Genomic DNA, 114,252 nt, shown 5'->3' with positions numbered 1-114,252 from the left:
CTGGGTGACCCTGGTCGAGCAGCAGTTGGCGAAGGAATCGCTGCGGCAGGCGGCGGAGTGACGTCCGTCACTCCGAGCGCAGCGAGGAATCTTTCAGGCTAAGGATCCCTCGCTGTGCTCGGGATGACAGCTTTGCAGCTAACGCCGCTCGGCGATCGCGCCGGCGGCGTAGTTGAGCGCGCGGGCGTATAGCTGACGGTCGTGCAGCAACCGCTCGGCGAGGTCGAGATCCTTGCCCGGCATGTCGTCGACCGGCGGGCAGGTGGCGCGCAGGCGGCTGATGCGCTCCGGCGGCAGCCTGCGCGTCGCGTGCCACTCGACCAGCGTCGAGCGCACCGCCTGGGCGCGCGCGTCGAGCTCGCCCGACAGCGTCTCCGGTCCGCCGAAGCGGCTGGTGCACACCGTCGGCAGCACGCCCAGCTCGTGCCAGGCATAGCCCGAGGGCGCATGCATGCGCGACCAGGTCAGGGTCAGCTCGCCTTCGTTGGGCAGGCGCACCACGGTCTGCACCGTGCCCTTGCCGTAGGAAGCGCTGCCGACAAGGATCGCGCGGCCGCGATCCTGCAGGGCGGCACCAACGATCTCGGCCGCCGAGGCCGAGCGGCCGTTCATGATCGCCACCATGGGCACGGTCTCGAGCAGTGCGCCGTTGCCTGAGCGGAAGGTCTGGCGGCTGTCGGGATGGCGGCCGTCGGTGGTCAGCAGCAGGCCGTTGTCGAGCAGCAGCTCGGCGACCGAGATCGCCTGGTCGAGCAGGCCGCCGGGGTTGCCGCGCATGTCGAGAATGATGCCGGAGAGCGTGCCCGCCGGCTCGGCCCTGAGCTTCTGCAACGTGCCGCGCAGCGTTTCCGTCGTGCCGCTGTTGAAGCCGGTGAGCTTGATCAGCGCGATGTCGCCGCGCCGCTCCAGGGTCACCGTCGTCGGGATGATGAGCTGGCGGCGCAGGGCGAAGCTGAGCTCCGTGCCGGCAGATGGGCGGAAGACCACGACGGTGACGGGCTCGCCGATGCGCCCACGCAGGGCGCGCACGATCTCGCGCATCGGCTTGCCGGCGACTCGCTCGCTGTCGACTCCGACGATCCGGTCGCCCGGCCTGATGCCGGCCGCGGCTGCCGGCGCACCGTCCTGCACCGCGGTGACCACGGTGGTCTCGTCCTCGGCCTGCACGGTCACGCCGATGCCGCCGGCCCCCTCGCGGTTGAAGCGGTTGTCGCGCGCCTCCTGCGGATCGGAGTAGCGCGAGTTCTTGTCGAGTTGCTTGGCGGTGGCGTCGAGCGCCGCCTTGACCACGCGATCGCGCGTGGCGTCCTTCATCAGCGGCGTCGCCTCGGTCAAGAGCTCGACCATCTCGGCGGCGATCTCCGCCCAGGCGCGTGGATCGCCGCCCGAGGCCGGCACCGCGCGGTCGAGCAGCACGCGATCGCCGGCGCTCAGCCGCAGGGTGGCGCCGAGATCGTCGAGGCGCAGCTGTGGGTCGAGCGACGCCGCGCCGCGCACCGATTCGACCGTGAGCAGGCGGAAGTCGCGATCCTCGATGTAGCGGTCGGCGATGGCCCGGTAGCTCGCCATCATCACGCGTGCGGCAGAAACGTCGCGCCCTGGCGCCGCGGCGCTGGTCGAGGGGCCGTCGGAGGACAGGCAGGATGCCACGCCGGCTGCGACGAGCAGGATCGCCGCGGTCCGCCACATTCTCCGGCCCCTGCCGCCAGGGTTCAACGCTTCAGGCCTGATATCCGACATGTCCCCACACGCGCCGCCGGTCGCCGGTGAAGGCGGCGACGCAACCCCCGCAGTCTAGCACAGGCGGCGGATCGGGCCATATGACAAGACGCCCGTGCGGCACCTATCGGGGCTTGAACCGTAGCGCCCAGAGCAGCCCGATGGTGGCTCCCTTGATGCGCGGCAGCAGCACCAGGGTGAGCAGGATCGAGGCCGGGATCCAGAGCAGGGCATGCACCCACAGGGACGGGGTCCAGCTCCGTTCGACCATCAGCACCAGCGGCACGATGATGTGTCCAATGGCGAAGATGGTGAAATAGGCCGGCGCGTCGTCGGCGCGAAAGGGCTCGAGATCCTCGCCGCAGCCGGCGCAGGTCGAGGCCATCTTGAGATAGGCGCGAAACAGGGTTGGCTCGCCGCAGCGCGGGCAGCGACGGCACCAACCGCGCCACATGGCGGCGGGTCGATCGCGACGCTCGCCGTCATCGATCGGAATCGGCGGTGCGACGGGTTCGGAACCGGACATGGCGGCAAACATAGGCCTGCGCCCATGCTGAACCATCGCGACGTGTTGTCTCGCGTGGCGGCTTGCCGCGCGGCCTTGGGATCGCCGGCATCCCGCCGGCGCTGCCAGGAGATCAGCGGCGGCGCCCGCGCTTGATCTGCGGTGGCTTGCCCGGACGGTTGGCGACGGGACGTCTGGGCGCGCGCCTGGCATCGGCGCTACGCGGCGCCGGACGCAGCGACGGCGCGCCGCCGGTCTTCTCGATCAGCTCGAACACCAGGCTGCCGGTGGCGACGTCGCAGTCGCGCAGCTTGACCACCAGCGCGTCGCCCAGGCGATAGGTCGTGCCGCTGCGTCCGCCGACCAGCGCCTGGCCGGGTTCGTCGTGCCGGAAATATTCCGCTCCCAGTGTCTTGATCGGGATCAGGCCCTGCGCGCCGCTCTCGTCGAGGGCGACGAACAGGCCGAAGCGGGTGACGCCAGACACGCGCGCCTCGAAGCTCGCGCCGACGCGCTCGCTCATGTAGGCGGCCATGTAGCGGTCCATCGCCGCGCGCTCGGCGGCCACGGCGCGGCGCTCGCACTGGGAGATGTGCTCGCCCATCTCGGCGAAGCTCGCGCCTTCGGCATGGGCCAGACCACCCTCGCCCAGGCGCAGCGCGGCGATCAGGCCGCGATGCACCAGCAAATCGGCGTAGCGGCGGATCGGCGAGGTGAAATGCGCGTAGCGGCGCAGCGCCAGGCCGAAATGGCCGATGTTGTCGGGGCTGTAGATCGCCTGGCTCTGGCCGCGCAGGATGGTCTCGCTGACCAGCCGCTCGTAGGGCGAGCCCGACGCCTTCTCCAGCGCTCGGGCGAAATCCCTGGGCCGCAGATTGAGGCCGGGTGGCAGGCCGATGTTCAGCGAGCCCAGGAACTGGCGCAGCGCCTCGAGCTTCAGCGGGTCTGGCTTGTCGTGCACGCGGTACATGCAGGGCATGTGGCGCTGTTCCAGCGTCTCTGCCGCGGCGACGTTGGCGAGGATCATGAACTCCTCGATCAGCTTGTGGCTGTCGAGGCGCTGGCGCACGCCGAACTCGACGATGCGGCCCTTCTCGTCGAGTACCGCGCGCTTCTCGGGCAGGTCGAGGTCCAGCGTGCCGCGCGCGCGCCTGGCCGCATCGAGCGCGGCATAGGCGCCGTAGAGCGGCGCCACGACCAGGTCCATCAGCGGCTGCAGCTCGTCGTCGGGCTGGCCGTCGCGCGCCGCCTGCATGCGATTGTATGTCAGCCGCGCCGCCGAATGGATCATCGCGCGGTGGAAACGGTGGCGCAACATGCGGCCGTCGCGGTCGATCCACATCTCTGCGACCATCACCGGCCGGTCCTCGCGCGGGCGCAGCGAGCACCAGCCGTTGCTGAGTTCCTCCGGCAGCATCGGCACGACGCGATCGGGGAAATAGACCGAGTTGCCGCGGCGATAGGCGTCGCGATCCAGCGGATCGTCGGAGCGCACGTACCAGGCGACGTCGGCGATCGCCACCATCAGCCGCCAGCCGCCTTCGTTGTCGGCGGCGGGGTCGGGTTCGGCGAACACCGCATCGTCGAAGTCGCGCGCGTCCTCGCCGTCGATGGTGACGAAGGGCACGGCGCGCAGGTCGAGGCGGTTGCCCATCGGCGCCGGGCCGCAGGCGGCGGCCTGGTCGAGGGCTGCTTCGGCGAACTCGACCGGGATGTCGTTGGCGGCGATGGCGATCAGGCTGACGGTGCGCGGCTCGAACAGCGAGCCGACCCGCTCGACCACGCGGCCGCGGCGCGCCAGCGGCCCGCCCAGCTGCTCGACCCAGACCACGTCGTTGGGCTCGGCCTCACCGCGCGCGCCGGCGTCGATAGCGATCTCGAAGCGCAGCTTGCGATCGGTCGGACGCACCACGCCGGGGCCGCGCTTGCCGCCGGCCGCTTCGAAGACGCCGAGGATGCGTCGCGGACCGGCGCCGACCTTGCGCACGATCTTCGCCTCGTAACGGTTGGCGCCGCGCTTCTTCAGCGACACCAGCAACCGGTCGCCGGCGCCGGGCGCGGCGTGGTCAGTTGACGCCAGCAGCACGATCTCCGGCGGCGCCTTGCCATCGTCGGGATTCCAGCGCGCCGGCTTCGCCTGCACGTCACCGTCGGCATCGGGGCCGATCACCTCGACCACGAGGTATTCGGGCAGCGAGTCGGGCGCCATCAGCTCGCGACGCGTGCCGCGCGACACCGTGCCGTCGGCGCGCAGGTCGCGCAGCATCTGCTTGAGCGCCACGCGGTCGGCGCCCTTCACGTTGAAGGCCTTGGCGATCTCGCGCTTGCCGACGGGAACCGGACTCTCGCGGATGAAGCGCAGCACGTCATCGCGCGTCGGCAAGGGGACAGGAATCTTGTTCTTCATGGGACCGCCGGCGTCCCGCCGGCATCTTCGCGGTGATGGAGAGCGCATGAGCCGGCGGGACGCCGGCGGTCCCAGGTCACGCAGCGTCCTTGGTGGGGGCCTTGCGGGATTTCGGCGTGGCCTTCTTCTTGGCCTTGGCCGCCGGCTTGGCGGCGATCGTCTCGACCGTTGCGGCGGCCTTCTTCTTCGCCGCGCCGGCACGACCGCGCGCCGGCCTCTTGCCGCTACCGTTGGCGGCGCGCGCGGCGAGCAGCGGCAGCGCCTGCTCCAGGGTCACGCTCTCGGGCGCGAGATCCTTCGACAGTGTGGCATTGACCTTGCCGTGCTTCACGTAGGGGCCGTAGCGGCCGCTATAGACCTCGACCGGTTGCTGGTCGTCGGGATGCGGGCCGAGCGTGCGCAGCGGGGTCACCGCGGCGCGGCCGCGGCCCGGTCCCTTGGCTTCGGCGAGCAGCGCCACGGCGCGGTTCATGCCGATGCTCAGCACGTCCTCGTCGCCGGGGATCGACTTGTAGGTCGAGCCGTGTCGCACATAGGGGCCGAAACGGCCGATGCCGGCGACGATCGGCTGCGCGGTGTCGGGATGTGGCCCCAGCGTGCGCGGCAGCGCCAGGATCGCCAGCGCCTGCTCGAGCGTGACTTCGGCGGCGTTGTAGCCCTTGGGCAGCGAGGCGCGCTTGGGCTTGTCCTTGCCTTCGGGTTCGCCGAGCTGGGCGTAGGCGCCGTAGGGGCCCTGGCGCACCGTCACCAGCTTGCCGGTCTCCGGATCCTCTCCCAGCACGCGCGGCCCTTCGAGCGCGCCCTCGTCGGCATTGTCGTTGGCCACCGCCAGCTTGCGCGTGTAACGGCACTCCGGATAGTTCGAGCAGCCGATGAAGGCGCCGAACTTGCCCAGCTTGAGATTGAGCCGGCCGGCGTTGCACGCCGGGCAGCCGCGCGGGTCCTTGCCGTCGGCGCGCTCCGGGAAGAAATGCGGGCCCAGCTCCATGTCGAGCTGGTCGAGCACGTCCTTGACGCGCAGTTCCTTGGTCTCGTCGACCGCGCCCTTGAATTCGCGCCAGAACTCGCGCAGCACGGCGCGCCAGTCGGCGCTGCCGCCGGAGATGTCGTCGAGCAGCTCCTCGAGATGCGCGGTGAAGCCATACTCGACGTAGCGCGTGAAATAGCTCGACAGGAACGCCGTGACGATGCGGCCGCGGTCCTCGGGCACGAAGCGCTTGCGGTCGATCTTCACGTAGTTGCGTGCCTGCAGCACCTCGATGATGCTGGCATAGGTCGAGGGCCGGCCGATGCCGAGCTCCTCGAGCTTCTTCACCAGGCTGGCCTCGGAATAGCGCGGCGGCGGCTCGGTGAAATGCTGCTCGGCGATCACGTCGTTGCGCTTGACCGCCTCGCCCTCGTTGACGTCGGGCAGGCGCGCGCCGTTCTCGTCGTCCTCATCGTCGCGGCCTTCCTCGTAGAGCTTGAGGAAGCCGTCGAACTTCAGCACCGAGCCGGTGGCGCGCAGGCGCACGTTCCTGTCGCCTGATTCGAGATCGACCGTGACCTGGTCGAACACCGCGCTTTCCATCTGGCACGCCACGGTGCGCTTCCAGATCAGCTCGTAGAGGCGCAGCTGGTCCTTGTCGAGATGGCGCGCCAGCTCGTCGGGCGTGCGGAAGAGATCGGTCGGGCGGATCGCCTCGTGCGCTTCCTGCGCGTTCTTGACCTTGCTGGAATAGAAGCGCGGCTTCTCCGGCACGTAGTCACTGCCATAGCGACTCTCGATCAGGCGGCGGGTCTGCGCGCGCGCCTCGGGCGCGAGGTCGACACCGTCGGTGCGCATATAGGTGATCAGGCCCACCGTCTCGCCGCCGATGTCGACGCCCTCGTAGAGGCGCTGGGCGATGCGCATGGTGTGCGCGGCGCCGAAGCCCAGCTTGCGCGAGGCCTCCATCTGCAGCGACGAGGTGATGAAGGGCGGCGGCGGGTTGCGCCGGATCTGGCGGCGGTCGACGCCGGCCACCGTGAAGGCACGATGCTCGATCTGCTGCTTGGCGGCGAGCGCCTGGGCCTCGGTCGGGATGTCGAACTTGTCGAGCTTCTGGCCGTTGAGATGCGTCAGCCGCGCCTTGAAGGTCTGGCCGCGCGGCGTCTCGAACAGGGCGTCGACGGTCCAGTACTCGCGCGCCCTGAAGGCCTCGATCTCGGCCTCGCGCTCGCAGATCAGCCTGAGCGCGACCGACTGCACGCGCCCGGCCGAGCGGCTGCCCGGCAGCTTGCGCCACAGCACCGGCGACAGCGTGAAGCCCACCAGGTAGTCGAGCGCGCGGCGCGCCAGGTAGGCGTCGACCAGCGGCTGGTCGATGTCGCGGGGGTGGGCGATGGCTTCCTGCACCGCCTGCTTGGTGATGGCGTTGAAGGCGACGCGTCGCACGGCCACGCCGTTGAGCGCCTTCTTGTGGGCGAGAATGTCGCGCACGTGCCAGGAGATCGCCTCGCCCTCGCGGTCGGGGTCGGTCGCCAGATATAGAGTCTTCGCGCCCTTCACGGCATGGGCGATGTCGTTGACGCGCTTCTGCGACTGGGAATCGACTTCCCAGTCCATGGCGAAATCCTCGTCAGGACGGACCGAGCCGTCTTTTGACGGCAGGTCGCGCACATGGCCGAAGCTGGCCAGCACCGTGTAGCCGGGGCCAAGGTATTTGCCGATGGTCTTCGCCTTGGCCGGCGACTCGACGACGACGACGTTATTGGTCATCCAACCCTCGCGCCAGGGGGCGGCGCGGCTCCTGGGAACCGGTTTTCCGGAGCGATTTCAGCGCACTAGATCAGCGACACGCTGTTGCCCCGGTGCCGCTCGAGGCGCCCTGCGAGCTCCAGCTCGAGCAGCAGGCCAGCCACTTCGGCCGGCGACACATGGCACCGGCGGACCACTTCGTCAACCTTGGTGGGCGCGGGCCCGAGACAGGCGATGACCTGGTCACGCCATGGGTTGTGGGACTCTTCTTGTTTCTTATCAATCTGTTGTGGGCGTACCTTCACAGCAGCCACGTGGGCCTGACGCGCCGGTCGGGGCGCGTCGGGTACGGCCGCGAGATGCGCCAGCACATCGGCGCAGTCTTCGACCAGGTGGGCGCCGTCGCGGATCAGGCGGTTGGTACCGCGCGCGCGGGGATCGAGCGGCGAGCCGGGCACGGCGAAGACCTCGCGGCCCTGCTCGGCCGCCTGGCGCGCGGTGATCAGTGAGCCGGACTGCAGCGCAGCCTCGATCACCAGCACCCCGGCGCTCAGCCCCGAGACGATGCGGTTGCGGCGCGGGAAGTGGCGCGCCTGCGGACGCGTGCCCAGCGGCGCCTCCGAGACGATGGCGCCGCCTTCGGCGATGGCGCGGTACAGGTCCTCGTTCTCCGGCGGGTAGACAATGTCGACCCCGCCGGCCAGCACCGCGATCGTGCCCGAGGACAGCGCCGCCTCATGCGCCGCGGCATCGATGCCGCGCGCCAGCCCGGAGGCGATGACCTGGCCGGCGCGGCCCAGCTCGGCGGCGAACTGCGCCGCCAGCCGCCGGCCATTGACCGAGGCGTTGCGCGCGCCGACCACTGCCACCGAGGGCCGCGACAACAGGGAAGCATCGCCGATCACCGACAGCACCGGCGGCGCGTCGGCGATCTGCGCCAGCGGCGCGGGATAATCGTCGTCGCCGACGATGATGAAACGGCCGTTCAGCCCGGCCAGGTCGGCCGCCTCGCGCTGAACCTGCGCGACCGAAACGGCGCGCGCATCGAGCCGCGCCGTGCGCGCCAGCTCCGGCAGGGCATCGAGCGCGGCTTCGGCCGAACCGTAGTGGCCCAGCATCTCATGGAAGGTGACCGGCCCGACACGCGGCGTGCGCGCCAGCCGCAGGCGGGCCAGGCGCTCGCCTTCCAGCCGCGGCAGGCTGGCCGGCGTCTGGAACATCAGCCGCAGCAGCGGCACGGGCGACAGCGCGTTCATGATCCGTACCATGAACGCGATCAGACTTTCTGTAAATCAACCCAGGGTTGCTATCGAAGCTTGGGATTCAGCGCGTCGCGCAGCCAGTCGCCGAGCAGGTTGACCGCCAGCGACAGGATCACCAGGGCAGCGGCGGGGAACATCACGATCCACCACTCGCCCGAGAACAGGAAAGCGTTGCCGATGCGGATCAGCGTGCCCAGCGAGGGCTGGGTCGGCGGCATGCCGACGCCCAGATAGGAGAGCGACGCCTCGGCGATGATCGCCAGCGCCAGCTCGATGGTGGCGATCACCAGCACCGGGCCCAGCGCGTTGGGCAGCACGTGGCCGAGCGCGATCTTGACCGGGTTGACGCCGATGATGCGCGCGGCGTTAACGTAGTCCTTGTTCTTCTCGGCCAGGGTCGTGGCCCGCGTGACGCGGGCGAATTGCGGCCAGTAGGCGAAGCCGATCGACAGCACCAGCACCCAGATCGCCACCTGGTCGTGCGCATCCTGGGGCAGGGCGGCGCGCGCCACGCCGTCCAGGGTCAGCGCGGTGAGGATCGCCGGCACAGTGAGCTGGATATCGGCGATGCGCATGACCAGCGCGTCGAGCCAGCCGCCCCTGAAGCCCGCGGCGAGGCCCAGCAGCACGCCGGTCGTCACCGACAGGCAGATCGCCGCCAGGCCGATCATCAGCGACACGCGGCAGCCGTACATGATGGCCGAGAGCATGTCGCGGCCCTGGTTGTCGGTGCCCAGCGGGAAGGTCGCCTTGCCGTCTTCGTGCCAGACCGGCGGCGTGAAGGCGTTCATCAGGCTCAGCGCCCTGGGATCAAAGGGATCGTGCGGCGCGATCCACGGGGCGAACAGGGCGCCGAGGAAGAATATCAGCGTCACGCCCGCGGCGATCATGGTCAGCCAGGAACGCGTGAAGCTGTGCCACAGATCGGAGTCGACGAAGCGGTGCAGCGCGCCGGCAGGCGCATTCGAAGGAGGCGGCTCGGAGGCGGTGACTGCCATGCGCCCGATCATGCCGCCTTGCGCCGCGCCGCGCCACGGCGCAGGTAGGCCAGCACCGCGCCGGCCAGCGCCAGCGCCGCGACCAGCGGGCCGAAGCCGTGGAAGCCGTGGCTCGCCATCATCCAGCCGCCCAGCCCGGCGGCGCCCGCCCAGCCGATGCTGGCACAAGTGCCGTTCAGCCCCATGACCGTGCCGCGCACGTCGTCGGGCACGTCGGCCAGCGCTGCCATGAAGGCCGGCCGGCCCAGCGCGTTGACGAAGACATAGGCGAAGGACAGCGCCACGGTCTCGACCAGTCCCGGCACCCAGATGAAGAGCGCCACGCCGGCGATTCCCGTGCCGATCAGGCTGTGGCCGAATAGGCCCAGGCGATCGCGCGTGCGGTCGGCGAGCTGGCCGCCCAGCGCCGTGCCCACAAGATTGCCGATCGCCATGAGCAGCAGCGGCACGCCGACCGCCGCCAGCGGCAGGTTGTAGGTCTGCTGCAGGAAGGTGGCGAAGTACACGACGACGAGGCCGTAGCAGATGCGCTCGGCGATCCCCATGGTGAGCAGCATCACTACGGGCGTCGTCATCGCCTGCCGGAGCGAGATCGGCCGGCCGCCGGCCTTCGCCGCGCCCGCCGCCGGCCGCGTCGTGGTGAACCACAGGCTGATCGCGGCCAGCAGGGCCAGCGCACCGACGCAGACATTGACGCCGCGCCAGCCGATGCCAGCGCCGAGCCACGCCGCCGCCGGCACGCCGACGACCAATGTCAGCGACTGGCCGCTCATCACCCAGCCGAGCGCGCGGCCGCGCTGCTGATCGGGCACGCGGCTGGAGACTTCGGCGAAGACCGCGCCCATGAACACGCCGGAGCAGCCGCCGGCGAGCGTCGCCCACACCGCCACCGACCAGAACTGCCCGGCCAGCGCCACGCCGATCATCGCCACGCACAGCGCCAGCGTGCCGCCGATCAGGCACGGCCGCCGTCCCCAGCGGTCCGAGGCGACGCCCGACAGGAACGAGGTGATGCCCCAGGCGATCGAGGTCGCGGTCACCAGGTTGGCGACCAGCGGAATGCTGACCTCGAGATCGCGCGCCATGTCGATGAGCAGCGGCGCGCGCGTCGTGCCGCTGGCCGTGGCGGCGAAGCTGCCCAGGCACGCCGCGCCGATCAGCGCCCAGGGCAGGCGCGCGCTTGATGGTGACGATTCGGTAACGACCGAGGAGGGGGACGACATGGGATGCGGGTTGTAGCGGCTGGTTGCAGCAGCCGCGACCACCGTTCGGGCAGGTCAGCCATCCCCTCTCAATACGTGCCGCGCTCGAACTCGCGGATCGGGCGCTTGCCGGGCGGCGCGATCACCGCGCCCTTGCCGTCGGGCAGCGGGCCGACATTGTCCTCCGACGTGTAGGGCCCGCTCACGCCCATGACGGGATCGCCGGCGACGGTGACGCGCTCCATGGTGCGGCGACTGGGGTAGTAGTCGTGCACGGCGTAGTGCTGCACCGCGCGGTTGTCCCACATCACCACGGTATGCGGCTGCCAGCTCACCCGCATCTGGTACTCAGGGATGGCGGCGCGGCTGTAGAGGAACTTCAGGATCATGTCGCTCTCGTCCTCGCGCAGGCCGCGCAACTTGACGCAGAACTGGGCCTGGACGTTGAGGATGCGGCGGCCCGACACCGGATGCACGCGCACCACGGGATGCCATTGTGGCGGCCATTTGGCCTCGATCTCGCGCAATTTCTTCTGGTGCGCCTCCGACGAGGTGAACAGCGGCCGCCACGGCTTGAAGTCGTGCAGCGCCTCCATGCCGTGGATGTAGCGCTTCATCGGCTCGCTCAGGCCGGCATAGGCCGCCGTCATGCTGGAGAACAGCGTGTCGCCGCCGGTCTCGGGCGAGATCTTGGCGCGCAGGATGGTGCCTAACGGGGGAGCGGCCCGAAACGTCTCGTCGGCGTGCCACTGGTCGGTGAGATGCGGCGGGTTGTCCTTGTGATTGTCGAGCACGATGACTTCGCGCTTGTCGTCGAGGTTGGGCGAGAAGGGGTGGATCGAGAGATCGCCGAACCGGCGACCGAAGTCCATCTGCTGGTCGATGGTGATGTCCTGGTCGCGGAAGACGATCACCTCGTGGCGCACCAGGGCATCGTGGATCACCGCGAACTCGGCGTCGCTGAGCTTGCCGAGGTTCACGCCGGAGATCTCCGCGCCGATATTGCCGCCGACCCGGCGCACCTTCACGTGCGGCGCGGCCTCGGCCCTGATCGTGCCGTCCATGGTTTCCTCCGAACTTCCTTGGCGGTGAATCTCCGTCCGCCGGTGGTGGATGTCACGGGAAATCGCACGCGACGCGCGATGGTCCATTCTGGAGCCGCTTGTCGTCGACCGGGCCGGTGCGGTCCCGTACATCGGCCCCGTCGACGTGACGTCGAAACCGCGCACGTCGAGACCGGCACGGGCCCCCGAGTAGAATGAGCACGACGACCCTGGATCTTGGCGGCACCCTGAGTGCGGCCATTGCGGGCGGCTATGTCGCCCACATCGCCCCCGCGACCTACACGATCACCGAGCCGATCGTCATTCATGTCACCAGCACGGTCCAGGGGGCGCTCGGCCTCGATGGCGGCGGTGCCACGTTCATCTCGCAGGTGCCGGCCGGCCAGCCGGTGATCCAGCTCGTAGTCGAGCCCGGCGTCGACCTGCGCTATCTCCAGCTGTCCAACTTCACCATCCAGGGCAACGGCCTGGAGGGCGACGGCATCAGCATCGTGGTGCCCAGCAACGACAGCTGGCTATACAACTGGACGATCCGCGACGTGACCGTCGAGGGCGTCGGCGGCTACGGCCTCGACATCGAAGGCAGCGTGTTCGAGGGCACGATCTGCAATTCCTGGATGATCGGCAACGGCGAGGGCGGCGCGCGCTTCGCGCACAGCCCGGAAGGCGGTGCCACCAGCGCGCTGCGCTGGCTCGGCGGCGGCTTCGAGGACAATGGCGGTCCCGGCCTCCTGCTCGACAACGGCGCGCGCGACATCAGCGTCGAGGGCGCCACGTTCACCGGCAACCAGGGCGTCGGCATCAGCGCCGCGTGGGGCATCACCTCGGTGTGCTCCAGCGACTTCGTCGACAACCAGGGCGCCGGCATCTGGTTCCAGAATTTCGGCGGCTTCAACGACAACGACTTCTCCAGCTCCGGCGCCCAGAGTGTCGGCATCAAGGGCTACCTGACCGGCAACGCCACGCTGATCGGCAACGAGAGCACCTGGACCGGAAGCGGCGCCGACACCACCGTGCTGGCCAACGTGCAGGGCAGTGGCGGCCTGTTCCTGTGCAGCGACGGCGAGACCGTCGTGACCGGTGCCAACGTCCTGGTGAGCGGCGCCGGCGGTGGCAACCTGGCGCACGTGACCGTGGCCACGCAGGGCGTGGCGCTGCCCACGCTCGAGGCACCGAGCCCGGTGGCGATGCTGCCGCTGCCCGACAGCGCCGGCACCGGCGTCGTCGAAGGCGCGCTTCGCTCGGCCATTGCCGATGGCACGCTGGTGAAGCTGTCGAGCCAGAACAGCTACATGATCAGCGCGCCGATCGTGATCAACATCACCAGCTCCAGCCAGGCCGCGACCGGCATCGATCTGGGCGGCGCCAAGCTCTTCTCGCAGGTTGCCGATGGCGGCCCGGTGATCGAGATCGTCGTCGCGGCAGGCGTGCAGGTCGGCGCGCTGACGCTGTCGAACTTCTCGATCATCGGCAACGGCACGGAGTCGGCCGGCATCCGGATCGTCGCCGATGGCGCCGACCGTTCGGTGGACATCGACATCCGCCACGTCAACATCGAGCATGTCCGCGGCGTCGGCCTCGATGTCCTGGGCAACGTGCGCGGCACGGTGTTCGACTCGTGGGTGCACGGCAATGACGGTGGCGGCGCGCGCTTCGCCGGGACCTCGGCCGGCGTCATGCCCAGCGATCTCGAGTGGATCGGCGGCGGCTTTCGCAAGAACGGTGGCGCCGGCCTGATCCTCGATGACGGAGCGCGCGACATGACCGTGCGCGGTGCCTATTTCGTCGAGAACGATGGCCCCGGGCTTTACGCCAGCTCGGGCATCACCCTGGTGCGCAACAACGGCTTCGAGAACAATCTCGGGACCGGCGCGATTGTCGAGGGATCGGGCAGCTTCGTCGACAACACCTTCTCGACCTGGGGACCGCAGCAGGTCGCCATCGGCGGCTACCTGGCGGGCGACACGCTGACGCTGATCGGAGTCAGCAACGAGTACTACGGCGGCGGCGCGGACACGACCCGGCTCGCCAACGTGCAGGGCAGCGGCACGCTGGCCATCGCCGGCAGCGGCAACGTCATCGCCGGACCATCCATTGCGGTGACCGGCGCCGACCCCTTCATCGCGCCGCCCGAGCCCGTCGTCGAGCCGGCGACGGAGCTGGCCGATCAGCGTGTTCTCAGCAGCTCCGATGATTCCTTCGACGGGCTGGGCGGCAACGACGTGATCGATGGCGCCGGCGGCAACGACATCCTGCATGGCGGTGCCGGCAACGACATCCTCCTGGGCGGCGCGGGCAACGACACCCTGTATGGCGGCACTGGTGACGACACGCTCGACGGCGGGGTCGGCATCGACACCATGTCCGGCGGCGGGGGCGCTGATGTCTATCGCGTCGACCATGTGGACGATCTGATCGTCGAGCAGCCCTTGCCGGTACTGACGTTGTACGCCCGCAACGGCAGCGGTGCCGTGACGGCGTGGCGCGTCGGCGAGGAAGGGCTCGGCGCGCCGGCGGCGATGACGACGCCGGACGGATCGGGCTGGAAGCTGGCCGGCCGCGCGGATTTCAACCGCGATGGCCATGTCGACAGCCTCTGGCGCAACCAGAACACGGGCGCGAACCTCGTCTGGTATCTCGACGACAGCGGCGCGCAGACCGGTTCCGCGTCGGTCGCCACGGTCGATACCGGCTGGGCCGTCGCCGGTGTCGGCGACTTCAATGGCGACGGCAAGGCCGACATCCTCTGGCGTCACCAGGGCGGCGGCCACGCCACGCTGTGGCAGATGGACGGCGTGAGCGCGACCGCCTCGACCTGGCTGCCGAAGCAGCTCGGGCTGGACTGGCAGGTCGCCGGCGTCGCCGATTTCACCGGCGACGGCAAGGTGGACATCCTCTGGCGCAATCCCACCGCCGGCCTGACCACTCTGTGGCAGATGAATGGCGCCACGGCCACGGCGATCACCCAGCTGTCGGCGGCGCCGGTGGGCTGGCAGGTCGGCGCGGTCGGCGACTTCACCGGCGACGGCAAGGCCGACATCGCCTGGCGCACCGACACCGGCGGCACCAGCCTGTGGCAGATGGATGGCGCCTCGCGTGTCGCTGTCACCACGCCCGCGAGCATGCTGCCCGACAGCCAGTGGACGACGATCGGCTTGGAGTGGACGGCGCTCGACGACCGCGACCGCGTCGAGAGCTCGGTGAGTTACACGCTGGGCAGCGGCGTCGAGGATCTGACGCTTGGCGGCACGGCGGCGATCGACGGCACCGGTAACGGCGCCGACAACGTCCTCACCGGCAATGCCGCGGCCAACACCCTGTGGGGGGCGGCGGGCGACGACACGCTGCTGGGCCGCGATGGCGCCGACGCGCTGTTCGGCGGCGATGGCGACGATCTGCTCCATGGCGGCGACAGCCCGGGCGACGTCGACACGCTCCACGGCGATGCCGGCGACGACATCCTCCACGGCGGCCTGGGCAACGACATTCTCTATGGCGGCGACGGCCGAGACACCCTAGACGGCGGCGGCGGCATCGATACGCTCGTGGGCGGCGCGGGCGACGACGTGTACCGCGTCGACCATGCCGGCGACGTCATCATCGAGACCGCCGGCACGCCGACGATCACGCTCCATGGCCAGAACCTCGTCACCGGCGAGGTGGCGTCATGGGACGTCTTGTCGGGTCCTGGAGCGCCGGTCGCGACGACACGGCCGGGGCAGGGCTGGATCCTCGAAGGCCGCGCCGATTTCAACGGCGACGGCGCCGACGACCATCTCTTCCGCAATGTCGGCACAGGCGAGAACCTCGTCTGGTATCTCGACGCCGCCGGCGCCAGGACCGGCGCGGCCAATGTGTCGACGGTCGATACCAGCTGGGCCATCGCCGGCGTTGGCGATTTCACCGGTGACGGCAAGGCCGACATCCTCTGGCACCACAAGAGCGGTGGCTACGGCAGCCTGTGGCACATGGACGGCGTGAGCGCGACCACGTCGACGTGGTTGTCGCTGAAGCTCGGACCGGAGTGGCAGGTGGCGGGCGCCGCCGATTTCACCGGCGACGGCAGGACGGACCTGCTTTGGCACAACTCCGCCACGGGTGCGGCCAGCATCTGGCAGATGAAAGGTGGGTCATCCGGTGCCACCATCGCGCTGTCGCACGGCGCGCCGACCGGCTGGTCGGTGGGCGCGGTCGGCGACTTCACCGGCGACGGCAAGGCGGACATCGCGTGGCGCACCAGCGAGGGCGGCACCGAGCTGTGGCAGATGGATGGCGCGACACGCACCGCCGTCACCGCGCCCGCGTCGCTGCTGCCCGGCAGCGAGTGGACCGTGATCGGCGCGGAATGGACCGCCCTGAACGATTATGACCGCGTCGAAAGCTCGGTGAGCTATACCCTGGGCGACGGGCTGGAGGAGCTGCTGCTGAGCGGCTCCTCGTCGATCTCCGCGACCGGCAATGCCGCCGACAATGTGCTGATCGGCAACGACGCGGCCAATACCCTGACGGGCGGTGCCGGCGACGACACCTTGACCGGCGGCGCTGGCGCGGACGTCTTCGCCTACGCCTCGGGCGACGGCAACGACATCATCACCGACTTCAATCCCGCCGACGGCGACAGGGTCCACCTCGCAGGGGTGACCTTCGATCATCTGGGTGCGAGCGCCAACATCGCCGTGCTGTCGGACGGCCACACCATCACCGCGCAGGCCGGCTACGTCTGGACGGGCAGCGACTTCGTCTAGGCTATCCCACGGCCAGCGCGTAGACCCCGGTGCCGCCCTCGGGCAGCGGATGCTCGCGCCACGACGCGCCGCCGTCCTCGGTGCCGAAGACCTGGCCCTTGCGGGTGGCGCACCACACGCGCCCGGCCTTTGCGGCACTCTGGGCGATGATCATCAGCGTGCTCTTCATCTGCACGCCGTGGTCGAAGCGCTGCCAGCTGCCACCGAGATCGCGGCTGCGATAGAGCGAGCCCTCGTCGCTGATCGCCGCGACCGAGAGCGCGGCGTACATCGTGCCGGGGTCGTGCGGCGAGACGCGCACGTCGCGCGCGTAGGTCAGCGGCGAGAAGCGGCCGATGCCCATCTCCTCCCAGCTTTCGCCACGATCGGGGCTCCTGAACAGGCCCATGCGGTTGGCGAGGAACACGGTGCCCGGCCTGGCCGAGCTGATCGCCAGGGCATGGCTGTCCATCATGCCCTCGGTCTCGGTGTCGCTGACGATGCGGCTCTTGAACCTGTCCTGCCTGGTGAACTCCAGCAGCTTGTCGTTGCAGCCCTGCCAGGTCTCGCCGCCGTCCGTGCTGCGCGACAGGCCGCCGACCTCGAAGGCGGCGTAGAGCGTGTCGGCGTCCTCCGGATCGAGGGCAAGCCGGATCACGCGGCAGGGGAAGCTCATCTTCACCATGCCCCTGGGCTCGGGCACGTCGAGCGCCGCCCAGCTCATGCCGCCGTCGCGGCTGCGGAACACCTGCGTGCCCTGCGTGCCGACATAGAGGGTCTCGGGATCCCTGGGATGGATCAGGATCGACCAGACGAGCCGGTTGTCGCCGGGCAGGTTCAGCCGCGTCCAGGTCTCGCCGCCATCGGTGCTGCGATAGGGCCCGTCCTGCGTGCCGACATAGACCGTGTCGGCAGCGCCGGGCTGCACGACGATGCTTCGCGCCTCGACCTTGTCTGGCAGGCCCTTGCCGAGCGCCGTCCATTTGCCGTCGGCCATGTCCATGCGGAACAGCCCGCCGCTGCTGCTCGCGGCCGCGCTGTTGGAGCCGGCCACGACAGGCGCGGCGCCGGCGAAGACATACGTGCCCATGGTTTCCTCCGCTTTCGTTGGGCAACGCTACGCCTGTGCGCGACGGGAGGGAAGGGAGCGCGGCATCAATGTCCGCCCACCGCCCGGCTGCGCTCGACGCGCAGGCGCGGGTCGATCACGGCGTAGAGCAGGTCGACGAGGATGTTGATGGTGACGAACACCAGCGCCACCATCACCAGATAGGCCGACATCACCGGGATGTCGGCGAACTGCACAGACTGGACGAAGAGCTGGCCCATGCCAGGCCATTGGAACACCGTCTCGGTGATGATCGAGAAGGCGATCAGGCCGCCGATCTGGATGCCGACCACGGTGATCACCGGCAGGAGCGTGTTCTTCAGCGCGTGGCCGAAATGCACGGCGCGGTCGGTCAGCCCGCGGGCGCGCGCGAACTTGATGTAGTCGGTGCGCAGCACCTCGAGCATCTGCGAGCGCACCAGGCGCAGCACCAGGGTGAGCTGGAACAACGACAGCGTGATCGCCGGCAGCACGATCGCCTTCAGGCCGCTGCCGGTGAGCAGGCCGGAATTCCAGCCGCCGAGATCGACCGTCTCGCCGCGGCCGAAGGAGGGGAAGCAGAAGCCCTCGGGCAGGCCGATCGCCGGCGCCCAGCCCTTGCACTCCACCGAGAAGACGTAGATCAGCAGGATGCCGATGACGAAGGTCGGCATGGCGACGCCGGCCAGCGAGAAGGTCAGCACCACCCCGCTGTCCCAGTTGTGCCGGCGCAGCGCGGTCAGCACGCCCAGCGGAATGCCGACCGCCAGCGCCAGCACGGCCGAGACCGCGACCAGCTCCAGGGTGGCCGGCATGCGCTCGACGATCAGCCGTCCGACCGGGCGCGCCAGCCGATAGGAGCGGCCGAAATTGCCCTCCAGCGCGTTGCCGATGAAGCGCACGAACTGCACCGGGACGGAATCCTCGAGTCCGAGGTCGCGGCGCATCTGCGCGCGATCCTCCGGGCTCGCCTCCTGGCCGACCATGTTGTTGACCGGGTCGCCGACGAAATTGAACAGCGCGAAGCAGAGGAACGACACCGCCAGCATCACGGCGGCCGCCTGCAGGAGCCTGTAGACGAGGAACGACAGCATCGGCGGCTTCTAGCACGCCGACGACGCCGTGATCAGCAAATCCAGCTTACTCGCAGGCCTGTCCCGGCAGGCGCTTGGCGCACTGGGCGATGTACAGCGGCTCGCCGCCCTCGAAGACGTCGGTCGGCTCGCGGCGGTCGCTCTCGCAGCCGGCGATGAAGCTCAGGCCCAGCAGCAGGGCGAGGATGGTACGCATGGCGATCACCGTGTTGGCAGCACGGCCGCGACCAGCGCCGCCCGGGCCACCGGGGCGGTGCGGGCGATGAACAGCGCGGTCTGGATGCGGTCGCTCATGCCGGCAGAACGCGTCAGCCGGCCGGCCGTTGCCATGTGTCCGGATTTGGGCAGGATGCCGCCCATGAGGAACGGAATCGCCGAGATCGACCATCTGCTGACCTATGTCGCCGACCTCGAGACCGCTTCGGCGGCCTACGAGCGGCTGGGCTTTCGCCTCACGCCGCGCTCGGAGATCGGCGCCATGGGCATCGCCAACCGCCTGGCGCTGCTGTCGCCACTGACGGCGGGCACCGGCAACTACATCGAGCTGATGAGCGCCGCCGACCGCGGCCGGCTGCCGCCGCCGATGGCGGCGACGCTCAGTGGTGCGGAAGGCGTGAAGTCGATGGTGATGGCGACGCCGGACGCCCACCAGGCGCAGGCCGAGCTCGTCGCCAACGGCTATCCCTTCGATCCGCCGGTGCATGTGAGGCGCGAATGGGCGATTCCGGGCGAGGGCTCGGTGTGGCCGGAGTTCGACGTCATGCTGCCGATCGCCGCGCCGCTGCCCTTCAACCTCTGCCGCTACTTCAACCTCGATCTCTACCTCCGCCCGGACTGGCGCACGCATCCCAACGGCGCGCGCCATCTCCTCGCGACCTTCGCGGTGTCGCCCGACGCGCACGCCACGGCGCGCTACTACGAGAGGCTGTTCGGCAGGGCCGCGACGCTGGGCGCCGACGGCGCCTGGATCGTCAAGACGGCCGCCGTCGAGCTCGCGATCTACGATCCGCTGTCCTTCGCCGCGCGCTTCGGCGTCGCGGTGCCGGTCGCCGACAAGGCGCGCTACACCGGCTACCGCGTGTCCGTCGCCCGGCTCGAGGCGCTGCACGCGCCCTTCGCCCGCAACAAGGTCACGACCGTTCCGACCGTGCTGGGGCTTGCGGCGCAGGCCTGCGGCAACGTCATCGAGTTCGTCGAGGCCGGCTGATGCGCGTCGTGCTCGCCCTGTTGGGACTGCTCGCGGCCATGCCGGTCGAGGCCGGCGAGATGCGGCGCCTCGTCGTCAACGGGGTCGAGCGCACCTACTACCTGCATGTGCCGTCGACCGTGAAGCCCGGCGCGCCGCTGGTGATCATGCTGCATGGCGCGACGGCCAATGGCCGCAACGACGTGCACCGCTATGGCTGGCACCACATGGCCGAGAGCCACGACTTCGTCGTCGCCGGACCCGACGCGCCGACCCTGCGCGCCGACCAGCCCGAGAGCAACGAGAACTTCCGCACCTGGAATCACGGCGGCCATCGCGGCGCGGGCAACGTCACCATGAGCGACGACGTTGGCTTCATCGCCGCGATGATCGACGACATCGCGCGGCAGAGCGCCATCGACCGCCGACGCGTCCATGTCGCGGGCTTCTCCAGCGGCGGCTCGATGGCGCACCGGCTGGGCATCGAGCTTGCCGGGCGCATCGCCTCGATCTCGGCCAGCGCCGGCGGCCTGCCGCCGACCTACGGGCGGCCGGCGCGCGGCATGCCCATCCTGATCAGCGCCGGCGACCGCGACCCGGTGACGCCGGTCGAGGGCAAGGGCACGTTCATCGCCGATTCGCATCGCGCCATCATCGACAAGTGGCGGGCGCTCGACGGCTGCCCCGCGTCGCGCCGGCTGCCGTCGGCGCCGGATCTGCTGATCGAATTGTCGGCGCCGTGCCGCGACGGCAGCGAGGTGCGCTACGTCCTGATGATCGGCGTCGAGCATGTCTGGCCGAGGACCAGCCAGATCGACCTGACCGAGGCCAGCTGGCAGTTCTTCAAGCGCTTCCGGCTGCCGAAGTGAACGGCCGCACTATTGCCATTGGGACCATTGGCGTCGCGCCCGCGTCATCATGAGTGGTCACCGGCCAAGCGGATCTGCGGGTATGAAGCGCCGGCCAAGGCGATCGCATTCGGTCTGGTGTCTGTCTTCGGGCCGCACCGCTCCAGCGGCGCTCCGGATGCGTCGCTGGAGCGACGCGGCCCGAACGGCTTGAACGACGCTGCCTGGTCGGGGCGCGCCCCAACCTCTTGGGGGCCATATGCGATCGCCCTGCCCGCAAGAGGGGCGGCCATGAGTTGCCGCCGGCGAAGCAGGATCAAGCCAGCGCAGCCTGGTCTTGGACGTGTTTCTTGTTGGCCGGCGGCACGCCAGCGCTCTCAAAGAAAAGCGCCCGCCGCAGAGGGGCGGGCGCTCTCCAGCCGAGGACGCCGTGACTATTTCATTGTGGCGTACTTGAAGTTCGGCGAGTCGGTGGCGAAGATCGGCGTCGTCACCTTGTCGCTCATCGACCAGACGATCACCTGGTGGTGCAGCGGCAGGTAGGCGTTGGAGCCCTTGGCCAGCTTCCAGGCGTCGGCGATCATCTTGTCACGCTTGGCGAGGTCGGTCTCCTGCGACATCGCCACCACGAGGTCGTCGAGCGCCTTGTTCGACAGGCCTGTGAAGTTCCAGGTGCCGCCCGACTTGCCGTCGTTGGTCTGGTAGAGGAACGAGAAGACGTAGTGCGAGTCGAGCGTCGGCACGCCCCAGCCCAGCAGGTAGAAGCTGCTGTCCTTCTTCTGCAGCTTGGGGAAGTGCAGGGTCTTCGAGCGCGCCTGCAGGTCGACGGTGATGCCGATCTGCGACAGCATGCCGACGACCGCCTGGCAGATCGCCTCGTCGTTGTTGTAACGGTCGTTGGGGCAGTCGAGCGTCACCTTGAAGCCCTTGGCGTAGCCGGCGTCGGCCATCAGCTTCTTGGCGCCGGCGAGGTCGAAGGCGGCGCGCTGGTCGAGCTCCTTGGTCCAGCCATGCACCGCCGAGGGCGTGATGATGCCGGCCGGCGCCGCGAAGCCGCGCATGACCTTGGCCTTGATCGCGTTGATGTCGATCGCCTTGCTCATCGCCTCGCGCACCTTGGCATCGGCGAACGGGTTCTTGCCCTTGACGTCGCTGTACTTCAGCTCGGCCGAGCCGACGTCGATGCCGAAGAAGATCGAGCGCACCTGCGCCGTCTCCAGCGTCTTGAGCCCGGCGGTCGCCTTGATGCGGCCGATGTCCTGCAGCGGCGCGTCGAGCAGGAAGTCGATCTGGCCGGAGATCAGCGCCGCGACGCGCGTCGCCGGCTCCTTGATCGGCGTGTAGACGACCTCGTCCGGGTAGTTGGGGAACTGCGCCTTGCCCCAGTAGCCCGGGTTCTTGACCAGCACGGTCTTCACGTCGGGATCGCGCTGCTTGACCATGAACGGGCCGGTGCCCATGGCGTTGCGCACCGCGTAGGTCTCTTCCTTGTCCTTGTAGCTGGTCGGCTTGACGACGTTGTGCTTCTCCGCCCAGGCCTTGGACATCATGTAGATGTTGGTCAGCTGGTCGGGCAGGATCGGGTTGGGCCCCTTGGTGTAGATCACCACGGTCATCGCGTCGGGCGCCTTCACCTCCTTGACCGAGGCGAGATAGGTCTTGAAGTCCGAGGTCGGCGCCATGGCGCGCTGCAGGCTGAAGACCACGTCGGCCGAGGTGAAGTCCGAGCCGTCGCTGAACTTCACGCCGGGGCGCAGCTTGAACTCCCAGGCGTCGCCCTCCAGCGGCTTCCACGACAGCGCCAGGTTGGGCTGCTTCTTCAGCGCCGGGTCGCGCTGGATCAGCGGATCGTAGATGTGCTGCGCCATCGCCGAGGTCGGGCCCTCGTTCTGCGAGTGCGGATCGAGCGTCAGCGCGTCGCCGACGCTGGCCCAGCGCAGGGTCTTGGCCTGCGCCAGCGGCATCGCCAGCGACAGGGCAATCGCCGTCGCCGCGATGATGCGTCCCAGTTTCATCCTAGGCCTCCGTCTGTCATGCGATCAGCCCGCCCCACCCCGGCGGGCGCCTGCGCCGATTAGCGCGTGCGGACAGCGGGGAGTCAACAACCGGCGCGGCCCGGCCGCCCGGAGTCACTCCCGGAACATGTCGCGATGCGCCGCCAGGACGCGGCTGGAGCGGGCCGCCAGCTCGCGACCCAGCCTCTTCAGCGCCGCTTCCTGGGACTTCAGGGTCTTCAGGACAAGCGTCGCGTCGGGCAGCGACGTGTCGGCGCCCGATCGACGCGCCTCGCCCAGCATCGCGTTCACGCCGTCGCGCGCCAGGTCGACGCGATCCAGATTGCCCTCGACCAGGCTCATTTGCGCCGACAGGTCGGGCCGCGTCGGCAGGATGGCGCTCGCCAGCACGTGGACCACCATGACGGCGATCAGCACCTTCGCGGCGAAGCCGCGCGGCGGCGGTCCCCCGCGCGGCTTGCCGACGATCGACACGAGATAGACGGCGAGCACCGCCAGTCCGGCGATGCCAGCCTTGATCCAGTCGACGGTCTCCATGCCTTCCCCCGCAAGATCCCATCGCCGGGGATGGTGGTACGGCAATTGCGGGTCGACGGCCGGTTGCCGAGGAGGACGCCATGACGCTCGATTTTCCGTTCCTGGTCTGGCTGCACGTGATCATCAGCCTGGTGCCGCTGGCCGCCGGCGTGCCGGTGACAAGCGGCCTGCTGGCCGGGCGCGATTCGGGCTGGTGGACCGACATCTTCCTCATCGCGGTCATCCTCACCACCGCCAGCGGCTTCATCCTGCCGGCACCCGGCTTCACGCCGGCGCTCGGGCTGGGGATCCTCTCGACCGTGGTGATCCTCGCCATGCTGGCGGCGCGCTATCGCTTCGGGCTGGCCGGCGCCTGGCGCTGGGTGTGGGCCATCGGCCTGATGCTGTCGTTCTACTTCGACGCCTTCGTGCTGGTGACGCAGCTGTTCACCAAGGTGCCCGCCCTGATGCGCACCGCCCCGGTGCCCGGCGCGCCCGGCGGCGCGCTGTTCGGCGTCGTGCAGCTGGTCGTGCTGGCGGTGTTTGTTGTCCTGACGGTGATCGCCGCCCGGCGCTACCGCCGGGCCGGCGCGAGCGGCATGTCCGGTTCCCTGCGACCGGCCGGGTGAACGGCGGCCTTGCCGCGGAAAATCCGATGGTCCGACAGGCCCGCTACCGCCGGAATGGGTCCTTCTGATCCTTCGGCTGGCTGCCGCGCGGCGCGAAGGGATCGCCGCCGGGTGCGCCAGCGTTGTCGAAGGAGGCCTGGCAGGCGAGCAGCGCCTCGCCGGCGGCGTGGCTGTTCTGCAGGTTGATCAGCGCGATCTGCCGGCCGCCATAGGTGACGCGCATGCGGTTGCCGCGCATAAACTCGCCGAGGAAGCGCCGCCACACGGTCTCGTCCTTGAAGGTGGCGGTCAGCGCCACCGTGCCACCGCCCATCGACTTGCCCTTCATGTTGCCGGTGTAGGGCGCGCCGTTGTCGAAGTAGGTGCTGGTCTCGTAGGCCTTGCCGTCCTCGAGCGACTTCCAGTCGTCATGCGCCAGGAACCAGTGCATCTCGCGGGCCTCGGTGAAGCCGATGCGGATCACCGTGCCGCGCGCGCCCTTGAAGAAGATGAAGCAGCCGTTCTTCAGGCTGCGGTCGACGTTGACGTCCCAGCCGCCGACATGTCGCCACTTCTCGATCTGCGCGCTCGCCGGCCCGGCAACCAGGGCCGCCATGACGAGTGAAGCCAGGATGCGCATGGCCTTTCCCCCCGCAACGCCTTGCGACCGTGCCGCCTGCGCCGCCGCTTGGCAAGGTCCACCCTAGATCCCGACAAACGGGTCGTACTCGACGGCGACGCGGCCGGCGCCGGGGCTGGTGGCCCGGCGCTCCGCCACGGCGCGCGGCAGCACCTTCCAGGCGAAGGTCAGGGCCAGCGCGTCGGCAAGGTCGGGCGAGGCGAGGCCGCGCTTCTTCATGTCCTGCTTGCGCTCGAGCTGGATCTGGTCGCGGCCGTTGAAGCCGTATTGCGGGCCGACCAGGTCGTCGGCCAGTTCGGCGTCGTCGGGGATCGCTGCGTCGGCCAGCCAGGTGCGCAGATTGTCCCACATCTGGGCGCGCCTGTTGGCGTGGCTGCCGGTGAAATTGTCGACGCCGCGGGCGCCGTCGGCGGCGGCACCGAACTCGATGCCGAAGACGTCCGGCACACCCATCTGGCCCAGCCGGTCGACCACGCCGGCGCCCATGCCCATGTCGACGAAGATCGCGTCGACCTGGTGCGTGCGCGCCTCGAAGGCGACGCGCCCCGCCACCTGCATCAGGTCGGCCACCCGCATGCGGATCGGCGCGATGGTGCGCGCGTCGCGGCCGCGGCGGAAGACGATCGCGGTGCGGTCGTCGCCATGGCGTGCGACGTCGACGCCCATCACCAGGGGCTCGTGCGGCTGGACGATCACCGCGCGCCTGCGCGCCGCCTCGACCACGCCGGGGGCGATGAACTGCTGGGAGCCCACCTGCGGGAACTCGCCCCGTACGCGCACGCGCACGAAGTCGCTGTCCTCGCCGTGTTCCTGCACCCAGCGCGCGATCTGCGCCTGATTGATGCCGGGTACCGAGCGGCTGTCGATCTGCCGCCCGCTCCAGCGCTCGCGGTACTTGCCGAAGCACGCGCGGAAGCGGCCGTCGGCCTGCGTCGGATTGCCGAAGACGATCCAGACGATCTCCGTGCCTTCGTCGGTCAGGGCGCCCTCGGCCACGTCCCAGATCGGGTCGGCGATGGTGCTGGCCTCGTCGAACAGCAGCACGATGCGCTTGCGCAGGTTGTGCAGACCGGCGAAGGCCTCGGTATTGTGCGCGTTCCAGGTAACGCGATCGCCGCGCCAGATCCTGGCGTGGCCCGGCAGGCGGCTGACGATTGCCGTCTCGGTCAGGCTGAACCAGTGCCGGCAGTTCATCAGGTTGAACCACTTCACTACCTGCGGCCAGGTCTTGGTCCGGAGCTGCTGGTCGGTGTTGGCGGTGATCATGCTCACCGAATCCTCGAAGGTCGCCAGCGCCCACAGCTTGATCCAGGCCATCAGCGCCGACTTGCCGATGCCGTGGCCGGAGGCGACGGCGATGCGCACCGGCTCGCTGTCGCCCATCGCGGTGTTGGCCTGCAGGCGCTGGCCGATCTCCACCAGCACCGCCTCCTGCCAGGCGCGCGGGCCGGTGCCCCAGGACAGCGCCGAGCCCTTCCTGCCCCAGGGAAAGGCGAAGCGCACGAAGCCCAGCGGGTCGTGCGCATAGCTCCGGATCGCGTCGCGCAACTGGCGCTCCGGCTCGGAGGTCGCGGGAACGGGCGGCGCCATGTCAGGACTCCCCTGGGAAGCGGCTGTGCCAATTGGCGACGCGCTCCTGCGCCTCGCGCAGTTCGGCCGCCAGGTCGCGGCCTGCCTCCGTTTCCGCGTCCTTGGGGTGCACGCGGCTGGCCGGGCGCCCGGCGAACAGGGCGAGATGGCGCGACAGCGAATCGAGGGCGTGCAGCTTCGAGGCCAGCTTGATGCGCAGGCGCCGCACGCGCCGGCCGTCTGGCGACTTCGGCTCTTCTTCCTCGAGGCGGAAATCGGCGATCGCCGCGAGGTGCTCGGGCGGCATCTTGGTCAGGTCGAGCCGCACGCTGCCGTCCTCGCTGATGTCGAGGTAGTCGTGCACCGAGGCGAAGGCGACTCGCACGTACTCTGCAATCACCCGCTCGGCGCTGACCTTGCAGGCGGCGGCGAGCCGGTGCCGGCCGGCCTCGATCGCGGCGCGCACCGCCGGATTCTGCATCAGCCGCCAGGCCGAGCGCCGCGTATGGGTCGGCGAGTAGCCGGCACGGACGAAGGCCTGCGAGGCATTGAGGTCGATCAGGTACTCCTCGACGAAGCGCCGCTGGCGCGGCGTCATCGTCGGCACGGTGGCAGGGGAGGTGGTGTCTTCGAAATCGTCGGTCATGCGTGCAACGGTACCGCCCGCCCGCCAATCCGCCGAATTAAACCCCTAGCGGTGTCGAAGAGAGGCATCCGATGCAGTGCCCATCGATGCTTCTCAAAACTCTAGCGGTGTCGAAAACAGGCATCCGATGCAATGCCCATCAATAATCTTTGGAACCGCTAGCTGTGCGCGGCGTTGCGCCGGCGGTACTCGGAGGGTTCCATGCGTGCTCTTCGCATCCTGCCGCCGCTGCTGATCGCGATGACGTACCAGGCCACCGCCCAGCCCACGCCCACTGCAAATACCGCGACGCCGCCGACGGTGCGCGATGGAGATCGCGTCCCGGCACGCCCGCCCCAGGTGGCCGACTGCGGCCCCTGGCTGGAAGGCTGCCTCGGCGAGGACAGGCGACGCATCCTGCTGTTCCTCGGCACTTTGGGCGCAGCCAAGCAGCCGCTCCTGCCGCGCTAGGCAGTACTCCATCGGGAGGTGGAGGCGCCGGGCGCCGACGCGCATACTGCGCGGCGCGAGTTCGGGGAGCCGTGCGTGATCACCATCTTCGGTATCAGGAACTGCGACACGATGAAGAAGGCGCGCGCCTGGCTGGACGGCCGGGGCGTCGCCTATGCCTTCCACGACTACAAGGCGTCGGGCATCGAGCGCGCGCGGCTGCAGGGCTGGGCGCAGCAGGTCGGCTGGGAGCGGCTGCTGAACCGTGCCGGCACGACCTTCCGCAAGCTACCGGACAGGGAACGCGAGGGGCTCGACGAGGGCCGGGCGATCGCGCTGATGCTGGCGCAGCCGGCGATGATCAAGCGGCCGGTGCTCGAGATCGGCGATCGGCTGCTGGTCGGCTTCAAGCCCGACGAATACGCCCGAAGTGTTGGCCAGCGGACCTGATCAGGAGCCCGGCTGGGCCGGCGGCACCAGGTCGCGCAGGCGTTCGAGGTCGGCGATGAAGACCTCGCGGCCATCGCCGCTGACGCCGGCCTGCCGCAGGGCGGCGAAGGCGCGCGACAGGCTCTGCGGCGTGATGCCCAGCCGGCCGGCGATCAGGCGCCGGCCGCCCGGCAGTGTGACGGTGGCGCTGCCGGTGCGCGCCGGCGCCAGCGCCAGCAGCATGGCCGAGAGCCTTTCGATCGCCGACAGCAGCTTGAGGTCCTTGATCTGGCCGATCAGGGTTCGCCAGTAGGTCGACGATTGCAGCGCCGCGCCGTAGGCGAGCGCGCCATTGGCACGCACCTGCGCGCGGAAGGCAGCGGCCGGCCACAGCAGGATGCGGCCCTGCTCCAGCAGTCGCGCAGTGAGCAGATAGGGCGCGTCGAGCAGGGCGGCGGCCAGGATGAAGCTGTCGCCGGGCCCGAAGAACTCGACCAGCATTTCCTCGCGCTGACCCTCGCCGAACAGGCCGACGGCACCAGACAGCACGACGTGCAGGAATTGCGGCGTTTCCCCCTGCACGCAAAGTGAAGTGCCCTTGGGCAGGGTCTGGACGAAGCACGGCGCCAGGAGCGCGCCCAAGTCCTTTTCGGAAACCTCCGCCATAAGCCGTGAGCGCCGAAGCAGGGGGATGTCCGAAGGAATCATGCTCGGTCCGTTCTATGGGTTGGCCTTCCGCTCCCGCTCCCCGCAAGCCGGAGGGGTGTATCCGTTAACAAATGTGAAGAGCCATCATTACCATAAGACAACGCGTCCAAATTAAACCCGGTTTCCCGGCTGCCGCTTGACGTACGTCAAGTCGGAATCGCGACCGCTCCTCCACCTTGCCGGCACAGACGGGAGTGCTGTGGATGGTGATGCGGAACGAGACGGCGGCTGCCGCCGGCAATGGCAGGACCACGGCGCTGGGCATGAGCACCCTGGCCTTCACCGTGTGCTTCGCGGTGTGGACGATCTTCTCGATCATCGGAGTGCAGATCAAGAAGGACCTCGGGCTGAGCGACACGCAGTTCGGCCTGCTGGTCGGCACGCCGATCCTGGTCGGCTCGCTGATCCGCCTGATCCTCGGCATCTGGGCCGACCAGTATGGCGGCCGCGTCGTCTATACCGGCGTGATGATCGCCGCCGCGGTGGCGACCTGGTTGCTGACCTTCGCCCACGACTACCCGACCTTCCTGCTCGCCGCGCTGGGCGTGGGCATCGCCGGCGGCTCCTTCGCCGTCGGCATCGCTTATGTCTCGCGCTGGTACGAGCAGGGCAAGCAGGGCACGGCGCTGGGCATCTTCGGCGCCGGCAATGTCGGCGCCGCGGTCACCAAGTTCGTGGCGCCCTTCGTCATGGTCGCCTGGGGCTGGCAGAGCGTTGCCGAGATCTGGGCAATCGCGCTGGCGGCGACGGCCGTCATTTTCTGGTTCACCACGAAGGACGATCCGCAGCTCGCCGCGCGGCGCAAGGCGGGCATCAAGCCCGAGCCGATCTCGGCCATGCTCGAGCCGCTGCGCAACGTCCAGGTCTGGCGCTTCTCGCTCTACTACTTCTTCGTCTTCGGCGCCTTCGTGGCGCTGGCCCTGTGGCTGCCGCGCTACCTGATCGGCGTCTACGGTCTGGACATCGTCACCGCCGGCATGATCGGCGCGGCCTACTCGATCCCCGCCAGCCTGTTCCGCATCTATGGCGGCGTGCTGTCCGACAAGTTCGGCGCGCGGCGCGTGATGTACTGGACCTTCGGCGTCTCGGTCGCGGCCTGCTTCGTGCTCGCCTATCCGCCGACGCAGTACATCGTCAAGGGCATCACCGGTCCGATCGTCTTCACGCTCGAGATGGGCCTGGTGCCGTTCACCGTGATGACCTTCGTGCTGGGCTTCTTCATGAGCCTGGGCAAGGCGGCCGTCTACAAGCACATCCCGGTGTACTACCCCAAGCATGTCGGCGCCGTGGGCGGCGTCGTCGGCCTGGTCGGCGGCCTGGGCGGCTTCGTGCTGCCGATCGCCTTCGGCCTGCTCAACGACCTGACAGGCATCTGGACGAGCTGCTTCATGCTGCTCTTCCTCGTCGTCGCCGTGTCGCTGGTGTGGATGCACGTGTCGATCCGCGCCATGGAGCGCGAGAAGATCGGCGAGGCGCTGGACAAGCTGCCCGAGCTGCCCGAGATGCAGCCGATCCACGGGCCCGAGCATGTCGGCAAGCTGTCGGGCAAGACGCTCGAGGACTGGCGGCCCGAGGACCGCAACTTCTGGGAGGAGAAGGGCCGGCGCATCGCGCGGCGCAACCTCGCGATCTCGATCCCGGCCCTGCTGCTGTCATTCGCGGTTTGGATGGTGTGGTCGGTGGTGGTCGCCAAGCTGCCGTCGATCGGCTTCACGTACACCACCGACCAGCTCTTCTGGCTGGCGGCGCTGCCCGGCGTATCCGGCGCGACCTTGCGCATCTTCTACTCCTTCACCGTGCCGATCTTCGGCGGCAGGCTGTGGACGACGGTCGCCACCTGGTCGTTGATCCTGCCCGCCGCCGGCATCGGCTATGCCGTGCAGAACCCGGCGACGCCGTACTGGATCTTCCTCGTGCTGGCGCTGCTCTGCGGCTTCGGCGGCGGCAATTTCGCCTCCTCGATGTCGAACATCTCCTTCTTCTTCCCCAAGGCGGAGAAGGGCAACGCGCTGGCGCTCAACGCCGGGCTGGGCAATCTCGGCGTCAGCGTCGTGCAGTTCATCGTGCCGGTGATCATCACCGCCGGCGTCTTCGGCTTCCTCGGCGGCGAGCCGCAGGTCGCGCGCGAGGCCTCGGGCGAGAGCCTGATGTGGCTGCAGAACGCCGGCTTCATCTGGGTGCCGTTCATCGCCGCCTCGGCCTTCGCCGCCTGGTTCGGCATGAATGACATCGCCTCGGCCAAGGCCTCGTTCGCCGAGCAATCGGTGATCTTCCAGCGCAAGCACAACTGGATCATGTGCTGGCTCTACACCGGCACCTTCGGCTCGTTCATCGGCTACTCGGCGGGCTTCCCGCTGCTCGCCAAGGTGACGTTCCCCGACGTCAACGCGTTGAAGTACGCCTTCCTCGGCCCGCTGGTCGGCGCCGTCGCGCGCTCGATGACCGGCTGGGTGTCCGACAGGTGGGGCGGCGGGCGCGTCACCTTCTGGGTGTTCATCGTCATGACCCTGGGCGCGGCGGGCGTCGTCTGGTTCATCGGCGAGAGGAACTTCGCCGGCTTCTTCGCCTGCTTCCTGCTGCTGTTCTGCGCCACCGGCGTGGGCAACGCGTCGACCTTCCAGATGATCCCCGCGATCATGCGCAAGGACATGGACCGGCTGATGCCGCAGGCGGCGCTCGAGACGCGGCGCGTGCAGGGCGAGAAGGAGTCGGCGGCAATCATCGGCTTCACCTCGGCGATCGCGGCCTATGGCGCCTTCTTCATCCCCAAGAGCTTTGGCTCCTCGATCGCGGCCACCGGCACGCCGATGCTGGCGCTGTATGGCTTCATCGCCTTCTACGTCAGCTGCATCGCCGTGACTTGGTTCTTCTACACCCGCAGGGGCGGCCTGCTGTTCGACGTCGAACGCAAGGCGCCGGCCGCGGCCACCGCCGCCGTGCCGGCGCAGTGAGGACGCTCATGCGGTCGACCACTCATGCCTTCCCCCGGAGGGGGAAGGTGCCCGAAGGGCGGAAGGGGGATGTCGAAGACGGACTCCCGCGTTCGACTTCGACATCCCCCATCCGGCGCTCCGCGCCACCTTCCCCCTCCTGGGGAAGGTAAACCTCTACGGAGACCGATCGTGTCGCATTTCCTCGACCGGCTGACCTTCTTCACCAAGACCCGCGAACCCTTCGCCGACGGCCACGGCATCACCACGACCGAGGGCCGCGGCTGGGAGGACGCCTATCGCAAGCGCTGGCAGCACGACAAGATCGTGCGCTCGACGCACGGCGCCAACTGCACCGGCTCGTGCTCGTGGAAGATCTACGTCAAGGGCGGCATCGTCACCTGGGAGACGCAGCAGACCGACTATCCGCGCACCCGGCCCGAGCTGCCCAACCACGAGCCGCGCGGCTGCTCGCGCGGCGCCAGCTACAGCTGGTACCTATACTCAGGCAATCGCGTGAAATATCCGCTGGCGCGCTCGCGCCTGCTGCGCCTGTGGCGCCAGGCGCGCGCCACGCTCTCGCCGGTGGCCGCCTGGGCCTCGATCGTCGAGGATCCGAAGAAGCGCGCCGCCTACACCAGCAAGCGCGGCCATGGCGGCTTCGTGCGCGTCGGCTGGGACGAGGTGACCGAGATCGTCGCCGCGGCCAACGCCTACACGGCGAAGACGTATGGCCCCGATCGCATCCTGGGCTTCTCGCCGATCCCGGCGATGTCGATGGTCTCCTACGCCGCCGGCTCGCGCTACCTGTCGCTGATCGGCGGCGTCAGCATGTCGTTCTACGACTGGTACTGCGACCTGCCGCCGGCCTCGCCGCAGACCTGGGGCGAGCAGACCGACGTGCCGGAGTCGGCCGACTGGTACAACGCCGGCTTCGTCATCCTGTGGGGCTCCAACGTCCCGCAGACGCGCACGCCCGACGCGCACTTCTACACGGAGGCGCGCTATCGCGGCATGAAGAGCGCGGTAATCTGCCCGGACTACTCCGAGGCCTCCAAGTTCGGCGACATCTGGCTGTCGGTGAAGCAGGGCACCGACTCGGCGCTGGCCATGGCGATGGGCCACGTGATCCTCAAGGAGTGTCACGTCGGCCGTCAGGTCGAGTACTTCCGCGACTACGTGCGCCAGTACACCGACATGCCGATGCTGGTGCGGCTGGTGAAGCGCGACGGCCGTTATGTGCCCGACCGCTTCGTGCGCGCCTCCGACTTCGACGCCTCCCTGGGTGAGGCAAACAATCCCGAGTGGAAGACGGTGGCCTTCGACGAGAAGACCGGCGGCATCGTCGTGCCGCGCGGCTCGGTCGGCTTCCGCTGGGGCGAGTCCGGCAAGTGGAATCTCGAGGAGAAGGACACGGCGGGCAACGACACCACCTTGCGGCTGTCGCTCAACGACGTCGCCGACGACGTGGTCGATGTCGGCTTTCCGTATTTCGGCGGCATCGAGCACGATCACTTCGTCTCGACCAGCCATGATAGCGTGCTCAACCGCCTGGTCGCGGTGAAGAAGCTCAAGCTGGCCGACGGCGAGACGCTGGTCGCCACCGTGCGCGACCTGTTCGTCGCCAATTACGGCGTCGACGGCGGGCTGGGCGGACCCAACGTCGCGAAGTCGCTTGACGACGACGTGCCCTACACGCCGGCCTGGGCCGAGAAGATCACCGGCGTGCCGCGCGACAAGATCATCCAGGTGGCGCGCGAGTTCGCGACCAACGCCGAGAAGACCCGGGGCCGCTCGATGGTGATCATCGGCGCGGCGATGAACCACTGGTACCACGCCGACATGAACTATCGCGGCGTGATCAACATGCTGGCGATGTGCGGCTGCGTCGGCCAGTCGGGCGGCGGCTGGGCGCATTACGTCGGCCAGGAGAAGCTCCGGCCGCAGGCCGGCTGGGCGCCGCTCGCTTTCGCGCTCGACTGGGGCCGCCCGCCGCGCCAGCAGAACTCGACCTCGGCTTTCTACGCCCACACCGACCAGTGGCGCTACGAGACCATCAATGTCGGCGACATCGTCTCGCCGACCGCGCCGGAAGGTTCGTGGGACGGCTCGATCATCGACTACAACGTGCGCGCCGAGCGCATGGGCTGGCTACCCTCGGCGCCGCAGCTGCAGGACAACCCGCTCACCATCGCCCGCGCCGCCGCCGCTGCCGGCATGGAGCCCAAGGACTACGTCGCGCAGAAGCTCAAGAGCGGTGACCTGCGCATGTCGTGCGAGGATCCCGACAACCCGAGAAACTGGCCGCGCAACATGTTCGTGTGGCGCTCCAATCTGCTGGGCTCCTCGGGCAAGGGCCACGAGTATTTCCTCAAGCACCTCTTGGGCACGACGCACGGCGTGATGGGCAAGGACCTCGGCGAGGAGGGCAGGGCCAGGCCGACCGAGGTGACGTGGCGCGATGAGGCGCCGCAGGGCAAGCTCGACCTGCTGGTGACGCTCGACTTCCGCATGTCGACGACCTGCGTCTACTCCGACATCGTGCTGCCCACAGCCACCTGGTACGAGAAGAACGACCTCAACACCTCGGACATGCATCCCTTCATCCATCCGCTGACCTCGGCGGTGGATCCGGTGTGGGAAGCCCGCAGCGACTGGGAGATCTACAAGTCGATCGCCAAGGCCTTCTCGCGCGTGGCGCCGGAGGTGCTGGGCGTCGAGAAGGACATCGTGCTCACCCCGATCATGCACGACAGCCCGGGCGAGATCGCCCAGGCGCTCGAAGTGCGCGAATGGAAGAAGGGCGAGGTCGAGCCGATTCCCGGCCGGACCATGCCCAACGTCGCGGTGGTCGAGCGCGACTATCCCAATACCTACCAGCGCTTCACCGCGCTCGGGCCGCTGATGGAGAAGGTCGGCAACGGCATCAAGGGCATCGCCTGGCAGACCGCGCACGAGGTCGAGCACCTCAAGCACCTCAACGGCGTCGTCGAGGACGGGCCGACCAAGGGGCTGGCACGCATCGAGAGCGACATCGACGCCGCCGAGGTGCTGCTGATGCTGGCGCCCGAGACCAACGGCGAGGTCGCGGTGAAGTCGTGGGAGGCGCTGTCGAAGGCGACCGGCCGCGCGCACGCGCATCTGGCGCTGCCCAAGGAGGACGAGAAGATCCGTTTCCGCGACGTCGTCTCGCAGCCGCGCAAGATCATCTCGGCGCCGACCTGGTCGGGGCTGGAGAGCGAGAAGGTCTGCTACAACGCCGGCTACACCAACGTCCACGAGCTGATCCCCTGGCGCACGCTGACCGGCCGCCAGCAGCTCTACCAGGACCATCGCTGGATGCTGGCGTTCGGCGAGGGGCTCTGTGTCTATCGCCCGCCTGTCGATCTTCGGACCACCAAGCCGATGCTGGGCGCCCGGCCCAACGGCGAGAAGGAGATCGTGCTGAACTTCATCACGCCGCACCAGAAGTGGGGCATCCATTCCACCTACACCGACAATCTGATGATGCTGACGCTCTCGCGCGGCGGGCCGATCGTCTGGCTGAGCGAGGTCGACGCGGCGAAGGCCGGCATCGTCGACAACGACTGGGTCGAGGCCTTCAACGTCAACGGCGCCCTGGTCGCCCGCGCCGTGGTCTCGCAGCGCATGAAGGAAGGCACGATCTTCATGTACCACGCGCAGGAGAAGATCGTGAACGTGCCGGGCGCGGAGACCACCGGCAAGCGCGGCGGCATCCACAACTCGGTGACCCGCGCCGTGCTCAAGCCGACGCACATGATCGGCGGCTACGCCCAGCAGGCCTGGGGCTTCAACTACTACGGCACGATCGGCACCAACCGCGACGAGTTCGTCATCGTGCGCAAGCTGGTGAAGGTCGACTGGCTCGAACGACCGCATCCCGACGCAAATCGTGAACCTCTACCTTCCCCCGGAGGGGGAAGGTGCCCGGAGGGCGGAAGGGGGATGTCGAAGACGGACACCGGAGGTGTTGAGGCATCCCCCATCCGTCACGCCGCGCAAGACGCGGCGCGCCACCTTCCCCCTCCGGGGGAAGGTAAGGGCAAGGCAGGAGATGTGTCATGAGAGTACGCGCACAGATCGCGATGGTGCTGAACCTCGACAAGTGCATCGGCTGCCACACCTGCTCGGTGACGTGCAAGAACGTGTGGACCAACCGCGAAGGCATGGAATACGCCTGGTTCAACAACGTCGAGACCAAGCCCGGCATCGGCTATCCCAAGGACTGGGAGAACCAGAAGCGCTGGAACGGCGGCTGGGTGCGCAAGAAGAGCGGCAAGATCCAGCCGCGCATCGGCTCGAAGTGGCGCATTCTCGCCAACATCTTCGCCAACCCCGATTTGCCGGAGATCGACGACTACTACGAGCCCTTCACCTTCGACTACGAGCACCTGCAGAAGGCGCCCGAGCTCGAGGCCTTCCCGACGGCGCGGCCGCGCTCGCTGATCACCGGCCAGCGCATGGAGAAGATCGAGTGGGGCCCGAACTGGGAGGAGATCCTCGGCGGCGAGTTCGCCAAGCGCTCGGCCGACGTCAATTTCGAGGGCGTGCAGAAGGAGATCTACGGGCAGTTCGAGAACACCTTCATGATGTACCTGCCCAGGCTGTGCGAGCATTGCCTCAACCCGGCCTGCGTCGCGGCCTGCCCCTCGGGCGCGATCTACAAGCGCGAGGAGGACGGCATCGTCCTGATCGACCAGGACAAGTGCCGCGGCTGGCGCATGTGCGTGTCGGCCTGCCCGTACAAGAAGGTCTACTTCAACTGGTCGTCGGGCAAGTCGGAGAAGTGCATCTTCTGCTATCCGCGCATCGAGGCAGGACAGCCGACCGTGTGCTCGGAGACCTGCGTCGGGCGCATCCGCTATCTCGGCGTGATGCTCTACGACGCCGACCGCATCGAGGAGGCTGCCTCGGTGCCCGACGAGAAGCAGCTCTACGACGCGCAGATGGGCGTCTTCCTCGATCCCAACAGCGAGCACGTGATCGCCCAGGCGCGCCGCGACGGCGTGCCCGATGCCTGGCTCGAGGCGGCCAGGCGCTCGCCGGTGTGGAAGATGGCGATGGAGTGGAAGGTCGCCTTCCCGCTGCATCCCGAGTACCGCACCCTGCCGATGGTCTGGTACGTGCCGCCGCTGTCGCCGATCCAGTCGGCGGCCGAGGCCGGCAAGATGGGCGTCGACGGCGCCATGCCCGACGTGCGCTCGCTGCGCATCCCGCTGCGCTACCTCGCCAACATGCTGACCGCGGGCGACGAGGAGCCGGTGGCCAGGGGCCTGGAGCGCATGTTGGCGATGCGCGCCTTCATGCGCGCCAAAACGGTCGACGGCGTCGTCGACCACGCCATCGCCAGGCGCGTGGGCTTAAGCGCCCAGCAGATCGAGGCGATGTACCACGTGATGGCGATCGCCAACTACGAGGACCGCTTCGTCATCCCGACGGCGCATCGCGAGACGTCGGAGGACGCCTATGCGCTGCGCGGCGCCTGCGGCTTCAGCTTCGGCAATGGCTGCTCGCCCGACGACGGCACCGGCAACCTCTTCGCCGGCGGCAAGCTCAAGCGCAAGAACCCGATGGAGGTGGCGTGATGAAGACCCTGCGCGCGCTCGCCGCCCTGCTGAGCTATCCGACGCAGGACCTGCTCGCCGCCTCGGGCGAGATCCGCGCCGCGCTCGATCGCGAGGCGCTGCTGCCTTCAGCCGAGCGCGCCGCGCTCGATCGCCTGATCGGCGAGCTCGAAGCCGGCGATCTCTACGACCTGCAGGAGCGCTACGGCCTGCTGTTCGACCGCACGCGCTCGCTGTCGCTGCATCTCTTCGAGCATGTGCACGGAGAGAGCCGCGATCGCGGCCAGGCGATGGTCGACCTGCTCAAGCTCTACGAGGAGACCGGCTACTCGCCGGTCGCCAGCGAGCTGCCCGATTTCCTGCCGCTGTTCCTCGAATACGCCTCGACGCGCGAGCCGAAGGCGGCGCTCGAGCTGATCGGCCAGCCGGCCCATGTCGTGGCCGCCTTGCGCGAACGCCTGGCCAAGCGCGCGTCCTCGTACGAATCGGTGATGGCTGCGCTGCTGGCGTTGTCGCGCGCGAAGCTCGACGAGGCCACGCTCGCAGCCTTGCGCGCCGAGCCCGATCCGGAGCCCGACGATCTCGAGGCGCTCGACGCGGCCTGGGTCGACCAGGAGGTGACCTTCGGTCCCGGCACGGCGGCCGCCGCCTGCCCGGTCGACCGCATGGCCACCCGCCTGCGCGCGGCGATGGCGGAGTAGGGCTGTGTCCGAGTGGACGGCACCATCTGTCATCCCGAGCGCAGCGAGGGATCCAGGGGAGCCGCGTGGATTCCTCGCTGCGCTCGGGATGACAGGGTGGGCTCACACTCGCGCGGAAATCGAATTCCACCACGGAGTGGCGTCATGAAGGACTACATCTTCCATCTGCTGTTCGTCTGGTACCCGTATATCTGCCTGACGGTGTTCCTGCTCGGCAGCCTGATCCGCTTCGATCGCGAGCCCTACACCTGGAAGGCGAGCTCGAGCCAGATCCTGCGCAAGCGCCAGCTGCGCTGGGGCTCGAACCTGTTCCATGTCGGCATCCTGTTCCTGCTGCTGGGCCACGCGGTCGGCCTGCTGACGCCGACCTCGCTCTACACCCTGGTGATGAGCGTCGAGGTCAAGCAGCTGGTGGCCGTCGCCGCCGGCGGCATCGCCGGCGTGATCTGCTTCGTCGGGCTCACCTTGCTTCTGCATCGCCGGCTGTTCGACGAGCGCATCCGGCGCACCAGCTCGGCGATGGACATCGCCATCCTGGCGCTGCTGTGGATCCAGCTCGTGCTCGGCCTGATCACCCTGCCGTTCTCGATCGGTCATCGCGACGGCTCGGTGATGCTGATCCTCTCGCACTGGGCGCAGGGTATCGTCACCCTGCATCCGGTCGACGCGAAAACGCTGCAGGGACTCGACTGGCCGTACCTGACGCATCTGGTGCTGGGCATGACCCTGTTCCTCGTCTTCCCGTTCAGCCGCCTGGTCCACATCTGGTCGGCGCCGGTCTGGTATCTCGGAAGGCGCGGCTACCAGGTCGTGCGCAGCCGTGGCCCACTGCCGGCACGGGGGCGGTCATGAGCGTCGCCACCACCGCCAACGTCCGGCCGCGCCGGCGCTTCGCGCGGCCGGTCCCGGTCAGCGTCAACGGCGTGGCCATCGCGAGCGCCGATATCGTGCGCGAGACCCAGCATCACCCGTCGTCCGATCCCGACCAGGCGTGGGAGATGGCGAGCCGCGCCCTGGCGATCCGCGAGCTGCTGTCGCAGGAGGCCGATCGCCTGGGCATCGTCGCCGAGCCGATCGAGGACGAGGAGGGGCGCGCCGAGACCGGGCAGGAAGCGCGCTACCGGCAACTGATCGAGCGCGAGGTGGTCGTGCCCTCGGCCGACGAGCAGACCTGCCGGCGCTACTACGCGCGCAACATCGCGCGCTTCCGCACGCCCGATCTCAGCGAGGCCGCGCATATCCTGCTGCCGGCCGCGCCCGGCGACGCGGCGGCGCGCGCGCAGGCGCGCGAGACGGCGCGCAGGCTGATCGAGGCGCTGTGCGCGCGGCCGCAGGACTTCGCCGTCATGGCCGCACAGCACTCGGCCTGCCCGTCGGCGGGGCAGGGCGGTAATCTCGGCCAGCTCTCGCCCGGCCAGACCGCGCCGGAGTTCGACGCCGCGCTGCGCACCATGTTGCCCGGCACGATCCACGCCGAGCCCGTCGAGAGCCGCTACGGCTTCCATGTCGTGCGGCTCGACCGCCGCATCGAGGGACGCGAGCTGCCGTTCGAGATGGTGCGCGCGCGCATCGCCGAGTACCTCGACGAGAGCGTGCGGCGGCGCGCGCTGCAGCAATACGTCTCGGTGCTCGCCGGCCGCGCCGTCGTCACCGGCGTCGACCTCGCGCCCGCCGCCGGCCCGCTGCTGCAGTAGGAGGCGCGGCCATGACGGGACGATCGCTCCTGCCTTCCCCCGGAGGGGGAAGGTGGCGCGCAGCGCCGGATGGGGGATGTCTCAACGAATCCGCTGTCCGTCTTCGACATCCCCCTTCCGCCCTTCGGGCACCTTCCCCCTCCGGGGGAAGGGAACAGGGAGTCTCGACATGATGCTGGGTCAGGTGCTCGAGCGATTGGGCGACGAGGCGTTCGCCACCGAGGCGATGCTCGCGCTGGACGATCTCGCGCTGCTCGCCGAGGTCGACCAGGCGGCGCGCGACGTCGACGAGACGCCGGCGATCTACGCCGCCTTCGCCGCGCGGCGCTTCGCCGGCCACGCGTCGGACGACGACTGGCTGGCGCTGATGACGGCGATGGAACGCGCCGATGATCCCGGCGCGGCGTGCCTGAAGCAGATGCTGCGCTGGTCGCTGCGCCACGACGCGCAACCGTGCGGCTGCCACGGCGGTTGAATTTTCCTTCTTCCCGCGAAGGCGGGGAGAAGGTGCCGAGCGGAAGCGAGGCGGATGAGGGGCTTCCTCGCGCAACGACAAGCAGCGTCGCCGTAGAGACTCCGCGAAGCCCCTCATCCGCCCTTCGGGCACCTTCTCCCCGCCTGCGCGGGGAGAAGGAAGTGAGAGAAGCAGTCCCATGACCCTGTTCAGTTACGGCTTTCGCACCTTCTTCCTCGCCGCCGGCGGCTTCGCTGCTGTGGCCATCCTGCTGTGGTTGCCGGTCTTCCTCGGCCATGTCGCGCTGCCGCTGGCGATGTCGCCGCGCGACTGGCATGCGCATGAGATGGTCTTCGGCTACGCCGCCGCGGCGATCGCCGGCTTCCTGCTCACCGCGATCCCCAACTGGACCGGCCGGCCACCGGTCGCCGGCCGGCCGCTGATGCTGCTCGCCGCCGCCTGGCTCGCCGGCCGCGTCGGCATGGCGATCTCCGACCTGATCGGCCTGGCGGCGGCGATGGCGCTCGACCTGCTGTTCCTGCCCATGGTGGCCCTCGTCGCCGGCCGCGAGATCGTCGCCTCGGGCAACCGGCGCAACTTCAAGATCCTCGTCATCCTCGGCCTGCTGGTCGCCGCCAATGTCCACTTCCATGTCGAGGTGCTGCGCGAAGGCGTGGCCGATGTCGGGCTGCGCCTGGGCCTCGCGGTCGTGGTCGGGCTGATCGTGCTGATCGGCGGGCGCATCGTGCCCAACTTCACGCGCAACGCGCTGATGCGCCTGGGACCGGGCCGCCTGCCGGCGCCGTTCAACCGCCTCGACATCGCCTGCATCGCGCTCTCGGTCGGCGCGCTGGCGGCGTGGGTGGCGGCGCCGGAACTCTGGCTCGCCGGTGCGCTTTGCCTCGCCGCCGGCGTGCTGCAGCTGGTGCGGCTGGCGCGCTGGGCGGGCGATCGCGCGCGCGGCGACGGGCTGGTGCTGGTGCTGCACCTCGCCTACGCCTTCATCCCGATCGGCTTCCTGCTCGCCGGCGCCTCGGCGCTGGCGCCGCAGCCGCTGACCGGCGCGGCGGCGCATGCCTGGGGCGTGGGCGGCATCGGCCTGATGACGCTCGCCGTGATGACCCGCGCCACCCTGGGCCATACCGGGCGCGCGCTGGTGGCGTCGCGCGCCACGGTAATGGTCTACGGCCTGGCGCTGCTGGCGGCGCTGGCGCGCATCGCCGCGTCCTTCCCCTCGGCGCTCGACGCCGCGCTGATGCAGCTTGCCGCCATCGCTTGGGCCGCGGCCTTCGCCGGCTTCGCCGCGGTCTATGGCCCAATGCTGCTGCGCAAGACCCGCCGCGCGGGGCCGCCGGGCTGCTGAGCGGGGCAAAAAGCGAGTCCGGTGAAGGGCTTAGTGGCTCCAAAAGAAAACTATTGAAATCAGGATTCTATGCCCCTATCTTAATCTCACAATTGCGCGCGATCCCCTCCCCCACGTGATCGACGCGCAGCACAATAAAATGCCGGCAACTTCCGGGCCGGTTATCCCCTGATTAGGCGGCGCGGTTTTGCCGCCCTTTTATCGATTTTCAGTCTTTCGGGCGTTTGGAGAGTAGGGCGATGGCGAAGCGGCTGATGGCGCTGCTGTTGCCGGCGGCGTTGGTGTTGTCGGCGTGCGGTGAGAGCATGGGCGAGCGTGCAGCCACGGGCGGCGGCATCGGTCTCGCCGCCGGCACGGTCGCTGGCCTGCTGCTGCCCGGCGTTTCCTGGTGGGGCGGGGCGCTGATCGGCGGCGTCGGCGGTGCCGTTGTCGGCGCTGCAACGACCGAGAAGAAGCAGTAATTCTGCGCGTAAGGCGTTGAGTCTGTGTACAAGACGGGCGGCTTCGGCCGCCCGTTACCGTTTGTCATCGGACGATACGCTGGGCCACAGCTTCGCCCTTGCGTGGCCTTCGTGCCGGCCCTGCGGCGCGCTTTCCTGTGCGTCGGCCGCTCCTCAGGGGGGCCACACACGAAGAGGAGAGCGCGTCATGATCGCCCAGTCGAACACCACCAAGTCGAAATTCGTCGCCGTCGCCCTGCTGGCGATGCTGGGCCTGAGCGCCTGCGGCGACACGATGGGCCAGCGCGCGGTGTCGGGTGGCGTGATCGGCGGCGCCGGCGGCGCGCTGGCCGGCCCGGCCTTCGGCTTCAACCCGATGACCGGCCTGGTGCTCGGCGGCCTCGGCGGCGCCGCGATCGGCGCCGCGACCGCGCCGCAGTATCCCAACTACAACGGCTACAACAGCGGCTACTACCGCTGACCTCTGCTCCCTCTCCCCGCGAGCGGGAAAGGGTTGGGGTGAGGGGCTGCAGCAAGTGGCGCACTACGGCTGCGCCCAACCTGAAGCAACCCCTCACCCCGACCCTCTCCCCGCCAGCGGGGAGAGGGAGGAAGGCGCAGTTCACGCCGGCCCGACCTCGACTCCCGTATCGTTGAAGCAGGCGCCTTCGGCGAGGTCGGCGCGCTGGTCGGCCGAGACCAGCGCCGAGATCGTCTGGCCGGTGCGGCTGGTCGACAGCCAGGCGCCTTTCTCGCTGGCGACGACGCCCGGCGGCACGGCGTCGGTCACCTCGAGCGGCAGGATCACCTCGCCGAGCCGGTTCCACACCCGCACCTCGCCGCCGTCCGCGAGGCCGCGCCGCGCCGCGTCGGCCGGATTCATCTTCAGCGGCGGCGCCGCGCGCGACGCGGCGAGATCGCCGAAGGTCGAGGAGATGCGCCGGTCCGAGGCCGGCGAGATCAGCATCAGCGGATGCGAGGCATCGCGCGGGCGGAAATCGGCGAGCAGCGCCGCCTCGCCCCAGCGCTGCGCCAGCGTCTCGGACACAAGCTCGATACGGCCCGAGGGCGTCGCCGGGAAGACGTTGTCGAACATCACCATCGGCTGGCCGTCGGGCCCGCTCATGCGCAGCGCCCTGTCGGTCGGGATCGCGCTCGGCCGCAGGCCCATGAGCCGCCGGTCGGCGCCGTCGACCGCGTCGTCCATCAGCTCGGCATCGCTCGCCTTCAAGCACGGCTCGTCGAAGCCGAAGCGCGCCGCCAGGCGGCGGAAGATCTCGGTGTTGGGCAGCGCCTCGCCGATCGGCGCGATCGCCGCCTCGGCGCGCTGCAGCCAGTGATGGCCATAGGCGGCGTAGAGGTCGTCGTACTCGAAGTGGCTCGCCGCCGGCAGCACGATGTCGCAATACGCCATGCTCTCGCTCATCGTCAGCTCGATGCCGACGGCGAAGATGTCCTCGCGCGCCAGCCCGCGGCGCATGCGGTTCTGGTCGGGATGCACGACCAGCGGATTGTGGTTGTAGATGAAGAGCGCGCGCAGCGGCGGATCGAGCGTGTCCTCCACGAGATGGCGGCCGACATCGTTGATGTTGAGCGTGCGCGTGCCCGGCGGCGCGAGATCGGGCCGCTGCAGCTTCGCCGGCGTCTTGGGAAAGGCGTTGCCGGCGCCCAGCACGATGCCGCTGCCCTTGCCCAGCCTGCCGAGCAGCGCCGGCAGCGCGATCGCCGCGCGGATGCCGCTGCCGCCGTTGCGGCCGCGTTCCAGCCCGTTGCCCGGCGCCATCACCAGCCGCTTCGACCCGGCGAGCCAGCGCGCCAGAGTGAGGATCTGGTCCTGCGGCAGGCCGCAGGCTTCCGCCGCGCGCGACGCGGGCCATTGACGGGCGCGCGCCATGAATTCCTCGAAGCCCAGCACGTGGCGCGCGATGAACGCTTCGTCGAGCGCGCCCTTGCGCTCGAGCTCGCAGGCCAGCGACCAGGCCAGCAGCACGTCGGTGCCGGGCAGCGGCGCCAGGTGCAGGTCGGCCTGCTCGGCGATCTTCGTGCGCAGCGGGTCGATCACCACCAGCTTTCCACCGTTGCGCCTGGCGCGCGCCGCGCCGCGCACGACGTGCAGGTTGGCGACGGTGGCGTTGTTGCCCCAGACCACGTTGAGGTCGGCGTGCTCGACGAATTCCGGCGGGCAGCCGGGCACCGCGCCGTAGGTGCCGGCCCAGGCCTGGCTGCGCACGCCGCCGCACAGCGCCTGGCGATAAAGCTGCGTCGCGCCCAGCCGGTGGAAGAAGCGCGAGGACATGCTGTCATAGGCGAGGAAGCCGTGCGGGCCGGCGTAGTTCAGCGGCATCACCGCCTGCGGCCCGAAGCGCGCGACGACGTCGCTGACCCCGGCGTGGATCGCATCGAGCGCTTCGCTCCAGCCGATGCGCTCGAACCGGCCCGAGCCCTTGGGCCCGACACGGCGCAGCGGATGACGCAGGCGCTGCTTGCCGTGCACGAACTCGGCGCTGTCATGCGCGACCTTGCTGCAGATCACGCCCGCGGTGTAGGGCAGCGCCTCGGAGCCGCGCACCTTCACCACGCGGCCATCCTCGACGCTGACCGTCAGGCTGCAGGTGTCGGGACAGTCGAGCGTGCAGACGCTGGGGCGTTCGACGATGGTCATGGCTTGGTCTCCGGACGTACCTGTCCCGCGATGCGACTCACCTGTCATTCCAAGCGCAGCGAGGAACCCAGTCGGTTTTCCTGGATCCCTCGCTGCCGCTTGGGATGACAGATGTCCCTATTTGAGCCCGTTTCACCGCGTGGCAGAGCGCGACTTTGTATCGAATGGCGCGGCGTCCATAGAATATCGTCACGCTGCGTCGAAGCAGCTCAGCACCATGGCGACAAGCTCGGGTGGGCTGGCGGGTTTGATGAGTACGGGTGCGCCGCGGAGGCCGTGCGGGTGCTGCTCGTGCATGTAGCCCGACAGGACGAGGAAGGGCGTGCTGCGCGCGCGCAGGGCGTGGGCGATGGGCTCGGACGTCTCCTTGTCGCCGAGATTGACGTCGAGCACGGCAATGTCGCAGCCCTGATCGGCAATCAAGCTTAGGGCCCTCGCCACCGAGATCGCCGGACCGACGACCTGAAATCCGGCATCCGACAGCTGTCGCGAAATATCGAGCGCGATCAGCGCATCATCCTCGACCACCAGGACGCGCTTCGGTCGCGACTCAGGGGTCATCAGGTGAGAACCCTGGTGGTGGGGCAGGCGAGCCGCCACGTCAGTCCCGACGATGCGAAATCGAGCTCGACCGATGCGTCGAGGCTGAGCTCGGCCATGCTCTTGATGACGGTCGAGCCGAAGCCGCGACGTTCGGGCGCGGCGACAGGCGGACCGCTGCGTTCGAGCCAGCTCATCGTGAATCGCCCGTCGATGTCACCCCCATCGATCTGCCAGGCGACTGCCACGCGGCCATGTTCGCCGGACAACGCGCCGTGCTTCACGGCGTTGGTCGCCAGCTCGTTGACGACCATGCCGATGCACTGGGCGGCCACGACCGATAGCTTCAGCGGAGGCCCGTCCAGGGTGATCCGTCCTTCAAGCAAGTCCTCGAAGTGGCCGAGCTGCGCGCGCACAAGATCGACGATTGCCACGCTCTTCCACTGGCTCCTGGCGAGCAGGTCATGGCTTGCCGCCAAGGCCTGGATGCGCAGCGAGAAACGTCGCACGAACTCATTCTGGTTCTCGGCGGTCATCTGGTGGGCGATCGCCGACACAACGCTCAGCATGTTCTTCGAGCGATGGTTGACCTCGCCCAGCAGCAGGCGGATGTGCTCCGTGCGCTCGGCCACACGCCGCTCGAGCGTGTCATTCAACTCGTGGAGCTGATCCTGGGCGCGGCGCCGCTCCGCCACTTCGGCGCGCAGCGCGTCGTTGGTCCTGGCCAATTCGCGCTGCATGCGGTGGAGCTCGGCGAAGACCGCGACCTTCGAGCGCAAGATGTCGGGGTTCACCGGCTTCTGCAGGTAGTCCACCGCCCCGGCGTCGTAGCCCGCCAGCACCTGTTGATCCTCGTTGTAGTAGGCGGTGAGGAAGATGATCGGCACCTGCGACGTCTTCTTGCGCTCCTTGATGATCCGCGCCAGCTCGATGCCGGTCATGCCCGGCATGCGAATGTCGAGGATCAGCAAGGCGAACTCGTCAACGAGAAGCGCGAGCAGCGCCTGTTCGGCCGACTCGGCGCGGACCAGCCGGTAGTTGGGATGATTGAGGATGCTTTCGAGCACGAAAAGGTTCTTCGGCTCGTCATCGACGATCAGGACGTTGATCGGCCCACTATCCGGCGGCGTTCGCGCGCCGAGGCCCTCCCCAACCATGATCTCGTCGATGGTCTTGCTCATCGGAACAGCCAGACCCGCATCAGCGAGAGCAGCTCGTCGGTGTTCACCGGCTTGGCGATGTAGTCGCTGGCACCGGCATCGAGGCATTTCTCCCGGTCGCCCTTCATCGCCTTGGCGGTCAGCGCGAGGATCGGCAGCGTGCTCGATGACGGGCTCTTGCGGATCTTGCCGATCGTCTCGTAGCCGTCCATGTCTGGCATCATGATGTCCATCAGCACCATGTTGAGGTCGGGCGTACGCTGGACGATCTCGATCGCTTCGCGGCCGTTGGTCGTGGGGATCACCTCCATGCCATGCTTCTCGAGCAGCGACGTCAGCGCGAAGATATTGCGGGCATCGTCGTCGACCACGAGGATCTTGCGGCCGAGCAGGACCTCGTTGGAGCCATGCAGGCGCTCGAGCATGGCGCGTTTCTCGACCGGCAGGTCGCTTACGACGCGGTGCAGGAAGAGCGAAGTCTCGTCGAGCAGCCGCTCCGGCGACTGGACATCCTTGAGCACGATGCTCTTGGCCATCAGCCTCAGCCGGCCCTGCTCCTCCGCGGTCAGCTCTTTGCCGGTGAAGACCACGACCGGCACCGCCGCCAGGACCGGTTCGACATGCATGCTCTCCAGCAGGTCGAAGCCGGTCATGTCGGGTAGGCGCAGGTCGAGCACCACGCAGTCGATGGCGTGCCGGCGCATCGTCGCCAGGGCCTCTTCGCCGGTAGCCGCCGCGAGCACCTCGATGTCGTCGTGGCCCAGCAATTCAGCGATCGACTGTCGTTCGACGTCGTTGTCCTCGACGATTAGCAGCCGCTTGGTGCGCGGCGCGGTGAAGGTCTTGATTCGGTCGAACGCGGCGACGAGCCTCTCGGTGGTCGGTTCCTTGACCAGGTAGGCGAAGGCGCCATGCGCGAGTCCGTGCTGAGGCTCCTCTTCCAGCGTGACGATCTGCACCGGGATGTGGCGCGTGGTCGGATCGAGCTTGAGCTGATTGAGCACCGTCCAGCCGAGCATATCAGGGAGAAAGATGTCGAGAGAGACAGCGCTCGGCATGTATTGCCGCGCGAGCGCCAAAGCCGTCGCTCCCTTGTTGGCGACGATGCCCTTGAAGCCCCTGTCGCGGGCCAGGCCGAGCAGGATGCGCGCGTAGTGGGCGTCGTCCTCGACGATCAGAAGAACTGCGTCACCTGGTCGGATCTCATCTCGATCGTCGTGGACATGCTCCTGCCGCGTCGTGGCCAGGATCGTGCGCTCGCGGGCTAAGGCGGGCGCTGCGCCACGCTCGTCTTCCAGCCGGACCGCCGAGCTGTCGGGTTCCGAATAGTAGAGCGGCAGGTAGAGGGTGAAGACGCTGCCCTGCTCATGACTGCTCGACAGCTTGATCTCGCCACCCAGCAGCACGGCGAGCTCGCGGCTAATGGCCAGGCCGAGCCCGGTGCCACCATACTTGCGCGACGTGCCGGCGTCGGCCTGCTGAAAGGCCTCGAAGATGATCCTCTGCTTCTCCGGCGCAATGCCGATGCCGGTGTCCTCGACGATGAAGGCAACGACCTGCGGCACCTTGCTCAGCACCGGATGACCGGGTGTGTAACCTCCGTCCGCCAGTTGGACGCGCAGATCGACATGGCCGCGGGCGGTGAACTTGATCGCGTTGGAGATCAGGTTCTTCAGGATCTGTTGCAGGCGTTTGGGATCGCTGCGCATCGCGGGCGGCAGGCCGTGGGCGAGCTGCACATTGAACGGCAGGTTCTTGGCCTCGGCGACGTGGCGGAAGCTGCGATCGACGGCGTCGCGTAGGGCGCCGAACGGAATCTCCTCGACCTCGACCGTGACCGTGCCTGACTCGATCTTCGACAGGTCGAGGATGTCGTTGATCAGGTTGAGCAGGTCGGTGCCTGAGGAGTTGATGTTGCGCGCGAACTCGGTCTGCTTGTCGGTGAGCGAGCTGGCCTCGGCGAGCTGCCGGCTGAGGATCAGGATGGAGTTGAGCGGCGTGCGCAGCTCGTGCGACATGTTGGCAAGGAACTCGGACTTGTATTTGGACGTCAGCGCCAGCTCAGCGGCCTGCTCCTCCAGCGCATAGCGCGCCTGCTCGACCTCGATGTTCTTGCGTTCGACCTCGGCGTTCTGCTCTGCGAGAAGTCGGGCCTTGGTCGCCAGCTCCTCGTTGGTCTGCTGCAATTCACTCTGGCGCGACTGCAACTGCACGGTGAGCTGCTGCGACTGCTTCAGCAGACCCTCGGTGCGCATCGTCGCCTCTATGGTGTTGAAGACCACGCCGAGGCTGAGTGTTAGCTGGTCGAGAAAGGCGAGATCCACCTCTGTGAATTGTTGCAGAGTGGCCAGCTCGATGACCGCCTTGGTCTCCCCCTCGAACAGCACGGGCAGCACCACGATGCTGAGTCGCGAGGCTTCGCCGAGGCTGGAGGCGACGGCGAAGAAGTCGGGCGACACGTCGCTCAGCACGATGCGCCGCTTCTCGATCGCGCACTGGCCGACGAGGCCCTCGCCGAGCCCGATGGTTTTCGACGACTGCCGGCCCTTGTGCGCATAGCTCGACAGCAGCTTGAGCTGGCCGTGCTCGTCGGTTCCGTCGAGGTGGTAGATCGTGGCCTGATGGGCCTTGACCAGCGGGCTGAGCTCGCTCAACAGCATCTGGCCCACGGTGTTGAGCTCGCGTTGGCCCTGCAGCATGCCGGTAAAGCGGGCGAGATTGGTCTTCAGCCAGTCCTGCTCACGGCTGCGTTCGGTGGTCTCGCGCAGGTTGGAGATCATCGTGTTGATGTTGTCCTTCAGCTCCGCTACCTCGCCGCGAGTGTCGATCTGGATCGAACGAGTGAGGTCGCCCTTGGTCACCGCCGTGGCAACCTCGGCGATGGCGCGCACCTGGCTGCTGAGGTTGGCGGCCAGCAGGTTCACGTTGTCGGTCAGGTCCTTCCAAGTGCCGGCCACGCCCGGCACAGCCGCCTGTCCACCAAGCTTGCCATCGGTGCCGACCTCTCCCGCTACACGCGTGACTTCGGAGGCGAAGGCAGAGAGCTGGTCGACCATCGTGTTGACGGTTTCCTTCAGCCGCAGGATCTCGCCCTGCGCGTCGACGGTGATCTTGCGGTTGAGGTCGCCGCGTGCGATCGCGGTGGCGACGTCGGCGATGTTGCGCACCTGGCTGGTGAGGTTCGACGCCATCGAGTTGACGTTGTCGGTCAGATCCTTCCACGTGCCGGCGACGCCGGGAACCGCGGCCTGGCCGCCGAGCTTGCCTTCGGTGCCGACTTCGCGGGCCACGCGGCTGACCTCCGAGGAGAAGCCGTTGAGCTGATCGACCATCGTGTTGATGGTCTCCTTCAGCTCGAGGATCTCGCCTTTGACGTCGACGGTGATCTTGCGCGAAAGATCGCCGCGGGCGACGGCCGTGGTAACCTCGGCGATGTTGCGTACCTGGCCGGTGAGGTTCGACGCCATCGAATTGACGTTGTCGGTCAGGTCTTTCCACGTTCCGGCGACGCCGCCAACCTGCGCCTGGCCGCCGAGCTTGCCTTCGGTTCCGACCTCGCGCGCCACGCGAGTGACCTCCGAGGCGAAGCCGTTGAGCTGGTCGACCATCGTATTGATGGTGTTCTTCAGCGCCAGGATCTCGCCCTGCACGTCGACGGTGATCTTGCGCGAGAGGTCGCCGCGTGCCACGGCGGTAGTCACCTCGGCGATGTTGCGCACCTGTCCGGTGAGATTGTTGGCCATCGAGTTGACGTTGTCGGTGAGGTCTTTCCAGGTGCCGGCCACGCCCGCGACCACCGCCTGGCCGCCGAGCTTGCCTTCGGTGCCAACCTCGCGCGCCACGCGGCTCACCTCTGAGGCGAAGCCGTTGAGCTGATCGACCATGGTGTTGAGTGTGTTCTTCAGCTCGAGGATCTCGCCCTGCACGTCGACAGTGATCTTGCGCGACAGGTCGCCGTTGGCCACGGCGGTCGCCACCTCCGCGATGTTGCGCACCTGGCCGGTGAGGTTGTTGGCCATGAAGTTGACGTTGTCGGTGAGGTCCTTCCACGTGCCGGCGACGCCCGGCACGACCGCCTGACCGCCGAGCTTGCCTTCGGTGCCGACCTCGCCCGCCACGCGCGTGACTTCGGAGGCGAAGCCGTTGAGCTGGTCGACCATGGTGTTGATGGTGTCCTTCAGCTCGAGAATCTCGCCGCGCACGTCGACGGTGATCTTCTTCGACAAGTCGCCCTTGGCGACGGCGGTGGTCACCGCGGCGATGTTGCGCACCTGGTCGGTGAGGTTCGACGCCATCGAGTTGACGTTGTCGGTCAGGTCCTTCCAGGTGCCGGCGACGCCACCGACTTCGGCCTGGCCGCCGAGCTTGCCCTCGGTGCCGACCTCGCGCGCCACGCGCGTCACTTCGGATGCGAAGCCGTTGAGCTGATCGACCATGGTGTTGATGGTATTCTTCAGGGCTAGGATCTCGCCTTTGACGTCGACGGTGATCTTGCGCGAGAGATCGCCACGGGCCACGGCGGTGGTCACTTCGGCGATGTTGCGCACCTGGTCGGTGAGGTTCGAGGCCATGGAGTTCACGGAGTCGGTGAGGTCCTTCCATGTGCCGGCGACGCCCGGCACCTGGGCCTGGCCGCCGAGCTTGCCCTCGGTGCCGACCTCGCGGGCAACGCGCGTGACTTCCGAGGAGAAGCCATTGAGCTGATCGACCATAGTGTTGATGGTCTCTTTCAGCTCGAGGATCTCGCCCTTCACGTCGACGGTGATCTTGCGCGAGAGATCGCCGCGCGCCACCGCCGTTGTCACGGTGGCGATGTTGCGTACCTGGGTCGTCAGGTTGGTCGCCATCGCGTTGACGGAGTCGGTCAGGTCCTTCCAGGTGCCGGCCACGCCGGGCACCACGGCCTGGCCGCCGAGCCGGCCGTCGGTGCCAACCTCGCGCGACACGCGCGTCACCTCGGAGGCGAAGGAGCGTAGCTGGTCGACCATCGTGTTGATGGCTTCCTTGAGCAGCAGGATCTCGCCGCGCACGTCGACCGTGATCTTCTTCGACAGATCGCCGTTAGCCACGGCGATGGTTACGTCGGCGATGTTGCGCATCTGGGCCGTGAGGTTGCCGGCCATCTGGTTGACCGATTCGGTGAGATCCTTCCAAACGCCCGAGACGCCCTTGACCTGGGCCTGGCCGCCCAGCTTGCCCTCGGTGCCGACCTCGCGCGCCACACGGGTCACTTCCGACGTGAAGACCGAGAGCTGGTCGATCATCGAGTTGACCAGCCTGGCCGAGCGCAGGAACTCGCCCCTGAGCTCGCGGCCGTCGACCTCGAGCTCCATCGACTGATCGAGATCGCCCTTGGCGACCGCGCCGATGGTGCGGGCAACCTCGGTCGTCGGCCGCACCAGGTCATCGAGCAGCGTGTTCAGGGAGTTGACGTTGGCCGCCCAGCCGCCGGTCGCGCCCGGTACGGCCAGGCGCTGCCTGAGCTGCCCTTCCTTGCCGACCACGATGCTGACCCGCGTGATTTCCCGGGTGATGCCGTCGAGGTTCGCCAGAGCCTGGTTCAAAGCGTCGGCGATTCGGCCATCTGTGCCGTCCCAACTCGCCGGCAGGCGCACGGAGAAATCGCCATCGCGCAGCGCGAGCACTGCCTCGAGCAACCTCCTTGAACGCGCCTCGGCCGCTGTCTCGTGCGCGACCGCCCCGTTGCCGCTTGGCGGCAGCGGGGATTTCTTGCGGGAACGTGCAATTGCGGCGTCGGTCATGGTTCACCAGGGCACGGCGAATCGCGCCGGGGTCCCCGGGACGAGGCCGGCCGCGCAGTCAGGGATGGAAGGTGATGGCGCTGAGGCGGGCGGCGGCGATCTTGCCATCGCCGCTTGCGACGGATGCTCCCCCCCGTCTTGCATGCCCCCTCCGACGCTGCCGGCGCTTGTGAACACACGCCGGGCTAGCGCAGGGAACGCGCGGGTGGGGTTGGAGTTCCCCTGATTATCGTAAGATTTTACGGAGGTGCGTCTGGTCAGATCCTTCAGCAGCAGCAACACCTCCCCGGTGACGCGCTCGAACTGCACTTCGCGCTGCTTCTCTTGCGGGCCAACGCGCTGGCGAGCCCAGCGCGCCGCCGCCTCGACTGGTCGCAGCCGTACCCTCAGCCGATGCCAGGCTGGCTGCCGGCGCGAGGATCCTGCTCCAAGGCAGGCGGGCAGCGGCCGCCATCCTTCTGCCGCATCAGCTGCGCTTAATCCCGATCTTGTCCGGTCGCGCTCGGGGTGCGGGCATGGACAGGAATGAGGGGGAACGCGTCATGACCGCCATGTCGAAGCTGGTTGCCGTCAGCCTGACTGCCATGCTGGGCCTGTCGGCCTGCGGCGAGACCGCCGGCCAGCGGGCGGTGTCGGGCGGTCTGATCGGCGGCGCCGGCGGCGCGCTGGCCGGCTCGGCGCTGGGTATCGGCCCGGCCGCCGGCCTGGTGCTGGGTGGCCTGGGCGGCGCCGCGATCGGTGCCGCGACCACGCCGCAGTATGGCTATCCCGGCGGCTATGGCGGTGGCTATCCGGCCGGCCAGGGCGGCTATGGCGGCGGCTATCCCGGCGGTTACGGCGGCGGCCAACCCGGTGGCTACGGCGGTGGCTATCCTGGCGGCTACGGCGGCGGCTATCCCGGTGGTTACGGCGGTGGCTATCCCGGCGGCTACGGCGGTGGCTATCCCGGCGGCTATGGCGGTGGCTATCCCACCGTCTACGGCGGCGGCTACTTCCGCTGACAATCGAAGACACGCATCCCCTCGCCCGCGTCATCGCATGGGACGAGGAGGGGTGGACTATCCCGTCAGATCCTTCAGCAGCGGCAGCACCTCGCCCGCGACGCGCTCGAGCTGCACGTCGCGCTGCTCGTACGGCCCGACCAGGTCGAGCACGATGTGCCGCACGCCGGCGGCATGGAACGCGCGGATGCGCTCGGCGATTTGCGCCGGCGGACCGAGCGCGGCGTAGCGCTCCGTCGCGCGTCGGAAATCCATCGCGTAGCGCACGCTCAGGGTCTCGGTCGCCGCGTCGAGCGCCTTTTCATACGTGTCGTCGAGCCGGGTGAACAGCAGATGGCCGGTGCCGAAGCGCGTGGGCGTGCGGTTGGCGGCCTGGGCGGCCTCGGCGATCGCCGCCAGGCTGTCGCGGTACATGTCCGGCGTCACGACATAGGACATCCAGCCATCGGCCAGGCGGCCGGTGCGCTTCAAGGCGCCGGGCGAGCGGCCGCCGCACCAGATCGGCGGGCCACCGGGCTGGCGCGCCGGCGGCTGCATGCTGAGTTCGGGGAAGGGGTAGAACGGCCCGTCATGCGACACGGTCTCGCCCGACCATAGTTTGCGCAGCGCGCGGATGCCGTCCGACAGCCGCGCGCCGCGCTCGCCGATCGGCACGCCGGCCAGCTGGTACTCGCGCGGGAACTCGCCGCCGACGCCGACGCCGAAGATCAGCCGTCCCTCGGTGAGGTGATCGAGCGTCGCGACCTGCTTGGCCACCGGCCCGGCGTGGCGCAGCGGCAGGAGATAGACGTTGGTGCCGAGCAGCAGCCTTCGGCTCGCCACCGCCGCCTGCGCCAGCTGCAGCAGCGGATCGAGGATCGGGATGGCGAAGGAGATGTGGTCGCCGACACACAGCGAATCGTAGCCGCAGCGATCGACCAACTCGACGAGCTCGACCAGCTCGTCGATCCGCGGCAGCCACGGGCCGGTGGCGGGCTCGCTGCGCCGATGGATGGTCTGCACGCCGATCTTGAGGTGGGCGTCGAGGGGCAGGTTCATGGACGGGTCCTCCCAATCTGCTCGATCCTACCTTCCCCCGGAGGGGGAAGGTGCCCGAAGGGCGGAAGGGGGATGTCGAAGACGGACAGTGGCGTCGTTGAGACAGCCCCCTTCCGTCGCGCTGCGCGCACCACCTTCCCCCCTCCGGGGGAAAAGAACTCTCGTCGCTAAGTTGCCTCGTGCCCTGCGTTCGGGCCGCGTCGCTCCAGCGACGCTCATGATACGCCGCTGGAGCGGCGCGCACCCAGCCGTCTCTGGTTGCCCTGCCGGCTTCACGGGCGCGGCGAGCAATCCAGGAATGCGGCAACGTCCTTGTCGAACGTCGCATTCCATGACCGAACACGCATGTGAGTAGCGCGCTCGCGCCCCTCCCATGGTTCGACAGCCTCGGAAGCCGGCTGAACGGTCGATGCCAGCCATTCACCCTCGTTCCACCACGAGACGACGACCAGCGATTCGGCGAGCACCTCGCGGATGAAGGCGATCGGATCATCGTCGTCTGCATCTGCGTCGCCAGTGGGCCACCAAAAGTGCTGATGGTAAGCCTCGACAAACACCGTCACTTCCTCGCCCGCGGTCGACACACAGAGCCCTTCCGTCATGCGCGACTGCGGTGTCGGAGGAACCTCGACAACCAGATGTCCCGTCGCCGCACCGTTCTCACCATCGACACGCGCGAATGCGCGCCACTCGGGAAAGGCCTGAAACAGGCGATCGGCGAACGCGCGCGAACTTGTGTCCAACTCCATCTCGATGAGCCCCTGTACCGCGTCAGCGCAGCTGACCATGGAACCACGGCGAATAGTGCCACGCCGGACGCGCGAATGTGCGATGGTCTTGCCCGAATGCCCCTGCCGAGGGTGAGTCGATGGGCGCCACAGCACCGATCGAAGGCGGCTGCCAGTGCGGCGCCGTCCGCTATCGCGTCAGCACGCACCCGCGCTGGGTCGGCCACTGTCATTGCCGCATGTGCCAGAAGGCGCATGGCGCGGCGATCGTGACCTGGGTCGCGGTGCCGGCCGACGCCGTCGACATCACCAGCGGCTCGCTGAAGTACTATCGCTCCAGCGATCATCTGCAGCGCGGCTTCTGCACGGAATGCGGCACGCCCGTCGCCTGCGTGCCGGATGCCAGGCCGGGCGAGCCGGCGTTCTTCGACCTGGCGCTCGCGACCTTCGACGATCCCCGAGCCTTCGCGCCGACGGTGCATGTCTGGTGCGACAGCGCGATGCCGTGGCTGCCGATCGACGACCACCTGCCGCGCTTCGGCCAGGGCTTCGGCGTCGGCGAGCCGCGGATGCCGGGCAAGACCGGCTGAAGTTATCTTCCGCCGCGCCTCGGAAAGTACGACGACTATTTGGGGGAGGGCGACGCCGCGGCGACCTCGCCGTCGGCCTTGGCTGCCGCTGCAATCGCCGACGGCGGCGGTGAGGCGTCGGCGCCGGACTTTGAACTGTCCTTCGACGAGCGTTCCTTCTCCCGAGCGAGCGAGCGCGTCAGTCGCTTCAAGAGGGCGCCGGCAGCCTCCGCGTCCTCACCCTCGACGAGCTCGCGCTTGATGACCTCGAGGCGGAGCGACCCCTCCAGAGTCTCTTCGTCGACCTTCACGCCAGGGAACAAGCGCCGCAGCTCGAGGCGCAACTGGTTGATCATCCTTTCACCGAGCAATGCCGCGGCAATCGAGTACTTGCTGGTGGCCTGCTGCTGATCGAAGAAGTCAGCCATTCCGCCCTTTGCGAAGCCCTCCTTGCTGAGGTTTGCGAAGCACTCGATGACGCGAGGATCCTTGGCGTTGGCAGTCAGCAGGTCGATCTCGGCGACGAGCGTCTTGCCGATCGGTTGCTTGAACTCGATGCGGTAGATCCTCCAGGTCGTCGCATTGGAAAGCACGACCCATTCGATTCCGTGGTTGGCGCCGTAGTCGATCGCCTGCTTGACGTGCGCGTCCTTCAACGGGACGCCGATCGCCTTTGCCTCGACGAGGAAATGGACATCGCGACCAACCTTCACCGCGAGATCGACGTAGGTGCCCCTGATCATGAACTCGGTAGTGATCTCGACGTACTTCTCGTACCCAAGTACGTCCGCGAGGATGTCGCCGATGATCACGGCCGTATCCGACTCGCTGATGTCGCGATCCTTGGCCGCCTTCACGACGGACTGATAGCGCCGCAGCTGCGACGTGATCCGATCAATAGCCTTCTTGCCAACAGGCATCCTGACCTCCCCCAATTGTTCCCCACAGGGTAGGAGATCGTCCCGTCGAGTCAACTTCTACGCGCTGTCCGGCCGGACTGACGGGAAAGGTGGTGGGCGTGGCGCGAGGAATGGGGAGGCTCGTGGGGCCAGACGCGATTTGCGATCTGCAGAAAACGTCCCCTTCGTCTTCGACAGCCACCCCCATCCGGCGCTGCGCGCCACCTTCCCCCGCCAGCGGGGGAAGGTACAAAAGATGCTGCCTCCGTCACAACGCGCAGGTGCGGAAGCCGGCGAAGACGTCGGTGCGATCGGGCGTGAAGAAGTTGCGGTAGGCCGGGCGCGCGATGCGCGCGCTGGTCGCCCAGCAGCCGCCGCGCAGCACCTTGCGCGTGCCGAACCAGGGCTGCGAGTAGTCCTTGTAGGGATCGGCGGCGAAGCCGGCGAAGGGCAGGAAGTCCGACGCCGTCCACTGCCAGACATTGCCGATCATCTGCCGGCAGCCGAAGGCGCTGTCGCCTTCGGCGCAGGCCGCGACGTCGACCGGCCCGTCGTAGGCGAAGTCGAGATTGGCGCGCGCCGGCGATGGCGGCGCGTCGCCCCACGGCCAGCGGCGGCGCGTGTCGCTGAGCGTGCCGCCGTCGGAAGCGGGCAGGCCGATCGCGGCCGCCTCCCATTCGGCCTCGCTCGGCAGGCGGCGGCCGGCCCAGCGGCACCACGCCTCGGCCTCGAAGTAGCTCACGAACACGACCGGCGCGTGCGGCGCGATTTCTTCGAGCGCGCGATAGCGGCGCATGCTCCAGACGCCGTCGCGCCGGGCCTGCCAGTAGACCGGCCGCTGCACGTCGCGGCGTTCGCGCCAGGTCCAGCCGGCCTCGCTCCAGAATTCGCGCGCGCCATAGCCGCCGGCCTCGACGAAGGCGGCGAACTGGGCGTTGGTCACCGGCGCGCGGGCGATGCGGAAGGGCGCCAGCGTGACCGCGTGCGCCCATTTCTCGTTGTCGAAGACGAAGCCGTCGGCGGCGCTCGAGCCCAGGCGCCAGGTGCCGCCGGGAACAGCGACGTCGCCTTCCAGCGCGCCGGCTGACGGGCGGGTCGCTTCGCCCAGTCCCTGCGGCGGCGCGAAGCCCAGCGTCTGGCGCGTGTAGGTCAGCGCCTCGACATGCATGTCCTCGTGGCGGATGGCGAGCTCGTAGAAATAGCGCCGCGCGGCGTCGACGTTGCCGCCGAGCAGGTCCTCCTGGCGCGCGAGCACATCGGCGAGATAGGCGTAGGTGCCGGCGCGGTCGGGCAGGTCGAGCTGCCAGCGCGTGGCGTGCGGCACGTTGCTCGAATCCCACAGCCGGTCGGCGCGCTCGATCAGCGGCGCGCGGCCATGGGCGTGGCGCAGGGTCCAGTATTCGTGGAACCAGGCGACGTGGCCGATCTCCCAGAGCACGGGATTGACGATGTCCAGCCGCGGACCCATCAATTCATCCGATGCCAGATCCTCGGTCAGCAGTCGCGTGCGGCGGCGGCTCTCGCGCAGCTGGGCCACCAGCTCGGCTGAGCCGGCGCCGCTGGTCGGCCGCTCGATCGGTGCGTCGTCCATGAGGATCGTCCTTATCACACCACGGGCGCCGACTTCACGCAGCGGCAACCGCGTGGCCGCGACGCGCTGGGCGCGCATCCTGCGCCGGCTCGGCCACCGTGTGTGCGTGGCCGCGGAGTATGACGGCCGGCCGGCCGATCTCATGGTCGCCGTGCATGCCTGGCGCAGCGCCGGCTCGATCGCGCATTTCAAGGCGGCCTGGCCGGAGCGGCCGGTGGTGCTGCAGCTGAGCGGCACCGACATCTACCAGTATCTCGAGTCCGATCCGGCCACCACCCTGCGCGCGATGGAGCAGGCCGATCGCCTGGTGGCGCTGAACGACCTCGCCTGGCGCGTGGTGCCGGCGCGGCTGCGGGCGCGGCTGAGCGTCATCCACCAGTCGGCGACGCCGCTTACGCAGCCGCGCGGGCCCAGCCCGCGTGCCGTGGTGGTGTCGGTGATCGGCCATCTGCGCGATGTGAAGGATCCGCTGCGCGCGGCCGCGGCGGCGCGGCTGCTGCCGGCGGCCAGCCGGGTGCGCATCGAGCAGGTCGGCGCCGCCTATACGCCGCAATGGGCCCGGCGGGCGCGCGCCGAGATGGCGGCCAACCCGCGCTACCTGTGGCGCGGCGACGTGCCGGCCGCCGCCGTGCGCCGGCTGCTGGCGCGCAGCCACGCCATGGTGATCGCCTCGCTGAGCGAGGGCGGCGCCAACGTGATCTCCGAGGCGGCGGTGGCCGGCGTGCCGATCCTGGCCTCGCGCATGGACGGCAATGTCGGCCTGCTGGGCGCCGGCTATCCCGGCTACTTCCCGGTCGGCGACACGGCGGCGCTGGCCCGCCTGCTGCGGCGCGTCGAGGGCGAGCCGAGGTTCGTGGCGCGGCTCGGGCGGGCGCTGGCGCGCCGCGCGGCGCTGTTCGCCCCGGCGCGCGAGGTCGCCGCCTGGCGCCGCCTGCTGGCCGGCCTGGCGCTCAGCCGCCGATGAACACCCTGAGCTTGCGGTCGAAGACGCTCAGCACCTCGCCGAGGTCCTCGCCCTGGGCCAGCCGGCGCGGGCCGGCATAGACCGTCCAGGGCTGGCCGGCGACCTTGGCGATGGCGAACAGCGGCTGCTCGGCGGTGTGGCGGAAGATCGAGAACAGCGCCATGCCGGGGCGGAAATCGATGGCGTAGTCGCGCCATTCGCCGGTCACCACCCGGGCGCTGTACAGGCCGAGAAGCTGGCGCAGCTCGCGCCGGTCGAAGGTGACGACACGCCGCTTGGCACGGCTGTCGGGCAATCGCAGGAGATTGTCCATCGTTCAGGAAAAATGTCGCAAAAAGCCGGGCCGTGGTAAAGGCTTCCCGCGCGGGCGCCGGCCGGCTAGAACGCCCGCCCCGATCCCATCCAGAACGCGGGTAACGGCGTGTCGGATATCTTCCAGGAAGTCGACGAAGCCCTGCGCGAGGACCGCGCCAAGGAATGGTGGCGGCGCTGGGGCTCGGCGGTGATCGCCGCCGGCGTGCTGCTGATCGTGGCCGTGGCCGCGTGGAACGGCTGGAACTGGTACCAGGCCAGCCAGCGCGCCCAGGCCGGCGACGCCTTCGGCGCGGCGCTGGCCCAGGCCCAGACCGACAAGCCCGGCGCCATCGCGGCGCTGGAGCAGGTCGCCGGCCGGGGCGTGGCGCCCTATGACGGGCTGGCCCGCCTGCGCATCGCCCGGCTGAAGGCCGAGGCCGGCGACAGGGAGGGCGCGGCCGCCGCCTACCAGGCGGCGGTGCAGGCCGCCCACGACGCCGACAGCCGCGAGCTCGCCACCCTGCTCAAGGCCATGCAGGCCTTCGACAGCGCCAGGCCGGAAGATCTTGCATCTGAACTGCAGCCACTTCTCGGCAAGGACCGGCCGTGGCGGCCGATCGCGCTGGAGCTGCTGGCCGCCGTGGCGCTCAAGCAGGACGACCCGTCCAAGGCCCGCGCCCTGCTGACCGAGCTGCGCGACGACTCCGCCGCCAGCCAGGGCCTGCGCCAGCGGGCGGGCGAGCTGTTGAGCGCGCTCGGCGCCGAGCCGGCCGGCAAATGAGACAGCTCCTCGCGCTCTGCGCCCTGCTGCCGGCGCTGTCGGCCTGCGACACGATCAGCGACGTCTTCGCCAAGAGCAAGCCGCCGCTGCCGGGCGACCGCGTCTCCGTCCTGCAGGGCGACGACGAGGTCAAGGTCGACGCCGCCGGCGACATCACCCTGCCGCGCCCGGCGGTCAACGATTCCTGGCCGCAATCCGGCGGCTTCGCCAATTTCGCCATGCACCACCTCGAGATCGGCGACGCGCCGCAGGTGGCGTGGAGCGTCGATGTCGGCGCCGGCTCGGGCTCGGACCGCCACCTGCTGACCCCGCCGGTGGTCGCCAATGGCCGCGTCTTCGTGAAGGACGCGCAGGCCACGGTCAGCGCCTACGACGCCGCCACCGGCAAGCAGCTGTGGCGCGTCACGCTCAAGAGCACGGGCGGCCGCGACGACGACGAGTTCGGCGGCGGCCTGGCCTTCTACGGCAACCGCCTGTTCGTCACCACGGGCTTCGCCGAGGTGATCTCGCTGAACCCCGAGGACGGCGCCGAGATCTGGCGCCGCGCGGTGAGCGCCCCGGTGCGCGGCGCGCCCACCGTGTTCGCCGACCGCGTCTTCGCCATCAGCGTCGACAACAAGCTGCATGCGCTGGCCGCCATCGACGGGGCGGAGCTGTGGGAGTTCGCCGGCCTGCAGGAGAACGCCGGCTTCCTCTCCGGCCCCAGCCCCTCGGCCTCGCAGGATTACGTCATCGCCCCCTTCAGCTCGGGCGAGCTGGTGGCGCTGCGCCTCGACAGCGGCCGCCAGCTGTGGAACGAGAGCCTGATCGCCCAGCGCCGCGGCGGCGCGCAGTCGCTGGCGGCGCTGTCGGACATCCGCGGCCGCCCGGTGATCGACCGCGGCCGGGTGCTGGCGATCGGCTCGGCCGGCCAGGTTGGCGCCTTCGAGCTGCATTCCGGCGCGCGCATCTGGGACAAGCCGATCGCCGGCTCGGGCACCCCGTGGGTCGCCGGCCGCTACGTCTTCGTCATCAGCGGCAACAACGAGATCGTCTGCCTCGACCGCGAGGACGGCAGGGTGCGCTGGGTCACGCCGCTGACGCTCTACAGCGACGCCAAGCGCCGGCAGACCGCGATCTGGGTCGGCCCGGTGCTGGCCGGCGACCGCCTGCTGATCGGCGGCGGCACCGGCGATTTGCTGGCGATCTCCCCCTATGACGGCCAGCCGATCGGCAAGGTCTCGGTCGGCTCGCCGGTGCTGCTGGCGCCGGTGATCGCCGACCGCACGATCTACGTGCTGACCGATTCGGGACGCCTGATCGCGCTGCGCTGATTCTCCTTCTCCCCGCGCAGGCGGGGAGAAGGTGCCCGAAGGGCGGATGAGGGGCTTCGCGGTGCCGCCACGACACAGGTTAGTGATGTTGCGCGAGAAGCCCCTCATCCGCCTCGCTGGCGCTCGGCACCTTCTCCCCGCCTGCGCGGGGAGAAGGAAAGGCACCATGCGATGACCCGCCCCCGCATCGCCCTGGTCGGCCGGCCCAATGTCGGCAAGTCGACCTTGTTCAACCGGCTGGCCGGGCGGCGCATGGCGATCGTCGCCGACGAGCCGGGCACGACGCGCGACCGCCGTGAAGCCAACGCCACCATCGGCCGCCGCGAGGTCGTCCTCACCGACACCGCCGGCTGGGAGGAGGCGGTGGGCGATCGGCTCGAGGCCGGCATGCGCAAGCAGAGCGAACGCGCCGTCAGCGAAGCCGACGCCGTGCTCCTCGTGATCGACGCGCGCGCCGGGCTGACCCCGCTCGATCGCGCCTTCGCCCAGTGGCTGCGCCGCCACGCGCGCAAGACCATCGTCATCGCCAACAAGGCCGAGAGCGCCGCCGCCGATCCCGGCATTGCGGAAGCCCATGCGCTGGGCCTGGGCGATCCGGTGCCGGTCTCGGCCGAGCACGGCATCGGCATCGGCGACATCGCCCATGCGCTCGACCGCGTGCTGGGCAAGCTGCCGGAACCGCAGCCCGAGGAGGATGCGCCGTTCGAGGACGAGGCGCCCGACGACGCGGCGGAGGACGTCGAGGACAGCGGCCCCGACCCGTCGCGCCCGATCCAGCTCGCCATCGTCGGCCGGCCCAATGTCGGCAAGTCGACCCTGCTGAACCGCCTGCTGGGCGATGAGCGCGTGCTGACCGGGCCGGAGGCGGGCACGACGCGCGACGCCATCGCGGTCGAATGGATGCACGAGGGCAGGCCGATCCGCCTGATCGACACCGCCGGCCTGCGCCGGCGCGCCAATGTCAGCCAGCGTCTCGAGGCGCTGTCGGCGAAGAGCACCGAGGAGGCGATCCGCTTCGCCGAGGTCGTGATCCTGGTGCTCGACGCGCAGCAGATGATGGAGAAGCAGGACCTCACCATCGCGCGTCACGTCATCGAGGAGGGCCGCGGGCTGGTGCTGGCGGTCAACAAGACCGACCTGCTGGGCGCCACCGACAAGGCGCGCAACGAGCAGTGGAAGAAGCTCACCGACCGCCTGCAGGCTTCGCTGGCGCAGGTCAAGGGCCTGCCGATCGTCGGCTTCTCGGCGCGCACCGGCCGCGGCGTCGACAAGCTGATGCCCGCCGTGGCGAAGCTGCACAAGGCGTGGAACAGCCGCGTGCCGACGCCGCTGTTCAACCGCTGGCTCGGCGAGATGGTCGAGCGCAACCCGCCGCCGCTGGTCGACGGCCGGCGCATCAAGCTGCGCTACGGCTCGCAGGTGAAGTCGCGCCCGCCGACGTTTGCGCTGTTCGTGAGCAAGCCGGCGGACCTGCCGGAGTCGTATGAGCGGTATCTGGTGAACAGGCTGCGCGAGGATTTTGATCTGCCGGGGACGCCGATCCGGATCGTGATGCGCAAGCCGAAGAATCCGTACGCGAAGAGCTAGGCCCGCGGATTTGGCGGCAGGCTTGCGCCATGTTGGCACCCTTGACGTTAGTACTTTTTGAGGATGTTCTCCACGAGATCCTCAATCGTCGCAACCGTCTTAGCTGGTCCGATCTTCACGTCAGACGGATGGGCGGCGGAGTTTCGTATGTCGAGGCTCTGCTTAAGTGTCTTCTGAACCCCAGCCGTGATGATAGTTGCCGATCGACACGTCGTAATGATGTGGTCCTCGTTTATTTCTTCGAAATCCTCGATCTTAGCAACGGTCTTGGCCTTGCTCATCCCGGCCTTTGCCGCAAGTTGCCGATTGAACTCGGTAAGCTTGTTCGAGAAGAGCCAATTCAGGAAGTGATCGAACGCGAGTACCCACGTCATGATGACAGCCGCTCTGTTGGCGCCTGCCTCGTAGCAGTCGATTGCTTCCTTAAGGAAGTCCTTGGTCTGCGGATCGGTAATGTCGCTCTCAAGCGCGCGAAGCGTGCTGCTCGTCTGCACGACTTCCTTACGGACGCCCAGCGATGATGCGATGATCCTCCTACGGTTTCGCTCCAGGCGATACCCTTCTGGAACCTTAACGAAGAGGACAGGGTTGCTCGTAAGCCCTTCTGAGAGGTACTGCGCAATCCGTCCGGGCACAGGGAGATGACAGTCCATGAAGCACTGCTTCAAGGACTTAGCCGTGGCCGCCTTTTGCCCCTTCTCCTCCGTGAGATAGTACACGAAATACGTGACGGTGCCTCGATCCTGCCCGTGATAGCTCTTGGGAATTGACTCGTAAAAGCGGTCGGCGCTCACTTACTTGCTGCCCTAAGCATCTTGTTATAGTGGTTGATCCCGGTGACTGTGAGTTGGATGTCTTGCGGTGTCGTAAACTTCAGGAACGAATTGCGTAAGCGAGTGTCGACTAGGTTTTGCCCCATATTTGTGGGAAGTGTGTCCTTCATTTCGTCAAAGCAAGAGTAGAGGTGGTCGATCGTGCACGGTTCGATCTGGAGCTTTTCCTTAAGGAACTGCGTGTACACCACATAACGCTCAGGGTTGCCCTTGAACGTGAACGACTTAACGAAGTCGGCCAAATGTGAAAGGTCTAGATCAGGCAAGCGGCGCGGCTCATAACTAGTCATGCCGCCGGCACTGCCTTTGGGTTCTGCCTCGCCACGAGTTGAAGTCTTCGGTGCGGCCGCCCTGCGCCGAGCCTTCGGCCGCCGCGCAGTGTCCTGAGCATTCGGTTGCTCGCCTTCTTTATTCGCAGCGTGCAGCGTCTGTTGCTTTGCTGGCTGGGCCCTGAGCCGCTCCTTAAAGTCGTCGTAAACCACTCGGACGAAAGTTTCGTCACCTTCGGCCTCGATCAGCCCCTGAGTGAGGTTGATGTGCAATTTCGCGGTAGCCACTTTGCCCCCGTTTATTCGTTTCCCCGAGTATGGGGAGAACCGAAGGGCGAATGCAACCCAGATGCTGTGTCCCTTAGGCGGCGGGTTGGAGCGATCTGGCGCAACTCTCCGAACAGCAGGTCAATCATCCCGTGAACTGGGGAAGAGTTACCTCGATCTCACCGAGCGAAGTATGCGGTAGTTGGTGGTGACGTTGATCACCAGTGGGTGTGCTGAGTGTCAGGCTTGCGTTGCTGCGTTACGCCATCGCTCACGGTCGCTGAGCGCGCGCGGCGATTTCCTGCGACGTGTAGGTCTGCTCGTCCGGTCGCTCGATCGAGTCCTTCAGGCGCTCATCGAGCAGGGCGGCCTGGGCCGCGTCGAGCGGCGGCAGGGTCTGCTCGGCCTCGATGCTGTCCCAGATATCGTCGATCAGCGCCCGGCGTTCCTCGACGCTGAGCTTGCCGATCTCGCGCAGGAGAGTGGCGTTCATGGCTCCAGTATACAAACGTTCCGCCTGCCGGGAAAAGGAGCGGAGCGCAAGGTTCTTGCCACCGGCCTGCGCCGTCGTACCAATGTCAGCGAGCGGCTGGAGGCGCTGTCGGCGCGCGGCACCGAGGAGGCGATCCGCTACGCCGAAATCGTGGTGCTGGTGCTCGACGCGCAGCAGATGATGGAGAAGCAGGACCTCACTATCGCGCGCCACGTCATCGAGGAGGGCCGCAGCCTGGTGCTGGCGGTCAACAAGACCGACCTGCTGGGCGCCACCGACAAGGCGCGCAACGAGCAGTGGAAGAAGCTCACCGACCGCCTGCAGGCCTCGTTGGCGCAGGTCAGGGGCATCCCCATCGTCGGCTTCTCCGCGCGCACCGGCCGCGGCGTCGACAAGCTGATGCCCGCGGTGGTGAAGCTGCACAAGGCGTGGAACAGCCGCGTACCGACGCTGCAGTTCAGTCGCTGGCTCGGCGAGGCGATCGAGCGCAACCCGCCGCCGCTGGTCGACGGACGGCGCATCAAGCTGCGCTACGGCTCGCAGGTGAAGTCACGCCCGTCGACCTTCGCGCTGTTCGTGAGCCGGCCGGCGGATCTGCCGGAATCGCACGAGCGGTATCTGGCGAACCGGCTGCGCGAGGATTTCGATCTGCCGGGACGCCGATTAGGATCGTGATGCGGAAGCCGAGGAATCCGTATGCGAAGGGGTGACTTGGCGGCCCGGTGAAGCAGGCCAAAGCGGCCTCCGCTCATGGATGCTGAATGGCGCGCCCGCTTCATCGACATGGCGGTGGAGGTGTGCGATTTGGCTGGGGCGTTCGATGACGGGGGCAAGAGGGTCGTCCGCCCGGCGCCGCGATCGAAAAAAAGCCGAACGCCCGGTGCTATGGCCGGGCGCACGACAGTGTGGTCATAATAACATGTCCCACCTCCCGGACTGGCTTCACGGCCTTGTGCTGGGGGTTCTGACCATCCCCTCCGCCCTAGGAAGCTTGCGGCGTCGGTCACTCGAAACGACAGCCGGCTCACGCTGTCTAATTTGGTCCTCGTCTTCGCCGCCTTCAGCGGCCCTGCGTTCGTATAGTGATCAATTTCAATGGGTTATGATTCGCCTGCAGCGTTGTTCCGATGTTGTTCCAAATCTACTTGACCGGCATCGGCATTGTCAGGTAAGTTTCGGCACAACAACGGAACAACGGAGGCAATCGTGAGTGCAAAGGCCTATACCGCGAGCCTGAGCAAGAGCCAGGGGCGGTCCGGTTTCTCGGTGATCTTCCGTCATCCGGTTCGAACGGATGATGCGACCGGCAAGCCGGGCGTTCGAGTCAGACAGGGCCTCGGAACGCGAGACGAATCAGAGGCACGGCGCCTTCTGGCAGACCTCAACGAATTGCTTGCGGAATCGACGTATCACAATGCCGCGGCCCGTGCAGAGGCCGAGCGGCGGTTCGATAAGCGCGTCGTCGAGATCTTCTTCTATAAGCTGATACCGGAGGAGACGGACTTTCGCCTTATCCGCGAGAAGATCATCCGCCTTCCCGACGCCGAGCATGACGGGTACATCCGTGCGCTTCTCCTCGGGACCACTGGCGCCGGCAAGACAACGCTCGCGCGCCAGCTGATCGGTACCGATCCGGAAGCCGAGCGCTTTCCGTCGACCTCCACTGCCAAGACTACCGTCCACGATACGGAGATCATTGTCGCCGATGGGCCATATAGGGCCGCTGTCACCTTTGTTTCCGCCGAGGAAACTCGTGAATACCTTACCGAATGTGCGTCGGCCGCTGCCCTCGCCGCATATGGGAAGGCGCCCGATGCAGAAGTCCTTCGGCGCATGCTCAATCATGTCAACCAGCGTTACCGATTCGGCTATGTCCTTGGTAACGGGCCGTCGTCCACTAAGTCCGACTTCGATGGGATGGAAGATGATGACGAGGAGCTAGAGCTTACCGCAGAACAGGCGTTCGAGGCTGTCGATCTCCACGAAACGAATGAGATACTGGCCAGTTCAGTTTCGCGGCTGAGGCAGATCGCTCAGCGTCATGGTGATGCGTTGCGCCAAGAGTTGGGCGCGACAACCGAAGCTGACGAACGCGTCGTTGACGAGCTATTCGAAGAGGTATTCGACAAGGCAGCGCGCGACGACGAGCAGTTCCACGAGGTCGTAGACGACCTCTTCGACGAAATTGAGAAGCGCTTCGACCTGCTTGATCGCAATCTGGTCAATCGCACGAAGCAAGGGTGGCCGTTGTCGTGGTCTTGGGAGACCAATGATCGCGCCGCGTTCATACGCGCGGTAACTCGATTCTCAAGTAACTATGCGAAGTACTTTGGTCAGTTGCTGACGCCATTGGTCAATGGCGTTCGAGTTGCCGGTCCGTTTATGCCGAGTTGGCGAGAGCGGGGGCCGAGGCCGAAGGTAGCACTGCTAGATGGTGAGGGGCTCGGTCATACGCCCAAGACAACTGGCTCGGTTTCAACGGCGGTTAGCCGTCGCATCGAAGAGGTTGACGCAGTGCTTGTCGTCGACAATGCAATGCAGCCGATGCAGGCCGCGACCGTCGCAGCAATGCGTGAGCTGGTGAGTTCCGGCAATGCCTCAAAGCAAATCCTGATCTTTACGCACTTCGATGAGGTCAAGGGTGACAATTTGCCGTCGCCAAGTGCGAAGGTGCAGCATGTCATGGCATCGGCCGAGAATGTGCTTTCGGCTATCGGCGAGGACCTGGGTCCTCTCGCAGAGCGTGCTCTTCGGAAGCGCATAGACGCCGCGCGTGTCTTCTTGGAGAGCATCGACAAGCCGCTGTCCAAGACAACAAAGGCAGGCACCCGGACTATCAATCAGCTTGAGAAGCTGTTTGAACTCCTTGCGGAAGTCACAAAGTCGATTCCGCGCGGGCCAGCGGTGCCACGGTATGACCGGATGAATCTTGTGCTGGCCGTCAAGTCAGCAGCGGAAAGCTTTCATGCAGCGTGGTTCGCGCGTCTCGGTCTTGAATTCAAGCCGGGTGTTGGCAAGGAGCATTGGACACGCGTGAAAGCGCTGAGTCGGCGGCTCGCCACCGGAATGGCGGATCACTACGATTCTCTCCAGCCCGTGGCTGACCTGCGGAAAGAGTTGCAGGATCGCATGTACGTCTTCCTTCAGAGTCCTCACGAGTGGGGCGGAGACGAGCCTGATGATGATCAGAAACAAGTGATTGTGGATGCGCTGGCGGACAACATCGCACGCCGGGTGCTCGCTCTCGCAAACCGCCGCGTGTGGAAGAACAAAGTTGAAGAGTGGCAGGCTGCTTATAACAAACATGGCAAGGGATCGACCTTTGAGCGTGCGGAGATCATTGGAACGGAGATCTTTGATCCTGCTGCTCCAATTCCAGACCTCACACCGTCGCTTGAGCGCAATCAATTCCTGCGCGACGTCGCGGACATAGTCCAAGCAGCTGCCGACGAGTGCGGGGCTAAGCTGACCTAAGGCTTTGTCGGTGAGGTGATCGATACGCACTGCCGGGTCCCCAGCAGGAGGCGAACTTCTATGGCCGCTGGGGATCAGTGCGGGCGAGACTGTATGTACGGGCGCTATTCGCCCATACCCTAAGGCTTGCGGCCCGTGTGGATCGCCATGATACCCAGAGACAGGCGCTCGAACCGCACGTCGGTGAAGCCGTGGCCGCCGATCTCCTGGGCCAGCGCTTCCGCCGACGGAAACCCGCGAATGCCCTGGAGCAGGTACTTGTAGGCCGACGCGTCGCCGCCGGTCGCCAGCCAGCCCAGCATCGGCATGCACAGCGACATGTAGGCCAGGTAGGCGCGATGCAGCGGCGCCCAGGGGATGTTGGACGCCTCCAGCGCGATCAGCCGCCCGCCGGGCTTCAGCACGCGGAAGGCCTCTTCCAGCGCGCGGTGCCGGTTGCAGATCTTCAGCCCGAGCGAGATCGAGTAGGCATCGACGCTGGCGTCGGCGATCGCCGGCATGCTCTCGGCATCCAGCACGCGCAGCTCGACACGATCATGCTGACCGGCCAGCCGGCGCTGGGCGATCGCCAGCATCTTCTGGCTGATGTCCGAGGCGACGATGCGCCTGTTCTGCGTGGTTTCATGCGACAGGAGCTGCAGGATGATGTGGCCGGTCCCCGTGGCGCCGTCGAGCAGCATGGTCCAGGGCTCGTCGGCGATACGCCGCGCGACGCGCCGCTTCCACAGGCGATGGATGCCCAGGCTGAACAGATCGCACAGCACGTCGTAGCGCGAGGCGATGCGCCCGAAGACGTCGTCGTGCTGGCTGGCGAAGGCGGCGGCGTTGTCCGTGGCGGCTGGGGCGGGCGCGTCCATGCCTCACACGGTGCGGTCGTCGAGGAAGGCCTCCACCGGCTCCAGTGCCTGGCGGCCCCGGCCAGCGTGTGCGCGCGTCGCGAATTGATGCAGCGCGATCTCGTGGGCGTTGAGGCAGGCGAGCTCCCGCTGGTCCTCCAACGGGCCTTCGGCTTCGAGTCTCGCATAGAGCGCCAGGTAGGGCAGCAGGGTCTCGGTCATCGACTGCACGGTCGCGGCGAAGCCGGCGGCGGCGCGCTGCTCGCCGCGCTCGCGGCCGCGCTGCCGCTGCGCCTCGTCCGGGGTCGTGTCGATGCCGTGCCGCTGCATCAGCGGGATCAGCCGCGCGCGCGTCGTCGCCTCCAGGCGCGCCAGCGTCCGCCAGATCTCGATCTCGTCGGGCTTGGTCGCCAGTCCCGCAAGGGTCGTGAAGGTGGCTTCGCCCCGCACCTCGGCCTGGTAGGCGGTCTCGATCTCCTTGAGGTAGGTCGTCCGGTCCATGGTGGTGGCCCCTGATGCCTGCGCGTGCGCCAGCGCATTCTCCATGTTGCCACAAACAGGCTGTCGCATACGGAATTCTCAGGGGATGCCGATGATGGGCAAGGCGAAGTTCAGCGACGTCGTGGTCTGCAAGGAGGAGCGCTTCGCCATCGGCGTCGAGGAAGCGTCCGGCCGGTTGTACGTCGCGATCCCCGTCAGCAACGGGCTGGTCGACTACGAGGAATACTACGAGATCGACGCCGAGGCCTTCGCGCGCTACCGGGACGATCCCGGCTCGGCGCGCGATTTCGTCGAGCGTTGTCGTCAACGCCTCGAGGATCGGCGACTGATCCTCCAGCCCGGTCCCAGGCGCGGCTCGCCGGCCTGAGACGGTCCGTGGATGAAGACAATGCAATAACGCAAGCCTGACACGCTTGCGGTGTGGCCACGCCCATCCTGCAATGGCTGTCATCCCGAGCGTAGCGAGGGATCCAGTCGCAGCCTAGATCCCTCGCTACGCTCGGGATGACAGGGGTGCCTAATGCCGCGCTGCCGTGCTCGCCTTGAGCCACTCGTCCGCCGCGACCCATGCGCCGTGCAGCGTGCAGCCCGCGTCCGCCAGCGGCACGAACGCCTCGGCGATCGCGTCGGCTGTCGGCAGCTGCAGCGGATCCTCGCCGGGGAACGCCTCGGCGCGCATCTTGGTGCGGGTCGGGCCGGGGTTGATCAGGTTGACGCGCACCTTCGTGCTCGCGACCTCGGCGGCGTAGCACAGCACCAGCTGCTCCAGCGCCGCCTTGGTGGCGCAGTAGAGGCTCCAGTAGGGGATGGCGTGCTTCGACGCGCCTGATGTCACGAAGATCGCGCGGCCGGCGGGCGACAGGCGCAGCAGCGGGTCGAGCGAGCGGATCAGGCGGTAATTGGCGGTGACGTTGATCGCCAAGGTGCGCTCGAAGAGCGGCGGGTCGATGTGGCCGACCGGCGAGAGCACGCCCAGCATCGCGGCGTTGCCGACCAGGATGTCGAGGCGGCCGAACTTGGCGTGCAGGGCTTCGCCCAGGCGGTCGATGCCGGCGCCGTCGGCGAGGTCGAGCGGCACCAGCGTGGCCTCGCCGCCCTCGGCCTTGATCGCATCGTCGAGCGCCTCGAGCCCGCCCACGGTGCGGGCGACGGCGACCACATGCGCGCCCTCGCGGGCGAAGGCGCGGGCGACCGCCGCCCCGATGCCGCGCGAGGCGCCGGTGACCAGCGCCAGCCTGCCGGCAAGGCGTTTGCTCATGCCTTCCCCCGGAGGGGGAAGGTGCCCGAAGGGCGGAAGGGGGATGTCGAATACGGACACCGAGTGCGTTGAGGCATCCCCCATCCGGCGCTGCGCGCCACCTTCCCCCTCCGGGGGAAGGTAGAAGAAAGCGCTGTCATTCCGAGCGGAGCGAGGAATCCAGGGCGGCCGACTAGATCCCTCGCTGCGCTCGGGATGACAGATGAGGTATTCACGCCGATTCGGTCAGCAGGGAGAGCTGGCGTTCCTGCGGGCCGTCGCGGTCGTCGAGCGAGATCGGGTAGTCGCCGGTGAAGCAGGCGTCGCAGAAGCGCGGATCGTTGGCGTCGCGGCCGGGCTCGCCGACGGCGCGGTAGAGGCCGTTCATCGAGACGAAGGCCAGCGAATCCACGCCGATGAACTTGGCCATGCCCGGCACGTCGAGCCGCGAGGCGAGCAGCTTGTCGCGCTCGGGCGTGTCGACGCCGTAGTAGCAGGAGTCCGTCGTCGGCGGCGCGGCGATGCGCATATGTACCTCGCGGGCGCCGGCGGCGCGCACCATGGCGACGATCTTCACCGAGGTGGTGCCGCGCACGATCGAATCGTCGACCAGGATGACGCGCTTGCCCTCGATGGTGGCGCGGTTGGCGTTGTGCTTCAGGCGCACGCCGAGATGGCGGATGTGGTCGGCCGGCTCGATGAAGGTGCGCCCGACATAGTGGTTGCGGATGATGCCGAGCTCGAAGGGCAGGCCGGATTGCTGGGCGTAGCCCATGGCCGCCGGCACGCCGGAATCGGGCACCGGCACGACGATGTCGGCCGGCACCGGGCTTTCCTTGGCCAGCTCCATGCCGATGCGCTTGCGCACGTCGTAGACGCCCAGGCCCTCGACCCTGCTGTCGGGGCGCGCGAAGTAGATGTGCTCGAAGATGCAGAAGCGGCGCTTGGCGCGGCCGAAGGGCTTGATCGACTTGATGCCGTCCTTGCCGGCGAAGACGATCTCGCCCGGCTCGACGTCGCGCACGAAGCGCGCGCCGATGATGTCCAGGCCGCAGGTCTCGGAGCTGAGGATCCAGGCGTCGTCGAGCTTGCCCAGCACCAGCGGGCGCACGCCCAGCGGATCGCGCACGCCGATCAGCCCGTCGTTGGTCAGCATGACGAGGGAATAGGCGCCCTTGACCTGGCTGAGCGCGTCGATCAGCCGGTCGATCACGGTCGAGTAGTTGGAGCGCGAGATCAGGTGGTTGATGACCTCGGTGTCCATGGTCGACTGGAACAGGCAGCCGCGGCGCACCAGCTCCTTGCGCAGCAGCCAGGCGTTGGTGAGGTTGCCGTTATGGGCGATCGCCAGGCCGCCGAAGTCGAAATCGGCGAAGATCGGCTGGACGTTGCGCAGCACCGTGTCGCCGGTGGTCGAGTAGCGGTTGTGGCCGATGGCGGCGTAGCCCCTGAGCTTGCGCATCACCTCGGGCTTGTCGAAGACCTCGCCGACCAGGCCGAGATCGCGGTGCTGGTGGAAGTGCTGGCCGTCGTAGCAGACGATGCCGGTGGCTTCCTGGCCGCGATGCTGCAGGGCGTGCAGGCCCAGCGCCGTGTGCGCCGAGGCGTCGCTCGATCCGTAGATCCCGAAAAGGGCGCACTCCTCGCGCAGCTTGTCGTCGTCGAAAGGGTTCGTACTGCGGGGGGGTCCACCCGGCACGATCGATTCTCCGCGCTGCCGCCGGCGTTGTGCCGGCGTTAAGAAGGGTGCGTCCTTATACTCCTATTGCCTCGGGGCGCCACCGGGATTCACCGGGGCGTCGGGCGGCGTTGTCGCAGGATCGGGCGGGGCGGCCGGCGCGGCCGGTGCGGCCGGGTCGGGCGTCTTGGAGGGCGAGATGCGCTGGGCCCGGGTCTTGAAGGATTCCGGCAGCTGCGGCTCGATGATCTCGGCCGCCTCCTTGACCAGCGGGAAGAGCCGGGCTTGGGCGATGATCGGCGGCATCGTCGCCGGCTTGACGATGTAGGTGTAGAGCAGGAAGGCGGTGGCCAGCACGATCAGGCCGCAGACCACGCCGAAGGCCATGCCGATGATCTTGTCGGGCACCCGGATCGAGCTGGCGCGCACCCAGCGGCCGATGGTGCTGGCGACCAGGGTCAGCACGATCAGCAGCACGACGAAGGTGCCCAGCAGGGTGGTGAAATAGGCGATCTGCTCGGAGGCGACGTATTTCTGCACCTCCGGCTGCAGCGAGGGGGTGAAGCGCCAGGCGCCGGTGCCGGCCAGGACCCAGGCGCCGATGAACAGCACGGAATGGATGAAGCCGCTCGACAGCCCCATGGCGCCGGCGAAGATCAAAAGCCCCAGTGCCCCGATATCCACCGGGGTGATTCCTAGCGATTCCATGCCTGATCAGGTCTCGGTTCTACGCAGGTGCCGCCGTGCCTGATGGCCGCCGGGACGAAGTCTTGCCACAAGGTCCGACAGATGGCCGATTTCGTCAACGCGGATGGCCTCGCCCGAGGCGCGGCCTGATGTCGTGGCGGTGCCCGCCTGGGGCGGCAGCAGGGCGCGCTGGAAGCCCAATTTGGCCGCCTCCTTGAGCCTGGCCTCGCGCTGGCCCACGGCGCGCACCTCGCCGCCCAGGCCGATCTCGCCGAACACCACCATGTCGGCCGGCACCGGCTCGTCGGCCAGCGACGACAGGAGCGCGGCGGCGACGGCGAGGTCGGCGGCCGGCTCGTTGATGCGCAGCCCACCGGCGACGTTGAGGTAGACGTCGTTGGGCCCGACCGAGACGCCGCAGCGCGCCTCGAGCACGGCGATCACCATCGCCAGCCGGCCGGAATCCCAGCCGACCACGGCGTGGCGCGGCGTGGCGAAGGACGACGGCGCCACCAGCGCCTGGATCTCGACCAGCAGCGGACGCGTGCCCTCGACGCCGGCGAAGACGCAGGCGCCGCTGACCGCGCCGCGGCGCTCGGCGAGGAACAGGGCGGAGGGATTGGCGACGTCGGTCAGGCCGCGGTCGGACATCTCGAAGACGCCGATCTCGTCGGTCGGGCCGAAGCGGTTCTTGACCGCGCGCAGGATGCGGAACTGATGGCCGCGCTCGCCCTCGAAATACAGCACGGTGTCGACCATGTGCTCGAGCACGCGCGGGCCGGCGATGGCGCCTTCCTTGGTGACGTGGCCGACCAGCAGCACCGACACGCCGCGCCGCTTGGCCAGCTCGATCAGCGCCTGGGCCGAGGAGCGCACCTGGGTCACCGTGCCGGGGCTGGAATCGACGGTGTCGAGATGCATGGTCTGGATCGAATCGATCACCGCCACCTGCGGGCCGTCGCGCGCCTCCAGCGTGGCGACGATGTCGCGCACCGAGGTTGCCGCCGCCAGCAGCACCGGCGCCTCGGCCAGGCCCAGCCGCGCCGCGCGCAGCCGCACCTGGTCCATCGCCTCCTCGCCGGAGAAATAGGCGCAGCTCACGCCGCTCCTGGCCAGCGCCGCCGCCGCCTGCAGCAGCAGGGTCGACTTGCCGATGCCCGGGTCGCCGCCGATCAGCAGCGCCGAGCCGGCGACCAGCCCGCCGCCGCACACCCGGTCGAACTCGCCGATGCCCGTGACGTGCCGCGGCGGCTGCGGCGAGGAGCCGGTGAGCGCGGCGAACTCGATCTTCCGGCCCTTGCCGCCGGCGCGCGCCAGCGGCGAGCCGGCCGCGGCGCCCGACGGCGCCTCCTCGACGATCGAGTTCCACGCCCCGCACGACTCGCACTTGCCCGCCCACTTCGCCGTGACGGCGCCGCAGGACTGGCAGGTGAAGGAGCGGACGGGCTTGGCCATGGTTCAGCCTATCAATTCTCCCTTCCCCCGGAGGGGGAAGGTGGCGCGCGCAGCGCGACGGATGGGGATGCTTCAACGCGCACGGTGTTTGTCTTCGACATCCCCCTTCCGCCCTTCGGCACCTTCCCCCTCCGGGGGAAGGGTTAGCCTTTGCGCACCTGCATCCGGATCGGGCCCTCGGCGCGGCCGTGGATGAACTGGTCGACATGGGCGCTGCCGGAGTTGTCGATGTCGGCCATCGGGCCCTGCCAGATCAGCTTGCCGTCGTAGATCATGGCGACGCGGTCGCCGATCTTGCGCGCGCTCGCCATGTCGTGGGTGATCGAGATGGTCGAGGCGCCGAGCTGCTTGGCGCAGCTGACGATCAGGTCGTTGATCACGTCGGACATGATCGGATCGAGGCCGGTGGTCGGCTCGTCGAAGAAGATGATCTGCGGCTCGCGGGCGATGGCGCGCGCCAGCGCCACGCGCTTCTGCATGCCGCCCGACAGCTCGGCCGGCTTGAGCTCGCCGACGTCGGGCGTCAGCCCGACGGCGCCCAGCTTGGCGAGCGCGATCTGCCGCGCCTCCTCGACCGGGATGTGGTCGCTCTGGATCGGCCCGAAGGCGACGTTCTCCCAGACCTTCAGCGAATCGAACAGCGCGCCGCCCTGGAACAGCATGCCGAACTTGCGCATGACGCGGGCGCGGTCGGCGCGCGAGAGCCCGACCGTCTCCTCGCCGTCGATGCGGATCGAGCCGCCATCGGGCTGCATCAGGCCGAGGATGCATTTGAGCAGCACCGACTTGCCCGAGCCCGAGCCGCCGATCACCACCAGCGACTCGCCGACGCCGACCTCGACGTCGATGCCGTCCAGCACTTTCTTGGGTCCGAAGGATTTGCGCAATCCGCGGATGGCGATGCGGGGGACGGCCATGATCAGCGGGAGAAGAACAGCTCGGTGATGAGGTAGTTGGCGGTCAGGATCAGGATCGAGGCCGAGACCACCGCGTTGGTGGTGGCGGCGCCGACGCCCTGCGCGCCGCCGCGCGAGTGGTAGCCATGGTAGCAGCCCATCAGCGCGATCAGGAAGCCGAACACCGCGGCCTTCACCAGGCCGGATACGACGTCCATCACCTGGAGGAAGTCGAGGGTGTTGCGCAGGTAGCTCTGCTCGTTGAAGTCGAGCTTGTAGACGCCCACGAGATAGCCGCCGAGGATGCCGATGGCGTCGGCCACCAGCACCAGCAGCGGCAGCGTGACGACGGCGGCGATGATGCGCGGCGCGATCAGGTACTTGAAAGGCTCCGTCGACAGCGTCGTGAGCGCGTCGATCTGCTCGGTGACGCGCATGGTGCCGAGCTCGGCGGCCATCGCCGCGCCGACGCGGCCGGCGACCATCAGGCCGGCCAGCACCGGTCCGAGCTCGCGGGTGAGCGACACCACGACGACGTTGGGAATCGCGCTCTCGGCCGCGAACCGGGCGAAGCCGGTGTAGCTCTGCAGCGCCAGCACCATGCCGGTGAAGATCGCGGTAAGCCCGACCACCGGCAGCGAGTAGTAGCCGATCTCCAGCATCTGCCGCAGGATCTGCCGGCGGTAGACCGGCGGCTGGAAGCAGTGCAGCAGGCTGCGCGTGGCGAAGGTCGTCACCGCCCCGGTCAGGCCGAGGAAGGCGAGCGTCATGCGCCCGAGGACCGTGACCAGCGGCACGTTCACGAAGCGGCCCCGCTGTAGAGGCGGTGATAGCGGTCGCCGAGATTGGTGAGGATCTCGTAGCCGTTGGTGCGGGCGCTCGCCGCCACCTCGTCGGGCGGCAGGTTGGGGCCGACCAGCTCGACGAAGGCGCCGGGAACCGCGAGCCCCTCGGGCAGGTCGGTGACATCGATTGTCAGGAGATCCATCGAGACCCGTCCGACGACTTTCGCCTTGTGTCCTTCGACCGCGACTTCACCACGATTGCCCAACGCGCGCATATAGCCGTCGGCGTACCCCGCGGCCACGACGGCGATGCGCGTGGGCCGCCCCGACCGCCAGTCGTGGTTATAACCAACGCCGGCCATGGCATCAATTTGCCGGACCTGGAGGATGCGGGCCATCAGCGCCACGGTCGGCCGCATCGGGTTGTCGGTGTCGGGCGTCGGATTGATGCCGTAGAGCGCCGCGCCCGGGCGCATCAGGTCGAAATGATAGTCGGGCCCGAGGAAGATGCCGGAGGAATTGGCCAGCGAGGCCGGCGCGCCCGGCATGCGCGCGACGAACTGGCGGAAGCGCTCGAGCTGGGCGCGATTGGTCGTGTCGGCCGGCCGCTCCGACGACACGAGGTGGCTCATCAGCAGCGCCAGGCGCAGGCCGCGCAGGCGCATGCGGTCGTTGGCCAGCAGCATCGCCTCGTCGGGATTGAGCCCCAGCCGGTTCATGCCGGTGTCGAGATGGATCACCGCGTCGAGCGGCTGCACGACGCGCTGGGCGCAGGAGCGCCAGGCCGAGACCTGGCCCAGATCGTTGAGCGCCGGCACCAGGCGGTGCTCGACCAGGTCGATGTCGGCGCCGGGCAGCAGGCCGTTGAGCACGCAGATCCAGGCCTCGGGCACGGCGGCGCGCAGCGCGATGCCCTCGTCGACATGGGCGACGAAGAAGAAGCGGCAGCCCTCGGCCCACAGCCGGCGGCCGACCGGCACGGCGCCCAGGCCATAGGCGTCGGCCTTGAGCACGGCGGCGCATTCGACCGGCCTGCCGTGGGCGCGCCCGAGGTCGCGCAGCGTCCGCCAGTTGGCGGCGACGGCGTCGAGATCGACGGTCAGGATCGCCCCGGCGCGGCGGGACTCGGGGGGCAGAATCATCGGAGCGAACGTATGCGGGAAGAGGGGGCGGGGATCAATCCTTCTACCTTCCCCCGGAGGGGGAAGGTGCCCGAAGGGCGGAAGGGGGATGTCGAAGACGAACGCAGGAGTCCGTCTTCGACATACCCCATCCGGCGCTCCGCGCCACCTTCCCCCTCCGGGGGAAGGTAAGCGTTACTTCCGCCCCTCGATCGCCCGTTCCGCCGCGGCGGCGGCCTCGTCGAACTGTTGCTCGAGCCAGGCATTGGCGCCGCGCAGGCCGGCGGCCACCGCGCGCGCCCAGGCGACGTACTCGCGCTGGCGCGACAGCGGCCAGTCGGCCGGCGGGCTGCTCGCCAGGGCGCGCAGGTTGGAGGTCTTGTCGGCGAGCTTGAGCTGCTTGGCGCGCGGCGATTTGTGCGGCGCGTGCAGCGCCTGCAGCCGCTTGCGCTCGGCCTTGGGCAGCGACTTGTCGTCGGTGACCTCGGCCACGAGATCGGCGACGACGACCCCGAAGATCGCCGCGACCTCCTGATGGGTGGCGCCGGTGTCCTCGATCGTGTCGTGCAGCAGGCCGCCGATCACCAGCTCGACGTCGCGGCCGGCGCTGGCGACCGCCAGCATCTCGGCGACCTCGATGACGTGGTTGACGTAGGGCTCGCCGGCCTCGCCCTTGCGCAGCTGGCCGGTGTGCTTCTCGGCGGCGAACGCCGCGGCGCGCGCCAGCCTCTCCACGTCGCTTGCCACCGGCCGCTTCCTCCTATTCCGGCATGCTGCCGTAGCTGTCGTCCGCCGAGAGATTGCCGAACTTGGTGAATTCGCCCTCGAAGCTCAGACGGACGACGCCGGTGGGTCCGTGGCGCTGCTTGGCGACGATCACCTCGGCCTTGCCGTAGGAGTGCTCGCAGCGCTGCTTCCAGGCATCGTGGCGGTCGTTGAAGCGTTCGTCGCTTTCATCCGCACGGCGCGTCGGCTCGGAGCGGGACAGATAGTACTCTTCGCGGAAGACGAACATTACCACGTCGGCGTCCTGCTCGATCGAGCCGGATTCGCGCAGATCGGCGAGCTGCGGCCGCTTGTCCTCGCGCTGCTCGACGGCGCGGCTGAGCTGCGACAGCGCGATGACCGGCACGTCGAGCTCCTTGGCCAAGGTCTTAAGGCCGCGGGTGATCTCGGAGATCTCCTGCACGCGGTTGGTGTCGCGGCCGCGCCCGGCGCCCTGCAGCAGCTGCAGGTAGTCGACGACGATCATGCCCAGCCCGTGCTGGCGCTTCAGGCGGCGCGCGCGGGTACGCAGCGCCTGCACGGTCAGGCCGGGGGTGTCGTCGATGAACAGCGGCACCATCTGCAGCTCGCGGCTGCGCGCCAGCACGCTGTTGAAGTCGTGCTGGTTGAGCTCGCCGCGACGGATCTTCTCGGAGCTCACCGTCGCCTGCTCGGCGAGGATGCGGGTGGCAAGCTGCTCGGCAGACATTTCCAGCGAGAAGAAGCCGATCACCGCGCCGTCGACCGCCTGGGCGCGGCCATCCTCGTCGAACTCCTCGCGATACTGCTTGGCGGCGTGGAAGGCGATGTTGGTGGCCAGCGCCGTCTTGCCCATCGACGGGCGGCCGGCGAGCACGATCAGGTCGGATTTGTGCAGGCCGCCCAGCAGCTGGTCGAGCGCGCCCAACCCGGAGGCGACGCCGGTCAGCCCGCCGTCGCGCTTGTAGGCCGACTCGGCCATCTCGACGGCCTCGGACAGCGCCGAGCCGAAGGGCTTGAAGCCGCCCTCGATCTGGCCGGCCGTGGCGAGGTCGTAGAGCTTCCTCTCGGCCTGCTCGATCTGGCTGGTCGCCGGCTCCTCGACCTCGGGCGCGAAGGCGCCGTTGACCATGGTCTCGCCGACATCGATCAGCTGACGGCGCAGGTAGAGATCGTGAATCTGACGGCCATAGTCGGCGGCGTCGATGATGCTGATGGCCGCCCCGGCGAGGCGAGCGAGGTAGGCCGTGCCGCCGGCCTGCTGCAGTGCCTCCTCGCGCTCGAAGAACGGCTTGAGCGTAACCGGCGTGGCCACCTGGTTGCGCTCGATCAGGCGGGCGGCGGCCTCGAAGATGCGGCCGTGCAGCGGATCGGCGAAGTGCTCGGGACGCAGGAAGTCGGAGACCCTGTTGTAGGCGAGGTTGTTCACCAGCATGGCGCCGAGCAGCGCCTGCTCTGCCTCGAAGTTGTGCGGCGGCTCGCGGAATCGCTGGTCGCCGCTGCCGGGAAGAGGGGTGACGTTCGAGGTCTCAGCCATCAGCCGACCCTAACGATGTCGCGCCGCGCTGGCATCGAGCAAATCCGCGCGCCGCGAATCATCCCGTGCAACACGCGAATAACTGACCGTGGCCGCGGAATGTTCCGGGTTGACTACTCCGCCGCCACCGACATCCGCCCGCGCTCGCCGTCGTGCATGTAGTCGCGCGTCAGCGGCACGGCGTCCGGCTTCCTGGCGAGCTGGAGCTGGAAGACCATCTGGCTCATGCGCCGGAAGCTCATCTCGGCGGCGGCGAGATAGAACTCCCACATGCGGCAGAAGCGGTCGTCATAGCCGGCCATCGCCTTCACCCGGTCGCGGTTGGCCATGAAGCGCTCGCGCCAGTGCCGCAGCGTCTCGGCGTAGTGCAGGCGCAATACCTCGATGTCGGTGACGTAGAGCCCGACATGCTCGATGGCGCGCAGCACCTCCGACAGGGATGGTGTGTAGCCGCCGGGGAAGATGTACTTGCGGATCCACGGGTTCTGCGTGCCCGGCGGACCCATGGTGCCGATCGAGTGCAGCAGCATCACGCCGTCCTCGGCGAGCAGCGACTTCACCTTGGTGAAGAACTCACGGTAATGCGGCGCGCCGACATGCTCGAACATGCCGACCGAGACGATGCGGTCGTAGACGCCGGTCTCCTGCCGGTAGTCGAGCAGCTTGAAGCGCACGCGGTCGGCGAGGCCCGATTCCAGCGCGCGGCGGCTCGAGCTGGCGTGCTGCTCGACCGACAGCGTCACGCCGGTGACGTCGGCGCCGGAATCGCGCGCGATCTGCAGGCCGAGCCCGCCCCAGCCGGAGCCGATATCGAGCACCTTGTGCTCGGGCGCGACCAGCAGCTTGGCGAGGATGTGCGCCTTCTTCGCCGCCTGCGCCTGCTCGAGCGTGTCCTGGGGCGTGCGGAAATAGGCGCAGGAATACTGGCGATCGGCGTCGAGGAATGTGTCGTAGAGCGCACCGTTGAGGTCGTAGTGATGCGCGACGTTGCGTTGGGCGCGGCCGATCGGGTTGTACTGACCGAGCAGGCGCACGACGTACTCGCACGCCTTCTTCACCGACACCAGCGGGTGAGCCTCGAGATCGGCCATGTTGATGCCGAGGAGATCGAGGAAGTCGTAGAGACGGCCGTCGTCGATGGTCAGCGTGCCGTCCATGTATGCCTCGCCGACGCACAGGCGCGGATTGAGCGCCAGCTTGCGGTGAAGCGCGCGATCATGCAGCCGGACCGTCACGTCGGGTCCCGGCGCGGTGCCGCTGATGCGATGGGTCACGCCCCTGGCATCGATCAGCGTCATCGAGCCGGCACGGATCAGCCGCCGCAAACCCTTGGCCAGGAGCATGTCCACCCTCGCTCTGCGGCCCGAACTCTCCTTCGATCGGGCCCGCGATATAGCCGCAGGGAATCTACGAACCAGTTCAAGGCGTTGTAAAGGGGGCCGCACTGACTTGCCTGGGTGGCCGCGGAGGTGAACGCGGCACATAGCGGGCCAGTTCCACTGGCTGTCCGGTGGCCTCGGCCACGAGCGCTGCCGTGGCGCGCTCGATCTCGGCCTCGAGCCTGGCCATGAACGCGTCCTTGTCGGGCCCGGGCGGGATTGGCGGCAGGAACTGGATCGCGGCGCGGCCGGGGCGCTTCCAGAACTGCCAGCGGCTCCACAGCAGGCCGACGCTCAGCGCCACCGGCGTCACCGGCAGGTCGAGGTCTCGCGACAGGTAGTAGATGCCGGTACGATAGCGCTCCTTCTGGCCGATCGGCATCAGATGGCCTTCGGGATAGATCGCGATCACGCGGCCGTTCTCGAAGGCGCGCCGGCAGAAATGCGCGAGGTTGCGCCGTTCGCGCTCGCCGCCGCAGGTGTCGACGCGCACCATCTGCAGGCGATAGAGGATCGGCCCGATCAGCGGCCAGGAGAACAGCTCCTTCATCGCCACGAAGGCGATGTCCTTCACCAGCGCGGCGAGCAGAATGCCGTCGCACTCGCTCTGGTGCTTGCTGGCGATCAGGGCCGGTCCCTTGGCCGGCAGATGCTCGCGGCCGCGCACGTCGATCTTCATGCCGCCGAACACGCGCATGCCCCAGACCACCGCCCGCGCCCAATGCAGCATGATGAAGCGCAGCGGGTCGCGCGCCGGCAAGACCAGCAGCATGGTGCAGGCCAGCGCCGCGCCGATCGTCAGCGACCAGTAGTAGGCATTGAAGGCGATCGCCCGAAGCCACCGCATGATCATCTCCCGCGTCGGAAACGACGCTGGCAATGATTATATTGAACATCGTTCAAAATGGCAAGCCCTCGATCCGAGAATCCAGATGCGGAGGCCGCGGGCTTCTCGGCATACTAGGGCTTGTGTCCGCTGACCAGATCCGCCCCACGATCCCGCCGCGACCTTCCACCCTGCTGGTGGTAACCATCGTCCTTGCCTGCGCCGCCACTTCGCTCGTGGCCGGCAACCTGCAGGGCGTGTTCGACGGCAAGCTGATCGACACCGACTCCTACGCCCGGGTGAGCCGCATCGAGGCCATGGTGGAGGCCGGCCGCGCGCTGCACCACACGCCGCGCGACAACAGCGGGCTGAACATCGGGCTGCACTGGACGCATCTGCTCGACGGCCTGATCCTGCTGCTGTCGTTGCCGCTGCGTCTGTTCTTGCCGCTGGGCGAATCTCTGCGCCTAGCCGGCGCGGCGGTCGGGCCGGTGAGCACCGTGCTGGTCGCGCTGGCCACCTTCCAGGCGGTGCGGCTGGCGGCGGGCAGCGGACGGCACGCGATCACTGCGGCGGTGCTGGCCGCGATGGCGCCCGGCATCGTCGCCTATGGCGCGTTCGGCCGCGCCGATCACCACGTCATGCTGTCGGCCATCGCGGTGATCATGCCGGCGCTGGCCTATGCTGCCGGCATCGGAGGGCGTGGCATGATGCCGGCGATCGCCGCCGGTGCGCTGGGCGGCCTGGGCGAATGGATGAGCCCCGAGGCGCTGCCCTTCCTGCTGTTCGCCTGGGGTATTGCAGCGCTGCGCGACGTCGAGGCCGAGCGACGCGTCGGGCCGCGGGCGTTGGCGCTGGCGGCCGGGCATCTTGCCGTCCTGCTGCTGGCGCTGCTGGTCGACCCGCCGGCGAATGGCCGCCTGGCGCTGGAGGTCGATCGGCTCTCGCTGCCCTATGTCGAGCTGGGCGCGGGAATGCTCGTCATCCCGCTGATCCTGCGCAGCTTCGTGCCGACCGTCGCCTCGCCCTGGCTGGCGTCCATCATCGCGGGCGCGATCCTCGCGGTGCCGCTCATCGCCTGGGTCGTGCACTACCCCGGGGTCCTGAAGGGCGCGGGCGGCATCTTCTCGGCCGAGGCGATCGAGCGCGTCTGGCAATACGTCGCCGAGATGCGGCCGATCAGCTCACTGGAGAATCTCGCGCTGATGATCGCGCTGCCGGCGCTGGTGCTGGCGGCGTCGACGGGCACGCTGCTGTGGCGCACGCGCACGCCGATGGCGCTGCTGCTGACCGCCTTCGCTGCCTTCCTGCTCTATATCGGCTTCAAGCACGTGCGCTTCGCCATGTACCCGCAGCTGGCGTCGGTCGTGGCCCTGGGCGTGACGATCGAGATCCTCACGCGCCGCGAAGAGTCGCGGGCCTCGCGCCTGGCCCTGGTCGCCGCGTGGCTCGGGCTGCTGGTCGGACCCTATGTCCTGTCGTCGGCGTTTCCCGCCGACAATAGCACGGAGCGTCGAGCCGGCTCCTGCGATCCGCGGCCGCTGAGCCAGGAACTCGAGCCGCTGACCGGCGAAATCGTGCTGACGCCGTTCAGCGACGCGCCGGAGATCCTCTATTTCACGCGCGCGATCATGGTCGCGGGACCCTATCACCGCGCCGAGCGGTTGATCATGCGAAGCATGGACGCCTTCGACGAGACACGTTTCGCGGGCACGTCGGTGCCGGCCAGCTTCGCCGCGACCAAGGCCAGGGCGGTACTGGTTTGCACGAAGAATCGGGCCAAGGAAGGCACGCTCTGGGCGGCCCTCAAGGAAGGACGGCCGCCCGACTGGCTGATCGAACGGCCACTGGATCCCAAATCGGGGTATCGGCTCTACGTGGTGCGCTGACGTTGTTGGTCCGCGCCGCAGGAGCCGCGCGGACTGAACACCAAGTCACTCCGCCGGCGCCATCCGTGTCGGCACCAGGCGGCCGGAGTCGAGCGCCAGCGAGCGGTCCTCGCCTGCCTCGTGGTACTCGGCGTCCTGGTTGACCTGCCAGACGTCCCATTTGCGGTGGCCGGCGAGGATGTTCTCCGCCGCCAGCAGCGCCGTCATCATGGCGTGGTCCTGGTTGTTGTACTTGTGCATGCCGTTGCGGCCGACGAGATGCAGGCCGGGCATGTCGCGCTCGACCCAGGCGCGAACGGTCTGGACGTTGTCCTGGTAGTGGTCGTCGTAGACCGGGTAGGCCTTGGGCTGGCGGATGACGTGGCCGTCGACCATGTCCTCGTTGGCCGCCAGGCCCAGCTGCACCAGTTCCCGGCGCGCCAGCGCGACGAGGTCCTCGTCCTTCGCCACCCACAGATCATCGCCCTCGAAGCAGAAATACTCGAGGCCGTAGCAGTTGAGCGTCGGGTCGGGCACCAGGTCGGGCGACCACGACTTGAAGTTCTGGATGCGGCCGACCTTCACGCCGGGCTCGTGGATGTAGATCCAGTTGTCGTCGAAGCGGCCCTTGTCCTTGACGACCAGTGCCACCGTGATGAAGTCGCGATAGCGCAGGGCGCGCGCGGCCGTCAGCACCTCGGCCGGCGGCGCCGGCTGCAGGTACCCGGCGAGATCGGCGATGGCGGCGCTCGACACGACGTTGTCGGCGTCATAGCGATGGCGGGCACCCGACGCATCCTGCGTCGTCACCGTCCAGCGGCCGGTGGCCGCATCGCGTGACAGGCCGACCACGTCGTGGCCGCGATGCACATGGTTGCCGCGGCGCTCGACATGGGCGGCGGCCGCCTCCCACATCTGGCCCGGCCCGAGGCGGGGATAGCGGAAGCTGTCGATCAGCGTCTTGATCGTGGCCTCCTTCGATTTCGGCTTCCTGGGGAACAGCGCGTTCATCACCGCGGTGCCCAGCGACAGGCCCTTGATGCGCTGCGCCGCCCAGTCGGCGGAGATCTCCGTGCACTTCATGCCCCACACCTTCTCGGTGTAGGTCTTGAAGAAGATGCCGAACAGGCGCCGGCCGAACTGGTTGGTGACCCAGTCCTGGAAGCTCTTGGGTTGCGCGATCGGCGTCAGCCTGGCCTTGCCGTAGGAGACCATGCACAGCATCGACTCGACGATGCCTAGCTTCATCAGTGCGTCGAACGCCTTCAGGGGATAATCGAACAGCTTGCGCTGATAGAAGATGCGCGACTTGCGCGGACGGTCGACGAACTGGTCGCCGAGAATCTCGTCCCACAGCGCCTCGACCTCGCGCGACTTCGAGAAGAAGCGGTGGCCGCCAATGTCGAAGCGAAAGCCCTTGTAGCTCTCGGTCCGCGAGATGCCGCCGACGTTGACGGGGTCGCGCTCCAGCACGGTCACCGGCGCGCCCGCCTTGGACAGGTGGTAGGCGGCGGTGAGGCCGGCCGGGCCGGCGCCGATGCAGATGGTCGAGGGCTTGCGGGCGGTCATCGAGCGGGGGTCTCTCAGTATCAGAAGAGGCGCAGCAGCCGGGTACGCAGGCCGACGTTGAAGGAGAACGCGCTGTGCGCGGCGAAGGAATAGAAGGTCACCAGGCCGGTCGCCATGACATGGGCGATGAAGCCCGTCTCCAGCGCGATGCCGGCGATGCGCAGCGGCGAGGCGAGGCCGGTCCAGCCGGCCAGCGCGACCAGGCTGTGGGCGATCAGCGCAGTGAGCGCCACGCCGCCGACGGCGACGACGACGAAAGTGCGCAGCTGGGCACCCGCCGAGCGGCCCTGGAAGCGGAAGTTGAAGGCATAGTTCAGGCCGAAATTCACCAGCAGGCCGCTGGCCGCGCCGATGGCGACGGCCAGCCAGTAAGGCACCACCTCGGTGATCGCCGGCACCGAGTACAGGCTCTTGCCGACGCCGATGTTGACCAGGGCCGCGAGTCCGCCGAACACGATGAAGGTTGCGAATCGACGCGACACGAACAATGCGATGGACGCCCGGACCAGGCCCGCAAGACGATCCCCGAGAGAGGCTGCAGCAGGGCGGCGATCGGAGCGGAGCGTGCTGGAGGACACCACCGTTTCGACGGGGGCAAGCGACATGGAAATCGAACCCGGACTATGAATTTCTAATAGTTTCAAATTGGTATGTAACAAACTTGAACTCCTATAGCAAGAAGTTCACAGGTTCCTTCCGGCAGCGGTAATGTAGAGAAGTCGGCCGTAGCCGGGCGGCCAATCCGGTCCGAATCAGATGGATTGCGCCAGGCGCACGAAGTCGCCGACCGCCAGTTCCTCCGCCCGCGACGTGGGCGACAGGCCGAGCTGGTTCAGCACGACTTCGGGGTCGCCGGTCACGCCCTTGAGGCTGCTGCGCAACATCTTGCGACGCTGGCCGAAAGCGGCGGCGGTCACCGCCTCGAGCCGGGAGAGGTCGCCGGCAGCCTGCGGTCGCGGCACCAGGCGCACGACGCTGGAGACGACCTTGGGCGGCGGCACGAACGCCGAGGCGGCGATGTCGAACAGCGGCGTGACTTCGCAGACATGCTGCGCCAGGACGGACAGGCGCCCATAGGCCTTGGATCTCGGGCGGGCGGCCAGGCGCTCGACCACCTCCTTCTGGAACATCAGGGTGAAGGACTCGAAGGCCTGGGCCTGCCGCAGCCAGCCGATCAGCAGGGGGGTGGCGACGTTGTAGGGCAGGTTGGCGACGATGCGCCGGGGCGGCACGCCCAGGCTCGCGAGATCGGTCTCCAGCGCGTCCGCCTCGCGCACCTTCAGGCGATCAGGGAAGGCGGCCGCCAGATCGGCGAGCGCGGCGACGGCGCGCCGGTCGCGTTCGACGGCTACCACCCGTGCCGCGCCGGCGCGCAGCAAGGAGCGCGTCAGGCCGCCCGGCCCGGGCCCGACCTCGATGACAGTGCCCGATGACAGATCGCCGGCGGCACGGGCGATGCGGTCGGTGAGGTTGCCGTCGAGCAGGAAGTGCTGGCCCAGGGCCTTTCGCGCCGCCAGCTCGTGGCGGGCGATCACCTCGCGCAGCGGCGGCAGGGCCGCCCATGGATCGTCAGGCACGGCGGCGGCGGGCCATGTCGGCGGCCATGTCGAGCGCCGCCAGGAAGCTGGTCGGATCGGCGCGGCCGGTGCCGGCGATGTCCAGCGCCGTGCCATGGTCGGGCGAGGTACGGATGAAGGGCAGGCCCAGCGTGACGTTGACGCCACCCGAGAAGTCGATGGTCTTGATCGGGATCAGCGCCTGGTCGTGATACATGCACAGCGCCACGTCGTAGGTCGCGCGCGCCGCGGCGTGGAACATGGTGTCGGGCGGCAGCGGGCCGCGCGCGTCGACGCCCTCGGCGCGCAGGCGCTCGACGGCGGGCTTCACGATGCGCAGATCCTCGTCGCCCATGGTGCCGTCCTCGCCGGCGTGCGGGTTGAGCCCGGCGACGGCGACGCGCGGTGACGGCAGCGCCAGATCGCGCCGCAGGCCGGCGACCGCGACCCGCCCCGCCTCTACGATCAGGTCGGTGCTCAGCAGGTCCAGCGCGCGGCGCAGCGAGACATGGATCGTCACCGGCACGACGCGCAGCTCGCTGCAGGCCAGCATCATCACCACCGACGCCGGCCTGCCGGCGCTGCCGCCCAGCTCGGCGAGGTACTCGGTGTGGCCGGGATGGCGGAAGCCGCCGTCCTGCAGCACCTTCTTCTGCACCGGATTGGTCACCATCGCCGACACCGCGCCGTCGCGCGCGAAGCCGGCGGCGCGGGTGATGCTGTCGATCGCCGCCGGCGCGTTGCGCGCATCGGGACGGCCGGGCTCGGCCGGCACGCCAAGGGGCTGCGGCAGCACGGGCAGGGCGCCGCCGAAGAGCGAAGCGGCCTCGGCCGGCGCCGCGATCGGCGCGATCGGGACGTCGAGACCCAGAATCCGCGCCGTGGCGCCGAGGCGATGCGGATCGTCGATGGCGAAGAACGGCGTGGCCCCGGGCGTCGCGCGCCGCGCGCGCCAGGCCTTGAGCGTCAACTCGCCGCCGATGCCCGCCGGCTCGCCCATGGTGACGGCGACGGGAGCGGTCGCGGCCATCGTCTATCCGCGGATCTCGATGATCGCGGCGCGCCTGAGATCCCGCATGTAGCGGCGCGCGGCGGCCTCGAGCTTGCCGGTGAGGATCTGCTGCTGGATGGCGTCGCGGCTGGGCAGGCCGCCATCGCCTTCCTTGCTGCACACCACGAGGATCTGGATCGCGCCCTGGATGGCGAAGGGACCCATGGCTCGGCCGACCGGCGTCGTGGCGATCTGCTGCGCCACGTTGGCCGGCAGGTCGCCGACGCGAAGCTTGTCGACGTTGCTGGCGGTGGCGCCGCGCGTGCGCGCCGCGGCGGAGCGCAGATCGGCACACTTGGTGACCTGGGCCATGATCTTCTGCGCCTCGGCCGTGCCGCGGGCGATCTCGTCCTGGCTGGCGTTGGGCGGCAGCGGCAGCAGGAGCTGCGCGACGTTGACCCGGACCTCGGCCGGATTGTTGCTGCCGGCGGCGCCGAAGGTGCGCCGGTCGACCAGCGCCAGGATGTGCCAGCCGGCGGCCGAGCGCACCGGCTGCTCGGTGACGCGGCCGGGCTGCAGCCGGGCGATGGCGGCCTCGAGGACGGGATCGAACTGGCCCGGCAGCACCCAGCCGAGATCGCCGCCATTGGCCGCCGAGGCGCTCTGCGAGAATTGCTGGGCCATCACCGAGAACGGCGTGCCGACGCGGATCTGCTCGAGGATGCGCTGGGCGTTGCGCAGGACCTCGTCGGCCTGGTCGGGCCGGTCGACGGCGAGGAAGATCTCGGCGACGCGGTTCTCCGACTTGCCGACATTGCGCCGGATCTGGTTCAGCGCCTCGTCGATCTCGGCGTCGGTGACGTCGATCTGCCCGCGCACCCTGCGGCGCACCAGCTTGCCCCAGGCGAGGCCGGCCTCGATCTGGCTGGTCAGCACCGACATGCCGATGCCCGAGCCGCGCAGGGCCTGCTCGATGCCGCCGGGCGCCATGCGGTTGGCCTGCTCGAGCTGCTGGACGCGTTCGCGGATCTCGCTCGGGGTCACCTTGATCTGCGCGCGCTGCGCCTCGTCGAGCTGGATCCGCTCGTCGATCATCTGGCGCAGCACCTGGCGCTGCACCTGGGCGCGGTTGGTCGGCGAGTCGGCGATGCGCGAGGACACCATGGTAAGCTTGACGCGCTGTTCCAGCTCGTACTGGGTGATGCCCTGCGAGTTGACGTTGGCGATGATGCGATAGGAGTCCTGGGCGGGAACCGCCGCCGGCAGGGCGGCAAGCCCGACCATCACGGCAAGAGTCGGCAGCAGTCTCGACAAGCGCACCATGGACCTCGATCGTCGGTGTTCGTTGTGTGGGGGTTCCGTCCCTGCGGGCACTATACCGGCTGGCGGCGCGGCCCGCCACGCCGCGCGGCGGCGCGGGCGTCGTCCGGTGGGCAGCCCTTTACCCGGCCGCGCGGCGCATGCCAAGGTGCGCCGCATTCCACCATCGCCGTCGTTCGGGGAGCATCATGCAGATCGCCTTCGTTGAGTCCGCGCCGTCGTCACCCGGCGGGCTTGCCGTCTTCGCCATACCCGAGCGCAAGCTGCTGCCGCAGGCCGCGGCGACCGACAGGGCCGCCGGCGGCACCATCGCCGCGGCCATGGGCGCCGGTCGTTTCACCGGCAAACAGGGCCAGATCATGGCGCTGCTGGCGCCCCGCGGCGTCTCGGCCACGCGCGTCGCCGTCGCCGGGCTGGGCGAGGCCAAGGACCTGCGGCCGCGCACCGTCGAGGGCGTCGGCGGCGCGTTGCTGGCCGACGCCAACGGTGCCGCGCAGAAGAAGCTCACCCTGCTGGTCGACGCGCCGGCGGGCTCGAAGCTGAAGATCGAGGAGATCGCCGCACGCCTGGCGATGGGCGCTTTGCTGCGCTCCTATCGCTTCGACAAGTACCGCACCAAGGAGAAGCCCGAGGCCAAGCCCACCGTATTGGGCGTCACCGTGGTGACCAGGAATGCCGCGGCGGCGCGCAGGCTGTTCGCCGGCCTCAAGGCGGTGGCCGACGGCGTCTTCCTGACCCGCGACCTGGTGAGCGAGCCGCCCAACGTGCTCTATCCCGCGAGCTTCGCGCAGCGCTGCCGCCAGCTGAGCAAACTCGGCGTCAAGGTCGAGGTGCTGGGCGAGGCGGCGATGCGCAAGCTTGGCATGGGCTCGCTGCTGGGCGTCGGCCAGGGCAGCGAACGCGAGTCGCAGATGGTGGTGATGCGCTGGGACGGCGGGCGCCGGGGCGACAAGCCGCTCGCCATCATCGGCAAGGGCGTGTGCTTCGACACCGGCGGCATCTCGATCAAGCCGGCCGGCGGCATGGAGGACATGAAGTGGGACATGGGCGGCGCCGGCGCCGTCACCGGCGCGATGATGGCGCTGGCCGGGCGCAAGGCCAAGGCCAACGTCGTCGGCCTGATCGGCCTGGTCGAGAACATGCCCGACGGCAACGCGCAGCGGCCGGGCGACGTGGTGACCTCGATGTCGGGCCAGACCATCGAGGTGATCAACACCGACGCCGAGGGCCGCCTCGTGCTGTGCGACGTGATGACCTATGCACAGAAGAAGTTCGCGCCGACGGCGATGATCGAGTTCTCGACCTTGACCGGCGCGATCATCATCGCGCTGGGTCACGAGCGCGCCGGGCTGTTCTGCAACAACACCGAGCTCAGCAACAAGCTGCGCGACGCCGGCGCCAAGGTCGGCGAGAAGCTGTGGCGCATGCCGCTGGGCGACGCCTACGACAAGCTGCTGACCTCCGACATCGCCGACATGCGCAATGTCGGCGGCGGCCGCGACGCCGGCTCGATCAGCGCCGCGCAGTTCCTCAAGCGCTTCGTCGAGAACGACCGGCCTTGGGCGCATATCGACATCGCCGGCACGGCGTGGTCGGGCAAGGGCGACGACACTACGCCCAAGGGCGCCACCGCCTTCGGCGTGCGCCTGGTCGACCAGTACGTCGCCGACGCTCTGGAGAGCTGATCGCTGAGCGACATCCGCTTCTATCACCTCACGCGCGGCGGCATCGAGGAAGTGCTGCCGCGCCTGCTCGAACGCACGTTGCAGGCGGGCAAGCGCGCGGTTGTGCTGCTGGGCTCGGCCGAGCGCGTCGAGGCGCTCAACGCCCATCTGTGGACCTACGATCAGGCCAGCTTCCTGGCGCATGGCGCGGCGCGAGACGGCAACGCCGAGCGCCAGCCAATCTGGCTCACCCATGTCGAGGAAAATCCCAACGCCGCGCAGTTCCTGTTCGTCGCCGACGGCGCGCGCGCGGCGCGGCCGCAGGAATGGGAGCGCGTGTCGGAGATCTTCGACGGCCGCGACGACGCCGTGGTCGCCGACGCGCGCGAGCGCTGGCGCGGCTACAAGGAGGCCGGCCACACGCTCGAATACTGGCAGCAGGGCGAGCGCGGCGGCTGGGAGAAGAAGGCGTAGGCGGATTCGGGCACGTTGTGGACGTGCCCGAACGAGGGCCTAAACCGTCGCCACAGGGGTCGCCGGCGAGCCGACCGCGCCGGGCAGGCGCAGCGGCGGGGCGGTGAGAAGGAAGCGCGAGCGGCCCGCCTTGCGCAGCCACAGCGCCAGGTCGTGCAACCACCAGATCTCGCCGAGATTCAGGCCGAGCTTGAACAGGCAGTGATGATGCAGCGGCAGCGAAGGATGCCGGTCGCCCTTGCCCGGGCGTGCCGGCACCGCCTCGACGCCGTAATTATCGGCGATCAGGGCTGAGATGCCGCTGTCGCTGATCCATTGCAGCAGCCTGTCGTCGCGTCCGTCGAGCACGCAGCACATCGCATGCACGCGATCGGTCGGCGTCTTGTTCATCGCCATCACCTCGACGGTGAAGGCGGTGTGCAGCAGCAGCATGTCGCCCTTCTCGACGACCACCCTATCGGCGTCCATGGCGCGCATGAACATGTCGTAGTCGACGTAGACATGGCCGCGGCCATAGTGCTTTTCGAGGTCGAGCAGGACGCCGCGGCCCTGGATCGCCTTCACCGCCATGTTCTCGACGCCCAGCTTGCGCGCGTAGGAGGTGTGGCCGCAGCCGTCGATGTCGGCCGACGGGCCGGGGCCGCAGATGTCCTCGCCGGCCCTGAATCCGTTGTAGTAGAGCGCTTCGGGCACGCCGTCGCCGTCGGCGTCGAACATGGCGCCGACATGGGCCAGCGTGTCCCACTGCGTCGAGTACTGAAGGGTGAGCATGACGCGATCGTCGCAGGCAACATCGATGAAGCGCGGATCGACATTCTTCGTCAGGAAGTTGAAGCGCCAGCCGTTCTCGTCTCCGGTCGGCGATAGCACCGGCGGCAGGCGGCGCGGGTTCAGCACGTTGCCGCCAGGATGGTCGAGCGCCAGCGACAGGCAGAAGCTCAGCCCTTCCTTCACCTCGGCGACGCCCTGCCTGACCTTCTCCGGCGTGATCAGGTTCAGCCGGCCGAGCTGGTCGTCGTCGCCCCAGTCGCCCCAGGTCGAGCCTTCCGGCCGATGCTTCCAGCGCTTCGTCATGTTTCCTCCGTCATCGATGGAGCGGAGCCTATCACGGCGGTTCAAGGTGCGTTGAGTTCAAGGCGATGTGACACCATTCCCGGGGCCGACGAGCGCAGACTGCGCCGGTCCAACCATCGGGGACTCCATGTTCAGAGTGATCGTGGCGGCCGTCCTTGGCCTGTCGCTGACCAGCATCGCCCTGGCCCAGACCGGGTCGGGCGGCCTCGCCTATTGCGAAAGACTTTTCGCCACCTGGGATCGCTACCTCGCGCCACGCGGCGAGAGCCGCTCGAGTGGCGGTGTCGACGCCATCGCCGCCGTCGAACAGTGCCGTCGTGGCAACACGGCAACCGGCATCGCCGTCCTCGAGAGGAAGCTGCGCGACGGCCGATTCACCCTGCCGACGCGCTGATGCGCCGGCCGCCTTCGGGCCATGATCGTGCCTCAGTCGCCGTCCAGAATTGCGGCTGACGAGGAGGATACCCATGAGGACAGCCATCATCGCACTGGGCGTTGTGCTGGTCGCGCCAATAGCCGCGGCACAGGGGCCGCAGGCGGACCGCGACCTGGCCTATTGCGAGCAGCTCTTCGACATGCACGGCCGCTACGTCGCCTACCCGACTCGACGCGGCGGCACGGTGCGCGACGGCATGGCCGACCTGGCGGTCGACCGTTGTCGCAACGGCCGTTTCGCCGAGGGCATTCCGATCCTTGAGGTCAAGCTGCAGCGCGTCCGGATCCCGCTGCCCCAACGCTGACCCGGCGGCATGGCAGCCATGCCGTTTGAATGAGCCGCCGGGCGGTGGCTTCGCCCACAATGCGGACATTCTGACGCGGTCCCGTTCGCCGCGCGGCGGCTACAAGGACCGGCATGACGGCGTCAGCTCTCGACAATTCTCCGCGTCGCGATTTCCAGGTGATGGGCCTGATCGGCATGGCCCACGGCATCAGCCACTTCTATCAGCAGGCGCTGCCGCCGCTCTTCGTGCCGATGAAGGACGCATTCCAGGTGTCCTTCACCGAGCTCGGCGCGCTGCTGACCGTGCTCTCCGTGACGTCGTGCATCGGCCAGATGCTGGCCGGGATCGCCGTCGACCGCTACGGCGCCCGACGCCTGCTGATCGCAGGCCTGGCGCTGATCGGCGCGGCGTTGGCGCTGGCCGGCTTCGCCCAGAGCTACTGGCACCTCGTGGTGCTGGCGGTGGTGGCCGGCATCGGCAACTGCGTCTTCCACCCCTGCGACTTCGCCATCCTCAACGCCTCGGTCTCGCAGCCGCGTTTGGGCCGCGCCTATGGCACGCATGGCCTGTTCGGCACCCTGGGCTGGCCGGCGGCGATCGCGCTGATGTGGTTCCTGTCGGAGACCGTGGGCTGGCGCTACGCCGCGATGATCGCCGGCACCATCGGCATCGCCATGGCGATGATCGTGGCCGCGAGCGCGCATCTCTTCCTCGACCACCGTGTGCCAAGCCCCGCGGCGTCGGCGTCGGGTGGCGCACGGCACGGCGCGCGCGGCGCCGGCTCGGTGTCGCTGGCGGTGCTGTTCTCGGCGCCGATCCTGATGTGCCTGGTCTACTTCATCTTCACCGCCATGACCGGACCCAGCATCAACGCCTTCGGCTCGCAGGCGCTGGCTTCGCTCTACAGCGTCACGCCCAAGACGGCCGCCAACGCGGTGATCGCCTACTATGTCGGCAGCGCCTGCGGCGTCATCGCAGGCGGCTGGCTCGCCGACCGCACGCAACGCCATGATCGGGTCGCGGCCGGCGGTCTGCTGTCGGCGGCGCTGCTGATGGGCTTCGCCGCGACACTGGCCTTGCCGTTCATCGGCACGGCGATCGTCATGGCGCTGGCCGGCTTCTGCGCCGGCTGCACCGGCCCGTCGCGCGATATGATCGTGCGCGGCGCGACGCCGCCTGGCGCCGCGGGCAAGGTCTTCGGCTTCGTCTATTCCGGCCTCGACATCGGCTCGGCGATCGGGCCGCTGATCTTCGGTTACATGATGGATCACGGCATGCCGCAGGGTATCCTGATCATGACCGCCGTGCTGTTTGCAATGGCGATGATCTCGGTGCTGCAGGTGCGCCGCGTGTCCCAGGCGCACAAGCTGGCGGCGGCGTAGATGGCCGGCACCGTCCTGGTCCTCGATCTGGACGGCGTGGTGAACCGTAGCGATCCGTTCGGCCCGACACCCTGGCACCGCGATCTCGAAGCCGATTGGGGCTTCACGCACGAGCAACTGGCCGCCGGGTTCTTTCGCACCGGCTTCCACGACGTGCTGCGTGGCCGGCGCGACCTTTTTGCGGCGCTGGGCGAGTACTTCGAGACCATCGGTCTGGGCAACCGCGTCGAGGAATTCGTCAGCTACTGGTTCGACCACGACCGTCTGATCGACGAGGAGCTGCTCGCGCTGGTGCGCGCCTGGAGCGCGCGCACCGGCGGCCGCGTGTTCATTGCCACCAACCAGGAGCATCACCGCGTCGAATACCTGCGCCAGACCGGCGTGCTGGGCGAGGGCATCAGCGAGGTGCTGTATTCGGCAGCCCTGGGCGTGTGCAAGCCCGACCGTGTGTTCTTCACCATCGCCCAGCAGCGCATGGGGGTGAGCACCGCGCGCTCGATCGCGTTCTTCGACGATGCCGCCGCCAATGTCGACGGCGCGCGCGTCTGCGGTTGGCGCTCCTACCTCTATCGCGATCGCCGGCAGATCGAGGAGTTTCTCGCGGCGGACGGCTGATCCAACTGTCATCCTGAGCGTAGCGAAGGATCCAGCGGTTGTGAGACGAACACCGCTGGGTCCTTCGCTACGCTCAGGACGACAGAACGTGTCAGGCCGCGTCGGCTTCCGCCTGCGCCGCATCGAGCGCTTCCTGGGCGGCGACCCAGGCTTCCTCGGCGGCGGTGAGATCGCGCTGCAGGTGGCCCATCTCGATCTGCAGGCGCCGCACCGCCTCGCCCGAGCCTTCGTACAGCGACGGGTCGGCGAGCTTGCCGGTGACCTCGGTCCGCTTGGCCTCGATCGCCGCGACGTTCTTCTCGGCCCGCTCGAGCGCGCGGCGCAGCGGCGCCAGGCGCTGGCGCGTTTCGGCATCGACCCGCTTGCGGTCCTTGCGCGCCGCCGCTGACGTGGCCTCGACCGCCGCCACGGCGGCGACCGGGGCCGGCTTGCTCGGCTTTTCCTCGGGGCGCTCGCCGCGGCGCTCGCGCAACAGGCTGCGCTCGTAGTCGTCGAGATCGCCGTCGAAGACCTTGCAGGTGCCGTCGGCCACCAGCCAGAGCTGGTCGGCCACGAGGCGCACCAGCGAGGAATCGTGGCTCACCAGGATCACCGCGCCGTCGTACTCGTTGAGCGCCTCGACGAGGGCGGAGCGCGAATCCATGTCGAGATGGTTGGTCGGCTCGTCGAGCATCAGGATGTGCGGCGCATCCTTGGTCATCAACGCGAAGAGCAGGCGCGTCTTCTCGCCGCCCGATAGCGACTTCACCTTGCGATCGGCCTTGTCGGCCGAGAACATGAAGCGGCCGAGCTGGGCGCGCACCTTGACCGGCGGCTCCAGCGGCATCAGCCGGCGCATCAGCTCGAAGGGTGTCGCCTCGAAATCGAGCTCCTCCTCCTGCTGCTGCGAGAAGTAGCCGACGCGCAGCTTTCCGGAGCGGCGCAGCACACCGGTCATCGGCTTGAGGCGATCGGCCAGCAGGCGGATGAAGGTCGACTTGCCGTTGCCGTTCTGGCCCAGAAGCGCGATGCGATCGTCCATGTCGATGCGCAGATCGAGCTTCGACAGCACCGGCGTGTGCTCGACATAGCCGACGGCGGCGTGATCCATGGTGATGATCGGCGGCGCCAGCTTCTGCGGCTGCGGGAAGCTGAACTCGATCGTCGTTTCCTCGGCCATCGGCACGATCGGTTCCATCTTTTCCAGCAGCTTGACGCGCGATTGCGCCTGTCGTGCCTTGGTCGCCTTGGCCTTGAAGCGGTCGATGAAGGTCTGGATGCGCTTGCGCTCGGCCATCTGCCGCGCCGCCATGCTCGCCAGCCGCTCGGCCTGCTCGCGCCTGGTGCGCTCGAAGCGGTCGTAATTGCCGGCGTAGGAGACCAGCTTGAGGTTGTCGATGTGCACGATGCCCGTGCATACCGCGTTGAGCAGCTCACGGTCGTGGCTGACCAGGATCAGGGTGCGCGGATAGGTGCGCAGGTAGTCGGCGAGCCACAGCCTGGCCTCGATGTCGAGGTGGTTGCTGGGCTCGTCGAGCAGCAGCAGGTCGGGTTCGGCGAACAGCGCACAGGCGAGCCCGACGCGCGTGCGCCAGCCACCGGAAAATTCCTCCAGCGGGCGATTCTGGGCTTCGTGGTCGAAGCCCAGGCCGTTGAGGATGGTCGCGGCCTTGGATGGCGCGGCATGCGCACCGATGTCGATCAGCCGCTCGTGGATCTCGGCGATGCGGTGCGCGTCGGTGGCGTGCTCGGCCTCGGCCAGCAGGGCGGCGCGCTCCCGGTCGGCGGCCAGCACCTCGTCGATCACCAGGGTCGGGCCGCCCGGTGCCTCCTGGGCCACCTCGCCGACCCGGGCGCTCTGCGGCACCGAAACCCCGCCGCCATCGGCCGCGATATCGCCGCGGATCAGGCGCAGCAGGGTCGACTTGCCGGTGCCGTTGCGCCCCACCAGGCCGATGCGATGGCCGGCCGCGATCGCCGCCGTGGCGCGCTCGAAGAGCAGCCGCCCGGCGACGCGGTAGGTGAGGTCATTGATGTGCAGCATGGCGGGCGCGGCTCTAGCACAGGCGCTCTCGCGTCTCAAAGTCAGTCTACCTTCCCCCGGAGGGGGAAGGTGCCCGAAGGGCGGAAGGGGGATGTCGAAGACGAACGCGGGAGTCCGTCTTCAACATCCCCTATCCGGCGCTGCGCGCCACCTTCCCTCTCCGGGGGAAGGTAGGGATAAAGAGCGTCGGCGGCTGGTTGCCGCCGGCCCGTCTTTGCGTCTATAAGCCGCCCACTTTTCCGCAGGCGGAGCAATGACATGGCCCTTGAGCGCACGTTTTCGATCATCAAGCCGGACGCCACCCGTCGCAACCTCACGGGCAAGATCAATGCCCGCTTCGAGGATGCCGGCTTGCGGATCGTCGCGCAGCGGCGGATCTGGATGACCCAGCAGCAGGCCGAGACCTTCTACGGCGTGCACAGGGCCCGGCCGTTCTTCAAGGACCTGGTGTCGTTCATGACCTCGGGGCCAGTGGTGATCCAGGTTCTGGAGGGCGAGAACGCCATCGCCAGGAACCGCGACATCATGGGCGCCACCAACCCGGCCAATGCCGCCGCCGGCACCATCCGCAAGGATTTCGCCGAGTCGATCGAGGCCAACTCGGTCCACGGCTCGGATTCGCCGGAGAACGCCGCGACCGAGATCGCCTATTTCTTCGCCGGCAACGAGATCGTCGGCTGAGTCGCTGAGCGGCTCCGAAACGACGAAGCGGCCCGGAAGGGCCGCTTTCTGCTTGCAGGCCGCCGATCGTGCGGTCAATCGCTGATCATCGCCCAGAAGGTCAGTGCGATGAGGCCGAAGATCATGCCGCCGAAGCCGATCAGCGGCAGCTTGGCGATCAGGCCGAAGGCCAGCCCGACCACGATCACGATCAGCGCGGCGATGGTGAACGTCGTGAGCTTCATCACGCCCGCATAGGTCTCGCGATGCGCGCGCATGTCGAACTCGCTGTCGGCCATTCGATGCCCCCAAGAGCTGGAAGTCAGGTCTGGTTCCTTATAGCCAAGGGCCCGGTCGCCGCAAGGCCCGTCAGGCGAGGCGGATCAGCACACTGAGAGCCAGCGACCACGCCGCCGTCGGCTCGAAGGCGACGGGCTGCCCGAGCGCCCGAACCAGGGCCGCCGAACCAGCGTCGACCTGGGTCGGCCGATCGCCGCCCTCGACCACGCTGAAGCCGCCACGCACGACATGAAAGACCAGCGTGCCGGGCCCCCTGATCCGGCCGGCGCCGGGCCAGCGCCCGACGCTCGTGGCGGCCTTGCCGCGCCGTGCGAGCGCGTTGAGAGCCTGAAGCGGCGCGGCAGTGTCGCAGGTCGTCGTGCTGTCGCCGGAGAACGCAAAGGGTTCGAACGGCGCCAGCTCGTGGCGCCTGCCGTCGATGGTGAGGACCAGGCCCGAAGCCAGTGGCACGAGCGTACGGTCGAGGCCGGCAAGATGCGAGAACGGACCGGCGCGGCCGATGTCCGAGACATCGACCCGCCACAGGCAATCGTCGAAGGAGGCGCCCTCCGGCTCGGCGGCGAGCGCGGTGGTCGTGCCTCCACCATTGCGCCACGGCGTCCTGGGCAGCGCCGCGACTCGTACGCGCTCCATCACGGCCGCCAGAGCAGGGCCGCGTCGGGCGGCACGCCCTGGATCACGACACGCGGCGGCAGGCCCTCGCGCGGCTCCAGCCGCACGCGACCCTCTGCGAACCAGCGCAGCACCAGCGGGTAAAGCTCGTGCTCGGTGGCGAGGATGCGGGCGGACAGCGAGTCGGCGTCGTCGGTGGCCAGCACCGGCACGGCGGCCTGCGCCACGGTCGGGCCGTCGTCGAGATCGCTGGTGACGATGTGCACGGTGCAGCCGCTGACCCGCGCGTTGGCGTCGATCGCCTGCTGCTGCACCTTCAGGCCCTTGAACGAGGGCAGCAGCGAGGGATGGATGTTGAGGATGCGGTTGGGCCAGCGTGCCGGAAACCACGGGCTGAAGATGCGCATGAAGCCGGCGAGGCAGACGATATCGACACCCGCGCTCTCCAGATCGGCACTGATGGCGCGGTCGAAGCTCTCGCGGTCCGGGTAGTCGCGATGCGAGATCACCGCCGTCGGCACACCCGCCTCGCGCGCCATTACCAGGCCGCCAGCATCAGCGCGGTTGCTGACCACCAGGGCGATCTCGGCCGGGAAGTCCTCGGTGCGGGTGGCGGCGATCAACGCCGCCATATTCGAGCCGCGACCGGAGATCAGGATGCCGGCCTTCAGCTTCGCCATAGGGAGTCCGCGCTGGCCACCACGCAATCCGCCTCGCCGTCATGGGTTTCGACGACTCCGACCTCGAGGCTCTCCTGACCCGCTTCGCTAAACGACTCGCGCACGCGCGCGGAATCCTCGGGCGCCACGATCACGACCATGCCGATGCCGCAGTTGAAGGTGTCGAGCATGTCGCTCGTCGGCACGTTGCCGACTTCGCGCAGCCAGCGGAACACCGGCGGCACGCGCCAGCGCGCGGCGTCCAGCGCCACACGCATGCCGTCCGGCAGCACGCGCGGCACGTTGCCGGGCAGGCCGCCGCCGGTGATGTGCGCCAGCGCCTTGACTGCGCCCGTGCCGCGGATCGCCGCCAGCGCGGCGCGCACATAGATGCGTGTCGGCGTCAGCAGGGCGCGTGCCAGGCCGGCATCGGGCGCGAAGGGCGCCGGCGCGTCGAACTGCAGCCCGCTGCGCTCCACGATCTTGCGCACCAGCGAAAAGCCGTTGGAATGCGCGCCGACCGAGGGCAGGGCCAGCACCACATCGCCCGGCCTGATGAAGGCGCGCGGCAGCAGATCGTCGCGCTCGGCGGCGCCGACGGCGAAGCCCGCCAGGTCGTAGTCGCCCTCGCCGTACATGCCCGGCATCTCGGCGGTCTCGCCGCCGACCAGGGCGCAGCCGGCCTGGCGGCAGCCCTCGGCGATGCCGGCGACCACCGCCCGCGCGGCCTCGACCTCGAGCCTGCCGGTGGCGTAGTAATCGAGGAAGAACAGCGGCTCGGCGCCCTGCACGACGATGTCGTTGACGCACATGGCGACAAGATCGATGCCGACCGTGTCGTGGATACCGCTCTCGATGGCCAGCTTCAGCTTGGTGCCGACGCCGTCGGTGCCGGATACGAGGATCGGGTCCCTGAAGCCGGCGGCCTTGAGGTCGAACAGGGCGCCGAAGCCGCCCAGCCCGCCCATGGTGCCGCGCCGGTCGGTCGATTTCGCCAGCGGCTTGATGTGGTCGACCAGTGCGTCGCCAGCATCGATATCGACACCGGCGGCCTTGTAGGTGAGCGGGGGATTGTTGTGGTCGCGGGAAGGCGGGTTCAAGCGGCGCCCGATCGTGCTAGAAATCGGGCGCGAAAATACTCCATCGTCGAGGCATTGCAATGGCGCCGCTCCTGACCTTCCGCCGCGTGCCGCGACTGATCATCGCGCTGGGGTTGGCACTGGTCCTGGCGGTGCCCACCGCCTTGGCGCAGCGCGGCGATCCCATCTTCACCGTCGGCGGCGTTCAGATCGACGTCGCCGGCCCGGACCCGGTCAAGGCGCGCGAAAGGGCCCTGCCCGAAGCCGAGAAGAAAGCGCTGTCGCTGCTGATCCGCCGTCTGGTCGCCGAGGCGGATGTGGAAAAGTTGCCGCCGCTGGAGCCGGCGCAGATCGAGGCCATGGTCAGCGGCTTCGAGATCGAGAATGAGCGGCCCTCGGTCAACCGCTATGTCGCAACCCTGCGGATCGCCTTCGTGCCCGACCAGATCCGCAGCTATCTGGGCGGCGCCGGGGTCGCGTTCGTCGACCGCATGGCGACGCCGGTCCTGGTCGTGCCCCTGGTGCGCTCGAAGCTCGGCGTGTCGCCGCTCGAGGACCACACGGAGTGGCGCGAAGCCTGGACGCGGGTCTCGGCGGTCGACGGTATCGTGCCGATGACGCTCATCAAGGCCGACCAGCCCGACCTCGATACGATGAGTCCTGAGCAGGCCTTCGTCGGCGACATGGCGGCGATCGCCAAGCTGGCTGAACGTTACCAGGCCAGGCGCGTCTTGGTCGTGATCGCGACCGGCGAGCCCGAGGGTCCCTACACGATCTCGGCCGCACTGTACGACCTGACGATCGGCGATCGCTTCGATCAGCCGCAGGTCAACGGCGTCGCCGCAACCAAGCTGCTCGAGGCGGCGGTGCGCCTGCGCACGCGCATCGAGGAGGACTACAAGGCGATCGCCGCGGTATCGCGCGACGGGGCCAGCGCCGTCGAGGCGGTGGTCCCGATCAAGGCGCTGGCCGACTGGATCAAGACGCGCAAGCGGCTGCAGAACTCGCCGATCATCCGTCGCGTCGACGTGCGGGCGCTGGAGAGCGAGCAGGCCTACGTGCGGATCGAGCATTTCGGCACGCGCGAGCAGTTCGAGAAGGCGCTCGGCCAGCTCAAGCTGGCTCTGCGCGAGCAGGATGGCCAGTACGTGATCGTCGAGCGCTGATCGCCGCGATGCGCAGCATCCTCGCGCAACTGCCCAACGCGCTCAGCCTGGCGCGGCTGGCCTGTGCACCGGCGATGGTCTGGGCGATCGTCGCCGCCGAGCACGCCGCGGCGTTCTGGATCTTCCTGTCGGCCGGCCTCTCCGATGCGCTCGACGGCTTCCTCGCCAAGCGTTTGAACCTCCGCAGCGTGCTGGGCGCCTATCTTGACCCGATCGCCGACAAGGCGCTGCTGGTGACGACCTACGTCGTGCTGGCGGCCTACGGCTTCCTGCCGGTATGGCTGGTCGCGCTCGTCGCTTTCCGCGACGTCGTGATCGTCGGCGGAGCCCTGCTCGTGCGCATCGTGACGAACAGTCTGCAGATGCAGCCGATGATGATCAGCAAGATCAACACCGCCGCGCAGATCGCGCTCGCCGTCTGGGTGCTGGCCGAACTCGCTTTCGGATTTCACCAGACGCCGGCGCTCAGGGTGGCGATTTACGGCGTGGCGGCGACGACGGTCCTGTCGGGCGCCGCCTATGTGGTGACATGGTGGCGGCGCGTCGGGGCGTGGGACGACACGATGGCCGGCAGATCGAGCGATGGGGACGCATGAGCGCGACTAGGCATCTGAGGTTCTGGCTGATCGGCGGCGCGCTGTTCGTCGCCGCGCTGTGGCTGCTGCGCGACGTTCTGCTGCCGTTCGTGGCCGGCATCGCCATCGCCTATTTCCTCGATCCCATCGTCGAGCGGCTGGAGAAGCCGCTGCGCTCGCGCACCGCGGCCACGCTGGTCACCCTGGCGCTGGTCTCACTGCTCGGCATCGGCATGGTGCTGGCGGTCGCGCCGATGATCGCCGACCAGGCGCAGAGCCTCGCGGCCAAGGTGCCGCAATACATCGCGCGCCTGTACCAGCGGTTCCAGCCGCTGCTCGATCCGCTGCGCGAGCGCCTGGGCATGGTCCCCGGCACCGGGCCCAATGCCGAAGGCGCCGCCGGCATCGCCGGCGATGCGCTGAAGTTCGTCGGCACGTTCCTGGCCGGCATCCTCAGCCAGGGCTTCGCCGTGCTGAACGTCCTGGCGCTGGTCTTCCTGACGCCGGTCGTCGCCTTCTACCTGATGCGCGACTGGCCGCGCCTGATCGCCGTCGCCGATGGGCTGCTGCCGCGCAACCAGGCGCCGGCCATCCGCCGCATCGCCCGCGACTCCAACCGCGCCGTCGGTGGCTATGTTCGCGGCCAGGCGATCGTCTGCCTGTCGCTGGCGGTCTTCTACAGCGTGACCCTGATGATCGTCGGTCTCGAGTTCGGCCTGATCATCGGCCTGATCATCGGCGTGATCGCCTTCATCCCCTTCGTCGGCAGCTGGGTCGGCGCCATCCTGGCGATCGGCATGGCGCTGGCACAATTCCCTCCCGAATGGATCAAGGTGGCAATCGTGCTGGCGATCTTCGCGCTCGGCCAGTTCCTCGAAGGCAACATCCTCACGCCCAAGCTGGTCGGCGACCGCGTCGGCGTGCATGCCGTCTGGCTGATGTTCGCGCTGCTGGCGGGCGGCGCCCTGTTCGGCTTCGTCGGCCTGCTGCTGTCGGTGCCGGTCGCCGCCGTGCTCGGGGTCATCGTGCGCTTCTTCGTCGCCCGCTATCGCGAGAGCCCGTACTACCGCGGCGCGGAGGACACGCCGCCGACGGCATGACCCGACAATTGCCGCTCGACCTGGCGGGCGAACCTTCGTATCGCCGCGACGACTTCCTGCCGGCCGAGGCCAACGCCGTCGCACTGGCATGGATCGAGCGCTGGCCCGATTGGCCCGGCCCGGCCCTGGCGCTGGCCGGTCCGTCGGGCAGCGGCAAGACCCACCTGCTGCGTATCTGGGCCGAGCAGGCGCGCGCGCGCCTGCTGACGCCGGCCGATCTCTCGACCGCCGCCTTCGCCGCCGTGCTCGATGCGATCGGCGACGCCACGGCCGTGGCGCTTGACGACGCGCAGGCCGTCGCCGGCGACGCCGATCGTGAACGCCAGCTCTTCCACCTGTTCAACTGGCTGCGCGAACGCGGCGGCTGGCTGGCGATGGCCGCCGCCGAGCCGCCGTCGCGCTGGCCGGTGGCGCTGGCGGATCTCGCATCGCGCCTGCGCACGGCGCAGGTCGCCGCCATCGAGGCACCCGACGACGCCCTGCTCGCGGCGGTGCTGGTGAAGCTGTTCCGCGACCGCCAGGTGCAGATCGGCGCCGAGGCGATCGCCTTCCTGATCCGCCGGATGGACCGCTCGCTGGCGGCCGCGCGCGCCATCGTCGACGCCGCCGATCATCAGGCGCTGGCGCAGAAGCGCCCGGTCTCGGTCAAGCTGCTGTCGGAACTGTTCGCCGCGGACGACGGATAGGCTAGGCTCGCCACCGCAACCTGGGAGGAGCTTCATGGATCTCGGTATCAAGGGCCGCAAGGCCATCGTCTGCGCCGCCAGCAAGGGCCTGGGCAAGGGCTGCGCCATGCATCTGGCGCGCGAGGGCGTCGACCTGGTGATCAATGCGCGCACGGCGAGCGAGCTGGAGGCGACGGCGGAGGAGATCCGCAAGGCCACGGGTGCGAAGGTCACGGCGGTGGCCATCGACATCACCACGCCGGAGGGCCGCGCCGCCGTGCTCCAGGCCTGCCCCGAGCCGGACATCGTGATCAACAACGCCGGCGGCCCGCCGCCGGGCGATTTCCGGGAGTGGACGCGCGATCACTGGATCAAGGCGATCGACGCCAACATGCTGACCCCGATCGAGCTGATCAAGGCGACGGTCGACGGCATGATGAAGCGCGGCTTCGGGCGCATCGTCAACATCACCTCGAGCTCGGTGAAGGCGCCGATCGACGTGCTGGGGCTGAGCAACGGCGCGCGCAGCGGGCTCACCGGCTTCGTCGCCGGCATCGCGCGCAAGACGGTGAAGCACGGCGTCACCATCAACGGCCTGCTGCCCGGGCCGTTCGACACCGACCGCCTGCGCGGCACCATGGTGGCGCGCGCGCGCATGAACAATCGCAGCTTCGAGCAGGAGCGCGATCAGGCGGCCGCGGCGCATCCCGCCGGCCGCTTCGGCACGGCCGACGAGTTCGGCGCCGCCTGCGCCTTCCTGTGCAGCGTGCATGCCGGCTACATCACTGGCCAGAACGTGCTGATGGATGGCGGCCAGTATCCGGGCACCTATTGATGCGCCTGGCGTGGACCACGGCGCCGGCCGTTCTGGCCGGCGCGCTGGCGGCGTCGCCGGCGGCCGCGGCCGACATCTACGGCGTGTGGCTGACCGCGTCGAAGTCGGCGCATGTCGAGATCTACAGGTGCCCCGACGCGGCGAATGGCCCGGTCTGCGGCCGCGTCGTGCGGCTGCTCGATCCCAAGGGCGCCGACGGCAAGCCGGTGAAGCCCGAGGACGCGGTCGATCATCGCAATCCGGATCCCGGGCTGCGCGCGCGCAGGGTGCTGCAGATGGTGTTCCTCTACAATTTCAAGCCGGCATCGACGGCCAACAGCTTCGAGGAAGGCGCGATCTACAGCGCCGAGGACGGCAAGACCTACAGGGCCAATCTGTCGCTGCAGGCCGACGGCACGCTTCGCCTGCGCGGCTATGTCGGCGCGCCGATCCTCGGCAAGACGCAGATCTGGACGCGCGTACGGTAGGGCGAGAGGGGAGAGCGGGGTTTTGACCATCCACAGCATGACGGGCTACGCCCGGGCCGAGGGCGGCGACGGGCCCCTGTCCTGGGCATGGGAGGCGCGCAGCGTCAACGGCCGCACCCTGGAGGCGCGGACGCGTGTGCCGCCGGGCTACGAGCGGCTCGATCACGCGGCGCGCGCCGCCGCGGCCGAGGCGGTCAAGCGCGGCAACGTCTCGCTCTCGCTTTCGGTCACCGAGCGCCGCGCCGGGCAGCCGCCGCGCATCAATCGTGAGCTCGTGCGCGAGTTGCTGGGGGTGATCGGCGAGCTGCGGAGCCAGGGCGAGATCGCCGCGCCGACGGCCGATGGCCTGCTGCGTGTGCGCGGCGTGCTCGAGGACGATCAGCCGGCCGCGCCCAGCGAGGAGGAGCTCGCACGCCGCGACGCGGCCATCATGGAGTCGCTGAAGCGCGCGCTCGAGGGCCTGTCGAGGTCGCGGGCGGAAGAGGGCGCGCGTCTCGACGCGATCCTCAGGCAGCGGATCGACGAGGTGACGAGCCTGCGCGAGAAGGCGGCGGGCCGCGCCGGCGCCCAGGCCGAGGTGGTGCGCGCGCGCTTCGAGGCGCAGCTCGCCGACGTGATCGGCCGCGCGCCGGGGCTGAGCGAGGAGCGGCTGGCGCAGGAGGTGGCGCTGCTGGTCGGCAAGGCCGACGTACGCGAGGAGCTCGACAGGCTGGCGGCGCATATCGCCCAGGCGCACGACCTGCTGGCGGCCGGCGGCCGCAGCCAGCCGGTGGGCCGCAAGTTCGACTTCCTCTGCCAGGAGTTCAATCGCGAGGCCAATACGCTGTGCTCGAAATCGGCCGATATCGAGCTCACGCGAATCGGCATCGAGCTGAAGAGCGCCATCGAGCAGATGCGCGAGCAGGTGCAGAATGTCGAGTGACGGCGCCGCGATCGTGCGCCGTGGCCTGATGCTGGTGCTGTCCTCGCCGTCGGGCGCCGGCAAGACGACGTTGTCGCGCCTGCTGCTGGAGCACGACAGCGACATCGAGCTGTCGATCTCCGCGACGACGCGATCCAGGCGGCCCAACGAGCGCGACGGCGTCGACTATCACTTCATCGACACCGCGCGCTTTCGCGCCATGGTCGAGCGCGACGAGCTGCTCGAATGGGCACAAGTCTTCGACAACTATTACGGCACGCCGCGGGCGCCGGTCGAGGCCTCGCTGTCGGCCGGCCGCGACATGCTGTTCGACATCGACTGGCAGGGCACGCAGCAGCTGGTCGAGCGCGCCCGCGAAGATCTGGTCAGCGTCTTCATCCTGCCGCCCTCGACCGGCGAGCTCGAACGTCGCCTGGTGACGCGCGCACAGGACTCGGCCGACATCGTCGCCCGGCGCATGGCCAAGGCGGCCGACGAGATGAGTCACTGGGCGGAGTACGACTACGTCATCGTCAACCGCGAGATCTCCAGCAGCCTGGTTGAGCTGCGTGCCATCCTGCAGGCCGAACGGCTGAAGCGACATCGCCAGATCGGCCTGTCCGACTTCGTCAAGGCGCTGCGTGCAGGGCGGTAGCGTCATTGGGAGCGCCGGCGTCCCGCCGGCTCATGCAGAGAGGCCGGCGGGACGCCGGCGCTCCCAAGCACCTAGCGCGGCGAGCGCACCGTGCAAGGCGCGTTGTCGACATAGATCTGGGCCGCCGGACCGGGCACCTCGGTTGTGACCTTGTCGCCGCCGCGCACGCCGCGCAGCCACACCAGCACCTCGTCGATCGTGCGGTCGCCGTTGCGGAAGCTGCAGGCGACAGAGGCGTCGAAAGGCTGGGCCGAGTTGTTGGCGAAGTTCATCTGCAGCACCCAGCGGCCCTGCGGACCGATGTGCAGCGACGGAATCTCCAGCGCCACCAGCGGCACGCTCGAGCCCGGGCCGGACACCTTGGGCACGCTGCCGATGACCCGGGTGCGCGCCTCGATCACGCGTGGCGCGGTGGGGCCGCTGCCCGGCGGCGGGCCGATCGTGTCGCGGCCCTGGGCGCGCGGGTCGAAGGCGCGGTCGGCCGGCGCCACCGGCTTGTCGTCGGGCTGGCCGACATTGCCGGGGTCGTAGACCCGGCCGGTCGCCGGGTCGCGGAAGACCTGCGGCTGGGCGGCCGCCGGGGGTGGCGCAAGCGGCCGCGGATCGCCGGGCTGAGGCTGGCTGACGCCGGGCGGTGGCGGCAACGGCTGCGCCGTCACCGGTCCGGCGCCCGGCGGCGGCGAGACGGGGCGCGGCGCGGCCACCGGCGGCGGCGCAGGGGCCGCGGGCGGCGGAGCCGCCGAGGCGCCGCTGCCGACATCGGTCTCGATGCGATCATAGCAGGCCAGCCGCTGGCCATTGTCGGTGAGCTCGGAGCAGATCTTCAGGCGCCGCGCCAATGCGTCGAGCAGTTCACTCGAGCGATCGGCACCGCGTTGCGCGGTGGCGCTGGCGGCGACACCGATGACGAGGAGGGCGGTCGCGGCGGAAAGGAGATTGCGAGCCATGCGGATTCCTGAAACGCCCGGTCGGGCACGGCGGTCAGAATACCATTCTGTGCGGCGGAATTGTGATCAGGCCGCGACGGTTTCGGGCCACAGGCTGCTGTCGCGATGGATCACGCGGCCGTCGAGCACCGTCATCAGCGCGCGCCCCTGGGTCGGGCGCTCGTCGAAGGCGGTGTTGCCGGTCTTGCTCTCGAACTTGTCGGGATCGATCACCCAGGCGATGTCGGGATCGAACAGCACGAGATCGGCCGGCGCGCCCTTTTCCAGGCGTCCGCCGGGCAGCTTGAACAGCCTCGACGGCGTCGTCGTCAGGCGCTGCCAGATGCGCGGCAGCGTCATCTGGCCGTTGTGATAGAGCTCCAGCGCGATCGGCAGCAGCGTCTCCAGCCCGACCACGCCGGGCTCGGCCAGGGCAAAGGGCACGCGTTTGCTCTCGACGTCCTGCGGCCGGTGGTCCGAGACGATGCAGTCGATGGTGCCGTCGCTCACGCCCTCGACGACGGCGAGACGATCGCTCTCGGCGCGCAGCGGCGGCACGACCTTGGCGAAGGTGCGGTAGTCGCCGACGGCGATCTCATTGAGCGCGAAGTAGTGCGGGGCGGTGTCGCAGGTCACCTTCAGGCCGCGCGCCTTGGCGCGGCGCACGATGTCGACACCCTCGGCGGTCGAGATCTTGCTGGCGTGGTAACGGCCGCCGGTCATCTCGACCAGGCGAATGTCGCGCTCGAGCTGGATCGCCTCGGCCAGCTTGTGGTTGCCGCCCAGACCCAGGCGCGTCGCCAGCTCGCCGCTGTTCATCGCGCCGGTGGAGAGCGAGGGCTCCTGCGGCACCTGCACGATCAGCGCATCGAAGGTCTTGGCGTAGTAGAGCGCGCGACGCATCAGCTGGGCGCTGGCGATCGGCCTGTCGCCGTCGGTGAAGGCTACGGCGCCGGCTTCCGAGATCAGGCCGATCTCGCTGAGCTGTTCGCCTTTCAGGCCCAGGGTCAGCGCTCCATAGGCGTACATCTTGGTGCGTTGCACCTGGCGCGCGCGCCGCGCCACGAACTCGATCAGCGAAGCGTCGTCGAAGGGCGGCTCGGTGTCCGGCAGGATGCACATCGAGGTCACGCCGCCCGCCGCCGCGGCGCGGCCGGCGGTGTCGAAGGTCTCCTTGTGTTCCTCGCCCGGTTCGCCAGTGTGCACGCGCAGGTCGACGATGCCCGGTGCCAGGCAGTGTCCGCGGCAATCGACCGTGGCGATGCCGTAGGGCGCGCCGCCGGAGAACAGGTTGGCGCCGTAGTCGAGGATCTTGCCGTCGCCGGTCAGCACGGCGCCGCGCTGGTCGGTGTCGGCCGACGGATCGATCAGTCGGGCGTTGATGTAGGCGACCGGACGCCCGTCGCTGGCATTGGCCATCTCAGGCGGCCCCCGGCAGCGCGTTGCGCCGGCCGCCGATCAGCGCGTCGAGGCAGGCCATGCGCACCGCGACGCCCATCTCGACCTGCTCGTGGATGACGCTGCGCTGCAGGTCGTCGGCGACCGCCGAGTCGATCTCGACGCCGCGGTTCATCGGGCCGGGATGCATGATCAGCGCGCCCGGCCTTGTCACCTTCATTTTCTCCTCGTCGAGCCCGAAGAAGCGGAAATACTCGCTGACCGAAGGCACGAAGGAGCCGCTCATGCGCTCGGTCTGCAGGCGCAGCATCATCACGATGTCGACGTCCTTCAGACCGGTGCGCATGCTGTAGTGCACCTCGACGCCCATGCGATCGATGTCGGTGGGCATCAGGGTCGCCGGTCCGACGACGCGCACCTGCGCGCCCATGATCTTCAGCAGGTGGATGTTCGAGCGCGCCACGCGGCTGTGCAGGATGTCGCCGCAGATCGCCACCAGCAGGCCTTCGAGCTTGCCCTTGCGGCGGCGGATGGTGAGCGCGTCGAGCAGGGCCTGCGTGGGATGCTCGTGCGAGCCGTCGCCGCCGTTGATCACCGAGCAGTTGACCTTCTGCGCCAGCAGGTTCACGGCGCCCGAATCCTGGTGTCGTACCACCAGCGCGTCGGGCAGCATGGCGTTGAGCGTCATGGCGGTGTCGAGCAGCGTCTCGCCCTTCTTCACCGAGGAGGCGGCGACCTCCATGTTGATGACGTCGGCACCCAGGCGCTTGGCGGCGACCTCGAAGGAGGTGCGCGTGCGCGTCGAGGCCTCGAAGAACAGGTTGATCACCGTGCGGCCCGACAGCGTGTCGCGCCGCTTCACCAGCGAGCGGTTGGTGTCGATGTAGGTCTCGGAAAGGTCGAGCAGGGCCGAGATCGACGCGGCCGAAAGTCCCTCGATGCCCAGCAGGTCGCGCGGCATCGAGACGGAGAGGGAGCGCATTGTCATTAAAGCCGCACACTAATCACCGCTTGCCGCGGAGGGCAAGGGTGTGCGGCGCATGGCTGTGGAACACTCCTATTCCGACTTCACGGGGAGACGGGAAGGGTCAGTTCTTCAGGAACGGATTGTCCTGGCCGCGGCCGCGCCGGCGGGGCGGGAAGTGCTCGGCGAGGTAGTCGACGATCAGGTCGCGGTCGGCCCTGTCTGGATCGGCCATGCCGTGGCGGTCTACCATGTACTGGAAGGTCGACTCCCAGCCGTCGCGGGTCATCCCCTGGGCCTTGATCAGCGCCGTGCCGTGGCAGGCGGCGCAGAGATAGAAGGTCTCCTCCTGGCCTTTGCCCGAGGGCATGGTCTCGACCGTGTCCTGGTGGCGCACATCGGCGGGCAGCGCCTTGGGCAGCGCCTTGCCGCTGGCCGCGATGGGCGACGAACCGATCGTCGCGGGTTTGGCGGCCACCAGCGGCTCGGCCGGCGGACGGAAGCTTCCAGCGCGGTCGAGCAGCATCAGGGCGGCCAGCGTCAGGATGCCGGCCGCGATCACGATGGTCAGCTTCATCAGGCCTCGATCAGCACCGCCACCCGGCTGACCGGATTGCCGCCATAGCCCTGCGGATTCCAGTTGCCGGCCTGGAAGGGCTGGGTCTTGCCGCTGGAATCCGTGGCCTTGGCCCAGACCTCGTAGTAGCCGGCGCTGGGCACCGGGACCGATGCGCTGAAGCGCTGGAAGGCGAACCTGTTGGCCGGTGCCTTGACCTCGGCCTTGGTCCAGGTGACGCCGTAGTCGACCGAGATCTCGACCGACTGGATCGAGTTGTCGCCGGCCCAGGCCGAGCCGCGCAGGTCGATCTTGCTCGTGCCCTTGGGCAGGCGCGCGCCATGCGCCGGGAAGGTGACGATCGAGCGCACCGGCATCGATTCGAGGATCGCCATGTTCTTCGGGTCGCCCTTGTCGCCGGGAATCATCGGCGCCTTGGTCACGCGGTAGGAGAAGCCGCCCATGCCCGGGCCATCATGCTCCTTGTCGCGGATCCAGATGCGCGTGAGCCACTTCGCCGACAGCGAGCCGGCCCAGCCTGGCACGACCAGCCGCACCGGCCCGCCGTGGATCAGCGGGATCTCCTTGCCGTTCATGCGAAACGCGATGAGCGTGTGCGGATCCATCGCCTTGACCATGCGCATGCCGCGCGAGATCGTCGGTTTCGCCGGGTCGCCCGAGAGATGAACGTCGGCGCCGTAGTGGCCGGTGTACACGGCGGTGGATTTCAGGCCCGCGGCCTTCAGCACGTCGGCCAGCCTCACACCGGTCCACTCGGCGCAACCGGCCCCGCCGTTGGTCCACTGGTTGCCGCGCGCCTCGGGCGTGAAGAAGGCGCGGCCATTGCCGCCGCATTCCAGCTGCAGCTTGTGCGACACCGCCTCGTAGCGCGCCATCAGTTCGCCGAGGCTGATCTCCAGCGGCTTGTCGACCTCGCCGTCGACCTTGAGCTTCCAGGCGCGCGGATCGGACGGCATCTTCGCCGCGTCGGGTGGCGTGCCGTTGTTGCGGATGTAGAACTTCTCGGTCGGCGTGACCTCGTCGTCCATCATTTCCGCCGGCGTCTCGGCGACCAGCGGCCGGTCGCCGAGCACGATGAGATCGGCCTTGCCGTCCATCTTCAGGATCTTCGGGCCCTTGGGCGCCGCCGCGCCCTGCGCCAGCGCCGCCGGCACGAGGCCGGCCGGCATGTTGCCGGCGAAGGGGATGGTGGCGCCCAGCGCCGCGCCCATGCTGGCGAGGCCGGCGCCCTTGAGGAAGCCGCGCCGCGAGCGGCCGGTGCGCCGGCCGAATACCAGCGCGTCGGCGCGCTCGGGATCGTCCGTGTAGAGTTCGTGCATGCCGCGTTCGCGCTTGGCCATGGCTCCCTCCGACTTGCCTGTCGGTGACAGCGTACTCCAGTTCGAGCCTCAGGCGCGACGCCTTCGGCGCAGCAGCAGGGCAGACGTCACCAGGCCGATCGTCGATACCGCGATCACGATCGTGGCGATCACGTTGATCTGCGGGTTGAGACCGAGTCGCACGCTGGAATAGACCGCCATGGGCAATGTTTGCGAGGCCGCGCCGGCGACGAACTGCGTCAGGATCAGGTCATCAAGCGACAGCGTAAAGGCCAGCAGCCAGCCCGACACCAGCGCCGGGGCGATCAGCGGCAGGGTGATGGAGCGGAACACCGTGAAGGGCCGCGCGCCCAGATCCATCGCCGCTTCCTCGAGCGAACGGTCGAAATCGGCCAGTCGCGCCTGCACAACCACCGCGACATAGGCCATCGAGAAGGTGATATGGGCGATGGCGATGGTCGCGAAGCCGCGCTCGGGCCAGCCGACATATCGCTCCAGTCCGACGAACAGCAGCAGCATGGAGATGCCCATGATCACCTCGGGCATCACCAGTGGTGCGATCGCCAGGGCGACGAAGAGCGAACGCCCGACAAATCGTGGGTGGCGCGCCAGCGCGATGCCCGCCAGCGTGCCCAGCACCGTCGCGGCGCAGGCGTTGACCAGGGCGATGCGCAGCGATAGCAGCGCCGCGTCGATCATCGCCTGGTTGGCGATGAGCGCGCTCCACCATTTGGTCGAGAAGCCGCTCCACACCGTGACCAGCCGCGACTCGTTGAACGAGTAGACGATCACCGAGGCGATCGGCAGGTAGAGGAAGGCATAGCCGAAGGCCAGCGCCGCGAGCGGGAAGCGGGTCATGTGCCCCTCCCTTCCCCCGGAGGGGGAAGGTGTCCGAAGGGCGGAAGGGGGATGTCCAGGACGAACGCCGGAGTCCGTCTTCGACACCCCCCATCCGGCGCTGCGCGCCAACTTCCCCCTCCGGGGGAAGGTAAAGCGGTGATGCGCTCACCCGACATCATCGTCCACCGAGCTCGCGTGCGCGCAGGCGCTGATACAGCGCGATCGGCACCAGCAGGACGAGCAGCATCAGCACTGCCACGGCCGAGGCCAGCGGCCAGTCGCTGTTGGAGAAGAACTCGTCCCACAGCACCTTGCCGATCATCAGCGTCTCGGTGCCGCCCAGCAGGTCGGGGATCACGAACTCGCCGACCGCCGGGATGAACACCAGCAGGCAACCGGCGACGATGCCGGGCAGCGACAACGGCAGCGTGATCGCGAGAAAGGCGCGCCACGGCTTGGCGCCAAGGTCGGCCGCGGCCTCGAGCAGCGAGCGGTCGAGCTTCTCCAGCGAAGCGTAGAGCGGCAGGACCATGAACGGCAGGTACGCATAGACGATGCCCAGATAGATCGCCCACTCGGTGCCGAGGATCGAGCCGGGATCGCCGCTGATTCCGATGCTGCGGATGGCGGCGTTGACCAGTCCGTTCTCCGACAGGAGCCCGCGCCAGGCGTAGACGCGGATCAGGAACGAGGTCCAGAACGGCAGGATCACCAGCATCAAGAAGATCGGCCGCCGCGACGGTGGCGCCGTGGCGATGGCATAGGCCATCGGGTAGCCGATCAAGAGCGTCAGCAGCGTGGCGATCGCCGCGATGCGCAGCGAGCTGAGATAGGCATCGACGTAGAGCGCATCGGAGAACAGGAAGGCGTAGTTGCGCACCGTGCCGGCCATCGCCACCGGCGGCGCGGCGTCGGGCGCGTTCTGGCCGAGGCTGATCGCCGCGACGATGACGAAGGGCGCGAGGAAGAACAGCAGCAGCCAGACGAAGGGCGGCCCGACGACCACCACGCGGGCGAGCTTCATCGAATCGGAGGGCCGTGCCGCCATGTCAGTCGCGCAGCACGATGGTGTCGCGCGCCGTCCAGGCGAGCCAGACCTTCTCGCCGGGCCCGGGCCGCGGCTTGCCGTAGCGCGTGTCGATCGCGGCGCGCATCGTCAGGCCGACTGCCATCTCGACGTGGCAGATCGAGCGGTCGCCGAGATAGGACACCTCGCGCACCTCGCCTTGTGCGATGTTGTCGATATCCTCGGGCCTGTCGCGGGACAGCGCGATGCGCTCCGGACGGATTGCCAGGCCGATCGTCCGGCCATCGTCGATACCTTGAGTCGGCATGGTCACGATATCGATGCCCAGCATCGCGCAGCGCACGAGCGTGGAGGCGCGTGCCTCGCCCTCGAGGATATTGGCGCCGCCGAAGAACTCGGCGACGAAGCGGCTGGCGGGCTGCTCGTAGATCGACGTCGGCGTGCCGAACTGGGCAATGCCGCCTTTGTCCATCACCGCGACGCTGCTCGCCATGCTCATCGCCTCGTCCTGGTCGTGGGTGACGATAACGAAGGCGATGCCGAGGCGCTGCTGCAGTTCGACAAGCTCCAGCCGGGTGCGCTCGCGCAGCTTGCGATCGAGCGCCGCCATCGGCTCGTCGAGCAGCAGCAGCTTGGGGCGCTTGACGATAGCGCGCGCCAGCGCCACGCGCTGGCGCTGGCCGCCTGAGAGCTGGTCGGGTCGGCGCCCGCCGAGATGCGCCATCTGCACCAGGTCGAGCGCCTCCTCGACGCGGCGGGCGATCTCGGCCCGGGCGACGCCCTCCTGCACCAGGCCGAAGCCGACATTGCGCGCGACGTT

General features: G+C 68.6%; 104 protein-coding genes (2 of these 104 cut by a window edge). 42 read left to right on the top strand and 62 right to left on the bottom strand.

Annotation, left to right across the window (positions count from 1 at the left end; translation table 11 throughout):
* A protein-coding gene (locus KF889_13160; protein MBX3500391.1) for an amidohydrolase crosses the window boundary here: on the top strand, positions 1–61 show its 3' portion. 1,133 nt of this gene lie to the left of the window's left edge; the window shows 61 of its 1,194 coding nt (coding positions 1,134–1,194); the start codon falls outside the window, past its left edge; the stop codon is at positions 59–61.
* 77 nt (positions 62–138) lie between these two features.
* On the opposite strand, the gene KF889_13155 is transcribed toward KF889_13160, so the two are convergent.
* From KF889_13155 to KF889_13120, 8 genes are all read right to left on the bottom strand, one after another.
* Entirely contained in the window at positions 139–1,689 is a 1,551-nt protein-coding gene (locus KF889_13155; protein ID MBX3500390.1) for a PDZ domain-containing protein, read from the bottom strand.
* A 154-nt stretch (positions 1,690–1,843) separates the two neighbouring features.
* Entirely contained in the window at positions 1,844–2,245 is a 402-nt protein-coding gene (locus KF889_13150; protein MBX3500389.1) for a DUF983 domain-containing protein, read from the bottom strand.
* Positions 2,246–2,357: 112 nt separating this feature from the next.
* The gene (rnr, locus tag KF889_13145) at positions 2,358–4,631 is read right to left on the bottom strand and encodes a ribonuclease R (GenBank protein ID MBX3500388.1); all 2,274 of its coding nucleotides are present in this window, start codon (positions 4,629–4,631) and stop codon (positions 2,358–2,360) included.
* Between the two features lie 76 nt (positions 4,632–4,707).
* Positions 4,708–7,371 (bottom strand): type I DNA topoisomerase, encoded by a 2,664-nt coding sequence (gene topA, locus KF889_13140; protein MBX3500387.1) that lies wholly within the window; start codon positions 7,369–7,371, stop codon positions 4,708–4,710.
* Between the two features lie 65 nt (positions 7,372–7,436).
* Positions 7,437–8,570, bottom strand: a complete 1,134-nt coding sequence (dprA, locus tag KF889_13135) for a DNA-processing protein DprA (GenBank protein ID MBX3500386.1) — start codon at positions 8,568–8,570, stop codon at positions 7,437–7,439.
* 86 nt (positions 8,571–8,656) lie between these two features.
* Positions 8,657–9,610, bottom strand: coding sequence for an ABC transporter permease (locus tag KF889_13130; GenBank protein ID MBX3500385.1), 954 nt, complete (start codon positions 9,608–9,610; stop codon positions 8,657–8,659).
* Positions 9,611–9,618: 8 nt separating this feature from the next.
* Positions 9,619–10,833 (bottom strand): MFS transporter, encoded by a 1,215-nt coding sequence (locus KF889_13125; GenBank protein ID MBX3500384.1) that lies wholly within the window; start codon positions 10,831–10,833, stop codon positions 9,619–9,621.
* Between the two features lie 68 nt (positions 10,834–10,901).
* Positions 10,902–11,876, bottom strand: coding sequence for a TauD/TfdA family dioxygenase (locus KF889_13120; GenBank protein ID MBX3500383.1), 975 nt, complete (start codon positions 11,874–11,876; stop codon positions 10,902–10,904).
* 194 nt (positions 11,877–12,070) lie between these two features.
* Here KF889_13120 and KF889_13115 point away from each other — a divergent pair, with 194 nt between their 5' ends.
* Positions 12,071–16,621: an FG-GAP repeat protein gene (locus KF889_13115; GenBank protein MBX3500382.1), complete on the top strand. Its 4,551-nt coding sequence runs from the start codon at positions 12,071–12,073 to the stop codon at positions 16,619–16,621.
* A 1-nt stretch (position 16,622) separates the two neighbouring features.
* Here KF889_13115 and KF889_13110 read toward each other — a convergent pair whose 3' ends face one another.
* The 4 genes from KF889_13110 to KF889_13095 form a co-directional block, all read right to left on the bottom strand.
* Positions 16,623–17,690 carry a hypothetical protein gene (locus tag KF889_13110; GenBank protein ID MBX3500381.1) on the bottom strand — a complete coding sequence of 356 codons (1,068 nt, stop codon included), beginning with the start codon at positions 17,688–17,690 and terminating at the stop codon, positions 16,623–16,625.
* A 65-nt stretch (positions 17,691–17,755) separates the two neighbouring features.
* Positions 17,756–18,781, bottom strand: a complete 1,026-nt coding sequence (locus KF889_13105) for an ABC transporter permease (GenBank protein MBX3500380.1) — start codon at positions 18,779–18,781, stop codon at positions 17,756–17,758.
* A 46-nt stretch (positions 18,782–18,827) separates the two neighbouring features.
* Positions 18,828–18,977, bottom strand: coding sequence for a hypothetical protein (locus KF889_13100; protein MBX3500379.1), 150 nt, complete (start codon positions 18,975–18,977; stop codon positions 18,828–18,830).
* A 5-nt stretch (positions 18,978–18,982) separates the two neighbouring features.
* Positions 18,983–19,141 carry a hypothetical protein gene (locus KF889_13095; protein ID MBX3500378.1) on the bottom strand — a complete coding sequence of 53 codons (159 nt, stop codon included), beginning with the start codon at positions 19,139–19,141 and terminating at the stop codon, positions 18,983–18,985.
* On the opposite strand from KF889_13095, the gene KF889_13090 reads away from it, so the two are divergent.
* Both KF889_13090 and KF889_13085 read left to right on the top strand, forming a co-directional pair.
* Positions 19,140–19,988: a VOC family protein gene (locus KF889_13090; protein MBX3500377.1), complete on the top strand. Its 849-nt coding sequence runs from the start codon at positions 19,140–19,142 to the stop codon at positions 19,986–19,988. The two genes, KF889_13095 and KF889_13090, sit on opposite strands and share 2 nt — an antisense overlap.
* Entirely contained in the window at positions 19,988–20,836 is an 849-nt protein-coding gene (locus tag KF889_13085) for an alpha/beta fold hydrolase (protein ID MBX3500376.1), read from the top strand. The genes KF889_13090 and KF889_13085 overlap by 1 nt, the downstream gene beginning before the upstream one ends.
* 413 nt (positions 20,837–21,249) lie before the next feature.
* Here KF889_13085 and KF889_13080 read toward each other — a convergent pair whose 3' ends face one another.
* Both KF889_13080 and KF889_13075 read right to left on the bottom strand, forming a co-directional pair.
* Positions 21,250–22,830 (bottom strand): ABC transporter substrate-binding protein, encoded by a 1,581-nt coding sequence (locus KF889_13080; protein MBX3500375.1) that lies wholly within the window; start codon positions 22,828–22,830, stop codon positions 21,250–21,252.
* Positions 22,831–22,944: 114 nt separating this feature from the next.
* Entirely contained in the window at positions 22,945–23,367 is a 423-nt protein-coding gene (locus KF889_13075) for a hypothetical protein (protein MBX3500374.1), read from the bottom strand.
* Positions 23,368–23,447: 80 nt separating this feature from the next.
* On the opposite strand from KF889_13075, the gene KF889_13070 reads away from it, so the two are divergent.
* The gene (locus KF889_13070) at positions 23,448–23,975 is read left to right on the top strand and encodes a hypothetical protein (GenBank protein ID MBX3500373.1); all 528 of its coding nucleotides are present in this window, start codon (positions 23,448–23,450) and stop codon (positions 23,973–23,975) included.
* A gap of 43 nt (positions 23,976–24,018) precedes the next feature.
* On the opposite strand, the gene KF889_13065 is transcribed toward KF889_13070, so the two are convergent.
* The 3 genes from KF889_13065 to KF889_13055 form a co-directional block, all read right to left on the bottom strand.
* On the bottom strand, positions 24,019–24,594 hold the full coding sequence (locus KF889_13065) for a hypothetical protein (protein MBX3500372.1): 576 nt from the start codon (positions 24,592–24,594) through the stop codon (positions 24,019–24,021).
* Between the two features lie 63 nt (positions 24,595–24,657).
* Positions 24,658–26,184: a terminase gene (locus tag KF889_13060; protein MBX3500371.1), complete on the bottom strand. Its 1,527-nt coding sequence runs from the start codon at positions 26,182–26,184 to the stop codon at positions 24,658–24,660.
* Between the two features lies 1 nt (position 26,185).
* On the bottom strand, positions 26,186–26,809 hold the full coding sequence (locus KF889_13055; GenBank protein MBX3500370.1) for a terminase small subunit: 624 nt from the start codon (positions 26,807–26,809) through the stop codon (positions 26,186–26,188).
* A gap of 201 nt (positions 26,810–27,010) precedes the next feature.
* Here KF889_13055 and KF889_13050 point away from each other — a divergent pair, with 201 nt between their 5' ends.
* Both KF889_13050 and KF889_13045 read left to right on the top strand, forming a co-directional pair.
* Complete coding sequence (locus KF889_13050; protein ID MBX3500369.1) at positions 27,011–27,259, top strand: hypothetical protein; 249 nt, start codon at positions 27,011–27,013, stop codon at positions 27,257–27,259.
* A gap of 111 nt (positions 27,260–27,370) precedes the next feature.
* Positions 27,371–27,688: an arsenate reductase gene (locus KF889_13045; protein ID MBX3500368.1), complete on the top strand. Its 318-nt coding sequence runs from the start codon at positions 27,371–27,373 to the stop codon at positions 27,686–27,688.
* Here the strand turns inward: KF889_13045 and KF889_13040 are convergent, their stop codons facing one another.
* Complete coding sequence (locus KF889_13040) at positions 27,689–28,309, bottom strand: cyclic nucleotide-binding domain-containing protein (protein ID MBX3500367.1); 621 nt, start codon at positions 28,307–28,309, stop codon at positions 27,689–27,691.
* Between the two features lie 329 nt (positions 28,310–28,638).
* Between KF889_13040 and KF889_13035 the strand changes: the two genes are divergently transcribed.
* From KF889_13035 to KF889_12990, 10 genes are all read left to right on the top strand, one after another.
* On the top strand, positions 28,639–31,326 hold the full coding sequence (locus KF889_13035) for an MFS transporter (GenBank protein MBX3500366.1): 2,688 nt from the start codon (positions 28,639–28,641) through the stop codon (positions 31,324–31,326).
* Positions 31,327–31,497: 171 nt separating this feature from the next.
* A complete protein-coding gene (locus tag KF889_13030) occupies positions 31,498–35,391 on the top strand; it encodes a nitrate reductase subunit alpha (GenBank protein MBX3500365.1) in 3,894 nt (1,297 codons plus the stop codon).
* On the top strand, positions 35,388–36,911 hold the full coding sequence (narH, locus tag KF889_13025) for a nitrate reductase subunit beta (protein MBX3500364.1): 1,524 nt from the start codon (positions 35,388–35,390) through the stop codon (positions 36,909–36,911). Before KF889_13030 ends, narH begins: the two co-directional genes overlap by 4 nt.
* A complete protein-coding gene (gene narJ, locus KF889_13020; GenBank protein ID MBX3500363.1) occupies positions 36,911–37,591 on the top strand; it encodes a nitrate reductase molybdenum cofactor assembly chaperone in 681 nt (226 codons plus the stop codon). The genes narH and narJ overlap by 1 nt, the downstream gene beginning before the upstream one ends.
* 144 nt (positions 37,592–37,735) lie before the next feature.
* Positions 37,736–38,443 (top strand): respiratory nitrate reductase subunit gamma, encoded by a 708-nt coding sequence (gene narI, locus KF889_13015; GenBank protein ID MBX3500362.1) that lies wholly within the window; start codon positions 37,736–37,738, stop codon positions 38,441–38,443.
* Positions 38,440–39,285: a peptidylprolyl isomerase gene (locus KF889_13010; GenBank protein ID MBX3500361.1), complete on the top strand. Its 846-nt coding sequence runs from the start codon at positions 38,440–38,442 to the stop codon at positions 39,283–39,285. Before narI ends, KF889_13010 begins: the two co-directional genes overlap by 4 nt.
* A gap of 169 nt (positions 39,286–39,454) precedes the next feature.
* Positions 39,455–39,760: a hypothetical protein gene (locus KF889_13005; GenBank protein MBX3500360.1), complete on the top strand. Its 306-nt coding sequence runs from the start codon at positions 39,455–39,457 to the stop codon at positions 39,758–39,760.
* A 178-nt stretch (positions 39,761–39,938) separates the two neighbouring features.
* Positions 39,939–41,102, top strand: coding sequence for an NnrS family protein (locus tag KF889_13000; GenBank protein MBX3500359.1), 1,164 nt, complete (start codon positions 39,939–39,941; stop codon positions 41,100–41,102).
* A 254-nt stretch (positions 41,103–41,356) separates the two neighbouring features.
* Positions 41,357–41,563, top strand: coding sequence for a hypothetical protein (locus KF889_12995; protein MBX3500358.1), 207 nt, complete (start codon positions 41,357–41,359; stop codon positions 41,561–41,563).
* 187 nt (positions 41,564–41,750) lie between these two features.
* Positions 41,751–42,023 carry a cell envelope biogenesis protein OmpA gene (locus KF889_12990; GenBank protein ID MBX3500357.1) on the top strand — a complete coding sequence of 91 codons (273 nt, stop codon included), beginning with the start codon at positions 41,751–41,753 and terminating at the stop codon, positions 42,021–42,023.
* A 141-nt stretch (positions 42,024–42,164) separates the two neighbouring features.
* On the opposite strand, the gene KF889_12985 is transcribed toward KF889_12990, so the two are convergent.
* From KF889_12985 to KF889_12970, 4 genes are all read right to left on the bottom strand, one after another.
* Positions 42,165–44,204, bottom strand: a complete 2,040-nt coding sequence (locus KF889_12985; GenBank protein ID MBX3500356.1) for a molybdopterin-dependent oxidoreductase — start codon at positions 44,202–44,204, stop codon at positions 42,165–42,167.
* A 189-nt stretch (positions 44,205–44,393) separates the two neighbouring features.
* Positions 44,394–44,765, bottom strand: a complete 372-nt coding sequence (locus tag KF889_12980; GenBank protein MBX3500355.1) for a response regulator — start codon at positions 44,763–44,765, stop codon at positions 44,394–44,396.
* Entirely contained in the window at positions 44,765–45,925 is a 1,161-nt protein-coding gene (locus tag KF889_12975) for a response regulator (protein MBX3500354.1), read from the bottom strand. Before KF889_12975 ends, KF889_12980 begins: the two co-directional genes overlap by 1 nt.
* On the bottom strand, positions 45,922–51,666 hold the full coding sequence (locus KF889_12970) for a HAMP domain-containing protein (GenBank protein ID MBX3500353.1): 5,745 nt from the start codon (positions 51,664–51,666) through the stop codon (positions 45,922–45,924). Before KF889_12970 ends, KF889_12975 begins: the two co-directional genes overlap by 4 nt.
* Before the next feature lie 542 nt (positions 51,667–52,208).
* Here KF889_12970 and KF889_12965 point away from each other — a divergent pair.
* Positions 52,209–52,667, top strand: coding sequence for a hypothetical protein (locus KF889_12965; protein MBX3500352.1), 459 nt, complete (start codon positions 52,209–52,211; stop codon positions 52,665–52,667).
* Positions 52,668–52,724: 57 nt separating this feature from the next.
* On the opposite strand, the gene KF889_12960 is transcribed toward KF889_12965, so the two are convergent.
* A complete protein-coding gene (locus KF889_12960; GenBank protein MBX3500351.1) occupies positions 52,725–53,705 on the bottom strand; it encodes an LLM class flavin-dependent oxidoreductase in 981 nt (326 codons plus the stop codon).
* Positions 53,706–53,977: 272 nt separating this feature from the next.
* A complete protein-coding gene (locus KF889_12955) occupies positions 53,978–54,454 on the bottom strand; it encodes a hypothetical protein (protein ID MBX3500350.1) in 477 nt (158 codons plus the stop codon).
* A gap of 119 nt (positions 54,455–54,573) precedes the next feature.
* On the opposite strand from KF889_12955, the gene KF889_12950 reads away from it, so the two are divergent.
* Positions 54,574–55,023: a GFA family protein gene (locus tag KF889_12950; GenBank protein MBX3500349.1), complete on the top strand. Its 450-nt coding sequence runs from the start codon at positions 54,574–54,576 to the stop codon at positions 55,021–55,023.
* 35 nt (positions 55,024–55,058) lie between these two features.
* Here KF889_12950 and KF889_12945 read toward each other — a convergent pair whose 3' ends face one another.
* Positions 55,059–55,922: a type I restriction enzyme HsdR N-terminal domain-containing protein gene (locus KF889_12945; protein MBX3500348.1), complete on the bottom strand. Its 864-nt coding sequence runs from the start codon at positions 55,920–55,922 to the stop codon at positions 55,059–55,061.
* 247 nt (positions 55,923–56,169) lie between these two features.
* Positions 56,170–57,492: an SUMF1/EgtB/PvdO family nonheme iron enzyme gene (locus tag KF889_12940; GenBank protein ID MBX3500347.1), complete on the bottom strand. Its 1,323-nt coding sequence runs from the start codon at positions 57,490–57,492 to the stop codon at positions 56,170–56,172.
* Between KF889_12940 and KF889_12935 the strand changes: the two genes are divergently transcribed.
* Positions 57,491–58,456 carry a TIGR04348 family glycosyltransferase gene (locus KF889_12935; GenBank protein ID MBX3500346.1) on the top strand — a complete coding sequence of 322 codons (966 nt, stop codon included), beginning with the start codon at positions 57,491–57,493 and terminating at the stop codon, positions 58,454–58,456. The genes KF889_12940 and KF889_12935 overlap by 2 nt on opposite strands.
* Here the strand turns inward: KF889_12935 and KF889_12930 are convergent.
* Positions 58,443–58,769 (bottom strand): DUF2794 domain-containing protein, encoded by a 327-nt coding sequence (locus KF889_12930; GenBank protein ID MBX3500345.1) that lies wholly within the window; start codon positions 58,767–58,769, stop codon positions 58,443–58,445. The two genes, KF889_12935 and KF889_12930, sit on opposite strands and share 14 nt — an antisense overlap.
* A gap of 108 nt (positions 58,770–58,877) precedes the next feature.
* On the opposite strand from KF889_12930, the gene KF889_12925 reads away from it, so the two are divergent.
* The 3 genes from KF889_12925 (at position 58,878) to der (ending at position 62,431) form a co-directional block, all read left to right on the top strand.
* Positions 58,878–59,531, top strand: coding sequence for a tetratricopeptide repeat protein (locus tag KF889_12925; GenBank protein MBX3500344.1), 654 nt, complete (start codon positions 58,878–58,880; stop codon positions 59,529–59,531).
* Complete coding sequence (locus KF889_12920; GenBank protein MBX3500343.1) at positions 59,528–60,844, top strand: PQQ-binding-like beta-propeller repeat protein; 1,317 nt, start codon at positions 59,528–59,530, stop codon at positions 60,842–60,844. Before KF889_12925 ends, KF889_12920 begins: the two co-directional genes overlap by 4 nt.
* A gap of 171 nt (positions 60,845–61,015) precedes the next feature.
* The gene (der, locus tag KF889_12915; GenBank protein MBX3500342.1) at positions 61,016–62,431 is read left to right on the top strand and encodes a ribosome biogenesis GTPase Der; all 1,416 of its coding nucleotides are present in this window, start codon (positions 61,016–61,018) and stop codon (positions 62,429–62,431) included.
* Between the two features lie 47 nt (positions 62,432–62,478).
* Here der and KF889_12910 read toward each other — a convergent pair whose 3' ends face one another.
* The 3 genes from KF889_12910 to KF889_12900 form a co-directional block, all read right to left on the bottom strand.
* A complete protein-coding gene (locus KF889_12910) occupies positions 62,479–63,225 on the bottom strand; it encodes a hypothetical protein (protein ID MBX3500341.1) in 747 nt (248 codons plus the stop codon).
* Positions 63,222–63,821, bottom strand: coding sequence for a hypothetical protein (locus KF889_12905; GenBank protein ID MBX3500340.1), 600 nt, complete (start codon positions 63,819–63,821; stop codon positions 63,222–63,224). Before KF889_12905 ends, KF889_12910 begins: the two co-directional genes overlap by 4 nt.
* 250 nt (positions 63,822–64,071) lie before the next feature.
* Positions 64,072–64,293 carry an addiction module protein gene (locus KF889_12900; GenBank protein ID MBX3500339.1) on the bottom strand — a complete coding sequence of 74 codons (222 nt, stop codon included), beginning with the start codon at positions 64,291–64,293 and terminating at the stop codon, positions 64,072–64,074.
* Positions 64,294–64,446: 153 nt separating this feature from the next.
* Here KF889_12900 and KF889_12895 point away from each other — a divergent pair, with 153 nt between their 5' ends.
* Both KF889_12895 and KF889_12890 read left to right on the top strand, forming a co-directional pair.
* The gene (locus KF889_12895) at positions 64,447–64,968 is read left to right on the top strand and encodes a hypothetical protein (GenBank protein ID MBX3500338.1); all 522 of its coding nucleotides are present in this window, start codon (positions 64,447–64,449) and stop codon (positions 64,966–64,968) included.
* A 531-nt stretch (positions 64,969–65,499) separates the two neighbouring features.
* On the top strand, positions 65,500–67,767 hold the full coding sequence (locus KF889_12890) for a hypothetical protein (protein ID MBX3500337.1): 2,268 nt from the start codon (positions 65,500–65,502) through the stop codon (positions 67,765–67,767).
* A gap of 119 nt (positions 67,768–67,886) precedes the next feature.
* Here the strand turns inward: KF889_12890 and KF889_12885 are convergent, their stop codons facing one another.
* Positions 67,887–68,624 carry a ubiquinone/menaquinone biosynthesis methyltransferase gene (locus KF889_12885; GenBank protein MBX3500336.1) on the bottom strand — a complete coding sequence of 246 codons (738 nt, stop codon included), beginning with the start codon at positions 68,622–68,624 and terminating at the stop codon, positions 67,887–67,889.
* A 3-nt stretch (positions 68,625–68,627) separates the two neighbouring features.
* A complete protein-coding gene (locus tag KF889_12880; protein ID MBX3500335.1) occupies positions 68,628–69,173 on the bottom strand; it encodes a hypothetical protein in 546 nt (181 codons plus the stop codon).
* Positions 69,174–69,198: 25 nt separating this feature from the next.
* Here KF889_12880 and KF889_12875 point away from each other — a divergent pair, with 25 nt between their 5' ends.
* Positions 69,199–69,471 (top strand): hypothetical protein, encoded by a 273-nt coding sequence (locus KF889_12875; GenBank protein ID MBX3500334.1) that lies wholly within the window; start codon positions 69,199–69,201, stop codon positions 69,469–69,471.
* 150 nt (positions 69,472–69,621) lie between these two features.
* Here the strand turns inward: KF889_12875 and KF889_12870 are convergent, their stop codons facing one another.
* The 11 genes from KF889_12870 to KF889_12820 form a co-directional block, all read right to left on the bottom strand.
* On the bottom strand, positions 69,622–70,362 hold the full coding sequence (locus KF889_12870) for an SDR family NAD(P)-dependent oxidoreductase (protein ID MBX3500333.1): 741 nt from the start codon (positions 70,360–70,362) through the stop codon (positions 69,622–69,624).
* A gap of 211 nt (positions 70,363–70,573) precedes the next feature.
* Complete coding sequence (locus tag KF889_12865) at positions 70,574–72,040, bottom strand: amidophosphoribosyltransferase (GenBank protein MBX3500332.1); 1,467 nt, start codon at positions 72,038–72,040, stop codon at positions 70,574–70,576.
* Positions 72,041–72,103: 63 nt separating this feature from the next.
* Complete coding sequence (locus tag KF889_12860; protein MBX3500331.1) at positions 72,104–72,703, bottom strand: CvpA family protein; 600 nt, start codon at positions 72,701–72,703, stop codon at positions 72,104–72,106.
* A 30-nt stretch (positions 72,704–72,733) separates the two neighbouring features.
* Positions 72,734–74,161 carry a DNA repair protein RadA gene (gene radA / locus KF889_12855; protein MBX3500330.1) on the bottom strand — a complete coding sequence of 476 codons (1,428 nt, stop codon included), beginning with the start codon at positions 74,159–74,161 and terminating at the stop codon, positions 72,734–72,736.
* Positions 74,162–74,304: 143 nt separating this feature from the next.
* Positions 74,305–75,081, bottom strand: a complete 777-nt coding sequence (locus KF889_12850) for an ATP-binding cassette domain-containing protein (GenBank protein MBX3500329.1) — start codon at positions 75,079–75,081, stop codon at positions 74,305–74,307.
* Positions 75,081–75,827 (bottom strand): ABC transporter permease, encoded by a 747-nt coding sequence (locus KF889_12845; protein ID MBX3500328.1) that lies wholly within the window; start codon positions 75,825–75,827, stop codon positions 75,081–75,083. The genes KF889_12850 and KF889_12845 overlap by 1 nt, the downstream gene beginning before the upstream one ends.
* 29 nt (positions 75,828–75,856) lie before the next feature.
* Positions 75,857–76,984 (bottom strand): alanine racemase, encoded by a 1,128-nt coding sequence (gene alr, locus KF889_12840; protein MBX3500327.1) that lies wholly within the window; start codon positions 76,982–76,984, stop codon positions 75,857–75,859.
* 174 nt (positions 76,985–77,158) lie between these two features.
* Positions 77,159–77,698 carry an HD domain-containing protein gene (locus tag KF889_12835; protein MBX3500326.1) on the bottom strand — a complete coding sequence of 180 codons (540 nt, stop codon included), beginning with the start codon at positions 77,696–77,698 and terminating at the stop codon, positions 77,159–77,161.
* 25 nt (positions 77,699–77,723) lie between these two features.
* Positions 77,724–79,244: a replicative DNA helicase gene (locus KF889_12830; protein MBX3500325.1), complete on the bottom strand. Its 1,521-nt coding sequence runs from the start codon at positions 79,242–79,244 to the stop codon at positions 77,724–77,726.
* Positions 79,245–79,357: 113 nt separating this feature from the next.
* Positions 79,358–80,587, bottom strand: coding sequence for a class I SAM-dependent methyltransferase (locus tag KF889_12825; protein ID MBX3500324.1), 1,230 nt, complete (start codon positions 80,585–80,587; stop codon positions 79,358–79,360).
* Positions 80,588–80,663: 76 nt separating this feature from the next.
* A complete protein-coding gene (locus tag KF889_12820; GenBank protein MBX3500323.1) occupies positions 80,664–81,470 on the bottom strand; it encodes a 1-acyl-sn-glycerol-3-phosphate acyltransferase in 807 nt (268 codons plus the stop codon).
* Between the two features lie 122 nt (positions 81,471–81,592).
* Between KF889_12820 and KF889_12815 the strand changes: the two genes are divergently transcribed.
* Positions 81,593–83,338 (top strand): hypothetical protein, encoded by a 1,746-nt coding sequence (locus KF889_12815; GenBank protein MBX3500322.1) that lies wholly within the window; start codon positions 81,593–81,595, stop codon positions 83,336–83,338.
* A gap of 45 nt (positions 83,339–83,383) precedes the next feature.
* Here KF889_12815 and KF889_12810 read toward each other — a convergent pair whose 3' ends face one another.
* The 5 genes from KF889_12810 to KF889_12790 form a co-directional block, all read right to left on the bottom strand.
* Positions 83,384–84,886, bottom strand: coding sequence for an NAD(P)/FAD-dependent oxidoreductase (locus KF889_12810; protein MBX3500321.1), 1,503 nt, complete (start codon positions 84,884–84,886; stop codon positions 83,384–83,386).
* A gap of 20 nt (positions 84,887–84,906) precedes the next feature.
* A complete protein-coding gene (locus KF889_12805) occupies positions 84,907–85,368 on the bottom strand; it encodes a GtrA family protein (GenBank protein MBX3500320.1) in 462 nt (153 codons plus the stop codon).
* 270 nt (positions 85,369–85,638) lie between these two features.
* Positions 85,639–86,559 carry a 16S rRNA (adenine(1518)-N(6)/adenine(1519)-N(6))-dimethyltransferase RsmA gene (gene rsmA, locus KF889_12800; protein ID MBX3500319.1) on the bottom strand — a complete coding sequence of 307 codons (921 nt, stop codon included), beginning with the start codon at positions 86,557–86,559 and terminating at the stop codon, positions 85,639–85,641.
* Entirely contained in the window at positions 86,456–87,472 is a 1,017-nt protein-coding gene (gene pdxA, locus KF889_12795; protein ID MBX3500318.1) for a 4-hydroxythreonine-4-phosphate dehydrogenase PdxA, read from the bottom strand. The genes rsmA and pdxA overlap by 104 nt, the downstream gene beginning before the upstream one ends.
* A gap of 3 nt (positions 87,473–87,475) precedes the next feature.
* A complete protein-coding gene (locus tag KF889_12790; protein MBX3500317.1) occupies positions 87,476–88,756 on the bottom strand; it encodes a peptidylprolyl isomerase in 1,281 nt (426 codons plus the stop codon).
* Positions 88,757–88,941: 185 nt separating this feature from the next.
* Here KF889_12790 and KF889_12785 point away from each other — a divergent pair, with 185 nt between their 5' ends.
* Both KF889_12785 and KF889_12780 read left to right on the top strand, forming a co-directional pair.
* Positions 88,942–90,438, top strand: a complete 1,497-nt coding sequence (locus tag KF889_12785; protein ID MBX3500316.1) for a leucyl aminopeptidase — start codon at positions 88,942–88,944, stop codon at positions 90,436–90,438.
* A gap of 3 nt (positions 90,439–90,441) precedes the next feature.
* Positions 90,442–90,891: a DNA polymerase III subunit chi gene (locus KF889_12780; protein MBX3500315.1), complete on the top strand. Its 450-nt coding sequence runs from the start codon at positions 90,442–90,444 to the stop codon at positions 90,889–90,891.
* Between the two features lie 39 nt (positions 90,892–90,930).
* Here KF889_12780 and KF889_12775 read toward each other — a convergent pair whose 3' ends face one another.
* Positions 90,931–91,965, bottom strand: a complete 1,035-nt coding sequence (locus KF889_12775; GenBank protein MBX3500314.1) for a cyclase family protein — start codon at positions 91,963–91,965, stop codon at positions 90,931–90,933.
* Between the two features lie 127 nt (positions 91,966–92,092).
* Between KF889_12775 and KF889_12770 the strand changes: the two genes are divergently transcribed.
* The 4 genes from KF889_12770 to KF889_12755 all read left to right on the top strand — a co-directional run bounded on the left by KF889_12770 (position 92,093) and on the right by KF889_12755 (position 94,684).
* Positions 92,093–92,359 carry a hypothetical protein gene (locus KF889_12770; protein MBX3500313.1) on the top strand — a complete coding sequence of 89 codons (267 nt, stop codon included), beginning with the start codon at positions 92,093–92,095 and terminating at the stop codon, positions 92,357–92,359.
* 73 nt (positions 92,360–92,432) lie between these two features.
* On the top strand, positions 92,433–92,705 hold the full coding sequence (locus KF889_12765) for a hypothetical protein (GenBank protein ID MBX3500312.1): 273 nt from the start codon (positions 92,433–92,435) through the stop codon (positions 92,703–92,705).
* 113 nt (positions 92,706–92,818) lie between these two features.
* Positions 92,819–94,069, top strand: a complete 1,251-nt coding sequence (locus KF889_12760) for an MFS transporter (GenBank protein MBX3500311.1) — start codon at positions 92,819–92,821, stop codon at positions 94,067–94,069.
* On the top strand, positions 94,070–94,684 hold the full coding sequence (locus tag KF889_12755; protein ID MBX3500310.1) for an HAD-IA family hydrolase: 615 nt from the start codon (positions 94,070–94,072) through the stop codon (positions 94,682–94,684). It begins immediately after the preceding gene.
* A gap of 91 nt (positions 94,685–94,775) precedes the next feature.
* Here the strand turns inward: KF889_12755 and KF889_12750 are convergent, their stop codons facing one another.
* A complete protein-coding gene (locus tag KF889_12750) occupies positions 94,776–96,707 on the bottom strand; it encodes an ABC-F family ATP-binding cassette domain-containing protein (protein MBX3500309.1) in 1,932 nt (643 codons plus the stop codon).
* A gap of 258 nt (positions 96,708–96,965) precedes the next feature.
* Between KF889_12750 and ndk the strand changes: the two genes are divergently transcribed.
* A complete protein-coding gene (gene ndk / locus KF889_12745; protein ID MBX3500308.1) occupies positions 96,966–97,388 on the top strand; it encodes a nucleoside-diphosphate kinase in 423 nt (140 codons plus the stop codon).
* A 74-nt stretch (positions 97,389–97,462) separates the two neighbouring features.
* Here ndk and KF889_12740 read toward each other — a convergent pair whose 3' ends face one another.
* The 4 genes from KF889_12740 to purM form a co-directional block, all read right to left on the bottom strand.
* Positions 97,463–97,666: an aa3-type cytochrome c oxidase subunit IV gene (locus tag KF889_12740; GenBank protein ID MBX3500307.1), complete on the bottom strand. Its 204-nt coding sequence runs from the start codon at positions 97,664–97,666 to the stop codon at positions 97,463–97,465.
* A 70-nt stretch (positions 97,667–97,736) separates the two neighbouring features.
* The gene (locus KF889_12735) at positions 97,737–98,300 is read right to left on the bottom strand and encodes a HutD family protein (protein MBX3500306.1); all 564 of its coding nucleotides are present in this window, start codon (positions 98,298–98,300) and stop codon (positions 97,737–97,739) included.
* Positions 98,300–98,959, bottom strand: a complete 660-nt coding sequence (locus tag KF889_12730; GenBank protein MBX3500305.1) for a phosphoribosylglycinamide formyltransferase — start codon at positions 98,957–98,959, stop codon at positions 98,300–98,302. The genes KF889_12735 and KF889_12730 overlap by 1 nt, the downstream gene beginning before the upstream one ends.
* Positions 98,947–100,038, bottom strand: a complete 1,092-nt coding sequence (purM, locus tag KF889_12725; protein ID MBX3500304.1) for a phosphoribosylformylglycinamidine cyclo-ligase — start codon at positions 100,036–100,038, stop codon at positions 98,947–98,949. The genes KF889_12730 and purM overlap by 13 nt, the downstream gene beginning before the upstream one ends.
* Positions 100,039–100,097: 59 nt before the next feature.
* Between purM and KF889_12720 the strand changes: the two genes are divergently transcribed.
* Genes KF889_12720 through gmk form a run of 8 tightly spaced genes read left to right on the top strand, consistent with a single transcriptional unit; the run spans position 100,098 to position 106,381 of the window.
* A complete protein-coding gene (locus tag KF889_12720) occupies positions 100,098–101,183 on the top strand; it encodes a DUF2066 domain-containing protein (protein ID MBX3500303.1) in 1,086 nt (361 codons plus the stop codon).
* 8 nt (positions 101,184–101,191) lie between these two features.
* Positions 101,192–101,779, top strand: a complete 588-nt coding sequence (locus tag KF889_12715; GenBank protein ID MBX3500302.1) for a CDP-alcohol phosphatidyltransferase family protein — start codon at positions 101,192–101,194, stop codon at positions 101,777–101,779.
* Complete coding sequence (locus KF889_12710) at positions 101,776–102,858, top strand: AI-2E family transporter (GenBank protein MBX3500301.1); 1,083 nt, start codon at positions 101,776–101,778, stop codon at positions 102,856–102,858. Before KF889_12715 ends, KF889_12710 begins: the two co-directional genes overlap by 4 nt.
* A complete protein-coding gene (locus KF889_12705; protein MBX3500300.1) occupies positions 102,855–103,544 on the top strand; it encodes a hypothetical protein in 690 nt (229 codons plus the stop codon). Before KF889_12710 ends, KF889_12705 begins: the two co-directional genes overlap by 4 nt.
* A 34-nt stretch (positions 103,545–103,578) precedes the next feature.
* Entirely contained in the window at positions 103,579–104,358 is a 780-nt protein-coding gene (locus tag KF889_12700; GenBank protein MBX3500299.1) for an SDR family oxidoreductase, read from the top strand.
* The gene (locus KF889_12695; protein ID MBX3500298.1) at positions 104,358–104,825 is read left to right on the top strand and encodes a DUF2147 domain-containing protein; all 468 of its coding nucleotides are present in this window, start codon (positions 104,358–104,360) and stop codon (positions 104,823–104,825) included. Before KF889_12700 ends, KF889_12695 begins: the two co-directional genes overlap by 1 nt.
* Positions 104,826–104,862: 37 nt before the next feature.
* Positions 104,863–105,747: a YicC family protein gene (locus KF889_12690; protein MBX3500297.1), complete on the top strand. Its 885-nt coding sequence runs from the start codon at positions 104,863–104,865 to the stop codon at positions 105,745–105,747.
* Positions 105,737–106,381, top strand: a complete 645-nt coding sequence (gmk, locus tag KF889_12685; GenBank protein ID MBX3500296.1) for a guanylate kinase — start codon at positions 105,737–105,739, stop codon at positions 106,379–106,381. The genes KF889_12690 and gmk overlap by 11 nt, the downstream gene beginning before the upstream one ends.
* Before the next feature lie 71 nt (positions 106,382–106,452).
* On the opposite strand, the gene KF889_12680 is transcribed toward gmk, so the two are convergent.
* The 8 genes from KF889_12680 to KF889_12645 all read right to left on the bottom strand — a co-directional run.
* Positions 106,453–107,328, bottom strand: coding sequence for a hypothetical protein (locus KF889_12680; protein ID MBX3500295.1), 876 nt, complete (start codon positions 107,326–107,328; stop codon positions 106,453–106,455).
* A 66-nt stretch (positions 107,329–107,394) separates the two neighbouring features.
* Positions 107,395–108,726 carry a dihydroorotase gene (gene pyrC / locus KF889_12675; GenBank protein MBX3500294.1) on the bottom strand — a complete coding sequence of 444 codons (1,332 nt, stop codon included), beginning with the start codon at positions 108,724–108,726 and terminating at the stop codon, positions 107,395–107,397.
* A 1-nt stretch (position 108,727) separates the two neighbouring features.
* Complete coding sequence (locus tag KF889_12670) at positions 108,728–109,693, bottom strand: aspartate carbamoyltransferase catalytic subunit (protein MBX3500293.1); 966 nt, start codon at positions 109,691–109,693, stop codon at positions 108,728–108,730.
* Positions 109,694–109,793: 100 nt separating this feature from the next.
* Positions 109,794–110,246, bottom strand: a complete 453-nt coding sequence (locus tag KF889_12665; GenBank protein MBX3500292.1) for a hypothetical protein — start codon at positions 110,244–110,246, stop codon at positions 109,794–109,796.
* Complete coding sequence (locus KF889_12660) at positions 110,246–111,586, bottom strand: sulfite oxidase (protein MBX3500291.1); 1,341 nt, start codon at positions 111,584–111,586, stop codon at positions 110,246–110,248. Before KF889_12660 ends, KF889_12665 begins: the two co-directional genes overlap by 1 nt.
* Before the next feature lie 48 nt (positions 111,587–111,634).
* Positions 111,635–112,423, bottom strand: coding sequence for an ABC transporter permease subunit (locus KF889_12655; protein MBX3500290.1), 789 nt, complete (start codon positions 112,421–112,423; stop codon positions 111,635–111,637).
* A 157-nt stretch (positions 112,424–112,580) separates the two neighbouring features.
* Positions 112,581–113,453 (bottom strand): ABC transporter permease subunit, encoded by an 873-nt coding sequence (locus tag KF889_12650; GenBank protein ID MBX3500289.1) that lies wholly within the window; start codon positions 113,451–113,453, stop codon positions 112,581–112,583.
* A gap of 1 nt (position 113,454) precedes the next feature.
* A protein-coding gene (locus KF889_12645) for an ABC transporter ATP-binding protein (protein ID MBX3500288.1) crosses the window boundary here: on the bottom strand, positions 113,455–114,252 show its 3' portion. 291 nt of this gene lie beyond the right edge of the window; 798 of the gene's 1,089 nt are visible here — the last part of the coding sequence; its start codon lies off the right edge, out of view; the stop codon is at positions 113,455–113,457.

This window comes from Alphaproteobacteria bacterium (genome assembly GCA_019635875.1).
In the GTDB taxonomy this organism is placed as follows: Bacteria; Pseudomonadota; Alphaproteobacteria; order Reyranellales; family Reyranellaceae; genus JAFAZJ01.
Note: the sequence above shows the minus strand (reverse complement) of the source record. Positions and strands in the feature narration are given on the sequence as shown.

Bases quoted from the DNA above. Each gene is read 5' to 3' on its own strand.
- KF889_13155 (MBX3500390.1), bottom strand. From the start codon at position 1,689: ATGTGGCGGACCGCGGCGATCCTGCTCGTCGCAGCCGGCGTGGCATCC.
- KF889_13150 (MBX3500389.1), bottom strand. From the start codon at position 2,245: ATGTCCGGTTCCGAACCCGTCGCACCGCCGATTCCGATCGATGACGGC.
- rnr (MBX3500388.1), bottom strand. From the start codon at position 4,631: ATGAAGAACAAGATTCCTGTCCCCTTGCCGACGCGCGATGACGTGCTG.
- topA (MBX3500387.1), bottom strand. From the start codon at position 7,371: ATGACCAATAACGTCGTCGTCGTCGAGTCGCCGGCCAAGGCGAAGACC.
- dprA (MBX3500386.1), bottom strand. From the start codon at position 8,570: ATGTTCCAGACGCCGGCCAGCCTGCCGCGGCTGGAAGGCGAGCGCCTG.
- KF889_13130 (MBX3500385.1), bottom strand. From the start codon at position 9,610: ATGGCAGTCACCGCCTCCGAGCCGCCTCCTTCGAATGCGCCTGCCGGC.
- KF889_13125 (MBX3500384.1), bottom strand. From the start codon at position 10,833: ATGTCGTCCCCCTCCTCGGTCGTTACCGAATCGTCACCATCAAGCGCG.
- KF889_13120 (MBX3500383.1), bottom strand. From the start codon at position 11,876: ATGGACGGCACGATCAGGGCCGAGGCCGCGCCGCACGTGAAGGTGCGC.
- KF889_13115 (MBX3500382.1), top strand. From the start codon at position 12,071: ATGAGCACGACGACCCTGGATCTTGGCGGCACCCTGAGTGCGGCCATT.
- KF889_13110 (MBX3500381.1), bottom strand. From the start codon at position 17,690: ATGGGCACGTATGTCTTCGCCGGCGCCGCGCCTGTCGTGGCCGGCTCC.
- KF889_13105 (MBX3500380.1), bottom strand. From the start codon at position 18,781: ATGCTGTCGTTCCTCGTCTACAGGCTCCTGCAGGCGGCCGCCGTGATG.
- KF889_13100 (MBX3500379.1), bottom strand. From the start codon at position 18,977: ATGCGTACCATCCTCGCCCTGCTGCTGGGCCTGAGCTTCATCGCCGGC.
- KF889_13090 (MBX3500377.1), top strand. From the start codon at position 19,140: ATGAGGAACGGAATCGCCGAGATCGACCATCTGCTGACCTATGTCGCC.
- KF889_13095 (MBX3500378.1), bottom strand. From the start codon at position 19,141: ATGGGCGGCATCCTGCCCAAATCCGGACACATGGCAACGGCCGGCCGG.
- KF889_13085 (MBX3500376.1), top strand. From the start codon at position 19,988: ATGCGCGTCGTGCTCGCCCTGTTGGGACTGCTCGCGGCCATGCCGGTC.
- KF889_13080 (MBX3500375.1), bottom strand. From the start codon at position 22,830: ATGAAACTGGGACGCATCATCGCGGCGACGGCGATTGCCCTGTCGCTG.
- KF889_13075 (MBX3500374.1), bottom strand. From the start codon at position 23,367: ATGGAGACCGTCGACTGGATCAAGGCTGGCATCGCCGGACTGGCGGTG.
- KF889_13070 (MBX3500373.1), top strand. From the start codon at position 23,448: ATGACGCTCGATTTTCCGTTCCTGGTCTGGCTGCACGTGATCATCAGC.
- KF889_13065 (MBX3500372.1), bottom strand. From the start codon at position 24,594: ATGCGCATCCTGGCTTCACTCGTCATGGCGGCCCTGGTTGCCGGGCCG.
- KF889_13060 (MBX3500371.1), bottom strand. From the start codon at position 26,184: ATGGCGCCGCCCGTTCCCGCGACCTCCGAGCCGGAGCGCCAGTTGCGC.
- KF889_13055 (MBX3500370.1), bottom strand. From the start codon at position 26,809: ATGACCGACGATTTCGAAGACACCACCTCCCCTGCCACCGTGCCGACG.
- KF889_13050 (MBX3500369.1), top strand. From the start codon at position 27,011: ATGCGTGCTCTTCGCATCCTGCCGCCGCTGCTGATCGCGATGACGTAC.
- KF889_13045 (MBX3500368.1), top strand. From the start codon at position 27,371: ATGAAGAAGGCGCGCGCCTGGCTGGACGGCCGGGGCGTCGCCTATGCC.
- KF889_13035 (MBX3500366.1), top strand. From the start codon at position 28,639: ATGAGCACCCTGGCCTTCACCGTGTGCTTCGCGGTGTGGACGATCTTC.
- narH (MBX3500364.1), top strand. From the start codon at position 35,388: ATGAGAGTACGCGCACAGATCGCGATGGTGCTGAACCTCGACAAGTGC.
- narJ (MBX3500363.1), top strand. From the start codon at position 36,911: ATGAAGACCCTGCGCGCGCTCGCCGCCCTGCTGAGCTATCCGACGCAG.
- narI (MBX3500362.1), top strand. From the start codon at position 37,736: ATGAAGGACTACATCTTCCATCTGCTGTTCGTCTGGTACCCGTATATC.
- KF889_13010 (MBX3500361.1), top strand. From the start codon at position 38,440: ATGAGCGTCGCCACCACCGCCAACGTCCGGCCGCGCCGGCGCTTCGCG.
- KF889_13005 (MBX3500360.1), top strand. From the start codon at position 39,455: ATGATGCTGGGTCAGGTGCTCGAGCGATTGGGCGACGAGGCGTTCGCC.
- KF889_13000 (MBX3500359.1), top strand. From the start codon at position 39,939: ATGACCCTGTTCAGTTACGGCTTTCGCACCTTCTTCCTCGCCGCCGGC.
- KF889_12995 (MBX3500358.1), top strand. From the start codon at position 41,357: ATGGCGCTGCTGTTGCCGGCGGCGTTGGTGTTGTCGGCGTGCGGTGAG.
- KF889_12990 (MBX3500357.1), top strand. From the start codon at position 41,751: ATGATCGCCCAGTCGAACACCACCAAGTCGAAATTCGTCGCCGTCGCC.
- KF889_12985 (MBX3500356.1), bottom strand. From the start codon at position 44,204: ATGACCATCGTCGAACGCCCCAGCGTCTGCACGCTCGACTGTCCCGAC.
- KF889_12980 (MBX3500355.1), bottom strand. From the start codon at position 44,765: ATGACCCCTGAGTCGCGACCGAAGCGCGTCCTGGTGGTCGAGGATGAT.
- KF889_12975 (MBX3500354.1), bottom strand. From the start codon at position 45,925: ATGAGCAAGACCATCGACGAGATCATGGTTGGGGAGGGCCTCGGCGCG.
- KF889_12970 (MBX3500353.1), bottom strand. From the start codon at position 51,666: ATGACCGACGCCGCAATTGCACGTTCCCGCAAGAAATCCCCGCTGCCG.
- KF889_12965 (MBX3500352.1), top strand. From the start codon at position 52,209: ATGACCGCCATGTCGAAGCTGGTTGCCGTCAGCCTGACTGCCATGCTG.
- KF889_12960 (MBX3500351.1), bottom strand. From the start codon at position 53,705: ATGAACCTGCCCCTCGACGCCCACCTCAAGATCGGCGTGCAGACCATC.
- KF889_12955 (MBX3500350.1), bottom strand. From the start codon at position 54,454: ATGGAGTTGGACACAAGTTCGCGCGCGTTCGCCGATCGCCTGTTTCAG.
- KF889_12950 (MBX3500349.1), top strand. From the start codon at position 54,574: ATGGGCGCCACAGCACCGATCGAAGGCGGCTGCCAGTGCGGCGCCGTC.
- KF889_12945 (MBX3500348.1), bottom strand. From the start codon at position 55,922: ATGCCTGTTGGCAAGAAGGCTATTGATCGGATCACGTCGCAGCTGCGG.
- KF889_12935 (MBX3500346.1), top strand. From the start codon at position 57,491: ATGAGGATCGTCCTTATCACACCACGGGCGCCGACTTCACGCAGCGGC.
- KF889_12940 (MBX3500347.1), bottom strand. From the start codon at position 57,492: ATGGACGACGCACCGATCGAGCGGCCGACCAGCGGCGCCGGCTCAGCC.
- KF889_12930 (MBX3500345.1), bottom strand. From the start codon at position 58,769: ATGGACAATCTCCTGCGATTGCCCGACAGCCGTGCCAAGCGGCGTGTC.
- KF889_12920 (MBX3500343.1), top strand. From the start codon at position 59,528: ATGAGACAGCTCCTCGCGCTCTGCGCCCTGCTGCCGGCGCTGTCGGCC.
- der (MBX3500342.1), top strand. From the start codon at position 61,016: ATGACCCGCCCCCGCATCGCCCTGGTCGGCCGGCCCAATGTCGGCAAG.
- KF889_12900 (MBX3500339.1), bottom strand. From the start codon at position 64,293: ATGAACGCCACTCTCCTGCGCGAGATCGGCAAGCTCAGCGTCGAGGAA.
- KF889_12885 (MBX3500336.1), bottom strand. From the start codon at position 68,624: ATGGACGCGCCCGCCCCAGCCGCCACGGACAACGCCGCCGCCTTCGCC.
- KF889_12880 (MBX3500335.1), bottom strand. From the start codon at position 69,173: ATGCGACAGCCTGTTTGTGGCAACATGGAGAATGCGCTGGCGCACGCG.
- KF889_12875 (MBX3500334.1), top strand. From the start codon at position 69,199: ATGGGCAAGGCGAAGTTCAGCGACGTCGTGGTCTGCAAGGAGGAGCGC.
- KF889_12870 (MBX3500333.1), bottom strand. From the start codon at position 70,362: ATGAGCAAACGCCTTGCCGGCAGGCTGGCGCTGGTCACCGGCGCCTCG.
- radA (MBX3500330.1), bottom strand. From the start codon at position 74,161: ATGGCCAAGCCCGTCCGCTCCTTCACCTGCCAGTCCTGCGGCGCCGTC.
- KF889_12845 (MBX3500328.1), bottom strand. From the start codon at position 75,827: ATGACGCTCGCCTTCCTCGGCCTGACCGGGGCGGTGACGACCTTCGCC.
- alr (MBX3500327.1), bottom strand. From the start codon at position 76,984: ATGATTCTGCCCCCCGAGTCCCGCCGCGCCGGGGCGATCCTGACCGTC.
- KF889_12830 (MBX3500325.1), bottom strand. From the start codon at position 79,244: ATGGCTGAGACCTCGAACGTCACCCCTCTTCCCGGCAGCGGCGACCAG.
- KF889_12825 (MBX3500324.1), bottom strand. From the start codon at position 80,587: ATGCTCCTGGCCAAGGGTTTGCGGCGGCTGATCCGTGCCGGCTCGATG.
- KF889_12820 (MBX3500323.1), bottom strand. From the start codon at position 81,470: ATGCGGTGGCTTCGGGCGATCGCCTTCAATGCCTACTACTGGTCGCTG.
- KF889_12810 (MBX3500321.1), bottom strand. From the start codon at position 84,886: ATGACCGCCCGCAAGCCCTCGACCATCTGCATCGGCGCCGGCCCGGCC.
- rsmA (MBX3500319.1), bottom strand. From the start codon at position 86,559: ATGGCACGGCGCTGGACATCGCCGGCACCGGCCGCGCCGATCCGACCA.
- pdxA (MBX3500318.1), bottom strand. From the start codon at position 87,472: ATGGCCGCGACCGCTCCCGTCGCCGTCACCATGGGCGAGCCGGCGGGC.
- KF889_12790 (MBX3500317.1), bottom strand. From the start codon at position 88,756: ATGGTGCGCTTGTCGAGACTGCTGCCGACTCTTGCCGTGATGGTCGGG.
- KF889_12785 (MBX3500316.1), top strand. From the start codon at position 88,942: ATGCAGATCGCCTTCGTTGAGTCCGCGCCGTCGTCACCCGGCGGGCTT.
- KF889_12775 (MBX3500314.1), bottom strand. From the start codon at position 91,965: ATGACGAAGCGCTGGAAGCATCGGCCGGAAGGCTCGACCTGGGGCGAC.
- KF889_12770 (MBX3500313.1), top strand. From the start codon at position 92,093: ATGTTCAGAGTGATCGTGGCGGCCGTCCTTGGCCTGTCGCTGACCAGC.
- KF889_12765 (MBX3500312.1), top strand. From the start codon at position 92,433: ATGAGGACAGCCATCATCGCACTGGGCGTTGTGCTGGTCGCGCCAATA.
- KF889_12760 (MBX3500311.1), top strand. From the start codon at position 92,819: ATGACGGCGTCAGCTCTCGACAATTCTCCGCGTCGCGATTTCCAGGTG.
- KF889_12755 (MBX3500310.1), top strand. From the start codon at position 94,070: ATGGCCGGCACCGTCCTGGTCCTCGATCTGGACGGCGTGGTGAACCGT.
- KF889_12750 (MBX3500309.1), bottom strand. From the start codon at position 96,707: ATGCTGCACATCAATGACCTCACCTACCGCGTCGCCGGGCGGCTGCTC.
- ndk (MBX3500308.1), top strand. From the start codon at position 96,966: ATGGCCCTTGAGCGCACGTTTTCGATCATCAAGCCGGACGCCACCCGT.
- KF889_12740 (MBX3500307.1), bottom strand. From the start codon at position 97,666: ATGGCCGACAGCGAGTTCGACATGCGCGCGCATCGCGAGACCTATGCG.
- KF889_12735 (MBX3500306.1), bottom strand. From the start codon at position 98,300: ATGGAGCGCGTACGAGTCGCGGCGCTGCCCAGGACGCCGTGGCGCAAT.
- KF889_12730 (MBX3500305.1), bottom strand. From the start codon at position 98,959: ATGGCGAAGCTGAAGGCCGGCATCCTGATCTCCGGTCGCGGCTCGAAT.
- KF889_12720 (MBX3500303.1), top strand. From the start codon at position 100,098: ATGGCGCCGCTCCTGACCTTCCGCCGCGTGCCGCGACTGATCATCGCG.
- KF889_12715 (MBX3500302.1), top strand. From the start codon at position 101,192: ATGCGCAGCATCCTCGCGCAACTGCCCAACGCGCTCAGCCTGGCGCGG.
- KF889_12710 (MBX3500301.1), top strand. From the start codon at position 101,776: ATGAGCGCGACTAGGCATCTGAGGTTCTGGCTGATCGGCGGCGCGCTG.
- KF889_12705 (MBX3500300.1), top strand. From the start codon at position 102,855: ATGACCCGACAATTGCCGCTCGACCTGGCGGGCGAACCTTCGTATCGC.
- KF889_12700 (MBX3500299.1), top strand. From the start codon at position 103,579: ATGGATCTCGGTATCAAGGGCCGCAAGGCCATCGTCTGCGCCGCCAGC.
- KF889_12695 (MBX3500298.1), top strand. From the start codon at position 104,358: ATGCGCCTGGCGTGGACCACGGCGCCGGCCGTTCTGGCCGGCGCGCTG.
- KF889_12690 (MBX3500297.1), top strand. From the start codon at position 104,863: ATGACGGGCTACGCCCGGGCCGAGGGCGGCGACGGGCCCCTGTCCTGG.
- gmk (MBX3500296.1), top strand. From the start codon at position 105,737: ATGTCGAGTGACGGCGCCGCGATCGTGCGCCGTGGCCTGATGCTGGTG.
- KF889_12680 (MBX3500295.1), bottom strand. From the start codon at position 107,328: ATGGCTCGCAATCTCCTTTCCGCCGCGACCGCCCTCCTCGTCATCGGT.
- pyrC (MBX3500294.1), bottom strand. From the start codon at position 108,726: ATGGCCAATGCCAGCGACGGGCGTCCGGTCGCCTACATCAACGCCCGA.
- KF889_12670 (MBX3500293.1), bottom strand. From the start codon at position 109,693: ATGACAATGCGCTCCCTCTCCGTCTCGATGCCGCGCGACCTGCTGGGC.
- KF889_12665 (MBX3500292.1), bottom strand. From the start codon at position 110,246: ATGAAGCTGACCATCGTGATCGCGGCCGGCATCCTGACGCTGGCCGCC.
- KF889_12660 (MBX3500291.1), bottom strand. From the start codon at position 111,586: ATGGCCAAGCGCGAACGCGGCATGCACGAACTCTACACGGACGATCCC.
- KF889_12655 (MBX3500290.1), bottom strand. From the start codon at position 112,423: ATGACCCGCTTCCCGCTCGCGGCGCTGGCCTTCGGCTATGCCTTCCTC.
- KF889_12650 (MBX3500289.1), bottom strand. From the start codon at position 113,453: ATGGCGGCACGGCCCTCCGATTCGATGAAGCTCGCCCGCGTGGTGGTC.